99 protein-coding genes and 4 pseudogenes (1 of these 103 cut by a window edge) are annotated in these 115,343 nt (G+C 64.6%); 35 read left to right on the top strand and 68 right to left on the bottom strand.

Translation table 11 applies throughout. The features are described from left to right. Positions 1–1,523: the 3' portion of a porin gene (locus tag AS156_RS15570; RefSeq protein ID WP_066505622.1), read on the top strand. 109 nt of this gene lie to the left of the window's left edge; 1,523 of the gene's 1,632 nt are visible here — the last part of the coding sequence; its start codon lies off the left edge, out of view; it ends in the stop codon at positions 1,521–1,523. A 210-nt stretch (positions 1,524–1,733) separates the two neighbouring features. On the opposite strand, the gene AS156_RS15565 is transcribed toward AS156_RS15570, so the two are convergent. Both AS156_RS15565 and AS156_RS15560 read right to left on the bottom strand, forming a co-directional pair. After that, positions 1,734–3,101 (bottom strand): M23 family metallopeptidase, encoded by a 1,368-nt coding sequence (locus tag AS156_RS15565; protein ID WP_066505617.1) that lies wholly within the window; start codon positions 3,099–3,101, stop codon positions 1,734–1,736. Between the two features lie 109 nt (positions 3,102–3,210). Beyond that, positions 3,211–3,861: a protein-L-isoaspartate(D-aspartate) O-methyltransferase gene (locus tag AS156_RS15560; RefSeq protein ID WP_283807922.1), complete on the bottom strand. Its 651-nt coding sequence runs from the start codon at positions 3,859–3,861 to the stop codon at positions 3,211–3,213. A 391-nt stretch (positions 3,862–4,252) separates the two neighbouring features. Between AS156_RS15560 and AS156_RS15555 the strand changes: the two genes are divergently transcribed. Next, positions 4,253–4,630: a response regulator gene (locus AS156_RS15555; RefSeq protein WP_082747522.1), complete on the top strand. Its 378-nt coding sequence runs from the start codon at positions 4,253–4,255 to the stop codon at positions 4,628–4,630. Positions 4,631–4,652: 22 nt separating this feature from the next. Here the strand turns inward: AS156_RS15555 and surE are convergent, their stop codons facing one another. From surE to AS156_RS15495, 13 genes and pseudogenes are all read right to left on the bottom strand, one after another. Continuing rightward, a complete protein-coding gene (gene surE, locus AS156_RS15550; RefSeq protein WP_066505614.1) occupies positions 4,653–5,420 on the bottom strand; it encodes a 5'/3'-nucleotidase SurE in 768 nt (255 codons plus the stop codon). Positions 5,421–5,485: 65 nt separating this feature from the next. After that, positions 5,486–6,268: a hypothetical protein gene (locus tag AS156_RS15545; protein WP_066505611.1), complete on the bottom strand. Its 783-nt coding sequence runs from the start codon at positions 6,266–6,268 to the stop codon at positions 5,486–5,488. Between the two features lie 15 nt (positions 6,269–6,283). Beyond that, a complete protein-coding gene (gene serS, locus AS156_RS15540; RefSeq protein WP_066505609.1) occupies positions 6,284–7,615 on the bottom strand; it encodes a serine--tRNA ligase in 1,332 nt (443 codons plus the stop codon). 188 nt (positions 7,616–7,803) lie between these two features. Next, positions 7,804–8,616 carry a twin-arginine translocase subunit TatC gene (gene tatC, locus AS156_RS15535; protein WP_066505604.1) on the bottom strand — a complete coding sequence of 271 codons (813 nt, stop codon included), beginning with the start codon at positions 8,614–8,616 and terminating at the stop codon, positions 7,804–7,806. Continuing rightward, entirely contained in the window at positions 8,613–9,131 is a 519-nt protein-coding gene (gene tatB, locus AS156_RS15530) for a Sec-independent protein translocase protein TatB (protein ID WP_066505603.1), read from the bottom strand. Before tatB ends, tatC begins: the two co-directional genes overlap by 4 nt. Positions 9,132–9,290: 159 nt before the next feature. Continuing rightward, positions 9,291–9,524 carry a twin-arginine translocase TatA/TatE family subunit gene (locus tag AS156_RS15525; protein ID WP_066505601.1) on the bottom strand — a complete coding sequence of 78 codons (234 nt, stop codon included), beginning with the start codon at positions 9,522–9,524 and terminating at the stop codon, positions 9,291–9,293. A 272-nt stretch (positions 9,525–9,796) separates the two neighbouring features. Further along, positions 9,797–10,559: pseudogene (gene scpB / locus AS156_RS15520) on the bottom strand (SMC-Scp complex subunit ScpB); the annotation flags it as partial. Positions 10,560–10,580: 21 nt separating this feature from the next. Next, the gene (locus AS156_RS15515; protein WP_066505599.1) at positions 10,581–11,402 is read right to left on the bottom strand and encodes a segregation and condensation protein A; all 822 of its coding nucleotides are present in this window, start codon (positions 11,400–11,402) and stop codon (positions 10,581–10,583) included. Further along, positions 11,399–12,197, bottom strand: a pseudogene (locus AS156_RS15510) (glycoside hydrolase family 3 N-terminal domain-containing protein); the annotation flags it as partial. The gene AS156_RS15515 and the pseudogene AS156_RS15510, both read right to left, overlap by 4 nt. 1 nt (position 12,198) lies before the next feature. After that, positions 12,199–12,425: pseudogene (locus tag AS156_RS44390) on the bottom strand (beta-hexosaminidase); the annotation flags it as partial. Positions 12,426–12,471: 46 nt separating this feature from the next. Next, positions 12,472–13,986 carry an SPOR domain-containing protein gene (locus AS156_RS15505; RefSeq protein ID WP_066505597.1) on the bottom strand — a complete coding sequence of 505 codons (1,515 nt, stop codon included), beginning with the start codon at positions 13,984–13,986 and terminating at the stop codon, positions 12,472–12,474. A 118-nt stretch (positions 13,987–14,104) separates the two neighbouring features. After that, entirely contained in the window at positions 14,105–15,901 is a 1,797-nt protein-coding gene (gene argS, locus AS156_RS15500; protein ID WP_066505591.1) for an arginine--tRNA ligase, read from the bottom strand. 9 nt (positions 15,902–15,910) lie between these two features. Further along, on the bottom strand, positions 15,911–17,119 hold the full coding sequence (locus tag AS156_RS15495) for a deoxyguanosinetriphosphate triphosphohydrolase (RefSeq protein WP_136626240.1): 1,209 nt from the start codon (positions 17,117–17,119) through the stop codon (positions 15,911–15,913). 185 nt (positions 17,120–17,304) lie between these two features. Here AS156_RS15495 and erpA point away from each other — a divergent pair, with 185 nt between their 5' ends. After that, a complete protein-coding gene (gene erpA, locus AS156_RS15490) occupies positions 17,305–17,634 on the top strand; it encodes an iron-sulfur cluster insertion protein ErpA (RefSeq protein ID WP_066505587.1) in 330 nt (109 codons plus the stop codon). A gap of 43 nt (positions 17,635–17,677) precedes the next feature. On the opposite strand, the gene AS156_RS15485 is transcribed toward erpA, so the two are convergent. Both AS156_RS15485 and AS156_RS15480 read right to left on the bottom strand, forming a co-directional pair. After that, complete coding sequence (locus tag AS156_RS15485) at positions 17,678–20,806, bottom strand: efflux RND transporter permease subunit (protein WP_066505585.1); 3,129 nt, start codon at positions 20,804–20,806, stop codon at positions 17,678–17,680. Between the two features lie 3 nt (positions 20,807–20,809). Continuing rightward, positions 20,810–21,943: an efflux RND transporter periplasmic adaptor subunit gene (locus tag AS156_RS15480; RefSeq protein ID WP_136626239.1), complete on the bottom strand. Its 1,134-nt coding sequence runs from the start codon at positions 21,941–21,943 to the stop codon at positions 20,810–20,812. Positions 21,944–22,142: 199 nt separating this feature from the next. Between AS156_RS15480 and AS156_RS15475 the strand changes: the two genes are divergently transcribed. Both AS156_RS15475 and xth read left to right on the top strand, forming a co-directional pair. Next, positions 22,143–22,568, top strand: a complete 426-nt coding sequence (locus tag AS156_RS15475) for a GNAT family N-acetyltransferase (protein ID WP_066505884.1) — start codon at positions 22,143–22,145, stop codon at positions 22,566–22,568. A gap of 127 nt (positions 22,569–22,695) precedes the next feature. Beyond that, positions 22,696–23,493 carry an exodeoxyribonuclease III gene (gene xth / locus AS156_RS15470; protein WP_066505581.1) on the top strand — a complete coding sequence of 266 codons (798 nt, stop codon included), beginning with the start codon at positions 22,696–22,698 and terminating at the stop codon, positions 23,491–23,493. A gap of 9 nt (positions 23,494–23,502) precedes the next feature. Here the strand turns inward: xth and AS156_RS15465 are convergent, their stop codons facing one another. From AS156_RS15465 to AS156_RS15455, 3 genes are read right to left on the bottom strand one after another with little or no spacing between them, the layout of a single operon-like run. Then, positions 23,503–24,534, bottom strand: coding sequence for an L-idonate 5-dehydrogenase (locus AS156_RS15465; protein ID WP_066505579.1), 1,032 nt, complete (start codon positions 24,532–24,534; stop codon positions 23,503–23,505). A gap of 40 nt (positions 24,535–24,574) precedes the next feature. Further along, entirely contained in the window at positions 24,575–25,342 is a 768-nt protein-coding gene (locus AS156_RS15460; protein WP_066505577.1) for a glucose 1-dehydrogenase, read from the bottom strand. A gap of 9 nt (positions 25,343–25,351) precedes the next feature. After that, on the bottom strand, positions 25,352–26,551 hold the full coding sequence (locus AS156_RS15455) for a mandelate racemase/muconate lactonizing enzyme family protein (RefSeq protein WP_066505571.1): 1,200 nt from the start codon (positions 26,549–26,551) through the stop codon (positions 25,352–25,354). A 179-nt stretch (positions 26,552–26,730) separates the two neighbouring features. Between AS156_RS15455 and AS156_RS15450 the strand changes: the two genes are divergently transcribed. Together AS156_RS15450 and AS156_RS15445 are read left to right on the top strand one after the other, a co-directional pair. After that, a complete protein-coding gene (locus tag AS156_RS15450; protein ID WP_066505569.1) occupies positions 26,731–27,495 on the top strand; it encodes a GntR family transcriptional regulator in 765 nt (254 codons plus the stop codon). A gap of 28 nt (positions 27,496–27,523) precedes the next feature. Beyond that, positions 27,524–28,888 (top strand): MFS transporter, encoded by a 1,365-nt coding sequence (locus AS156_RS15445; RefSeq protein WP_066505568.1) that lies wholly within the window; start codon positions 27,524–27,526, stop codon positions 28,886–28,888. A 21-nt stretch (positions 28,889–28,909) separates the two neighbouring features. Here AS156_RS15445 and AS156_RS15440 read toward each other — a convergent pair whose 3' ends face one another. The 3 genes from AS156_RS15440 to AS156_RS15430 all read right to left on the bottom strand — a co-directional run bounded on the left by AS156_RS15440 (position 28,910) and on the right by AS156_RS15430 (position 32,592). Next, positions 28,910–29,737, bottom strand: a complete 828-nt coding sequence (locus tag AS156_RS15440; RefSeq protein WP_066505567.1) for a tetratricopeptide repeat protein — start codon at positions 29,735–29,737, stop codon at positions 28,910–28,912. After that, complete coding sequence (gene ilvD, locus AS156_RS15435; RefSeq protein WP_066505566.1) at positions 29,724–31,448, bottom strand: dihydroxy-acid dehydratase; 1,725 nt, start codon at positions 31,446–31,448, stop codon at positions 29,724–29,726. Before ilvD ends, AS156_RS15440 begins: the two co-directional genes overlap by 14 nt. Positions 31,449–31,737: 289 nt before the next feature. Then, positions 31,738–32,592, bottom strand: a complete 855-nt coding sequence (locus AS156_RS15430) for an SMP-30/gluconolactonase/LRE family protein (protein WP_066505564.1) — start codon at positions 32,590–32,592, stop codon at positions 31,738–31,740. Positions 32,593–32,797: 205 nt separating this feature from the next. On the opposite strand from AS156_RS15430, the gene AS156_RS15425 reads away from it, so the two are divergent. Continuing rightward, positions 32,798–35,023: a lytic transglycosylase domain-containing protein gene (locus AS156_RS15425; RefSeq protein WP_066505563.1), complete on the top strand. Its 2,226-nt coding sequence runs from the start codon at positions 32,798–32,800 to the stop codon at positions 35,021–35,023. Between the two features lie 18 nt (positions 35,024–35,041). On the opposite strand, the gene AS156_RS15420 is transcribed toward AS156_RS15425, so the two are convergent. The 12 genes and pseudogenes from AS156_RS15420 to AS156_RS15375 form a co-directional block, all read right to left on the bottom strand. Continuing rightward, positions 35,042–35,590, bottom strand: a complete 549-nt coding sequence (locus AS156_RS15420) for a GrpB family protein (protein WP_066505560.1) — start codon at positions 35,588–35,590, stop codon at positions 35,042–35,044. Positions 35,591–35,632: 42 nt separating this feature from the next. Beyond that, positions 35,633–36,601 (bottom strand): tripartite tricarboxylate transporter substrate binding protein BugD, encoded by a 969-nt coding sequence (locus tag AS156_RS15415; RefSeq protein ID WP_066505557.1) that lies wholly within the window; start codon positions 36,599–36,601, stop codon positions 35,633–35,635. A 94-nt stretch (positions 36,602–36,695) separates the two neighbouring features. Beyond that, a complete protein-coding gene (locus AS156_RS15410; protein ID WP_066505555.1) occupies positions 36,696–37,937 on the bottom strand; it encodes a threonine synthase in 1,242 nt (413 codons plus the stop codon). 218 nt (positions 37,938–38,155) lie between these two features. Then, positions 38,156–39,577 carry a dihydrolipoyl dehydrogenase gene (lpdA, locus tag AS156_RS15405; RefSeq protein WP_066505552.1) on the bottom strand — a complete coding sequence of 474 codons (1,422 nt, stop codon included), beginning with the start codon at positions 39,575–39,577 and terminating at the stop codon, positions 38,156–38,158. Next, entirely contained in the window at positions 39,577–39,753 is a 177-nt protein-coding gene (locus AS156_RS43310) for a hypothetical protein (RefSeq protein WP_201456042.1), read from the bottom strand. The genes lpdA and AS156_RS43310 overlap by 1 nt, the downstream gene beginning before the upstream one ends. Positions 39,754–39,765: 12 nt before the next feature. After that, a pseudogene (locus tag AS156_RS15400) lies at positions 39,766–40,781 on the bottom strand (2-oxo acid dehydrogenase subunit E2); the annotation flags it as partial. Between the two features lies 1 nt (position 40,782). Beyond that, a partial coding sequence (locus tag AS156_RS44385) for a biotin/lipoyl-containing protein (protein WP_245312825.1) occupies positions 40,783–41,116 on the bottom strand: 334 nt, incomplete at its 3' end. A 2-nt stretch (positions 41,117–41,118) separates the two neighbouring features. Further along, the gene (locus tag AS156_RS15395) at positions 41,119–41,424 is read right to left on the bottom strand and encodes a DUF5076 domain-containing protein (protein ID WP_066505551.1); all 306 of its coding nucleotides are present in this window, start codon (positions 41,422–41,424) and stop codon (positions 41,119–41,121) included. A gap of 6 nt (positions 41,425–41,430) precedes the next feature. Then, entirely contained in the window at positions 41,431–42,831 is a 1,401-nt protein-coding gene (locus tag AS156_RS15390; protein WP_066505548.1) for a pyruvate dehydrogenase complex E1 component subunit beta, read from the bottom strand. A 45-nt stretch (positions 42,832–42,876) separates the two neighbouring features. Next, entirely contained in the window at positions 42,877–43,896 is a 1,020-nt protein-coding gene (pdhA, locus tag AS156_RS15385) for a pyruvate dehydrogenase (acetyl-transferring) E1 component subunit alpha (protein ID WP_066505541.1), read from the bottom strand. A 157-nt stretch (positions 43,897–44,053) separates the two neighbouring features. Beyond that, entirely contained in the window at positions 44,054–44,371 is a 318-nt protein-coding gene (locus AS156_RS15380) for an FtsB family cell division protein (protein ID WP_066505882.1), read from the bottom strand. Between the two features lie 55 nt (positions 44,372–44,426). After that, the gene (locus tag AS156_RS15375; protein ID WP_066505540.1) at positions 44,427–44,978 is read right to left on the bottom strand and encodes an NADPH-dependent FMN reductase; all 552 of its coding nucleotides are present in this window, start codon (positions 44,976–44,978) and stop codon (positions 44,427–44,429) included. Positions 44,979–45,262: 284 nt separating this feature from the next. Here AS156_RS15375 and AS156_RS15370 point away from each other — a divergent pair, with 284 nt between their 5' ends. Then, entirely contained in the window at positions 45,263–46,375 is a 1,113-nt protein-coding gene (locus tag AS156_RS15370; RefSeq protein WP_066505538.1) for a D-alanine--D-alanine ligase family protein, read from the top strand. A gap of 37 nt (positions 46,376–46,412) precedes the next feature. On the opposite strand, the gene AS156_RS15365 is transcribed toward AS156_RS15370, so the two are convergent. Further along, positions 46,413–47,552, bottom strand: a complete 1,140-nt coding sequence (locus AS156_RS15365) for a zinc-binding dehydrogenase (RefSeq protein WP_066505535.1) — start codon at positions 47,550–47,552, stop codon at positions 46,413–46,415. Between the two features lie 48 nt (positions 47,553–47,600). After that, positions 47,601–48,884, bottom strand: coding sequence for a phosphopyruvate hydratase (gene eno, locus AS156_RS15360; protein WP_066505533.1), 1,284 nt, complete (start codon positions 48,882–48,884; stop codon positions 47,601–47,603). 122 nt (positions 48,885–49,006) lie between these two features. Between eno and queF the strand changes: the two genes are divergently transcribed. From queF to AS156_RS15345, 3 genes are all read left to right on the top strand, one after another. Further along, positions 49,007–49,483 (top strand): preQ(1) synthase, encoded by a 477-nt coding sequence (queF, locus tag AS156_RS15355; protein ID WP_066505531.1) that lies wholly within the window; start codon positions 49,007–49,009, stop codon positions 49,481–49,483. Between the two features lie 59 nt (positions 49,484–49,542). Then, on the top strand, positions 49,543–49,728 hold the full coding sequence (locus tag AS156_RS42060; protein WP_136626238.1) for a hypothetical protein: 186 nt from the start codon (positions 49,543–49,545) through the stop codon (positions 49,726–49,728). A 205-nt stretch (positions 49,729–49,933) separates the two neighbouring features. Further along, the gene (locus AS156_RS15345; protein WP_136626237.1) at positions 49,934–53,017 is read left to right on the top strand and encodes a hypothetical protein; all 3,084 of its coding nucleotides are present in this window, start codon (positions 49,934–49,936) and stop codon (positions 53,015–53,017) included. Between the two features lie 54 nt (positions 53,018–53,071). On the opposite strand, the gene AS156_RS15340 is transcribed toward AS156_RS15345, so the two are convergent. Both AS156_RS15340 and kdsA read right to left on the bottom strand, forming a co-directional pair. After that, positions 53,072–54,250, bottom strand: coding sequence for an MFS transporter (locus AS156_RS15340; RefSeq protein WP_066505880.1), 1,179 nt, complete (start codon positions 54,248–54,250; stop codon positions 53,072–53,074). A 34-nt stretch (positions 54,251–54,284) separates the two neighbouring features. Then, positions 54,285–55,142 (bottom strand): 3-deoxy-8-phosphooctulonate synthase, encoded by an 858-nt coding sequence (gene kdsA / locus AS156_RS15335; protein ID WP_066505524.1) that lies wholly within the window; start codon positions 55,140–55,142, stop codon positions 54,285–54,287. Positions 55,143–55,305: 163 nt separating this feature from the next. On the opposite strand from kdsA, the gene AS156_RS15330 reads away from it, so the two are divergent. Beyond that, a complete protein-coding gene (locus tag AS156_RS15330) occupies positions 55,306–55,641 on the top strand; it encodes a PAAR domain-containing protein (protein ID WP_066505522.1) in 336 nt (111 codons plus the stop codon). Positions 55,642–55,714: 73 nt separating this feature from the next. Here AS156_RS15330 and AS156_RS15325 read toward each other — a convergent pair whose 3' ends face one another. Next, positions 55,715–56,041 (bottom strand): NIPSNAP family protein, encoded by a 327-nt coding sequence (locus AS156_RS15325; protein ID WP_066505521.1) that lies wholly within the window; start codon positions 56,039–56,041, stop codon positions 55,715–55,717. Between the two features lie 185 nt (positions 56,042–56,226). Between AS156_RS15325 and AS156_RS15320 the strand changes: the two genes are divergently transcribed. From AS156_RS15320 to AS156_RS15310, 3 genes are all read left to right on the top strand, one after another. Continuing rightward, entirely contained in the window at positions 56,227–56,901 is a 675-nt protein-coding gene (locus AS156_RS15320) for a response regulator transcription factor (RefSeq protein ID WP_066505518.1), read from the top strand. Beyond that, the gene (locus AS156_RS15315) at positions 56,898–58,277 is read left to right on the top strand and encodes a sensor histidine kinase (protein WP_066505508.1); all 1,380 of its coding nucleotides are present in this window, start codon (positions 56,898–56,900) and stop codon (positions 58,275–58,277) included. Before AS156_RS15320 ends, AS156_RS15315 begins: the two co-directional genes overlap by 4 nt. 99 nt (positions 58,278–58,376) lie before the next feature. Next, a complete protein-coding gene (locus AS156_RS15310) occupies positions 58,377–59,045 on the top strand; it encodes a class I SAM-dependent methyltransferase (protein WP_066505879.1) in 669 nt (222 codons plus the stop codon). Between the two features lie 37 nt (positions 59,046–59,082). Here the strand turns inward: AS156_RS15310 and pyrG are convergent, their stop codons facing one another. Beyond that, the gene (gene pyrG / locus AS156_RS15305) at positions 59,083–60,714 is read right to left on the bottom strand and encodes a CTP synthase (RefSeq protein ID WP_066505506.1); all 1,632 of its coding nucleotides are present in this window, start codon (positions 60,712–60,714) and stop codon (positions 59,083–59,085) included. A 167-nt stretch (positions 60,715–60,881) separates the two neighbouring features. Further along, the gene (secG, locus tag AS156_RS15300) at positions 60,882–61,283 is read right to left on the bottom strand and encodes a preprotein translocase subunit SecG (protein ID WP_066505500.1); all 402 of its coding nucleotides are present in this window, start codon (positions 61,281–61,283) and stop codon (positions 60,882–60,884) included. Between the two features lie 205 nt (positions 61,284–61,488). On the opposite strand from secG, the gene AS156_RS15295 reads away from it, so the two are divergent. Further along, positions 61,489–62,055, top strand: a complete 567-nt coding sequence (locus AS156_RS15295; RefSeq protein WP_066505497.1) for a helix-turn-helix domain-containing protein — start codon at positions 61,489–61,491, stop codon at positions 62,053–62,055. Between the two features lie 4 nt (positions 62,056–62,059). Further along, complete coding sequence (locus tag AS156_RS15290; RefSeq protein WP_066505494.1) at positions 62,060–62,584, top strand: GNAT family N-acetyltransferase; 525 nt, start codon at positions 62,060–62,062, stop codon at positions 62,582–62,584. A gap of 62 nt (positions 62,585–62,646) precedes the next feature. Here the strand turns inward: AS156_RS15290 and tpiA are convergent, their stop codons facing one another. Beyond that, positions 62,647–63,399, bottom strand: coding sequence for a triose-phosphate isomerase (gene tpiA, locus AS156_RS15285; RefSeq protein ID WP_066505492.1), 753 nt, complete (start codon positions 63,397–63,399; stop codon positions 62,647–62,649). 251 nt (positions 63,400–63,650) lie between these two features. Here tpiA and AS156_RS15280 point away from each other — a divergent pair, with 251 nt between their 5' ends. From AS156_RS15280 to AS156_RS15260, 5 genes are all read left to right on the top strand, one after another. Further along, the gene (locus AS156_RS15280) at positions 63,651–65,552 is read left to right on the top strand and encodes a peptidylprolyl isomerase (protein ID WP_066505490.1); all 1,902 of its coding nucleotides are present in this window, start codon (positions 63,651–63,653) and stop codon (positions 65,550–65,552) included. A 94-nt stretch (positions 65,553–65,646) separates the two neighbouring features. Further along, complete coding sequence (trpD, locus tag AS156_RS15275) at positions 65,647–66,660, top strand: anthranilate phosphoribosyltransferase (RefSeq protein ID WP_066505487.1); 1,014 nt, start codon at positions 65,647–65,649, stop codon at positions 66,658–66,660. Positions 66,661–66,723: 63 nt separating this feature from the next. Then, positions 66,724–67,545: an indole-3-glycerol phosphate synthase TrpC gene (gene trpC, locus AS156_RS15270; protein ID WP_066505485.1), complete on the top strand. Its 822-nt coding sequence runs from the start codon at positions 66,724–66,726 to the stop codon at positions 67,543–67,545. A gap of 4 nt (positions 67,546–67,549) precedes the next feature. Then, positions 67,550–68,068, top strand: a complete 519-nt coding sequence (gene moaC / locus AS156_RS15265) for a cyclic pyranopterin monophosphate synthase MoaC (RefSeq protein WP_066505483.1) — start codon at positions 67,550–67,552, stop codon at positions 68,066–68,068. Positions 68,069–68,369: 301 nt separating this feature from the next. Continuing rightward, the gene (locus AS156_RS15260; protein WP_066505481.1) at positions 68,370–71,108 is read left to right on the top strand and encodes a bifunctional diguanylate cyclase/phosphodiesterase; all 2,739 of its coding nucleotides are present in this window, start codon (positions 68,370–68,372) and stop codon (positions 71,106–71,108) included. A 29-nt stretch (positions 71,109–71,137) separates the two neighbouring features. Here the strand turns inward: AS156_RS15260 and AS156_RS15255 are convergent, their stop codons facing one another. The 4 genes from AS156_RS15255 to AS156_RS15240 all read right to left on the bottom strand — a co-directional run bounded on the left by AS156_RS15255 (position 71,138) and on the right by AS156_RS15240 (position 76,229). Beyond that, positions 71,138–72,349, bottom strand: coding sequence for an FAD-dependent monooxygenase (locus AS156_RS15255; protein WP_082747521.1), 1,212 nt, complete (start codon positions 72,347–72,349; stop codon positions 71,138–71,140). A gap of 311 nt (positions 72,350–72,660) precedes the next feature. Beyond that, positions 72,661–74,034, bottom strand: a complete 1,374-nt coding sequence (locus AS156_RS15250) for a S41 family peptidase (RefSeq protein ID WP_066505479.1) — start codon at positions 74,032–74,034, stop codon at positions 72,661–72,663. 266 nt (positions 74,035–74,300) lie between these two features. After that, the gene (locus AS156_RS15245) at positions 74,301–75,473 is read right to left on the bottom strand and encodes an NADH:flavin oxidoreductase/NADH oxidase (protein ID WP_066505477.1); all 1,173 of its coding nucleotides are present in this window, start codon (positions 75,471–75,473) and stop codon (positions 74,301–74,303) included. A 126-nt stretch (positions 75,474–75,599) separates the two neighbouring features. Next, positions 75,600–76,229 (bottom strand): TetR/AcrR family transcriptional regulator, encoded by a 630-nt coding sequence (locus AS156_RS15240; protein ID WP_136626234.1) that lies wholly within the window; start codon positions 76,227–76,229, stop codon positions 75,600–75,602. Positions 76,230–76,325: 96 nt separating this feature from the next. Between AS156_RS15240 and AS156_RS15235 the strand changes: the two genes are divergently transcribed. From AS156_RS15235 to AS156_RS15215, 5 genes are all read left to right on the top strand, one after another. After that, positions 76,326–77,528, top strand: coding sequence for an HlyD family secretion protein (locus AS156_RS15235; protein WP_245312823.1), 1,203 nt, complete (start codon positions 76,326–76,328; stop codon positions 77,526–77,528). After that, positions 77,525–79,102, top strand: coding sequence for a DHA2 family efflux MFS transporter permease subunit (locus AS156_RS15230; protein ID WP_066505472.1), 1,578 nt, complete (start codon positions 77,525–77,527; stop codon positions 79,100–79,102). Before AS156_RS15235 ends, AS156_RS15230 begins: the two co-directional genes overlap by 4 nt. Next, positions 79,102–80,601 carry an efflux transporter outer membrane subunit gene (locus AS156_RS15225; RefSeq protein WP_066505470.1) on the top strand — a complete coding sequence of 500 codons (1,500 nt, stop codon included), beginning with the start codon at positions 79,102–79,104 and terminating at the stop codon, positions 80,599–80,601. Before AS156_RS15230 ends, AS156_RS15225 begins: the two co-directional genes overlap by 1 nt. A 228-nt stretch (positions 80,602–80,829) precedes the next feature. Further along, positions 80,830–81,528, top strand: coding sequence for an ABC transporter permease (locus AS156_RS15220; protein ID WP_066505467.1), 699 nt, complete (start codon positions 80,830–80,832; stop codon positions 81,526–81,528). 39 nt (positions 81,529–81,567) lie between these two features. Continuing rightward, positions 81,568–82,401, top strand: coding sequence for an ABC transporter substrate-binding protein (locus tag AS156_RS15215; RefSeq protein ID WP_066505465.1), 834 nt, complete (start codon positions 81,568–81,570; stop codon positions 82,399–82,401). A 230-nt stretch (positions 82,402–82,631) separates the two neighbouring features. Here AS156_RS15215 and AS156_RS15210 read toward each other — a convergent pair whose 3' ends face one another. Together AS156_RS15210 and AS156_RS15200 are read right to left on the bottom strand one after the other, a co-directional pair. Then, positions 82,632–83,117: a hypothetical protein gene (locus tag AS156_RS15210; RefSeq protein WP_066505463.1), complete on the bottom strand. Its 486-nt coding sequence runs from the start codon at positions 83,115–83,117 to the stop codon at positions 82,632–82,634. Positions 83,118–83,475: 358 nt separating this feature from the next. Next, complete coding sequence (locus AS156_RS15200) at positions 83,476–84,387, bottom strand: amino acid ABC transporter substrate-binding protein (protein ID WP_066505458.1); 912 nt, start codon at positions 84,385–84,387, stop codon at positions 83,476–83,478. Positions 84,388–85,404: 1,017 nt separating this feature from the next. On the opposite strand from AS156_RS15200, the gene AS156_RS15195 reads away from it, so the two are divergent. The 5 genes from AS156_RS15195 (at position 85,405) to AS156_RS15175 (ending at position 89,332) form a co-directional block, all read left to right on the top strand. Then, complete coding sequence (locus AS156_RS15195) at positions 85,405–86,031, top strand: HAD family hydrolase (RefSeq protein ID WP_066505456.1); 627 nt, start codon at positions 85,405–85,407, stop codon at positions 86,029–86,031. Positions 86,032–86,075: 44 nt separating this feature from the next. Further along, complete coding sequence (locus AS156_RS15190; protein ID WP_066505453.1) at positions 86,076–87,287, top strand: molybdopterin molybdotransferase MoeA; 1,212 nt, start codon at positions 86,076–86,078, stop codon at positions 87,285–87,287. A 227-nt stretch (positions 87,288–87,514) separates the two neighbouring features. Continuing rightward, positions 87,515–88,219, top strand: coding sequence for a transcriptional repressor LexA (gene lexA / locus AS156_RS15185; protein ID WP_066505450.1), 705 nt, complete (start codon positions 87,515–87,517; stop codon positions 88,217–88,219). Positions 88,220–88,521: 302 nt separating this feature from the next. Then, complete coding sequence (locus AS156_RS15180) at positions 88,522–88,950, top strand: hypothetical protein (protein WP_066505447.1); 429 nt, start codon at positions 88,522–88,524, stop codon at positions 88,948–88,950. A gap of 154 nt (positions 88,951–89,104) precedes the next feature. Further along, complete coding sequence (locus AS156_RS15175; RefSeq protein WP_066505445.1) at positions 89,105–89,332, top strand: hypothetical protein; 228 nt, start codon at positions 89,105–89,107, stop codon at positions 89,330–89,332. Here the strand turns inward: AS156_RS15175 and AS156_RS15170 are convergent. Together AS156_RS15170 and AS156_RS15165 are read right to left on the bottom strand one after the other, a co-directional pair. Then, a complete protein-coding gene (locus AS156_RS15170) occupies positions 89,329–91,614 on the bottom strand; it encodes a ComEC/Rec2 family competence protein (RefSeq protein ID WP_066505443.1) in 2,286 nt (761 codons plus the stop codon). The genes AS156_RS15175 and AS156_RS15170 overlap by 4 nt on opposite strands. A gap of 126 nt (positions 91,615–91,740) precedes the next feature. After that, positions 91,741–93,423, bottom strand: a complete 1,683-nt coding sequence (locus tag AS156_RS15165; protein WP_066505441.1) for a glutamine--tRNA ligase/YqeY domain fusion protein — start codon at positions 93,421–93,423, stop codon at positions 91,741–91,743. Positions 93,424–93,617: 194 nt separating this feature from the next. Between AS156_RS15165 and gltX the strand changes: the two genes are divergently transcribed. Together gltX and gltA are read left to right on the top strand one after the other, a co-directional pair. After that, positions 93,618–95,039 carry a glutamate--tRNA ligase gene (gltX, locus tag AS156_RS15160; protein ID WP_066505438.1) on the top strand — a complete coding sequence of 474 codons (1,422 nt, stop codon included), beginning with the start codon at positions 93,618–93,620 and terminating at the stop codon, positions 95,037–95,039. Between the two features lie 161 nt (positions 95,040–95,200). Next, positions 95,201–96,502 carry a citrate synthase gene (gene gltA / locus AS156_RS15155; RefSeq protein WP_066505872.1) on the top strand — a complete coding sequence of 434 codons (1,302 nt, stop codon included), beginning with the start codon at positions 95,201–95,203 and terminating at the stop codon, positions 96,500–96,502. Between the two features lie 32 nt (positions 96,503–96,534). On the opposite strand, the gene AS156_RS15150 is transcribed toward gltA, so the two are convergent. From AS156_RS15150 to dnaE, 17 genes are all read right to left on the bottom strand, one after another. Further along, complete coding sequence (locus AS156_RS15150; protein WP_066505435.1) at positions 96,535–96,870, bottom strand: ArsR/SmtB family transcription factor; 336 nt, start codon at positions 96,868–96,870, stop codon at positions 96,535–96,537. Positions 96,871–96,876: 6 nt separating this feature from the next. After that, positions 96,877–97,530, bottom strand: coding sequence for an SRPBCC family protein (locus tag AS156_RS15145; RefSeq protein ID WP_066505432.1), 654 nt, complete (start codon positions 97,528–97,530; stop codon positions 96,877–96,879). A 113-nt stretch (positions 97,531–97,643) separates the two neighbouring features. Next, entirely contained in the window at positions 97,644–98,819 is a 1,176-nt protein-coding gene (gene lpxB, locus AS156_RS15140) for a lipid-A-disaccharide synthase (RefSeq protein WP_066505431.1), read from the bottom strand. 2 nt (positions 98,820–98,821) lie between these two features. Next, positions 98,822–99,679, bottom strand: a complete 858-nt coding sequence (locus AS156_RS15135; RefSeq protein ID WP_066505869.1) for an LpxI family protein — start codon at positions 99,677–99,679, stop codon at positions 98,822–98,824. Positions 99,680–99,698: 19 nt separating this feature from the next. Further along, positions 99,699–100,493 carry an acyl-ACP--UDP-N-acetylglucosamine O-acyltransferase gene (gene lpxA, locus AS156_RS15130; RefSeq protein ID WP_066505429.1) on the bottom strand — a complete coding sequence of 265 codons (795 nt, stop codon included), beginning with the start codon at positions 100,491–100,493 and terminating at the stop codon, positions 99,699–99,701. Positions 100,494–100,734: 241 nt separating this feature from the next. Next, positions 100,735–101,193 (bottom strand): 3-hydroxyacyl-ACP dehydratase FabZ, encoded by a 459-nt coding sequence (gene fabZ, locus AS156_RS15125; RefSeq protein WP_066505428.1) that lies wholly within the window; start codon positions 101,191–101,193, stop codon positions 100,735–100,737. Next, positions 101,193–102,254: a UDP-3-O-(3-hydroxymyristoyl)glucosamine N-acyltransferase gene (lpxD, locus tag AS156_RS15120; protein ID WP_066505424.1), complete on the bottom strand. Its 1,062-nt coding sequence runs from the start codon at positions 102,252–102,254 to the stop codon at positions 101,193–101,195. The genes fabZ and lpxD overlap by 1 nt, the downstream gene beginning before the upstream one ends. A 32-nt stretch (positions 102,255–102,286) precedes the next feature. After that, entirely contained in the window at positions 102,287–104,854 is a 2,568-nt protein-coding gene (bamA, locus tag AS156_RS15115) for an outer membrane protein assembly factor BamA (RefSeq protein WP_066505422.1), read from the bottom strand. 175 nt (positions 104,855–105,029) lie between these two features. Then, a complete protein-coding gene (gene rseP, locus AS156_RS15110) occupies positions 105,030–106,181 on the bottom strand; it encodes an RIP metalloprotease RseP (protein WP_066505419.1) in 1,152 nt (383 codons plus the stop codon). A 43-nt stretch (positions 106,182–106,224) separates the two neighbouring features. After that, positions 106,225–107,448, bottom strand: coding sequence for a 1-deoxy-D-xylulose-5-phosphate reductoisomerase (dxr, locus tag AS156_RS15105; RefSeq protein ID WP_066505416.1), 1,224 nt, complete (start codon positions 107,446–107,448; stop codon positions 106,225–106,227). A gap of 4 nt (positions 107,449–107,452) precedes the next feature. After that, complete coding sequence (locus AS156_RS15100; RefSeq protein WP_066505414.1) at positions 107,453–108,301, bottom strand: phosphatidate cytidylyltransferase; 849 nt, start codon at positions 108,299–108,301, stop codon at positions 107,453–107,455. After that, positions 108,298–109,056, bottom strand: coding sequence for an isoprenyl transferase (locus AS156_RS15095; RefSeq protein WP_066505412.1), 759 nt, complete (start codon positions 109,054–109,056; stop codon positions 108,298–108,300). The genes AS156_RS15100 and AS156_RS15095 overlap by 4 nt, the downstream gene beginning before the upstream one ends. 32 nt (positions 109,057–109,088) lie before the next feature. Next, positions 109,089–109,652, bottom strand: coding sequence for a ribosome recycling factor (gene frr, locus AS156_RS15090; RefSeq protein ID WP_066505411.1), 564 nt, complete (start codon positions 109,650–109,652; stop codon positions 109,089–109,091). Positions 109,653–109,702: 50 nt separating this feature from the next. Further along, complete coding sequence (gene pyrH, locus AS156_RS15085; protein WP_066505410.1) at positions 109,703–110,419, bottom strand: UMP kinase; 717 nt, start codon at positions 110,417–110,419, stop codon at positions 109,703–109,705. A 68-nt stretch (positions 110,420–110,487) separates the two neighbouring features. After that, the gene (gene tsf, locus AS156_RS15080; protein WP_066505409.1) at positions 110,488–111,411 is read right to left on the bottom strand and encodes a translation elongation factor Ts; all 924 of its coding nucleotides are present in this window, start codon (positions 111,409–111,411) and stop codon (positions 110,488–110,490) included. A 126-nt stretch (positions 111,412–111,537) separates the two neighbouring features. Next, a complete protein-coding gene (locus AS156_RS15075; RefSeq protein ID WP_066505408.1) occupies positions 111,538–112,530 on the bottom strand; it encodes a 30S ribosomal protein S2 in 993 nt (330 codons plus the stop codon). A 216-nt stretch (positions 112,531–112,746) separates the two neighbouring features. Further along, positions 112,747–115,343 (bottom strand): DNA polymerase III subunit alpha (gene dnaE, locus AS156_RS15070; protein WP_245312821.1); only part of this gene is annotated, 2,597 nt, incomplete at its 5' end.

Genomic DNA, 115,343 nt, shown 5'->3' with positions numbered 1-115,343 from the left:
CACTCGAAAGAAACAACGCGAAACTCGCGCAGGAGAACGCAAAGCTACGGGATCGCGTGAACCACATCGCGAGCCGTCCCGCGCCGGTTGCAGCCGCCGGCTCGACGCCAAAGGGCAATCCGGTGCAGCACGCAGCCGTCGCCCCCTCCCCGGCGCCAGCCCCGGCGCCCGAGCACGCGATCGTCAGCATCGGCGGCGCTCCGATCTACAGCAAGGCGCCAGGCAGCAATGCGTTCGTCGACAACACGACCGTGACCCTGTACGGGCATGTTGACCTCTCCGGCGACGTCTTCAACGCCGGGGTCTTCGATCAAGGCACCAAGTTTGGAGTCGCGAGCAACCTCACCTATTTCGGCGTTCGCGCGCGACACAATCTCGAACCTTACGGCTTCCCGGGATGGGCTGCGATCGCGCAGTTCGAATCTCTCGTCGAAGTCGCCGCGGTCCCGACTGAGCGCGCCGCGTTCGGCACGCGCGACAGCTTCATCGGAATGGAAACCCCATGGGGCACCATCAAGGCCGGCAAGTCCGATACGCCCTACAAGAGATCGACGTCAAAGTTCGATCCATTCTCGGCGACGCTCGGCGACTACAACTCGATCATGGGCAACACCGGCGGCGATCTGCGCGCCGAGTTCGATTGGCGTGCAGCGCACGCCGTTTGGTATGAGTCGCCAGTCTGGAACGGCTTCCAGGCAACTGTGATGGTCTCGCCGGGACAGAACACCGCGAGGGACAACAGCGATTTCGCGCTCGGCGACTTCAACTGCCCCGCTACGTCCTCGCGAGGCAGCGGCAGCGGCTTCCCGCTGACGTCAGCGCCCGAAGGCTGTACAGACGGCTCCTATGGCAACCTCTACAGCGCGTCGCTGACGTACAACCAGGGCCCGTTCACGGCAATCGGGGCCTATGAGTTGCACGAAGGGACCAACCGTACCGGCGACGAGGCGGTGACACCACTGAGCAATGGTGGCGTATTGGTCGTTCCTCCAGGCGCCGTCGGCATCGCCAACGAGTGGGCCGCCAAGCTCGGTGGCGGATACCACTTCAACGACGGCATCGGCAAACTGCAGCTCTACGGCATCTATGAAATGATGCGGCGCGAACATACCGTTGCCGATTTCAACGAGCGGTCGCGTGACGGCTACTTCGTCAGCGCTACGCAGTCCGTCGGCGCCTGGGACGTCAGCGCGTCCTGGGCCCACGCCAACGCTTCACCCGGCTCGCCGGGAACCGGCGTTTTCAATACCTACACCGTCACTCCGCCGGCGGGCTCGGCCGACTTTGCGCTCAACACCGTGGACAGCAGCGCCGATCAGTATGCGGCAGGCGTCAAGTACCACTTCAGCCCCTTCGCGACCTGGTATCTCGTCGGCAGTTATCTGCGCAACGGCCCCGGCGCACACTACTGCCTGGGTGCAAGCGGCCACGGTTACGCCGTATGCGGTCGCGACGCCAACAACAACGTAGTTGCCGGCAACAACGCCAAGGCAGTTACGACCGGCATGACGTTCGACTTCTAAAGCGCGATGAGATCAGACTGAATCGCCATCGCGCTTCAGCTTGTTGTTCGAGCATGATCTCCGCGCAAACGCGTTCCGCGTTTGTCGCGAGGGAAAACCGCTTCGCACTTTTCCGGATCATGCTTTAGGCCAAAACAAAACGGGGGAGGCTTGCGCCGCCCCCGTTGTCTTTGTTGTTATGAGCTTTGGAAGTGCGACGCGTAACTTGGCTTACGCGCCGTTGAGGAATTGCAGCGGATCGACCGGCGACGAGCCCTTGCGGATCTCGAAGTGAAGCTGCGGCGAGCCCACCTCACCCGACTGGCCCGACTTGGCAATCACCTGGCCGCGCTTGATGGTGTCGCCACGCTTCACCATCAGCTCGCTCGCATGAGCGTAGGCGGTGACGTAACCGTTGGCGTGACGGATCAGCACGAGGTTGCCGTAGCCCTTCAGCTCGTTACCCGAATAGGCGACGACGCCGTCTTCGGCTGCCTTCACCGGCGTGCCCTCGGGCACCGCGACGTTGATGCCGTCATTGACCTTGCCGTTGGCCTTGGCGCCATAGGCAGTGATGACCTTGCCGCGCACCGGCCAGCGGAACGTCGGCAGCGCGCCGGTCGCTTCGCTTGACTTGGCTGCCGGCGTCTCCGCGGCGGCAGCCGGCTGTTCGACGCTCGCGGTCGGCTGGACCAGCCGCGCGCTCTGCTGCGGCAGCGCGGTTGCCACGACCTTCGGCGCAGATACCGCCGGGGCCGGCGCGGCGGCAACTGGTGCAGGAGCGACCGCAGCAACGGCCGGCGCGACAGGCGCGGCCGCAGCAGTCCTGGCGCCGGGCACCGTCAGCTTCATGCCGAGGCTGAGCCTGGCCGACTGGTCGAGGTTGTTCGCCCGAGCGAGATCGACCACGGAAATATGGTGCTGGCGCGCGATGCTGTGCAGCGTGTCACCGCGATTGACGTAGTAAATGCCGGACGGAGTTGCCGCCGTGGCGACTGGTCTGGCGGCAACCGGCGCGGCCATCGCAGGCGCGGCAGCCATCGCGCCCGCTCGCGGGATGATCAGTTGCTGGCCCGGCGACAGCGCGCGCGGTCCCTTGTAGCCGTTGGCGCGCACGATCTCGGCGGTCGAGACGTGGTAGCGCTTTGCCAGCACCTCCAGCGTGTCGCTGGTGCCGACGATGATGGTGGTGCCGTTGTGCGCAGCAGCGACCGAATGCGGGACCGTTCCGGTGGATTCGATCTGCGGACGCGCTGGAGGCGGTGCGTAGGACGCGAGCCCACGCCCTCCCCCGGAGACGCCGCTGGACACCGGGTAGGACTGTGGCGCCGACACCGGCGGCGGCAATGGCTGCGACTGGAATTGCGGGTGCTGCTGGTATTGTGCCTGCGGTCGCGCATATTGCGGCAGATCACGCGGTGGCGCTGGTACGGCACCGGTCGGCTGCGGATCGAAGGCGAATGGATTTTGCGAGTAGGAGCTTTGCGAGAAGCGCGACTGCATATCGGCGCTGCAACCGGCAAAGGCGACGGACATCAGCGCCAGCACCGCGACCTGCGGCACGCGACGCGAGCGAAGCAACTCAACTACACTCGACATGGTTACTCACTCGTACGCAACAAACGACTGATTTGAGTAAACACGTGCCGAGTAAATAACGGCTTAACCCTGCGAATAAGACGTTGGCCGCAAGCGGCAATCCGCAGTTCTACAGTTCGCGCGCAATCCCCGGCAACGCGGGCACGAAGCGCACGTCGACGAGTTCCTTGCGATCGAATCCGGTCTCGGTCCGTACCGCGCGGACCAGGGTCTGGGTGCCGTGATGCGGCCCGACCGGTGCGATCAGGACACCACCCGGCTGAAGCCGCTCCATCAGCCTGTCCGGGATCTGCTCCATCGCCGCGGTCACGATGATGCGGTCGAAATCGCCGGCGCCAGCCGGCACGTCGAAACCATCCCCGAGCAGCACCTCAACGTTGTAATAGCCGAGCTTTTCGAGCCGCTTGCGGGCGTCGTCAGCCAATGTCCGGTAGCGCTCGATGGTCAGCACCTGCTTGCACAGCCGCGAAAGGACGGCCGCCTGGTAACCGGACCCGGTGCCGATCTCGAGCACGCGGTGGTCCTTTTGAAGCTGAAGCTGCTCGGTCATGTAGGCCACGACGAAGGGCTGGCTTATGGTCTGGCCGCAGGCGATTCCGAGCGCGCTGTCGCGATAGGCATAGTTGCGGTCACGCGGCTCAACGAAGACCTCGCGCGGCACCTCTTCCATGGCCCGCAGAACCACTTGGTCGCTGATCCCGCGCCGCCGCAGGGTAAGCTGAAACATCATTTTCTCGGTCTGATCTGGGTTCTCGGCCATGCTCGTCAGCGTCCAAGGCAGCAATTTGGGACAGCAATCCGGAGTATTTCAAACAGCTTCATGCCATTGGAATTAGAAATGTCGCGTTAAGGAAAAATTTCCCGTCATTGTTGTTCCCGATCCGGAACCGCCGTCTGTTTCTGATCGACAGCGCGGCAACTGTCCACCATATGATCGGACACGGCGGGGCTTCAAAGCCCCGAGCCCGACGCGGTCGACTTGAACCCAGTCGGACGAAGCCGGCCCCTGGCCCTCCGCACGGATCGTGCAGCGTCAGGCAGGCACGGCAATTCGCCGGCGTGCGCCTGAAACGCGGCAATTCTCAAACGTTTGCGTTGCACCTTCTGATGTTATTTGCGAGCTTGGTTCTGGGACGGGCAAGGATTCCATCATGACAGCCACACGGCCGGCAGGCTGTTCAGTTTTCCTCGTGGAGGACGAGGTCATGATTCGGATGATGGTCGCCGATATGCTGGAGGAACTCGGCCATAGCGTCGCGGCCGAAGCCGGCGAAATCGGCGAGGCGGTCAAACTCGCGCAATCGACCGAATTCGACCTCGCCATCCTCGACGTCAACGTCAACGGCAAGGTGATCACCCCCGTCGCCGAGCTGATCAACGCGCGCAACCGCCCCTTCATTTTCGCGACCGGCTATGGCTCGTCAGGCCTGCCCCCGGAATATCGCGACCGCCCGGCGCTGCAGAAACCGTTCCAGCTCGAAACGCTGGCCCAGGTGATCTCCAGCGCAATGAGGGGCGCGCCGGTTTAGCGGCGCCGGCCCGGCTACAAGATCATTTCAGCGTCGTCGTCAGCGTTTCCGAGAACGCTTCATCGGTGCGGTCGAGCCGCAACGGCGTCACAGAGACATAGCGCGCGGCAAGGGCTGCGAGGTCGGTGCCCTCCGCCGGCGTATCCATCATCGCGGCGCGCTCGAACCCGATCCAGAAATACGGATTGCCGCGGCCGTCGTGACGGCGATCGATCTTGAGGAAGCCGAGATTGCGCTTGCCCTGCCGGGTGACGCGGATGCCCTTGACCTCGTCGGGCATGCAGGACGGGAAGTTGACATTGACGACGGTGTTCTTCGGAATGCCGGCATCGAGCACCTTGCGCACGATCTCCGGCCCGAACTTCACCGCGGTCTCCCATAGCGGCTTGTCGCGCGTCTCGAGGCTGAATTCCTGCGACAGCGCAAACGACGGCAAGCCGAGAATGGTGCCCTCCAGCGCGCCGGCAATGGTCCCGGAATAGACCACGTCCTCGGCGACGTTGCGGCCCTTGTTGACACCGCTGAGCACGAGATCGGGCAGCTTGTCGCCGAGAACGTAACGCGCCCCCATGATGACGCAGTCGGTCGGCGTGCCGCGCACGGCGAAATGCCGCGGGCCGACCTCGCGCAGGCGCAGCGGATCGTTCAATGACAGCGAATGCGAGACGCCGGACTGATCGAGCTCGGGCGCGACGATCCAGACATCGTCGGACAAGGCCCGTGCGATCTGCTCGACGACCTTGAGGCCGGGCGCATTGATGCCGTCATCGTTGGTGCAGAGAATTCGCATCCGTCAAAGTGCCTTTTGTTCTGATTCCACGCGGTTTTCTTCGCGTTGCGAGCCGTCTTAACCGGCTAGAGGCGCGGAGGCAAACCCGGCAAAGTCCCCTTCCAGCCCGTCAGCCTGGCGCGCCAGGGACGGACGAATCTGGCGCTGCCGGCGATCTTGCGGTCGAACACCGGCCAGGCCGGCTTGGGCCGCTCAAAATCCGTGGGTCGAAGCTCCAGCGTTATCCGTCGCTTGGAAGCAGGCTGCGGCACCTCCGGGGCGGCCTGCATCACCCTCGGTGCTTCGGGTAGTGCAGCCTGAGGTTTTGGCGCTTCGGGCTTTGGCGCTTCAGGCTTCGGCGGCTCAGCCTTTGCAGGTTCAATCTTTGCAGGTTCAGCCTTGAGAGATTCGGCCTTCGGAGGTTCGACCTTGGCAGGTTCGGATCTCGGAGGTTCAGGTTGGGGCTCGACCACGGACAGGTCGATCGGCTGTGCGGCCGGCACAACCACGGCCGACCTCGCCTTCAGCCGGGCCAGTAGTTCCTCGAGCGTCGGCCCCGAGGGCAATTCGGCCCGAGGACGCGTCGCAGTAGGCTCTGCCGGAGGCGGCGATGACTCTGGTGCGGACGGCAGCGGGATGCCGGCGGGCGCGGTATGCGCGAACCGGGCGCGCGCGATTTCGACTGCCTTGTCGAAGTCCGGCCGGTTGATCCAGGCCTTGCCCTGCATCGCCTCGATCACGCCCGCTTCCCACAGGCGCGCGACCTCGATGTCGTAGTAGCCCATCTGCTTCTGATTGATCAGCTGCAGCCCGTGACCGGTGACGGCCCATTGTCGACCAAGCCAGTGGATGTCACGGTGGAGTGGCATCACACTGGCCCCGCCTTACATGCCGTGCTCGATGACCTTGCGCCCGCCCATATAGGGCTGCAGCACATCGGGCACCGCGATTGAGCCATCCTGCTGCTGATAGGTCTCCATAACCGCGATCAGCGCGCGGCCGACCGCCGTACCGGAGCCGTTCAGCGTGTGCACGAAACGCGGCTTGCCGTCGGGACCGCGAGAGCGCGCATCCATGCGGCGGGCCTGGAAGTCGCCGCACACCGAGCAGCTCGAGATCTCGCGATAGGCGCCGCCGTCGCCCTGCCCCGGCATCCACACCTCGATGTCGTAGGTCTTCTGGGCGGAGAAACCCATGTCGCCGGCGCACAGCGTCATCACGCGGTAGTGCAGGTCGAGGCGGCGCAGCACCTCCTCGGCGCATGCCAGCATGCGTTCGAGCTCGTCCTTGCTCGCGTCAGGCGTCGTGATCGAGACCAGCTCGACCTTGGTGAACTGGTGCTGCCGGATCATGCCGCGGGTGTCGCGGCCGGCCGCACCGGCCTCAGCGCGAAAGCACGGCGTCAGCGCAGTGAGCCGCATCGGCAGCTCTTTCTCGTCAAGGATGGATTCGCGCGCGAGGTTGGTCAGCGAGACTTCGGCGGTCGGAATGAGGCCGAGGCGCGCACTGCGCAGATCGGCGTTGGGTTGCGCGAACAATTCGCCGCTGACTGCCCAGAACTGATCGTCCTCGAACTTCGGCAACTGCCCGGTGCCGAACATCACGGCGTCACGCACCAGGAGCGGCGGATTGATCTCGGTGTAGCCATGCTCGCCGGTGTGCAGATCGAGCATGAACTGTCCGATCGCGCGCTCGAGCCTGGCGAGGCCCTTCTTCAGCACAACGAAGCGTGCGCCGGACAGCTTCGCCGCCGCCTCGAAATCCATGTCGCCAAGTGCCGTGCCGAGATCGTCGTGGAGCTTGGGCGCGAAGCCGTAGTCGCGCTTCTTGCCGAACACATGGTGCTGGACATTGCCGTGCTCGTCGGTGCCGTCAGGCACCTCGTCGAGCGGCAAATTCGGAATCGCGGCCAGCTCCCTGGTCAGCTCCTCGTCGGCCATCTTCGCGGCCGCCTCGAGCTCGGGCATCGTGGTCTTGAGCTCCGCGACCTCGGCCATCAGCTTAGCCGCGCGCGCCTCCTCCTTCGCCTTCTTGGCGTCACCGATCTCCTTCGACGCCGCGTTGCGCCGCGCCTGGGCCTGCTCGGACGCCAGGATGGCCGCACGGCGCTTCTCGTCGATCGCGAGCAGCGACGGCGACAACGGCCCGAGACCGCGGCGCTTCAGGCCGGCGTCGAAGGCAGTCGGGTTGTCGCGGATCGCTTTGATGTCATGCATGTCTCAGTCCTGGCGGGCTACGCGTAGGTAAACTACGGTTATGTAGCTCCCACTACCATGACCGTCATCGTCAGCGAAAGCGGGTGATCCAGTATTCCAGAGACGTCGACGTGTCACCGAGAAGGCCGCAGCGTGCTGGATACCCCGCTTTCGCGGGGTATGACACCGGATGTGTGGGCTAAATCACCCTACTCGGCCGGATTGGACTCCGGCGGGGCCCCCGACGACGAGGACGAGGCGCTCGCTGCCGCCTTCTTCTCCACCATCCGCACGGCGATGATAGCGCCCTCGTAGAGCAGCAGCAACGGGACCGCGAGCGAGGACTGGCTCAGCACGTCGGGCGGCGTCAGCACGGCCGCGATGATGAAGGCGACGACGATGAAATAGCGTCGCTTTTCCTTCAGCATCTTCGAGGTGACGATGCCGACCCGTCCCAGAAGCGTGAGGATCACCGGAAGCTGGAAGGCGATGCCGAAGGCAAAGATCAATGACATCATCAGCGAGAGATATTCGCCGACTTTCGGCAGCAGCTGGATCTGCGCCGTCTCCGTGCCCGCCGCCTGCTGCATGCCCAGCGAGAAACGGGTCAGCATCGGGAAAACCACGAAATAGACCATCATCGCGCCAAGCACGAAAAAGACCGGCGTCGCGATCAGATAGGGCAAGAAGGCATTGCGCTCGTGTTTGTACAACCCGGGCGCGACGAACTTGTAGATTTGCGTCGCCACGATCGGAAATGAAATGAAGCCGGCTCCGAACAGCGCGAGCTTGAGCTGCGTGAGGAAGTATTCGAGCAGCGCCGTGTAGATGAACTTCGAATTGTCCGGTCCAGCGACCCAGATGAACGGCCACACCAGGACGTTGAATATCTGCTTGGCGAAGAAGAAGCAGACGATGAATGCCAGACCGAAGCCGAGGAGCGCCTTGATCAGGCGCGATCGCAGCTCGATCAGGTGATCCATCAAGGGGGCCTTGCTGGCCTCGATGTCTTCGGCGCTCATGACGCTCTCGCGTCCTTCAGCGTATCAGGTTGCGCCGGCGTGACGTCCTGCGGTGCCGGTCGCGGCTGCGTCTCCTGGGTGATCGCAAGCGGCTCACTGGTCGCGGCATGGGTTTCGGCCTCGACGAAGGTCTCCGGCGTCGGCTCGGCCGGCGTTGTCGGGGTCACCGGAACGTCGCTTGCGACGGGCGCATCGATCGCGGAGGCCACCTGCGCATCCACGGGCTTGTCGATCTGCAGGGCGTCGGTGACGTCCTTCTGCAGCGAGGTCATGATGTTGCCGCTGGTGAGCCCGGTCGCGGCTTCCCTCACCTCGTCGAAGCTCTTCTTGAGGTCGGCCATTTCGGCCTCGCGCATGGCTTCCTGGAACTGGCCCTGGAATTCGGCGGCCATTCTGCGGGCCTTGCCCATCCATTGCCCGACCATGCGCAGCACGCCCGGCAATTCCTTCGGGCCGATGGCGATCAGCGCGACGACCGCGATGACGACCAGTTCACTCCACCCGATATCGAACATGAATTCTTCCGCCTAAGCGCGCCGCGATCGCCGCATCCGCCCTAACAGGATTTGAGGCCGGCGGCGCCTTGTCTCAACCGGCGTCCATAGCGCGTTCGAGCGACGGCGTCACCGCCTCGCGCAAATAAAAACGTCGAAATATCCGTCAGTACGAGGCCCTTAGACGGCCTTGCTGCCAACATCCGAGCGCGCGGCGGACGGCGTCGCATTGTGATCGATCGCCTTGGTGGACTCGGGCTTCTCGGCAACCTTGTCGTCGTCCTGCATGCCCTTCTTGAAGGCCTTGATGCCCTGGGCGACGTCACCCATCAGATCCGAAATCTTGCCGCGTCCGAACAGCAGCAGGACCACTGCGATCACGACGATCCAGTGCCAAATGCTAAGCGAACCCATCCTGCAACCCTCCAGAAATGGCCGGCGAACCAGCCTGAACTTTGCCGGAAGGTAGGCCCGCGGGGTGTCAAAAACAAGGACCTCAGCCGCGGCAAATCGCTGTCGCGGCTACGTAATATTGCTAGCCTTAACCGGGAATATTTCGGGCTATTCGCCCTTGTCCTCGGCGCCGTCGTCGCCCTCTTCGCTGATGCGAGATTCCGGCTCATCGGCATCAGGCGCGGCTGCTTCCGGTTCAGAGGCGATCTCGGCTTCGACCTCGGTTGCGGTCTCGGCTGCTGCCTCGACCTCGACGCTTGCTGCGGTCTCGGCCTTCTGTTCCTCGGCGTCCGGCTCGACGGCGGGCGCCAGCAACAGTTCCAGCGTGTCGCCGGGCTCGAGCGGCTCCTCGTCTTCACGCAACGTCGCATCATCAGATGGCGACGGAACGCTGAAGCCAGTCGGCAGGCGGGAGTCGAGCAGACCCGTACCCTTGAGCTCTTCGAGCCCCGGCAGGTCGCCCAGTGCTTCCAGGCTGAACTGCGACAGGAAACCGTCCGTGGTTCCAAACGTCAGCGGACGACCCGGCGTTTTGCGGCGGCCACGCGGACGAATCCACCCGGTCTCCAGCAGCACGTCGATGGTTCCCTTCGACGTGACCACGCCGCGGACATCCTCGATCTCGGCACGCGTCACCGGCTGGTGATAGGCGATGATCGCAAGCACCTCGATCGCGGCGCGCGACAGCTTGCGCGTCTCGGTGCTCTCCCGCGTCATCAGCCACGACAGATCGCCGGCGGTGCGGAACGTCCACTTGTTGGCGACGCGAACCAGATTGACACCACGCGGGGCGTATTCCGCCTGCAACTGCGCGAGCGCCGCCTTGATGTCGACGCCGTCGGGCATCCGCTTTGCCAGTGTCGCCTGATCGACCGGCTCGGCCGAAGCGAACAGCAACGCTTCCAGGAGCCGCAATTCTTCGGGACGCGCGATCGGATCCACAGGAGCAACCTCCTCCTCGACCTCTTCTATGCGCCGTTCTGCCAGGCTTGCCATGGCATGCTCTCCTTCTTCCACTTACTCGACCGACAGGTCCGGCGCTGCCATCGCGGCTTGCGGCGGACGCTTTCGGAAATAGATCGGCGCGAACGCCTGTTTCTGGTTGATCTCCATCTCGCCTTCGCGAACCAGCTCGAGGGCCGCAGCGAAGCTCGATGCGAAGACCGTTGCTCTCTGGGTGGGATCGGCGACGTATTTCATCAGGTATTCGTCGAGACAGCTCCAGTCCTCGGCAAAGCCGACGAGCCGTTCCAGCGAGGCGCGCGCCTCCGCGAGCGACCACACGGTCCGCTTCGCCAGATGCACCGAGGTCAGGACGCGCGACTGACGCTGCGTGGCATAGGCCGACAGCAAGTCGTACAGCGTCGCGGTGAACTTCGGATGCTTGATCTCTGCGATCGATTCCGGATTGCCGCGCGGAAAGATATCGCGCTGAAACTGCGGCCGGTTCATCAGCCGGTTCGCCGCCTCGCGGATCGCCTCCAGCCGCCGCAACTGGTTGGCCAGCGCGGTCGCCATCTCCTCGGCGCTCGGCCCCTCCGCCGTGGGCGGCTCCGGCAGCAGCAGCCGCGACTTCAGGAACGCAAGCCACGCCGCCATGACGAGATAGTCGGCCGCGAGCTCGAGGCGGATCTTGCGGGCCGCCTCGATGAACGAAAGGTACTGGTCGGCGAGCGCGAGGATCGAGATCTTCGCGAGGTCGACCTTCTGCTGGCGGGCAAGCGTCAGCAGCAGGTCGAGCGGGCCTTCATAGCCCTCGACGTCGACCACCAGCGCCGGCTCGCCTTCCGCAACGTCAGCCGGCCGCCCGGTCTCAAACGATAGAATTTCAGCGGTCATGCCGTACCTACCCGATTCATCAACGCGTCCAGTTCCGCCCGTGCCGATTGCCGGTCAAACGGCCCCGGCGGCTTCCGCGCGGCCAGTGCCCGGTTGGCGCGTTCCAGAGCCTTGCCGGTCAGCTCCGGCGTCTCCCGTGCAACGTCGCGCATTTCGTCGAGGTTGCCGTTGCAGTGCAGGATCATGTCGCAACCGGCGCTGACGATGGCCCGGGTCCGTTCCGCGATCGATCCGGCCAGCGCATTCATCGACACGTCATCACTCATCAACAAACCTTGGAACCCGATCAGGCCGCGAATCACCTGTTCGATGATTGTCGCAGAAGTCGTCGCCGGATGGGCGGGGTCGAGCGCGCTAAACACAACATGTGCGGTCATGGCCATCGGCAGGTCCGCAAGCGGCTGGAATGCAGCGAAATCGGTCCGTTCCAGCTCGGATTTGTCGGTATCGACTGTCGGGAGCCGAAAATGGCTGTCCGCGGTGGCCCTTCCGTGTCCGGGAATATGCTTCAGAACCGGCAGGACGCCGCCCTGTTCCAGCCCCTCGGTAACCGCCCGGGCAATCGCGGCGACCTTGCCCGGTTCCGTTCCATAGGCGCGGTTGCCGATTACCGCATCTGCTCCGGCGACCGGCACGTCCGCTAGGGGCAGGCAATCGACGGTAATGCCGAGGTCGATCAGATCGGCCGCGATCAGGCGGGAGCTGAGCCGGGCCGCGGCTAGCCCCAGCTTCGGCTCGATGTCGTAGAGCGCGCTGAAGATTACGCCCGGCGGATAGGCCGGCCAGTGCGGCGGGNGGGCCGAGCCGCTGCACCCGGCCGCCCTCCTGGTCGATCAGGACCGGGGCGTTGGCGTTACCAATCTCAGCCCTGAGTTCCGCAACAAGAGCTGAGACTTGCGCCGGAGTCTCAACATTGCGCTTGAACAGGATGAAGCCCCATGGCCGCTCGGCGCGAATGAATTCGCGCTCGGCGTCATTGAGGACCGGTCCGGCTATGCCGGTGATGAATGCGCGGTTCGTCATGCGGCCGATTAGGCCGCATGCAGCTCACCGGTCAAGGAAACGGCCGTTAATTCCTTTGGACGACGCACTGTCCGCCGGCAGATCTCAGGCTGCCGCACAGCTGAGACGCCTCCTCCGGCGAGCCAAACGGCCCGACCATGGCACGGTAGTAGACGCCCTTCTCACCGAGATCGGCCCGCTTGATCACCGCCGGATGCGATCCGAGCACGCTCGGGAACTTGTTCTGCAACACCCGGTACGACGCCTGGGCATCGGCCTCGTTCCTCTGCGACGACACCTGAACAAGGTATCCGCCACTGCTGACCGAGGCGGTCGGCGCCGTCGACGCCACCCGGGTCGGAGGCTGCGCGTCCGGCTGGCCGCCGGGCGCCAGCGACATTGGCTGGTTCGCGCTGGCATTGGCGGATGCCGGATTGCCGTGGGATGCCTGGGCCCTCGCGGCCGCTGCAGACCGGGTCGACGCAGGTGCCTGGGCCTGAGCCTGCGACGGCGCGCCATCAGGCCCGTCGCCCTTGACCGAGAGGGTGCGGATCTTGCGCGGCTCGTTGTTCGGCAGCGTGCCGTTGGCCGTGATCGGCGGCGGCGCCGCCGGCGGCGCTGATGTCGCCACGCTGGCAATCGGCGGCGGGTTCGCATTCGCGTTCAGCGGTGGAAACACCACGCGTGGTCCACTGACCTTCGAATTCGGATCCACCGGCGTCTCTTCGCGCGACACGATCTTTTCCGTGCCGTCGCCCGTGGCCATGCGGTCCGGCGTCTTGGCCGGCGCATCGGCCTGGGCTGGGATCACCTTGGTCGGGGTGTTGTCGGCCTTGATGATCGGCGGCTCGCCGCTGCGGGGCGAACCGACATAGGTTCGGTATGCGAACGCGCCGCCGGTCCCGACCACGGCGAGCGCCAGCACCGCGGCGACCGTCATCAGGCCGCTGGCCCGCCGGCGCGGCTCGGGTTCTTCGTCATAGCCCTGATAGGCATAGGGATCGTCCGGATAGGCCGGCGCGCGATCGAGGTCCTGTTCGCCCGCTTCCAGTTGCCCATAGAGCGCGTCGTCATAGCGCGACGGATCCTGGTCATGGCCGGCGCTCTGATAGTGCCGATCATCGCTGTAGGTTTCGACCGGTTGATAGGTCTGCTCCTGGTGATAGGCCTGAACCGGCTCAGGCTCAGGCGCTGGCTGCGCCTGCTGCTGAGCCGCGTAGCGGTGCAGCGGATGCACGGCGCTCGGCTGATAATCCAGCTCAGGCTCTTCATCTTCGACCTGCGGAGGCGGAGGCGGCACAGCTTCCTTGCGCGCACGCTGCATCCAGGACGGCGGCCCCGCGGGCGGCGGCTCGTCATCTTCGGCCGGTGGTTGATAGGGTTGCGGCCGCACATTGGCGCGCGACTGCAGCGGATGCGGCGGCTGCGCCTTGTTGGCGGTGCCGAACGGATCGGTTTGGCCGATCAGCCGGGCCAGCTCGGCGAGAGGATCGCTCTCAGCCCTCTGGCTCGCATCGGAGTAAGCACCGCGATCGTACTCGTCGTCGGCGGGAAAAGGTCGGTTCTGATATCGATCAGCCATTGTGATGATGCATCCCCTTCGGGACAGCGCCAGAATCGCAGGCGCTGCCGGTCCGAACGAATTGGCCCCTGCCAGATGCCCTCACAAATCCCCACTCGTGAGGGCCAAATGCCCCTGCCTACCGCATCTCGGTCGGAGCGTGGACGCCTAGTACAGCTAAGCCCGATGCCAGAACCGAGACGACGCCCTGAACCATTGCCAGTCGCGCCCTCGTGATTTCTGCATCATTATTGATAATGAAGCGTAAATAGGGCAAATCCCGCCCCTTGGTCCAGAGCGCATGAAATTCGCTGGCCAGATCATACAGGTAAAAGGCGATTCGGTGCGGCTCATGAGCAATGGCCGCCGCTTCGATCATTCGCGGATAGAGCGCAAGCCGCTTGAGCAGCTCGATCTCCGCCGGATCGGTCAACCGGTCGACGGCGGCATCCCGTAGAAATACGAGCCGGGCGTCATCGCCCTCGGGCAGCTCCGGGACCGCCTCCTCCCGCGCATTGCGGAAGATCGAGTGACCGCGGGCGTGGCCGTACTGGACGTAGAAGACGGCGTTGTCCTTGGATTGCTCGATCACCTTGGAGAGGTCGAAATCGAGCACCGCGTCGTTCTTGCGGAACAGCATCATGAACCGGACGGCGTCGGAACCGACCTCGTCGACGACGTCGCGCAGCGTGACGAAGTCGCCCGAGCGTTTCGACATCTTCACCGGCTCGCCGTCGCGCAGCAGCTTGACGAGCTGCACGATCTTGACGTCGAGCGTCGCCTTGCCGGCGGTCACGGCTTTCACCGCCGCCTGCATGCGCTTGATGTAACCGCCGTGATCGGCGCCGAACACGTCGATCAGATTGGTGAAACCGCGCTCGAACTTGTTGCGGTGGTTGGCAATATCGGAGGCGAAATAGGTGTAGGAGCCGTCCGACTTGATCAGCGGACGATCGACGTCATCGCCGTAAGCCGTGGCGCGGAACAGCGACTGTTCCCGGTCTTCGTAATCCTCGACCGGCTTGCCCTTCGGCGGCGGCAGACGGCCCTCGTAGATGTCGCCCCTGGCGCGCAGGAAATCGATGGTCTCGGCGACCTTGTTGTTGCCCGACGTGATCAGTGACCGCTCTGAGAAGAACACATCGTGATGGATGTTGAGCGCAGCGAGATCGCCCTTGATCATCTCCATCATCATGGCGATCGCCTTGTCGCGCACGACCGGCAGCCATTCGGCGTCCGCCATCCCGCGTAGCTTGTCGCCGTATTCCTTCGCCAGCGCCTCGCCGACGGGCTTCAGGTAGTCGCCCGGATACAGTCCTTCCGGGATCGCGCCGATGTCCTCGCCGAGGGCTTCGCGATAGCGCAGGAACGCCGAGCGCGCGAGCACATCGACCTGGGCGCCGGCGTCATTGATGTAATATTCCCGGCAGACATTGAAGCCCGCGAACTGCAGCAGGCTGCACAGCGCATCGCCGAACACGGCGCCGCGGCAATGGCCGACATGCATCGGCCCGGTCGGATTGGCCGAGACGTATTCGACGTTGACCTTCTCGGCCTTGCCGATATCGCTCCGCCCATAGGCCGAGCCCGCCGCCAGCACGGCACGGAGCGCGTCGGCCCAAACCTGCGGTTTGAGCGTCAGATTGATGAAGCCGGGTCCTGCGACCTCGACCGAGGCCACCAGCGCGTCGGCACGCAGACGTTCGGCGATCTTGTCGGCAAGCTCGCGCGGCTTGGCCTTGGCATCCTTGGCGAGCACCATCGCGGCATTGGTCGCCATGTCGCCATGGCTGGCATCGCGCGGCGGCTCCACCACGACACGCGACAGATCGACGCCGGCCGGCCAGTTGTCCTCGGCGGCAACAGCTGCGCAGATGGCGTGCACGCGCGTCAGCACGTCGGCGAAAAGATGCGGTGAAGCAGTGGTATCGGCCATGGCAGGGCGCTAACGCAAATCCGGGGTCGAGTCAAAAAGCCTGTGGTGCTCGATCAGGGCGAAACGGTCGGTCATTCCGGCGATGAAATTGCCGATCCGTCTGCTGCGCGCGCCTTCGGTCTCGTCCTCGGTGCCCTCGATCCATTCCGCCGGCAGGTCGCCGGGCGAACGACGGTAGCGCTCGAACAGGTCCCGGACCACCTGTTCCGCGTCCCCCATGATCTGCATCACCCGGTGATGCCTGTACATCCGCCGGTACAGGAACGCCTTGATCGCAGCCTCCTCCTCGGCCACGTCGGGCGGAAACGCGATCAGCGGCGCGTGGTGATGGCGTACATCGTGGGCGGATTGCGGCTGGGCGGCCGCGAGACGCCGGTTCGCTTCGGCCACGACCGCGCCGATGAAATGGGAGATCAGCTCGCGCACCAGTTCGGCGCCGCGCCTGACTTCGTCGAGAGCCGGATAATGCCGGTCGATCTCGCTGATAATCGCGGCGGTCAGCGGCATCTCCTTGAGATCGTCGACGGCGAACAGCCCTGCCCGGAGCCCGTCATCGATATCGTGGGCGTCGTAGGCGATGTCGTCGGCGAAGGCCGCGACCTGCGCCTCGAGCGAGGCGTAGCTCCAGAGCTCAAGGTCGTAGGTCGCGTTGTAGTCGGCGATTCCGACCGGAATGCCGCTCTCACGATAGCGCCCGACCGGCGCACCGCTGCGCTCGGTCAGCGGACCGTTGTGCTTGACGATACCCTCGAGCGATTCCCAGGTCAGGTTCAGCCCGCCGAACTCGGGATAGCGATGCTCCAGCGAGGTCACGACCCGCAAGGCCTGCGCGTTGTGGTCGAACCCGCCGTGAGACTTCAGGACCTCGTCGAGCGCCCGCTCGCCGGCATGCCCGAACGGCGGATGGCCGAGATCGTGCGCCAGCGCCAGGGTCTCGGTGAGGTCCTCGTCGAGCCCGAGCTGGCGCGCCAGCGCACGGGCGATCTGCGCGACCTCGAGCGAATGGGTCAGGCGGGTCCGATAATGATCGCCCTCGTGGAAGACGAAGACCTGGGTCTTGTGCTTGAGACGGCGGAACGCCGTGGAATGGATCACGCGGTCGCAATCGCGCCGGAACGGACTGCGGGTCCGGCTCGGCGGCTCCGCGAACAGCCGGCCGCGGCTGCGATCGGGGTCACAGGCATAAGGCGCGCGGGGGGCAGCCATTCCGACCGACACGGTATTTTAGTCCTTATCCATTTGATTCCACGGCACGACGCACTTAACTATGTGATGGGCGGGATACCAAATGAATAGGGTATGACGCCGAGCATGATCCGGAAAAGTGGACACCGGTTTTCCCTCGCGACAAACCCGTAGCGTTTGCGCGGAGATCATGCTCAAAAGAGCTTCGGAGACCGATCATGACTGCTGCCATCACCGTCAGCGAACGGGCCGCCCGCCGTATCGGGCAGATCCTCAGCAAGGAAGGCGAAGGCGCCAAGCTGCGCATTTCGGTCGAAGGCGGCGGCTGCTCCGGCTTTCAGTACAAGTTCGACGTCGAGCGCACCCAGGCCGATGACGACCTCGTGATCGAGCGCGACAATGCTGTGGTGCTGGTCGACCCCGCCTCGGTCCCGTTCCTTGCAGGCTCGGAAGTCGACTTCGTCGACGACCTGATCGGCGCCTCGTTCCGCGTCGTCAATCCGAACGCCACCGCCTCCTGCGGCTGCGGCACCAGCTTCTCGATCTGATCCTTCCTGCCGCGACGCGTATTCCGAACGCCTAAGCGGTCGGCTACTCGGCCGCGACCACCTGCTGCCGCTCGCCATCGCCGCCGGCATCGAGCTGCGGATCGAGCTTGCGCCGCAGCTTGCGGTCGATGCGGTCGAGATAGATGTAGATCACCGGCGTGATGAACAGCGTCAGCAACTGAGATACGCAGAGACCACCGACCACGGCGACGCCGAGCGGCTGACGCAGCTCCGCCCCCGCGCCGGCGCCGAGCGCGATCGGCAGCGTGCCGAAGATCGCGGCGAAGGTCGTCATCATGATCGGACGGAAGCGCAGCAGCGCGGCCTCGCGGATCGCGTGTTCGGCGCTCAGGCCGACGCGGCGGCGCTCCAGCGCGAAGTCGACCATCATGATCGCATTCTTCTTGACGATGCCGACCAGCATGATGATGCCGATCATCGCGATGACAGACAGCTCCATCCCGAACAGCATCAGCGTCAGGATCGCGCCGATACCAGCCGACGGCAGGCCTGAGATGATCGTAATCGGGTGGATGAAGCTCTCATAGAGGATGCCCAGGATCACGAAGGCCGCGAACACGGCGGCGAGGATCAGCACGCCCTGCCCGCGCAGCGAATCCTGGAAGACCTGCGCGGTGCCGGAGAAGCCGGTCGCGATCGTCGGCGGCAGGTTCGCGTTGCGCTCGAGCTCGGTGATCTTGTCGACGGCGTAGCCGAGCGAATAGCTAGGCGCGAGGTTGAACGAGATCGTCACCGCCGGCTGCTGGCCCTGGTGGTTGATCTGCAGCGGTCCGACCGTCGGGATGAGCTTCGCGACCGCGTCCAGCGGAATGGTCTGGCCGTTTGCCGTCTTCATGTAGAGCTTTGAGAGGTCGGACGGGTCGACGCGAAACTGCGGCTGCGCCTCCAGGATGATCTGATAGTCGTTGGACGGCATGTAGATGGTGCCGATCTGCCGCGAGCCGTAGGCGTTGTAGAGCTGGTTGCGGACCTGGTCGACGGTGACGCCGTAGACCGCGGCCTTCTCGCGGTCGATATCGACCGTCATCTGCGGGTTCTTGATGTAGAGATCGGTGGTGACGTCGAGCAGGCCCGGGATCTTCTCGATCTTGTCCCGCATGTCAGGCGCCAACCCGTAGAGCGCCTCGGTGTCGCCGCTCTGCATCACATACTGGTATTGGCTCTTCGACACCCGGCCGCCGATGTTGAGGTTCTGGACGCTCTGGAAGAACGCCTGCATGCCCGGGATCTCGCGCGCCTTCTGTCTGAGGCGGCCGATCACGACGGCGGCGTTGTCACGCTTTTTCTGGTCCTTCAGCGCGATGAACAGCCGGCCGTAGTTGGTGGTCGGATTGGGACCTCCGGAGCCGACGGTGGAGTTGATGTAGTCGATCGCCGGATCGGTGCGGAGCACGTCGACCAGCGCCTGCTGACGGACCTTCATCGCCTCGAACGAGGTGTCAGTCGCAGCCTCCGTCACGCCGATCAGGAAGCCGGTGTCCTCCTGCGGGAAGAAGCCCTTCGGCGCGATCATGTAGAGATAGATGGTGCCGCCGAGCGTGGCGATCGTCACGACCAGCATCAGCGCCTTCTTGGCCAGCACCCAGTCCAGCGCCCATTCATAGGTGCGCAGCCAGGCCTCGAACATCGCCTCGAACGCCCGCAGCACGATGTTCGGCCGCTTGCTCGGGTCATGGGCGCGCAGCACGCGGGCGCACAGCATCGGCGTCAGCGTCAGCGACACAAAGCCGGAGACGATGATCGCGACCGAGATCGTCACCGCGAATTCGCGGAACACGCGGCCGACGATACCGCCCATCAAGAGCACCGGGATGAACACGGCGATCAGCGAGAACGTGATCGAGATGATCGTGAAGCCGATCTCGCGCGCGCCCTTCAGGGCAGCCTCGAACGGCTTCATGCCGTGCTCGATATGGCGGACAATGTTCTCCAGCATCACGATGGCGTCGTCGACCACGAAGCCGACCGAGAGCGTCAACGCCAGCAGCGTCATGTTGTTGATGGAATAATCCAGCGCATACATCGCCGCACAGGTGCCGAACAGCGAGATCGGCACCGCCAGCGCCGGGATGAAGGTTGCGGACGCCGAGCGCAGGAACAGGAAGATCACCAGGATCACCAGCGCGATCGCGATCAGCAGGGTCTCCTCGACATCGTTGACCGCCTGCCGGATCGAGACCGAGCGGTCCATCATGACCTGCATGGTCACCGAGGGCGGGATCGCGGCGCGCAGCGACGGCAGCTTGGCGAGCACCGCATCGACAACAGCCACGGTGTTGGCGTCCGGCTGCTTCTGGATCGCGAGCACGATCGCCCGCTCGTCATTCAGCCAGGTCGCGATCTTGTCGTTCTCGACGCTGTCATAGACCTTGGCGATCTCGTCCAGCCGCACCGGCGATCCGTTGCGCCATGCGACGTAGATCTGGCGGTAGTCGGCGGCCTTGTCCATCTGGCCGGAGGCCTGCAGCGCGACGTCCTGCTTGGGGCCATTCAGCGTTCCGACCGGGGTCGAGGAGTTGGCGCGCGAGACGGCAGCGCGGATATCCTCCATCGAGACGCCGCGGGCGGCGGCGGCCTCCGGATCGGCCTGGACGCGGATCGCGAATTTCTGCGCGCCATAGATCAGGACCTGCGCCACGCCGGGAAGCTGCGACAGCGCCTGCCCGATCGTGATGTCGCCATACTCATTCACCTTTGAGAGCGGCAGCGTCGCCGACCCCAGCGAGACGAACAGCACCGGGAAATCCGCCGGATTCACCTTCCGGAAGCTCGGCGGAATGATCATCTCGATCGGCAAGCGGCGCTGCGCGATCGTCAGCGCGGTCTGCACGTCGAGCGCGGCGGCGTCGATATTGCGGTTGAGGTCGAACTGGATGGTGATGACGCTTGTGCCCTGCGACGAGTTCGAGGACATCGAGGAGATGCCGGCAATCGTCGAGAGCTGGCGCTCGATGATGCCGGCGACCGATGCGGCCATGGTGTCGGCGCTTGCGCCCGGCAAGGTGGCGGTGACGGCGATGGTCGGGAAGTCCACCTTGGGCAGCGCCGAGACCGGCAGCAGGCGGAAGCCGAACACACCGAAGGCGATGATCGAGGCGGTGATCAGCGTCGTCATCACCGGCCGACGGATACAGAGCTCGGAGAGCGTCATCTGCTAAGCCCCGGCCTTGCGCGCCCGTGGCTCGACCCGTGAACCATCAGACAGCAGGAGCTGGCCGTCCACGACGACGCTCTCACCGCCCGCCAGTCCCTCCGATATGACCGAGCTGCCTTGGGACGTGCGATCGACCTTGACCGGCTGTACGCGAGCCACGCCGTCCTTCGCAACGAACACGAAGTTGCCGTTCTGGCTGCGCTGAACCGCGACGGTCGGCACCACGACTGCCTCCTCGCTGCGGATGATCAGCTTGGTCTGCACGATCGTGCCCGGCCACAGCGTCTCGTTCTCGTTCGTCATGATGCCGCGCACGGTGACCATGCCGGTGGTCGCATCGACGGTGTTCTCGACCATCGCGACCTTGCCCTGCTCTGAGCGCTGACGGCCGGGAACGGTCGCGACCACTTTCGGATAGCCCTTCCCGATGGCCTCGCGAAGATCGACCAGCGCGCGCTGGGGAACGGCGAAAGTGACATAGACCGGCGCCATCTGGTTGATGGTCGCGAGCGGCTGGGTGTCGGCAGGACGCACGAAGTTCCCCACCTTGACGTTGGCGGCGCTGATCCGGCCGGCAAACGGCGCGCGGATGATCGTGAAGCTCTTCTGGACGCGGAGATTGTCGAGCGCCGACTGGTCGGCCTTGATAGTGCCGATCAGGATGTCGGACTGGGTCTTGGCATTGTCGAGGTTGACCTGTGTGGTCGCGCCCTTGCCGACGAGTTCGGTATAGCGGCGGAGGTCGCGCTGTGCACCTTCGAGCTGGGCCTGGTCCCTGGCCAGGACGCCCTCGGCCTGCTCGATCTGCGCGTCAATCTGCCGCGCGTCCAACGTGAACAGCAGGTCGCCCTCGTTGACTCTAGCGCCATCCTCAAAATGAACCGAGACGATGGTCGTCTCCAGCCGCGACTTCAGCGCGACGCTGGAGATCGGCGTCACCGTTCCGATCGCATCGACATCGACCGGAACCGATTTGCGTTCGGCCTTGGCGAGGTCGATCGAAACAACGCGCTGCTGGTGGGTCCCCTGCGCCGTTGCGGCGTCGCCACCCATCCATGACGACCGCGTCGCAAACGCCATTCCGGCCACAATGCCGAGAACGGCAATAGTCAGTAGAAAATTGCGTTTCTTCATAGTCCCGCACACGCCCCGCCCCATCCCGGGAGACCGGAACGGTTCGTAGCTCCCCGACGGCAATTGTTTCGCCTTGTTTCTGGAGCATTAACACAGGCCGCCGGCACATGGTATGCCACCAAGGTGAAATTGTGCGGCCGCGGCGCGGGCCGTCGAATGCGTCATTCTCCCCTTCATCAACATTCCGATGCAAAGCCTCATGTCCGCCTCTGTCCTCGTCTGCACTTGGGAGGAAGCCCGCGAACGCTCCCGCGCCATCCGCTACAGCGTCTTTGTCGAGGAGCAGCGCGTGCCGGTGGAACTGGAGTGGGACGACATGGACGCGCCGAGCTGGCACGCGCTGGCGTTTGCCGAGGACGGCACGGCCGTGGCCACGGGCCGGCTGCTGCCCGATGGCCATATCGGCCGCATGGCCGTGCTCAAGGTGGCGCGCGGTTCGGGCATGGGCGCCCGCGTGCTGGACGCGCTGATGGCGAAGGCGAGCGAACTCGGCTATCCCGAACTGATCCTCAATGCGCAGACGCATGCTGAGCCGTTCTACGCGCGCGTTGGGTTCGAGCGGGTCGGCGACGAGTTCGACGAGGCCGGCATCCCGCACATCGAGATGCGGAAACGCCTGGCCTAAGGCGAAACGCCTGTCGATGAACGCACGCGGCTCTCAATGACGTGTTGTGGAGCCGTCCACTTTGGGGGTATCCCTGTGGCTGCTGGCTGCCGCTCACGCGAAAACCCCATGCAATAAAGGACTTTCGATGTCGGTTCGCATCGCGACCTGGAATGTCAATTCGATACGGCAACGGCTCGAGCATCTCTTGAGCTGGCTGAAGGAAGCCTCCCCCGACATCGTCTGCCTACAGGAGATCAAATGCGTCGACGAGGCGTTTCCCCGCCTCGAGATCGAGTCGCTCGGCTACAACGTCGTCACCCACGGCCAGAAGACCTTCAACGGTGTCGCGCTGCTCTCGAAATTGCCGTTCGACGAGACCAAATCGGGACTGGCTGGCGACGACGAAGATGCTCACGCGCGCTTCCTTGAGGGCGTCGTCACGCTGAAACAGGGCGTGATCCGGGTCGCCTGCCTTTATCTGCCCAATGGCAACCCGCCGAACACCGAAAAATATCCCTATAAGCTCAAATGGATGTCGCGGCTTCTTGAGTACTCGAAGGAGCGACTTAAGACCGAGGAACCGCTGGTCCTCGCCGGCGACTTCAACGTCATTCCGGCGGCGCGCGACGTCTACAACCCGGCCGCCTGGATCGACGACGCCCTGTTTCGTCCGCAGACCCGTGAAGCCTTCCAGTCGCTGCTCGGCCTCGGCCTCACCGACGCCCTGCGCGCGGTCAACGACGAGCCGAGTCAGTACACCTTCTGGGACTATCAGGCCGGCGCCTGGCAGAAGAACTGGGGCATCCGGATCGATCATCTTCTGATGTCGCCACAGGCCAGCGACCGGCTGATCGATGTCGGCATCGACAGCTACGTCCGCGCCTGGGAGAAGCCGTCGGACCACGTTCCGGTCTGGGCCGACCTCGATTTCGAGACGGCCTGACGCGCCAACCTAGAAGGTCAGTTGCACCTTCATTGAGCGCGAACGGTCGCTGGCGAGCTCGAACGCATCGACCGCGGATTCGAACGGGACCGAGGCCGACAGCAGCGGCTTCAGGTCGACCAGCCCCTCGCCCATCAACCGCAGCGCCAGCTCGAACTCGGGATCGAAGCGGAAGGTGCCACGGAGCTGCAGCTCCTTGGCGACGATGGTGTTGATCGGCAGCGTCACCTCGCCGCCGAGCCCGACCTGCACGATGACGGCGCCCGGCCGCAGCAGATCGAGCGCCGACCGCAGCGCAGCCTGATTGCCTGATGCCTCGAACAGCACGTCAAGCTGGCCCTTGCCGGCCTTGTAGGGGTCGAGCGCGGCGGCATCCGTTGTGCTGTTGATCGCCTGCGTAGCACCAAGCTTGCGGGCGACCGCCAGCGGCGCCTCCGCGATATCAGTGGCGACGATCTCGGCCGCCCCGCCGTAGCGCGCGACCACCACCATCAATGCCCCGATCGGCCCGCAGCCCGTGACCAGCACCCGCTTGCCGAGCAGGCTGCCCGCCTGGCGTCCGGCATGAAGACAGACAGCAAAAGGTTCGGCCATCGCGGCCTCGGCGAACGACAGGCGTTCGGCGATCGGGATCGCCTGCGACGCATCGACCGTGATGAATTCGCGGAAGCCACCCTGCACATGGGGAAATCGCATCGCGCTGCCGAGGAAGCGCATGTCGGTGCATTGGTTGCGCATGCCCTCGCGGCAATAGGAGCACTGCCCGCACGGCAGGCTCGGATTCACCGCCACGCGCATTCCCGGACGCAGATGGGATATGCCGGAGCCGGCATCGGCGATCGTCCCCGAAATCTCGTGCCCCAGCGCCATCGGCTCTCGGATCCTCACCGTGCCGAAGCCGCCGTGATGATAGTAATGCAGATCCGACCCGCAGATGCCGCCGGCCGCGATCTTGACCCGCACCTGGTGCGGCGCCGGCGCGGGATTCTCAAAACTGTCGATCCGCAAATCGTGGGGGGCGTGGATGACGACGGCGCGCATGGTTCAGTCCCTCACTTGATGGGCGAGCGGATAGCCGCGATCACATCGCCGCCAGCATTCCGCCGTCGACATAGATGATTTGGCCGTTGACATAGTTGGACGCCTCGGAAGCCAGGAAGATCGCGGCACCGACCAGTTCGTCCGGCTTGCCCCAGCGCTTCGATGGGATGCGCGACATCAGCCAGTTGTTGAAGTCGGGGTTCGACATCAGCGCCTCGTTCATGTCGGTCAGCATATAGCCGGGTCCGATGGCATTGGCCTGGATGCCGCTCTGGGCCCATTCCACGGCCATCGAGCGCGTGAGGTTGCGGATGCCGCCCTTCGCCGCCGTGTAAGGCGCGATGGTCGGCCGCGCCAGTTCGCTGCCGAGGGAGCCGATGTTGACGATCTTGCCGCGCTTGCGCGGGATCATCCGCTTGGCCGCCTCGCGCCCAATGACGAAGGCGCTGGTGAGGTTGGTCTCGATCACCTTGCGCCATTCGTCGGTGGTGAACTCGACCAGCGGCTTGCGACGCTGGATGCCGGCATTGTTGACGAGGATGTCGACCGCGATGCCCTCGCGGTCGAAGCGCTCGAATGTCGCGACGATCGCGGCCTCGTCGGTGACATCGAACGCTGCGCCGTCAGCCTTGTGGCCTGCGGCGCGAAACTCGGCGACCGCTGTCTCCACGCGGGCCGGATCGACGCCGTTGATGATCAGCCGCGCGCCGGCTTTCGCCATGCCTTCGGCGATGGCGCGGCCGAGGCCGCGGGAGGAGCCGGTTACGAGCGCCGTGCGGCCGGAGAGATCAAACAAGGCGGTGCTCATGTCAGGTCCTCAAACGTTCGTGCGGCGAACGGTCAGGTCGGACCGTTGATAGACGGCGGGAAGCAGGTCGACGCCGAGCCCCGGCCCTTCCATCGGATAGACATAGCCATCCTTGATCACGGGCATGGTGGTGACAAGCTCGTTGTACCAGCCCTTGTAGAAGGCGCGCACGGACTCCTGGATCAGCGTGTTCGGTTGGCTGAACGACATGTGGATCGCGGCGATGAAGCCGACCGGTCCGATGCAGTCGTGCGGTGCGAACGGCCGGTGATAGGTCTCGGCCATCGCCGCGATCTTGCGGCCTTCGGTGAGACCACCGGTCCAGCACAGATCGGCCATCACCACATGCATGGCGTCGCGGTCGAGCATGTCCTTATAGGGAAATCGTGAGCCGAGCGTCTCGCTGGCGCAAACCCAGACGTCGGTCGAGCGCGCATATTCGGCAAGCGCCTGCGGCGAGTTCATGCGGATCGGGTCCTCGTACCAGGTCGGCTTGTAGGGCTCGAGCGCACGCGCGATCTGCTTCGCGGTCGGCAGGTTCCACAGCGAGTGGAGCTCGACCATGATCTCCATCCTGTCGCCGACGGCCTTGCGGATTTTCTCAAACGGCTCGATTGCCTGCTTCATCTGCGCCGCGGTGATGTAGAGCCCCTTGTTCTCCTGCGCGGCCGGATCGAACGGCCAGATCTTCATCGCCGAGATGCCGCTCTCGAGCAGGCTCTCCGCGAGCGCATCGGCGCGGTTCATGAAGCCGTCGAGATCTTCGTACGGCCCCTGCGCCTTGCCAAGATTCCAGTTCGACACCGGGCTGATGTTGGTCGATCGGACATAACTGGTGCCGGCGCAGGTGTTGTAGATGCGTTGCTTGTCGCGGCAGAGACCGCCGAGCATCTGGTGCACCGGCTGGCCGCAGACCTTGCCGAACAGATCCCACAGCGCGATGTCGATCGCGGACGCAGCACGATACTCGACGCCGGTCGACGATTGCGCCATCGGCAGATTGAGCATGTCGCGATGTATCGCCTCGATATGCAGCGGATTACGCGCGAGCAGCCGGCCGGCAAAGGTGTCGTGGATCTGCGCCTCGACCGCGCCCGCGCCATAGAAGGTCTCGCCGAGCCCGATCAGTCCGGTATCGGTGTGGACGCGAACCCAGATCACGTTGGCGAATTCTTCCGTGCGCAGCGTTTCGATCGAGGTGATTTTCATCGCGATGTCCTCCCGGAACCCGCACGCGCACGGGCGCTTGTTCTTGATTGCGAATGCGCCCCCCGTTGTGGAGGCCCTTGAGGTCATTGATACGGCCGCTTGTAATATTTCACAACATGTTTTAAGCGAGGCGATCAATCGGGCTCACGCGATGGACGCGGGCCGGCGGGAGGAAACGAATGGTACGGCGCAAGCGCGCGCTTGAAATCGTCCGTCCCGGCGACGGGGACGAGGCCCCCGGCCGGCGCAATCGCATCAACTTCTTTGAGCTCGCCTATCAGCGGATCGAGGATCTGCTGGTCAATTGCGAACTGCGGCCGGGCCAGTTCCTCACCGTGCAGGATCTGCAGACCCTCACCGGCTTCGGCCGCACGCCGGTGCATAACGCGGTCAGCACGCTGTCCGCCGACACCCTGATCATCATCCGCCCGCGCCACGGCCTGCAGATCGCACCGATCGACCTGGCGCGCGAGCGCCTGCTGCTGGCGCTGCGCCGCGACCTCGAGCGCTTCGTCATTCGCCTCGCCGCCGAACGCGCCAGCCTCTCGCACCGCAATCAGGCCCTGCATATCGAGCGGGTGATGAAGGACAAACACGCGACGCTCACGCTCGATGAATTCAACAGCCTCGACCGCCGCATCGACAGCCTGATCCTGGCCGCCGCCGGCGAACCTTTCCTTGCCCACACGCTGCGGCCGCTGCACACGCTCTATCGCCGCATCGGCTTCATCCATCACAGCTACATGCCCGGACAGGCCGACCTGTCCGGCACCATCGACAGCCATCTCGCCATTCTCAACGCGGTGGCCAACCGCCGCGTCGACCGCGCGATGACGGCGAGCGACGTATTGATCGATCACATGGACACGATGTTCGAGGGCATGGAAGCCGGCATCGATCCACGGCTGCTCGATTGCAGCATCGAGCCGCTGCTCGGCGCGTAACACTTCAACGGACAACGGGAGCAATGCAATGACCACGATGGCACTTCCGCAGCAGACAGCGATCGACAGCGCGGTCCGCCACCTCGTCACTAACTACAGCCCGAAGGGCAACAAGGTCGGCTGGCTGATGATGGCCTCGATCCTGGTCGAGGCCTGGGATCTCTACTCGATCGCCTTCGTGCTGATCTTCATCAAGGAGCAGTACAATCCCGATCCGCTGATGCTCGGGCTCGCCGCCGCCGGCACGCAGGGCGGCGCGCTGATCGGCGCCCTGATCGGCGGCTGGCTGTCAGACAAGATCGGCCGCCGCGTGATGTTCATCGCGACCATGATCATGTTCATCGTGCTGGCGCTGGCGCAGTCCGTGGTGCCCAACGTGACCTGGCTGATCGTGATCCGCTTCCTGCTCGGCATTCCGCTCGGCAGCGATATCTCGACCGGCTACACCTACATCATGGAATCCATGGCCAAGGGCGAGCGCGAGGTCATGGGCAACCGCTGGCAGTTCATGTTCGCGGTCGGCGAGGTGCTGACGATCGGCGTCATCATCCTGTTCCTGCTCACCAACATGCAGCACGAGACGCTGTGGCGCGTCACGCTCGGCCTCGGCGCAGTCCCTGCACTGATCATCCTGATCATGCGCCACGACGTGCCCGAAACCGCTGTATGGCTGGTGCAGCGCGGCCGTTTCCGCGAGGCCAAGGAAGTCGCGCGACACATGTACAACGACGATCTGGCGATGCTGCCGGACCAGGACGTGGTCATGCCGAGGCCGCGCACGTCCGCCTTCATCGCCGATCTGCGCAAGGATCCGATCCGCTGGCGCGCCACCTTGTACGGCTGGATCGCCTGCTTCGCGCAAGGCAGCGAATTCTCCACCTTTGCGTTCTATCTGCCGGTGCTGTTCGCGATGGTCGGCGTCTCCTCCGTGCTCGGCAACAATCTCGTCACCATGGCGCTGTTCACGTTCGCCGCGGTGTCAGGCTGGGTCGGACCTCTGCTCACGCCGAAGATCGGTCACCGCGGCATCGCCATTGCGGGCTTCGGGATCGTGCTGGCTTCGCTGCTGGTCGCAGCGGCTGCGCTCTACACCGGCCACAAGTACATCCTGCCGTTCGCGGCCGCCGCCATGCTGTGGGGACACTATTGGGACGCCTCGAACTGCATGACGATCCCGACCATGGTCGCCAAGCCGCAATATCGCGGGACCGCGTCTGGCTTCTCCTACATGTTCGTGAAGCTGCCGTCGTTCCTGGCGATCTTCCTGTTCCCGTCGCTGTTCGCAGCGATCGGCCAGGCCAACGCGACGCTGCTCGTCGCGATCTTCCCGCTGATCGGGCTGCTCGCCGCGATCTTCATCCTGCCGGAGGTCTACGGATACGAGCACGACTGACGGCGCGAGGGCCGCAGGGAATTAGTCCCGGCGGCCCTGCACCCAGTGCTCGAGCATCTGCAGCGCCATCGCGCGATCGTCCTCGGAGGCCTTAGCGATCGCCCGGTTGTAGCTTTCCTTGATCCAGGTCTCATCAGGCGTCGCGCTGTCACGCGCCAGCGTCAGCCACATCAGGCCCCGCGCCCGCTGCGGCGGCAGGCGGTCGCCGTTGAACAGCATCTGGCCGAGCAGCGCCTGCGCCTGGTGCTGGCCCTTTTGCGCGGCCAGACCGAGCCAGCGGGCGCCATAGCGGAAATCGTCGCGCGAGGCGTCCGGCGTCTTCAGGTACAGCCTGGCGAGGTCGTACTGGGCGTCGGCGTTGCCGAAATAAGAGGCGGCATAGGAGAACATTTCCCGCGCCCGCTCGGTGTCCGGCTTGATCTTGGAATTGGGAATGCCGCTCAGATAGTAGCGGCCGAGCGCCACGAAAGCGTTCGCCACGACCGAGGCCTGTGGCGCCGACGGCGAGTCCTCGGCATGCGCATTGGCGATGCGGCTGAAATACTCGAAGGCCCGCAGATCGTCCTGCGCGACCCCATCCCCGTCGGCGTACATCTTGCCGAGCTTCCACTGCGCGATCGGGTGGCCACTCTCGGCCAGCGACATGACGGTGGAGTTCGACAGCGTGTCCGGCGAAGTGGCCGGCGCCGCGGTGCGCTTCAGGGCGGCCGCCGTACCGGGCTGCGGAGAAACCACCGGAAGCGCGGTATCCTTCGGGTTAACCGGGGCTCCATCGAATCCGAATCCGGGGCCCGCCACCGGAATGGCCCCTAACGCCAACGCAAATATCGTACGCCTAAACGTCCGCATAACACTGTTTCTCGTGCGCGCCACCCGGATGGGTGACAGCGCCATCCACCGCCGGCCCCACTTGCTCGGCGTACTTCCACAGCGCACCAGATGTGTGGTTAGTCGCGCGAGGGGCCCATTTGGTCTTACGATTTGCGAGCTCGGCGTCGCTCAATTTTACGTTAAGATCACCGGCCTCAGCATCGATCTCGATGATGTCGCCGTCCTGCAACAGGGCAATCGGCCCGCCGATGGCCGCTTCGGGCCCGATATGGCCGATACAGAAACCACGGGTGGCGCCGGAGAACCGGCCGTCTGTGATCATCGCGACCTTGCCGCCCATGCCCTGCCCGGTCAGCGCAGCCGTGGTCGCCAGCATCTCCCGCATGCCCGGCCCGCCCTTGGGGCCCTCGTAGCGGATGACGATGACCTCGCCTTCCTTGTAGGTGCGCCTCTGGACGGCCTCGAAGGCGTCTTCCTCGCGGTCGAAGCACCGGGCCGGACCGGTGAACTTCAGATTGGACATACCCGCGACCTTCACGATCGCACCCTCCGGAGCGAGATTACCCTTCAACCCGACAACACCACCTGTCACGGTGATCGGATTGTCAGCGGGCCGCACCACATCCTGGTGCGGATTCCATTTCACGCTTTTGAGGTTTTCGGCGATCGTTCGGCCCGTGACGGTCAAGCAATTCCCGTGCAGGTAGCCATTGTCGAGCAGCGTCTTCATCAGCAGCGGAATGCCACCAACCTCGAACATGTCTTTGGCAACATAACGGCCGCCCGGCTTCAAATCCGCGACGTAAGGAGTCTTTTTGAAGATTTCGGCAACGTCGAACAAATTGAATTTAATTCCGCACTCATGCGCGATCGCCGGAAGGTGCAGCGCAGCATTGGTCGAACCACCTGAGGCTGCAACGACAGCCGCAGCATTCTCAAGGGCTTCCCGGGTAACGATGTCCCGCGGGCGGATATTTTTCTCGATCAGCTCCATCACCTTCTCGCCGGCGGCGGCGCAGAAGGAGTCGCGGATCTCGTAAGGCGCCGGAGCCCCGGCAGAATACGGGAGCGCCAGGCCGATCGCCTCGGAGACCGTCGCCATGGTGTTGGCGGTGAACTGGGCGCCGCAGGCGCCGGCCGAGGGGCACGCCACCCGCTCGATCTCGTCCAGGTCCTCGTCCGACATCGCGCCGACGGAGTGCTTGCCAACGGCCTCGAACATGTCCTGCACGGTAACCGGTTGCCCGCGGAAGTTGCCGGGCAGGATCGAGCCGCCGTAGATGAAGATCGAGGGCACGTTCAGCCGGACCATCGCCATCATCATGCCCGGCAGCGACTTGTCGCAGCCGGCGAGGCCGACCAGCGCGTCGTAGGAATGGCCGCGAACCGTCAGCTCGACTGAGTCGGCGATGCATTCGCGCGACGGCAGCGACGAGCGCATACCGTCATGGCCCATGGCGATGCCGTCGGTGACGGTGATGGTGCAGAACTCGCGCGGCGTGCCGCCGGCCGAAGCCACGCCCTTCTTCACCGCCTGGGCCTGGCGCATCAGCGAGATGTTGCAGGGCGCAGCTTCATTCCAGCATGAAGCAACGCCGACAAACGGTTGATGAATCTGGGCTGTCGTCAGCCCCATCGCGTAGAGATAGGAGCGGTGCGGCGCGCGCTCGGGGCCCTCCGTCACGTGACGGCTCGGCAGCCTGCCCTTGATGTTCGTCTTGGCGTCCATCGCACGAACCTGTTTTCCAGCCGCCCCACGCCCAAACGCCGGAAGGATCAAAAATGTCCCGTCGTCATCGCGAGCACTGGTCAAATCGACTTTATGAACATGATCTCATGGAGGGGTGTGGCCAAAAAGCGGCGGGCACAGGATGCAGCTCAATGTAAGGTTAAATGATCGGCAACTGTTGCGACGACAACACAATCGTGACTATCGAGCAACCATGCATTACCGGTCCTTATGCCGCCTTCGAGGGAATCTACGCCGCCGCCCCCATCCGATCCGTGCTGGCGCGTGCCTACGGATCGCCGTCGCCCGCCGTCTCGACATCGACGATATCGATCCGCGACACCGACTTGCCCTTCCGCAGATCCTCGTATGACGTGGCCGCGCTCAGGCAGAACAACGTCCGCCTCTCGGCGCCGCCGAGCGCGCAGGCCAGCGCCCGGCGACCAGGAACCGCGATGCGCTCGCGCTCTGCGCCGTCGCGCCCGATCCGGATGAAGGCATCCTCCGTGAAGGACGCGACCCAGACCGATCCGTCACGATCGAGGCAGATGCCGTCGGGTTCATTTATGCGGCCGAGCCGTCCGCGGAGTTGCGGGCTGCCGTCCGGAGCGATGTCGTAGTCGGCGAGACACGCGCCATCCATTTCGGCGACAACGAGCCGAGTGTGATCGGACGACACGGCAATGCCATTGGGAAAGCGCAGGCCATCCGCGACCACGCGCGCGCTGCCATCCGGCATCACCAAGATGATCCGGCCGACGGCGCCGCGATTGTCCGGCGGCGGCAGGTCGAAGCCGAGATCGCCGACATAGGCCCGTCCCTGCCCGTCGACGATCATGTCGTCGATCGTGCCGGCGGCGAGTTGCGAGAGGTCGGCGTAAAGCGAGAGCTGACCGTCGGCAAACCGCAGCAGCCGTTTTCTGAACATCGTGAGCACCACGATGTCGCCGTCGGGCAACACCCCGAGGCCGCAGGGCGTGTCGTCGGTCACGGCGGCATGCTCCTGCCGTTCGCCCGACGAACTGATGCTGAGCAGTGTCCGAGCCATGCAGTCGACGAACCACAGCCGCCCGTCGTGCCACCGCGGCGCCTCGAAATAGCGGCCGCCATCCAGGATGGTTTTCAGTCGAGGCTCTGTCGTCATGCATCCTCCCGGCATCGTCCCTGCCCCGCGTGGAACTTTGGATTCCCTGCGGGTTCCACACCCTGCATTCCACATTTCGCCGCCTTTTCCCTGTTGAGTTGCGGCTATCTTAAGGGGTTGTGAATCGGGGTCTGATAATCTGCGGCCGATTGTGCCGCGTTTGAAAGCTGTTTGTGCCTGATGGTTTCGCAGGGGGGACCAGGGAATGAACCGTTGCCTACGCCCGCTGGCGTGCTTCGCCACCGTTGCCGCATTCGCGCTGCTTCCGGTCAAAGTGATCGCGAAGCCGCACCATCAACACCAGGCCAAGAACGCCCACGCCGCTGACAAGAAGGCGCATGGCGCCAAAGCATCGAGCGACAAGTCGGCGCGCGAGACGACATCCGGCAAGCGCAAGCACGCGAAACGCGGCGAGCAACGCAAATCCGCGAAGGCCAAATCCGCTCCTGCCAAGTCCGCGGACAGTGACAAGGCCACTGCGCCTGAGAAACCGGCCGGCCCGCAACTCTCGGGCGACCTTGCAGCTATCAAGGATGCGATCCTGGCGGCGCGCAGAGGCAAGACCAGCGATGCGACGGAGCTTCAGGCCAAGATCAGCGATCCTGCCGGGCGCAAGCTCGTCGAATGGTATCTGCTGCGCCACTCCGAGTCGCAGGCGAATTTCAGCCGCTATGCGGCGTTCATTGCCGCTAATCCGGACTGGCCGAGCATGGCGCTGTTGCGCCGTCAGGCGGAGGCGCGGCTGTGGCAGGAGCGCAGCGACGCGGCCACGGTTCATGGCTTTACCCTCGATCAGCCGATCAGCGCCAAGGGCAAGTTCGCGCTCGCGCGCGTGCTGCTCACTGAGGGCAACCGCGACGGAGCAACCGAGCTGGTCCGCGAGGCCTGGCGATCGGACGAGCTGTCGGATCGCACCGAGAGCGATGCCTATGATGCATTCCACGATCTGCTGACAAACGACGACCACCGCGCGCGGATGGACAAGCGGATCGGCGCCAAGGATCTCGTCGGCGCCCGACGCGCCGCGAAGCGGCTCGGCAGCGACGATCTGGCCATCGTGAAGGCCTGCAGCGCGGTGCGTGAGCAGTCGAAGAAGGCGCAGGACGCATTCGACGACGTTCCAGCCGATGCCCGCCGCGATCTCGGCTACACGCTCTGCCGCATCCAGTGGTTGCTGGCGCAGAACAAGATCGATGACGCGGCCCGCGTGACGATCGCCGCCGCGCCGGAGACCATGTCGCAGCAGGACACCGATCAGTGGTGGCGTGAGCGGCGCCTGCTCTCGCGCAAGCTGCTCGACCAAGGTCAGTTCCAGACCGCCTATGACGTGATCCGCCCCGCGGCACTGCCGGACAACCCGTACTACCGTTCCGACATGCACTTCATGAACGGCTGGATCGCGCTGCGCTATCTCGATGACGCCAAGACCGCAGCAGTGCATTTCGCGCGGATCGACGAAGGCCAGGCCAATCCGACCGTGCTGTCACGCGCCGCCTACTGGCGCGGGCGTGCGGCCGAGGCGCTCGGCAAGGCTACGGCAGCGCATGCGGACTACGAGGCCGCGGCGCGCTATCCGACCGCCTATTACGGTCAGCTCGCGCTCGCGAAGCTCGGGCGCGACAGCCTCGATCTCCACGCGCCCTCTCCGGGCGTTCTCGCCGGCCGTGCCGCGGGCGACGAGCGGGTCCGTGCTGCCGAGATGCTCTACGACATCGGCGAACCCGACGTTGTGCTCTACTTCGTCTCCGACCTCGCCGAGGAGAGTTCCGACGTCGACATGCTGCAAGCGCTCGGCGAGCTGACCGGCCGCCGCAACGATGCCCGCGCAATGCTCCAGATCGGCAAGATCGCACTCGCGCGCGGCTTTGCCTTCGACCACTACGCCTTTCCGATCATCGGCATTCCCAAGCACAGCCCGATCGCTCCCGATATCGGGCGCAGCATGACCTACTCGGTGGCGCGCACCGAAAGCGCGTTCGACCAGCGCGACAAGTCGTCGGCCAATGCGGTCGGGCTGATGCAGGTGACGCCGGAAGCCGGACGGGACACCGCAAAACGCTTCGGCGTCAGCTACGACTGGGACCGGATGGTTTCCGATCCCGTCTACAACACCCAGATGGGCGCCGCCGAGCTGAGCGCGTTGCAGTCGGAATATCACGGCTGCAACATCATGACCTTCGCGGGCTACAACGCCGGCCGCGGCCGCGTCCGCGACTGGATCAAGGCCTATGGCGACCCGCGCGATCCCAACGTCGATCCGGTCGACTGGGTGGAGCGGATCCCGATCTCGGAAACGCGCAATTACGTGCAACGGGTGATGGAGAACTTCGCGGTCTATCGTGCGCGGTTCGAGCACGCCGGCACGGCCGTGGCCGCAAAGAGCGGCGAAGGTGCGATAACGCAGGAGACGAACGCAGCGCCGGGGCAGTGACCGCGGGTGATCGAGGGATCACCGACTGCGCATCGTCCCCCAGGCAAGCGCTTGGGCCGTCGTTGCTTCAACGAAGGCGGTCTTGCCGTTTCGATACGCAGCGATGTCGTCCTTGGACGCGCTGGCAAGTTCACGTTTGATGGCGGCGTAAGCGCGCGCGGCCTCGGGATGGGCGCGGAGATAGTCGCGAAACAGGACAAGCTTCTGCCAACGGTGATGGGATAGCTCCATCACATGAACATGGTGGGTCCAAGGTCCGGGCGGTCCCTTGCGGAAAAACAGCTCGCCGGGCAGCCATGACTGGTACTCCGGCATGTAGATATAGCCGAGCGCGATCATCGGCTCGACATAGCGCCGTTGTGCCTCATCGAGATTTGGCACACCAACCAGCAGATCGATGATGGGTTTGGACGGCAGCCCCGGCACTGCCGTGCTGCCGATATGCTCGATGGCGAGTGCGAGACCTCCAAGCGCACCCTGGATCCTGGCGCGCTCCTGCTCGAACAGGGCCGGCCAGTCGGGATCATAGGCGGAGACAACGATCGCTCCTGCGCCGTACTTCTCCATGAGCGAACCCTATCGCTTGCCGGCTTGAGCCGCCGCGAGCCCTCAATCCACCTTCACATTAGCAGCCTTGATCATCGGCCACCACTTGGCGATCTCAGCCTTCTGCCAGGCGCCGAGCGCTTCCGGCGTGAGCTGGTCCTTCGGCGGCATCTGCAAGCCCAGATTTTCGAGCTGCTTCTGCACGGCAGGATCGCTCATCGCCTCGATCGCTGCGGCATTGAGCTGGGCCACGATCTCCTTCGGCGTCCCCTTGGGCACCCAGAGGCCCGACCACAGCGTCATGTGCAGTCCGGGCAAGCCGGCTTCATCGACGGTCGGGATGTCAGGCGCATTCTCGACCCGCTTGGAGTCGGTGACCGCATAGGCGCGGATGGTGCCGGCGCGGACCTGATTGATCGAGTTCGAGGTCTGGTCGATAATGATGTCGATCTGCCCCGCGACAAGATCGTTCAGCGCCGGTCCGGTGCCACGATACGGCACGAATTGCAGCTTGATGCCGGAAACATTCTCAAAATACAGGCCGGCGATGTGGCTGCCGCTGCCGGCGCCGGCGGTGCCCGCGGTCGGCGGCTCCGGGCGCGACTTCAGCCACGCCAGCAGCTCCTTGAGCGATTTCGCCGGCACGGCGTTCTTGCTGACGATGATCATCGGGTTGCTCGGCAACAGCACCACCGGCTCGAGATCGTCGACGAGGTCGTAGCCGAGCTTGTAGATCGCACCGTTCGCAACATGGGTGCCGAGATGGCCGAACGAGACGGTGTAGCCGTCCGGCGCCGCGCGCGCCGCGCGGCCGACGCCGATCGAGCCGCCTGCCCCCGTCACATTCTCGATCAGGAACACCTCGCCGAGCGACTGCTTCATGCGCTCGCCGAGAATGCGCGCCATCGCGTCCGACGGCCCGCCGGCGGCAAACGGCACCACGATGGTGATAGGATGCGAGGGATATTTTTCTGCCGACGCAATGCCGGTCAATGCCAACATCGCCAGCGCAGCCAGAACCAGTCTCCGCATCACCCTCTCCCTCAATCTTCTTGTTCTCATCATTTTTTGTTCTCATCATTTTTGAAGGGCCACCTTTCGACAAGATGGCCCTTCGGATGATGCGTCAGAACTGCGAGAAATCGATCGGCTTGTGGCGATCCAGCGTCCGGGTGACCGGCGGCAGCGGATATTTCAGACCACTCGCGCAATTGAACAGCATCACGCGATCGGTCTTGGCCACGCGACCGTCAGCGAGACTCTCCTTGTAGGCAGCATAGGTCGCGGCCCCCTCGGGGCACAGCAACAGTCCCTCCTCGCGCGCGACCTCGTTGAGCGCGGCAGAAATCTTGTCGTCATCGACGGCGATCGCAAAGCCCTTGCTCTCGCGCACCGCGCGCAGGATCAGGAAGTCACCGATCGCCTGCGGCACGCGGATGCCGGATGCGATCGTGTGCGCGTCTTCCCAGCGGGCCGCGTGCTCGGTACCTGCCTCATAAGCGCGCACCATCGGCGCACAGCCCGACGCCTGCACCGCGACCATGCGCGGGCGCTTCGAACCGATGAAGCCGATCTTCTCGAGCTCGTCGAAGGCCTTCCACATGCCGATCAGGCCGGTGCCGCCGCCGGTCGGATAGAAGATCACATCGGGTACCTCCCAGCCGAGCTGCTCGGTGAGCTCGAGGCCCATCGTCTTCTTGCCTTCGATCCGGTAAGGCTCCTTCAGCGTCGAGGTATCGAACCAGCCGACCTTGGCCTTGCCCTCGCCGACGATCTTGCCGCAATCATCGATGTAGCCGTTGACGCGGTAGACGGTGGCGCCCTGCAGCTCGATCTCGCTGACATTCACCTCCGGCGTGTCGGCCGGGCAGAAAATCGTCGTCTTGATCCCGCAGGAGGTTGCATAGGCCGCCAGCGCCGCACCGGCATTGCCGTTGGTCGGCATCGCCATGTGCTTGATGCCGAGCGCCTTGCCCATCGACACCGCCATCACAAGGCCGCGCGCCTTGAATGATCCAGTCGGCAGACGCCCCTCGTCCTTGACGATGATCTCGCCGCCGCCGAGTTTCGCGCCCAGCTTCGGCAGCCGGATCAGCGGCGTCGTGACCTCGCCGAGGCTGACGATGTCCTTGCACTTGCGCACCGGCAGCAGTTCGCGATAGCGCCACATGTCGGCCGGACGCTGCGCCAGCGCGTCCTTGGTCAGCGCCTTCTTTACGCCGGCGAGGTCGTAGCGCACCAGCAGCGGCTTGCCGGCCTTGGAAAGGTTGTGCACCAGGTCGGCGGGATAGTGATCCCCCTCCATCGCGCATTCGAGATGGGTGACGAAGGTCGGGCGTTCGATAGTGAGGTTGTCGTTGTCTTTCACGGATTCTGATCTTTCTTGGTCTTTGTGATTTCATCCCCGTCGACCCGTCCCCCTGAGAAGGCCGCAAAGCGGCCGTCTCGAAGGGCGACGAGCCCCGCTGCTCGATCCGGGCCGTGCATCCTTCGAGGCTCGCTACGCGAGCACCCCAGCGACGAAGGCGAAGCCTTCGCGCGGGGATGACGGATAGCCACGATCATTTCGGAGCGCCGCTCCGCCCGTCAAATATTCAACACCCGGCCGTAAGCGTCGAGCACCGCTTCCTTCATCATTTCGGACAATGTCGGATGCGGGAACACGGTGTGCATCAGTTCCTCTTCCGTGGTCTCCAGGTTCATCGCGACCACATAGCCCTGGATCAGCTCGGTGACCTCGGCGCCGATCATGTGCGCGCCCAGGAGCTGGCCAGTCTTCCTGTCGAACACCACTTTCACGAGGCCCTGGTCCTCGCCGAGCGCAATCGCCTTGCCGTTGCCGACGAACGGGAAGCGGCCGACGCGGATCTCGCGGCCGCCCTCTTTTGCCTTCGCCTCGGTCAAGCCGACGGAGGCGACCTGCGGGTTGCAATAGGTGCAGCCCGGGATCATGAGCTTGTCCATCGGGTGTGGATGCAGGCCCTTGATCGCCTCGATGCAGATCACCCCCTCATGCTCGGCCTTGTGCGCGAGCATCGGCGGGCCGGAAACGTCGCCGATCGCGTAGATGCCCGGGATGTTGGTCTTGCCGAGCCCGTCGATCACGATGCAGCCGCGGTCGGTCTTCACGCCGAGCTTCTCCAGCCCGAGATTTTCGATATTGCCGACCACGCCGACCGCCGAGATCACGCGCTCGAACTCCTTGGTCTGCGGCTGGCCCTTACCGTCGTCGATGGTCGCGACCACGCTGTCGGTCTTTTTCTCGAGCTTGGTGACCTTGGTCGAGGTCATGATCTTGATGCCCATCTTTTCGAACCGCTTGCGAGCGAGCCCTGCGATCTCCGCGTCCTCGACGGGAAGGATCTGCGGCAGCACCTCGACCACGGTGACGTCGGCGCCCATCGTGTGGAAGAACGACGCGAACTCGATGCCGATCGCGCCCGAGCCGACCACCAGCAGCGACTTCGGCATCCGCTCCGGCACCATCGCCTCGAAATAGGTCCAGACCAGCTTCTTGTCGGGCTCGAGGCCCGGCAGCACGCGCGGCCGCGCACCGGTCGCAACGATGATGTGCTTCGCCTGATAGGTGCCCTCGCCGCTCGCACCCTTCGGCGCTTCGACCGTCGACTTCTTCACCGTGATCTTGCCGGGCGCATCGATCGTCGCGTCGCCCCAGATCACAGTGACCTTGTTCTTCTTCATCAGGAAGCCGACGCCGTCATTCAGGCGCTTCGAGACACCGCGCGAGCGCTGCACCACGGCCTTTGGATCGTAGGACACGTTGTCCGCCGACAGCCCGTAATCCTTGGCGTGCTGCATGTAATGGTAGATTTCCGCCGAACGCAGCAGCGCCTTGGTCGGGATGCAGCCCCAGTTCAGGCAGATGCCGCCGAGATAGGCCTTCTCGACGATCGCGGTCTTGAAGCCGAGCTGTGCCGCGCGGATCGCCGTCACATAGCCGCCGGGGCCGGAGCCGATGATGATGACGTCGAACGATGTATCGGCCATTACCTGTACTCCTGCCAGACCATGCCGAGCAGCACGGACCAAACCAGCGCGAGTACGCCGGTCCCGATGATCAAGATCCTGAACTGGATCGTGGATATGAGGTCGCGGTTAACCGCGACAAGCAACGCGATGGCAATGGCGGCGAGGAGGACGTACGGACCTGACATCACGTACATGACAGATTCCCGTCAGACCATCATCATGACGGGATTTTCGATCAGCTGCTTGAACGCGCCGATCAGCTCGGCGCCGAGCGCGCCGTCGATCGCGCGGTGATCGCAGGACAGGGTCACGCTCATGATGTTCGCGATCTCGATCTTGCCGCCACGCACCACGGGGCGCTCCTCCGAGGTACCGACCGCAAGGATCGATGCATGCGGCGGATTGATCACCGCGGTGAAGTGATTGATGCCGTACATGCCGAGGTTGGACACCGCCGTGGTGCCGCCCTGGTACTCCTCCGGCTTCAGCTTGCGAGCGCGGGCCCGTGCGGCAAAATCCTTCATCTCGTTGGAGATGGTCGACAGTGTCTTGGTCTCCGCCTTGCGGATGATCGGCGTGATCAGGCCGCCCGGCATCGCGACCGCGACGCCGACGTCGGAATGCTTGTGCTTGAGCATGCCGCCTTCGGTCCAGCTCACATTGCAGTTCGGGATCTTCTGCAGCGCGACCGCCATCGCCTTGATGACGAAGTCGTTGACCGAGATCTTGTAGAGCGGCTTCTTCTCCTTGTCCTTCGGCGCCGACGCGTTGATCTCCTCGCGCGCGGCGAGCAGCTTGCCGATGTCGCAGTCGATGGTGAGGTAGAAGTGCGGGACGTTCTGCACCGAAGCGGTCAGGCGCTGCGCGATGGTGCGGCGCATGCCGTCATGCGGCACGATTTCGTAGGAGCCCGGCTCGAACAGCCCGAGGATCTGCTTGTCGGACATCGACGGCGCGATGCTCGGTCCAGCCGCAGGAGCCGCCGCCGGAGCCTTCAGGCCCTTGCCTGACCTGGCCTCCTCGACATCGCGTGCGACGACGCGGCCATGGGGGCCGGTGCCGGTGATGCGCGCGAGATCGATGTTGGCTTCCTTGGCGAGACGGCGTGCCAGCGGCGAGGAGAATATCCGGGCGTGGCCATTGACCTGCGCGGCCGGAGCGGCGGCAGCTTGAGGCGCCGGTGCAGCGGCTGGTTTCGGTGCGGGTGCTGCCGCCGGTGCGGNCGGCAGGCTTCGGCGCTTCAGCCGGCTTCGGTGCCGGCGCGGCTCCTGCCGCGGCCCCTGCGCCGGCGCTGGCCGCTGCCTTCACATCCTCGCCGTCGCCGGCCATCACGGCGATGACGTCGTTAACAGGCACATCCTGCGTCCCCTCGGGCACCAGGATCTTCGCGATCGTGCCCTCGTCGACCGCCTCGACTTCCATCGTCGCCTTGTCGGTCTCGATCTCCGCGATCACGTCGCCGGACTTGACCTTGTCGCCCTCTTTCTTGAGCCACTTGGCGAGGTTGCCCTTTTCCATCGTCGGCGACAGCGCGGGCATGAGAATGTTGATCGGCATTGTCAGTGACCTTGTTGCGACCGCGGCATGGTCTTGCCCATGTCGGTCGGCCGGGCGATTTCGGCTTCAAACATCTCAACGATGCGCGCGAGCGCCTCGTCCTCGGTGTATTCGCTCTCGCGCGAATAGGCCCGCGCGGCGTGGCGGGCGATGTCGACGAGCAACAGCCCCCACATGTCCGGCTCTTCAAAGGCGCGCTGGAACGCGATCGACAAACCACCGTCAACGACGAACGCGCGCAGCACCTCGATGGCGTCATCGCGCCCCATCACGTCGGGCGGCAGCGGCTGTTCCTGGGGACCGGCCATGGGCTCTTACCGGTACGACACGGCCTTGGCGGCCTCGACCACCTCGGCGACGGAGGGCAAAGCCAGCTTTTCCAGATTGGCCGCGTAGGGCATCGGCACGTCCTTGCCGGAGACGCGCGCGACCGGTGCATCCAGGTAGTCGAAAGCCTGCTCCATAATCCGCGCGGCAACCTCAGCGCCGACGCCACTCTGCTGCCAGCCCTCCTCCACCGTCACCGCGCGCCCGGTCTTCTTCACCGATGCGATGATGGTCTCGGTATCCATCGGACGGATGGTGCGGAGATCGATGACCTCGGCCTCGATGCCCTCCTTGGCGAGTTCTTCGGCGGCCTTCAGTGCATAGGACATGCCCATCGACCACGAGACGATGGTGACGTCCTTGCCTGCTCGCGCCACGCGCGCCTTGCCGATCGGCACGATGAAATCCGGCAGCTTCGGCACTTCGCCGGTATGGCCGTACAGCACTTCGTTCTCGAGAAAGATCACCGGATTGGGATCGCGGATCGCGGCCTTGAGCAGGCCCTTGTAGTCGGCGGCCGAGTATGGCGCGACCACCTTCAAGCCGGGCACCTGCGAATACCAGGCGGTGTAGTCCTGGCTGTGCTGGGCGGCGACGCGAGCGGCCGCGCCGTTCGGGCCGCGGAACACGATCGAGCAGCCCATCTGGCCGCCGGACATATAGAGCGTCTTGGCGGCGGAGTTGATGATCTGGTCGATCGCCTGCATCGCGAAATTCCAGGTCATGAATTCGACGATCGGCTTGAGGCCGGCCATAGCCGCGCCGACACCGACGCCGGCAAAGCCGTGCTCGGTGATCGGCGTGTCGATCACGCGCCGCGCGCCGAATTCCTGCAGCAGACCCTGGGTCACCTTGTAGGCGCCCTGATACTCAGCGACCTCCTCGCCCATGACGAAGACATCGCCGTCGCGCCGCATCTCCTCGGCCATGGCGTCGCGCAAGGCTTCGCGAATGGTCTGCGTGACCATCTCGGTGCCGGCAGGGATTTCGGGGTCGGGCGGAGCAACGGCAGCAGGTGCGGCCGGTGCCTTCGCATCGGATTTCGGCTGCGGCGCTTCGGCCTTGGCTTCAGCCGGAGCCGCCACCTCTGCGGCCTTCGGCGGTGCCGGCGCGGCGGGCGCCTTGGCGAGGTCGGCGGCACTCTCGCCGTCGACCAAGATGGTCGCGATCGGCGTGTTCACTGCGACGTCAGCTGTGCCCTCCGCGATCAGGATCTTGCCGAGCGTGCCCTCATCGGTGGCCTCGACCTCCATTGTCGCCTTGTCGGTCTCGATCTCGGCGATCACGTCACCGGACTTGATCGTCTCGCCTTCCTTCTTCAGCCATTTGGCGAGGTTGCCCTTCTCCATGGTGGGCGACAGCGCAGGCATCAGCACTTGAATGGGCATATCAGCTCCAGAAATCGGTCTTGAAATTCTTCTGCGCGGGTGCGGTCAGCGGTAGATGTCGGTGTAGAGCTCGGACGGATCGGGCTCGGGATCGTGCTGCGCGAAGTCAGCGGCTGCGTTCACGATCTCGCGCACCTCGGCATCGATCGCCTTGAGGTCCTGCTCGCTCGCACCAGCGCCCATCAAGCGGTTGCGCACCTGCTCGATCGGGTCCTGGTCGTGGCGAACCTTTTCGACTTCCTCGCGCGTGCGGTACTTCGCCGGATCGGACATCGAGTGGCCGCGATAGCGATAGGTCTGCATCTCCAGGATGATCGGCCCGTTGCCGCCGCGACACCACGCAACAGCTTCGTCGCCGGCGGCCTTCACGGCACGCACGTCCATACCGTCGACCTGCCTGCCGGGGATATTGAAGGAGGCGCCGCGCTTGGAGAAATCCTGCTGCGCGGAGGCGCGCGACACCGAGGTGCCCATGGCGTAGCGGTTGTTCTCGATGACGTAGATCACCGGCAGCTTCCACAGCTCCGCCATGTTGAAGCTTTCGTAGACCTGGCCCTGGTTGGCCGCGCCGTCGCCGAAATAGGTGACGCTGACGGCATCATTGCCCCGATAGCGGTTGGCAAAGGCAAGGCCGGTGCCGAGCGACACCTGAGCACCAACGATGCCGTGACCGCCGTAGAAGTGCTTCTCCTTGCTGAACATATGCATGGAGCCGCCCTTGCCCTTGGAGTAACCGCCACGGCGTCCGGTCAGTTCAGCCATCACGCCCTTGGCTTCCATGCCGCAGGCCAGCATGTGGCCGTGGTCCCGGTACCCGGTTATGACCTCGTCACCGAGCTTCAAGGCCATCTGCATACCGACGACGACCGCTTCCTGGCCGATATAGAGATGGCAGAAGCCTCCGATCGCACCCATGCCGTAGAGTTGGCCGGCTTTCTCCTCGAAGCGCCGGATCAGAAGCATGTCCCGCAGCGCCTTGAGTTCCTGCTCCTTGGTCAATTCGGGCGGAGACCCAGCCTTCTCCTGCCCTGATTCCTTTGCGACGCTTTTCTTGGGTGCGGCCATGGCAATTCCGGATGAGAGAAGTTGATGAACCCTCTCTAACCCAACTCAAATCGCCTTGGAAGGATTGCGTTCGCTGGATGGAATTTTGGTTTGCCGCACTGCAACGCGGCGCGACATTTTTGTGATGCCGCGTGAGCGAATTTGAAATTTGAGAACGTCAGTTCGGCTTGTTGATCCGAACCAGATCGTGCGGATTGACGTAGTCGAGCTGGAAGCGCGCGCGCTCCTCCAGCATGTCAGGATCGACGCGGTCCGACCGCAACAGCGATACCCGCTGCTCGCCCTCGGCCCGCTCCTTCTTCAGCCGCGCGAGCTCCGAGGTCAGCGCGATGATCTCCTGATCGAGTTCCTGTCGAGCGTTCAACCCGTACTTGCCGGTATAGGCATTGACCCCGAAATAGCCGACCATGAGCGCCGCCAACGTGTAGAGGGCGAGCCCGGTCAGGATCGATTTGAGTCGTGTGCGGGAAACCATGGCCGCCACCATGCGGCGGCCATGTTAATGGACGCTTAAGAGCGGGGGCGACCGCTTATTTGTTGTGCGCCTCGACGTGGGCCGCGAACGCTGCGATGTACTGCTGCAACACGGTCTTCAGGGATTCCTTGACCAGTTCACCCTTCTCGTCGAAGCCGTCGCCGACGCCGTTCAGATAGATTTCCGGCTGCTGCAGGATCGGGCCCGAGATGCCCGGCAGAATGTTCTGCAGATGCTTGGCCGCGCTGACGCCGCCGAGCGGGCCCGGCGAGTTCGAGATGATACCGGTCGGCTTGCCGTTGAACGAGCTCTTGCCATAGGGACGCGAGCCGACGTCGATCGCATTCTTCAGCACGCCGGGGATCGAGCGGTTGTACTCGGGGGTGACGAACAGGACGCCGTTCGACTTCTGCAGCTTCTCGCGGAAGGCAAGCCAGTCCGCCGGCGGCGCCGCCTCGAGGTCCTGGTTGAAGAACGAGATGCCGTGGAGCGTCGTGACGTCGAGCTTCAGTGAGGCGGGCGCGAGCTTGGCCAGCGCATTGGCGATCTTGAGCGACCAGCTCTCCTTGCGGATGCTGCCGACGATGGTGACGATGTTATAGGCCATAGCAATTCCCTCACGGTTTGCGCTTGAAGCTGGACGGGCGCCTTCACCTACCGGTGCGGCGAGAAGGATGCAAGTGCATGGATCGTGCAATTTAGGAAACGCAGCGTTTTTGAATTGGCGCCATCACGATCCCCCAGCCAGTCCGGTTTGCCAAGGCGGCATTGTCCCGCGCCCGCCTCAGGCAGATGCAGGGGATGCGTCTGCGGCAAATTGTCGACATGTTCGTCTCAATATATTGCCGGCGGATTCCCGGATTATTCGGCCTACCGACGAGAGGCGAACGAATGACAGAGCGCAAGACACGGATTGCGATCCTGTTCGGCGGGCGCTCCGCCGAGCATGACGTATCGCGGGCATCGGCAGCCAACGTGCTGCGCTCCCTCGATCCCGATCGGTATGACGCCACGGCGATCGGCATCACCCGGGAAGGTCGCTGGATTGTTGCCGGCGCGGGGAACGGCGCCGGCACCGGTAGCGGTGCGCTGGCCATTCCGAACGATGGACCGCAACTGGCCTTGCTGCCGGGAGGACAAGGCCGCGCGCTCGTTCTGGACGGACACACGACAGTGCGGGACTTGCCGGCGTTTGATGTCGTCTTCCCGGTCCTGCACGGCCCCAACGGCGAGGACGGCACGGTCCAGGGCGCGCTTGAACTGTCCGACGTGGCTTACGTCGGCTCGCGCGTGATGGGATCGGCGGCGGCGATGGACAAGGACGTCGCCAAGCGGCTGATGCGCGATGCGGGATTGCCGATCGTCCCCTATGTCGCCATGTCGGCTATGGCGCCGATCGCCTATGACGATGCAGTCGCCGCCGTCGGATCGCCGGAGCTCTTCGTCAAACCTGCCAACATGGGGTCGTCGGTCGGCGTATCGAAGGCGCGGACGGCTGGCGAGTTCGACACTTGCTGCAAACTGGCCTTCCGTTTCGACAGCAAGATCCTGATCGAGCGAAGCCTCGCGCCGATACGTGAGGTCGAATGCTCCGTGCTCGAAGACGCCACTGGCCTCATCCGCGCATCTCAGCTCGGAGAGATCGTGCCATCAGACAAGCACGGCTTCTATTCTTACGACGCGAAGTATCTGGATGCGGACGGCGCCCTGCTTCGGGTGCCTGCCGATGTGCCGCCCGCCCTCGCCGATCGTATCCGGGAGCTCGCAATCAAGACGTTTCGCGTGCTGGGCTGCGAAGGAATGGCGCGCATCGACTTCTTCCTGCACGGCGAGCAGGCGTTCGTGAACGAAGCGAACACCCTTCCCGGCTTCACCGATATCAGCATGTACCCGCGGCTCTGGGAGGCGACCGGACTGCCGCAGTCCGAACTGATGGACATCTTGATCGGCCACGCCCTGGAGCGTCACAAGCGCTCCAGGACTCTCGTGTTCGAACGTGAGTGATCGTGTCGCGCGGCCGTTCGGACCCGCGGATGTTGGCTCACATCGCCTTGTTGGGATTGATCAGGAATTTCTCGCCGGTCGCGCGCTTGCCGTAGACCGCGATGTTGTCGAGCTGCAGCGTCTCCTGCAGCGACACCACCTTGGTGTAGTGGCTGGCGAACGTGGTCTTCAGCTCCGCCAGCACGCGCTGGCGCAGCTTGTTGCCGGCCTCCGGACCGATCTTCATCAGGAACGGGAACAGCAGCCAGCCGCCGACGCCCCAGGCCATGCCGAAGCCGCGCGGCAGTTCGATCGAACGGGTGTCGAGGCTGCCATACACATAGACCTGCTTGTGCACATTCGAACCGTAGCGGCTGTAGGCCTTGGCGGACTTGTTGATCGCCGCCTCCATCGCGAGCAGGATCTGGCCCGCGAGCTTGCCGCCGCCGATCGCGTCGAAGGCGATGGTCGCGCCGGTTTCGACCAGCGCGTTGGTGAGATCGTCCGTGAAGCTGGGCGCGCTGGAATCGACGACGTGCTTGGCGCCGATCTTGTGCAGGATGTCGGCCTGCTCCTTGTTGCGCACGATGTTGACGAGGCCGATCCCGTCCTTGAGGCAGATCTTGTTGAGCATCTGGCCGAGGTTGGATGCGGCTGCCGTATGCACCAGCGCCTTGTGCCCTTCGCGCCGCATCGTCTCGGTCATGCCAAGCGATGTCAGGGGATTGACGAAACATGATGCGCCGTCGGCCGGCGTGGCGCCATCCGGCAACGGCAGGCATTCATTGACCCGAAGCGTGCGGTATTGCGCATACATCGCGCCGCCGATCATCGCGACCGTGCGCCCCATCAGCGCCTTGGCGGCGTCCGAGGAGCCCGTCCGGATCACGACGCCCGCGCCCTCGTTGCCGACAGGCATGGAGTCGTCGAGCCGCGCCGCCATACCGGCCATTGCCGCCTCTGGAACCCGGGCAGTCACGACCGGCAATTCCCGCGTGCCGGAGACTTTGGCCGTCGACATGTCGGCCGGGCCGATCAGAAGGCCGAGATCGGACGGATTGATCGGCGTCGCCTCGACCCGGACCACGACCTCGTCGGGGCCCGGCTCGGGCGTCGGGACATTGACCAGCGATAGCTCAAGCTCGCCATTCCTCTTGAGCAGCGAACGCAGTTGCAGACCGCTTTTGCCGTCACTCATCCCGACCTCCCTCTTTTGTGTTTATTCGAGTCTGGATCAGTTGGGGCGCTAGACGAGCGCCTTCAAGGCCGACCTGCCGGCATATTTCGATTGCGTGCCGAGCTGCTCCTCGATGCGCAACAGCTGGTTGTACTTGGCGGTGCGGTCGGAACGGGCCAGCGAGCCGGTCTTGATCTGCCCGCAATTGGTCGCGACCGCGAGGTCGGCGATGGTCGAGTCTTCCGTCTCGCCGGAGCGATGCGACATCACCGAGGTGTAGCCGTATTTGTGCGCGAGCTCGACCGCAGCCAGCGTCTCGGTCAGCGTGCCGATCTGGTTGACCTTGATCAGGATCGAATTGCCGCGACCGTTCTTGATGCCGTCGGCAAGACGGGTGACGTTGGTGACGAACAGGTCGTCGCCGACGAGCTGGCACTTCTTGCCGATCGCGTCGGTCAACTCCTTCCAGCCGTCCATGTCGTCCTCGGACATGCCGTCCTCGATCGTGACGATCGGATAACGGCCGACGAGATCGGCGAGGTACTTGACCTGCTCGGAGCGCGAGCGGGTCTTGTTCTCGCCGCCATAGACGTAAGAGCCTTCCTTGAAGAATTCGGTGGAGGCGCAGTCGAGGCCGAGCATGACGTCGTCGCCCGCCTTATAGCCGGCCTTGCCGATCGCATTCATGATGAAGTCGAGCGCGGCATCCGCGGACGGCAGGTTCGGCGCGAAGCCGCCTTCATCGCCGACATTGGTGTTGTGGCCGGCCTTCTTCAATTCACCGCGTAGCGTGTGGAAGATTTCCGAGCCGCAGCGCAGCGCCTCGGCGAAGGTGGCGGCGCCGACCGGCAGGATCATGAACTCCTGGAAGTCGATCGGATTGTCGGCATGCACGCCGCCATTGATGATGTTCATCATCGGCACCGGCAGCGTCCGCGCCGAGGTGCCGCCAACGTAACGAAAGAGCGGCATCTCGTGCGACTCGGCGGCTGCCTTGGCGCAGGCAAGCGAAACGCCGAGAATGGCGTTGGCGCCAAGCCGGCTCTTGTTCGGCGTGCCGTCGAGATCGATCATGATCTGGTCGATGGCGACCTGGTCCTCGGCGGCGTGGTCGCTCAGCGCCTCGTAGATCTCGCCGTTGACGGCGGCGACCGCCTTCTGCACGCCCTTGCCGAGATAGCGTGCCTTGTCGCCGTCGCGCAGTTCCACCGCCTCATGCGCGCCGGTGGAGGCCCCCGACGGCACCGCCGCGCGGCCGATTGACCCGTCCTCCAGCACCACATCAACCTCGACCGTGGGATTGCCGCGGCTGTCAAGGATTTCGCGGCCGATGATGTCGATGATGGCAGTCATGAGAACCTCTTTTGGCGGTCAGGGGATCGTATGGCGGTGCTTCTACCGCAATGCATCGAGGCGGAAAAGGCCGGGTGACGGCCGCCGGATCATTGGCTAAGAGGACGGCACGGAGACCACCAATGGCGAAAAAGTCCAGCAAATCGAAGACGTCACCTGCCCTGCAACTGGGCCGTGCCGTCGAATGGCCCGACAGCCCGGAAAAGGCGGTCCTGGACCGCGTACCAAACCCCCAGGCTGGTACCGATTATCTGGTACGCTTCACCATCCCGGAGTTCACTTCGATCTGCCCGGTGACAGGACAACCGGATTTCGCGCATCTGGTGATCGACTTCGTGCCTAGCCGCTGGCTCGTCGAATCCAAGTCGCTGAAGCTCTATGCTGCGAGCTTCCGCAATCATGGCGCGTTCCATGAAGATTGCACGGTCATGATCGGCAAGCGGATCGCCGAGGAGATCAAGCCGAAATGGCTGCGCATCGGCGGCTACTGGTATCCGCGCGGCGGCATCCCAATCGATGTGTTCTTCCAGACCGGGCGGTTGCCAAAAGGGCTCTGGGTTCCCGATCAAGGCGTCGCACCGTATCGCGGACGCGGCTAGTCGGCGCGCGCCGAACTCAGCGGCACGATCATCAGAGACACCGACGCGAATGAGCGGTCGTGAGCACGGGCATTCCCGCCTGCGCGGCGCGCCACTTCGATCCACACGACAAATCGTGCAGCGCATCCCTCTCGCACGACATCATCGCGACGACGGCAGCGGTTTGCTGCGTCCCCCTCAAAATCTCCGATGCCGCGATCGCATCGAGCGATGCAAATTCGTACATCACTGCGGCTTATTCTTGATACTTGTAAGGCAAGCATTTCGCGTTGCTGCTCGCAACATTGCGAAAGCAATTGAACGACAAGATGGATTCGTAACGCGCGAAAAGTTCCTCGATCCGGAGGAAAATTTGCGCGGCTGATCGTCACACACGCGTCGTCCGTCCGGTGTCTTTTCGCGCTCCTCACCTCACACCCAGGGAGCATCGAAATGGTCACGATCAGCGGAATGAAAACGTTCGCGTCGGGCGCGTCGGTCGACGCAACGGCTCCGGACTCCATTACGACGGCAAACGGGACGATCTTCGTCGAATACGGCAATGGTGCAGACTCGACCGGTGCCGGTGGCTCAAGCACGATCGTGCAGTATGACAAGAACGGCAAGGTCGAGCACACCTACACGATCGCTGGGTCAGTCGACGGTTTGAAATACAATCCCTACACCGGCGAGATCTGGGCGCTGCAGAACCAGGACGGAAACTCCACGCTCTCCCTGATCGATCCGCTCACCCACAAGGTGACTGGTCCGCTGAGCTATGCCGATCCATCCACAACGCGCGGCTATGACGACGTCGTCTTCAAGGGTGACAAGGTTTTCCTGAGCTACACCAATCCGAACGGGACCGGAGATCCAACGCTCGTCGAACTGCTCAACGGCGACCATCCGAGCGGGACATTGCTGACGGCGACGATCCTGACCGACGGCGCCACCGGCTTCGACACGGTCACGGGCGCGACCGAAGTCGTGCCGCAGTCCGATCCGGACTCGCTCAAGCTCGCGCCCGACGGCGACCTGATCTTCAGCAGCGGCGCCGACGGCACTATCATCGACGTTCAGCATCCCGGGACATCGAGCCAGGCTGTCGAGTTCACCACGATCAAGGGAATTCCCGCCGCTGACGTCGGCAATGCCGGCCTCGACGACGTGATCAAGCCCGGCGCGACCGCCGGCACATTCTGTCTGACCGACACGAAAACCGGAAACGTCTACTCGTTCCATGCAAGCGGTCTCAACACCAACGACTACTACGCCTCGGTCGCAAGCCTCGGCGGGTTCGGCCAGGTCGACCCGACCACCGGCGTCTTCACGCCGCTTGTCACGGGCGCGAATTTTTCAGACGCCCACGGGTTGATCTTCATTCCCGACAAGAACGCACCACCGATGGCGCATGTCGATTCGATCGCAACATTTGCCACTCCGCCCGATGGCGTGAGTGGACTGGATTCAATCACCATCGCAAACAAGTACGTGTTCGTGGAATACGGCAACGGTGTCGACTCGACGGGCGCCGTGCCGGGCAACAGCACGATCATCCAGTACGACCTCTCAGGACATTTCGTTCATGCCTATTCGATCGAGGGATCGGTCGATGGGTTGAAATATAACCCCGAGACCGGGATGGTGTGGGCGCTGCAAAACCAGGACGGGCGCTCGTCGCTGTCGCTGATCGACCCCAACACGCAAACGGTCACTGCGCATTTCGACTATGCCAATCCATCCACCTCGCGCGGATATGACGACGTCGTCTTCAAGGGCAACGAGGTGTTCCTCAGCTACACCAACCCGACCGGCAACGGCGATCCGACCATCATGAAGCTGCTGAACGGACCAGATCCGAAGCCTGGCGACCTGCTCACCACCGCTCCGGTCCTGCTCGACGGCGCCATGGGTTATGACACCGTGACCGGCAAGATGGAGGTGGTGCCGCAGGCCGATTCGGATTCGCTGAAGCTCGCCGCGAACGGCGATCTGATCTTCTCGAGCGGCGACGACGGCGCGATCATCGATATTCAGAATCCCGGAACCTCCAAGCAGGCCGTCGCATTCACGCCGATCCAGGGGATTCCCGCAGGCTCGGTCGGCAGCGCCGGTCTCGACGACGTCATCAAGCCAGCCGCGACGTCGGGCACCTTCTACATTTCGGACGCCAAGGATGGCCACGTCCTGACGGTGCATGCGAGCGGCCTCGACCCCAACGACTACTATGCCTCGGTCGGCTCGCTCGGAGCCTTCGGGCAGGTCGACGAGAACACCGGCGTCTTCACCGCACTGGTGTCGAGCGAGAACGCGCCGGACTTCACGTTCGGGTCGCCGCACGGCGTGGCGTTCGTCCCTGAGAAGAACGCCGCGCCATTTCCGGAGATCGGCGCGGTGACGACCTTCCAGGCTCCTGCCGACGGATCGACCCAGCCCGATTCCGTGACGACCGCACATGGCTCGACCTTTGTCGAGTACGGCAATGGCGCCGATTCGACCGGCGCAGGCGGCTCGAGCACGATCGTGCAGTACGACAAGCACGGCGATGTCGAATTCAGCTATTCGATCCCGGGATCCGTCGACGGCCTGAAATACAACCCCGTGACCGGCGATATCTGGGCGCTGCAGAACCAGGACGGCAACTCCACCCTGACGTTGATCAATCCGGAAACGCATGCCGTCTCCGCGCCGCTCAGCTACGCCGATCCGAACGCGAGCCGCGGCTATGACGACGTGGTGTTCAAGGGTGACAAGGTGTTCCTCAGCTACACCAACCCGGTCAATCCCGGCGATGCAACCGTCGTCCAGCTCCTCAACGGCGACCATCCATCGGGCACGCTGCACACCAAGCCCATCCTCGAGTTTGGCGCCACCGGACTGGACACGGTGACCGACAAGACCGAGGTCGTGCCGCAAAACGATCCCGACTCGCTGAAGCTGGCGCCGAACGGCGACCTGTTGCTGTCGAGCGGCGATGACGGCGCCATCATCGACATCAAGAATCCCGGCACCAGCCACCAATCGGTGTCGTTTACGCCGATTGCTGGTGTCGGTGCCAAGGCGGGCCTCGACGACGTGATCGAAACGGGCAACACATCGGGTACGTTCACACTGACCGACACGGGGACCGACAAGGTCTTCTCGTTTCACGCGACCGGCCTGAACCCCAACGATTTCTATGCCTCGGTCGGCAGCCTGAAGGCTTTCGGACAGGTCGACCCGGCAACCGGCGCCTTCACGCCGCTGCTGTCAGCCGACAACGCGCCGGGCTTCGACTTCAGCTCCCCGCACGGAGTCAGCTTCACGCCCGATCCGTCTCCCGCCGTGGCCGATCACGTCGCGACATCGGTTGGCGATGGATTCGCGTTCGCCGCAGGCGGCCACACCGCCGGCACCCCAACCAGCAGCGCTCCGCCGATCTCCTTCGCGGACACGTCGCACACTGACCAGCTTGCGCAGCTGGCCGCCGAAGTCCCCCATAGCAGTCCTGACTGGATGCACGAGGCTGCAGCGATCCATGCGGCGATGGAGGCGCAAGCCTACCATCTGACGTAGCGATCGAATTCCCGGAACTGGCTGCGGCGGCGCGAGCGCTCTTCAGCCAGTCGCTCAGCTGCCAAGGTGCGCGTCGGCGGGCGGGCGCTGCTTCAGGAATCTTGCGCAAACAAACCCGAGCACGATCATCACGGCCGCTGCTGTCACCAGCGTCGGCGTCTTGCCGGCGTGCTGCAGGCCAATGCCGTAGGCGATCGGGCCGACGGTCTGGCCCATGAAGAAGAAGAACGAGTGCAGCGACAGCGCGGTGGCACGCGCTTCGACGGAGAGCTCGCTGGCGAACACCTGCAGGCAGCCGTGGATCATGTAGAAGCCCCAGCCCATCACCAGGAGACCGAGCATCTGCAGCCTCCAGCCAGGTCCGAAAGCGACGCCGACAAGCTGCAGACCGACCAGCGTCGCGCCGACCACCATCATCCCCCTGACGCCGAGCCGCGGCAGCAGGCGCGATACGGTCAGCGTGTAGAACAGCCCGCCGATCGCAAAGCCAGCGATGACGATGCCGGCAATCGACAGCGACGTTTCGCCGAGCTGGAACAGGAATGAGGCGATGAAGGGAAACAGCCCGAGCACGCAGCAGCCTTCGATGAAGACCGCCGAGTAGCAGAACCGCGCATTCGGATTGGTGAAGATTGTACGGTAGCCGTGGCGGAGCGCGGTAAGGCTCGTCCGCGGCACATGCGTCAGCGCGGCGCCGCGAAAGCCCGCGGCCACTGCAAGCGCAACGATGATCACGAGACCGCCGAGCACGGCGAGCACGCCGCGCCAGCCGAGCAAATCACCAATCAGCCCGGAGGCCGTTGCGCCAAGCAGATTGCCCGTCATCGAGCCGGCAAGTGTCCGCCCGATCGCGATTTGACGCTTGTCCGGCCCAACGAGATCGCTGGTCAGCGACAACGCCACCGGAAACACTCCGCCCGAACCGATGCCAGCGAGCACGCGGGTCACGAACAGGATCGGGAACGAGGTCGCGAGCGCGCCAAGCACGTTGGCGAGGCCGAGCAGCACGAGGCAGATCGTCATCAGCCGCGCCTTGCCGAACAGGTCGGCGGCGGCGCCGATCGCCGGCTGGACGATGGCAAAGGTGAAGGCGAATACCGCGGCAAAGCTTGCGGCGGTCGCGATGCTGACGCCGAAATCCTCGGCAACATGCGGCAGCACCGGATCGAGCGCGCGGACCGACAGGCTGGCGGCGAAGGTTGCCAGCGTGATGACATTGAGGACCGGCGGCATGCCGCTCTTTGCGGTCACCTCGGCACCCGCCCCGTCAGGCCGCCGTCTTCGCCAGCGTGTCGAAGGCCATCAGTCGCTTGACGAGCGATTCGAAATCGCGGAGCGGCACCATGTTCGGGCCGTCCGACGGGGCATGATCGGGATCGGGATGGGTCTCGATGAACACGCCGGCGACGCCGACCGCGACTGCCGCGCGCGCCAGCACCGGCACGAACTCGCGCTCGCCACCTGACGAGGTGCCCTTCCCGCCCGGCTGCTGCACGGAATGGGTGGCATCGAAGATGACAGGCGCGCCGGTGGTACGCGCAAGAATCGGCAGCGCGCGCATGTCGGAGACGAGCGTGTTGTAGCCGAACGACGCACCGCGCTCGGTGACGAGCACATTGGCGTTGCCGGCTCCGGTGATTTTGCTGACCACGTTCGCCATGTCCCACGGCGCCAGGAACTGGCCCTTCTTGACATTGACGACCTTGCCGGTCGCGGCCGCCGCGAGCAGCAGATCGGTCTGCCGGCAGAGGAAGGCCGGGATCTGCAGCACATCGACCGCCTGTGCCACTTCAGCGCACTGGCCGGGTTCATGCACGTCGGTCAGCACGGGAAGCCCGAGCGAGGCGCGGATCTCGGCAAAGATCGGCAGCGCCTGTGCCAGGCCGATGCCGCGCGCAGCAGACGCGCTGGTGCGGTTGGCCTTGTCGAACGAGGTCTTGTAGACCAGCCCGATTTTCAGCCTGGCGGCGATCTCCTTCAGCGCCGCGGCGACTTCCAGCGCATGCGCGCGGCTCTCGAGCTGGCATGGACCGGCGATGACCGAGATGGGCAACGCATTGCCGAACTTGGCTGCCCCGACGGCAACGACGGGCGCGGCGGCTTCCGCGGAAACGTGACTGGTCAAAATGCTGTATCCTTTTGCCGGCGACCATGCAGTCTGGCGCGTGACGGATCAAGCCATCCTGCGCGATTGGCGCCGTGGGGTCTCTCTTGAGGTTCTCTTGGCATCACATTCCTGCCATAACCGCCCTTATACGCTGCCTCGGTACTGATGGCATGAGGGTTGAATGCGCCTATCGCTTGCAATATTTGCCGCGGCTGCCTTGTCCACGGTTTCGGGCCTCGCCTGCGCGCAGAGCAGCAGCCAGCCCGGCGTGGTCACGAGCGGCGCCTCCGGCGTCACCGTCAACGGCAAGCCGGCGGCGCGTAGCGGCGACACGACAAGCAATGGCGGCCCGCTGGTCGAAGGCGTGCCCAACGTCCTGATCAACGGCAAGCCGGCCGTTGTCATCGGGGGCCGCACGCATTGCGGCGGCAAGGCCACCTCGGGCAGCCACGGCGTCTTCATCAATGGCAAGCCGATGGTCCGCGAAGGCGATCTGACCTCGGGCTGCGCCGACTAGCGGTCCTGCGGCGCGCGACGCGATCGGGACGGATCGCATCGCGCAATTCCAGTGCAATCTTGGCGGGGCCGGCTCACTTCACCGCTGAAAACGCGGTCGGCACTAGGAGCTGGTTGACGATGTTGAGAACGATCTGGCCGTCCTCCTCGGTCTTGGCACGCGCCGTGATCCACTCCGGGTCGTTCACAAACGCGGTCCACTTCTTCTCTCGCTCGGCGAGCGATTCCCAGGCCAGCAGGTAAGTCAGTTCCTGGTTGGATTCCCCGACCAAGGTCGTAAAGAAGCCGGCCTGCCTGATGCCATGCTTGTCCCAGAGCTTGAGCGTGACGGTCTCGAAGCGCTTCAGCAGCGCAGGCAACCGGCCCGGCAGGCAGCGGTAGACACGGGTCTCGTAGATCATCGGCGATCCTCCCTGTTTGTCGAGCCGAGGTTATAGCGAGCGGGTTCCCGGCTGTCTTGAGGGGTGACAACATGGCACCCCTGCCCGGCGCAGGCGGACTATTTCCCGCAATGCTGCGGCAATGTTACAGGCCCTAGAACGAGCCGCTCAGGACATGCGGTTGAAGGTCTGGACCTTATAAGGATATGCGGATTCTGTTGGTTGAAGACGAAGCCGAGATGGCGGCGGCGCTGTCGCAGGCGCTGAAAGGCTACGACATGGTGGTCGATCACGTCCCGACCCTGGCCGAGGCCGAAGAGGCGATCTCCGCGGACGTGCATGGCGCGGTCCTGCTCGACCGCCAGCTTCCCGACGGCGACGGGCTCGCGCTGATCCCGAAACTGCGGGCCCGGGCCGATGGCGTGCCGATCATCGTGCTGACGGCGCGCGGTGACCTCGCCGACCGCATCACCGGCCTCGACAGCGGCGCCGACGACTATCTCGCAAAACCCTTCGCCGTCGAGGAATTGCTGGCACGGCTGCGCGCCGTGCTGCGACGTCCCGCCAACGTGCAGCTCGAGGTTATCAGGGCCGGCCGCATCGCGTTCGACTGCAGCCATCGCGAGGTGAGCGTCGGCGGCAGCCCGCTCGAGCTGCCGCGCCGCGAACTCCTGGTGCTGGAAGCGCTGCTGCGACGCACGGGCCGCACGGTGTTGCGCTCCACGCTCGAAGAAGCTGTCTACAATTTCGACGACGCAATCCAGTCGAACGCGCTCGATACCCATGTCTCGCGGCTGCGGCGCAAGCTTGCCGACGCCGATGCCGGCGTCGAGATCCACAGCATCCGCGGCGTCGGCTATCTGCTGAAGCAGGTCCCATGAGCACGCGCGCCGAACCGTATTGCCTGCGATCGCGGCTGAGCTGGCGGCTGATCTCGATGCAGGCGGTGCTGCTCGCTGCGCTCGTCGTTGTCCTGATCGGCGCGCTGTGCGCCTCCGGTATCCTGCTTGTCCCGCGGGACGAGGATCACGTTATCGCCATCGTGCAACGCGCGATCGACCGCGATCCACAGGGCGGGCTGACGCTACGCCCTACGGCCGAACTGAAGGAGCTTCGCGAGAACACGCCCGACCTCTGGTTCGTAGTGCGGGACCGGCAAGGCCATTCATTGTCGGAAGGTACAGTGCCGCCCGAATTTGCCAGGATCGGTGACGCGCTCGACCAGATCAGCCAGGCGCGGCTCGGCTGGCAGTTGTTCGAGGACGATCCTCGCAAGCCGCCGGCGCGCATGAAGCGCGTCAACACCGACGCCGGCACCGTGCAGGTGCTCACAGCCACTCAAGGACCATTGTCCGGCGCGAGGACCGTGGTCGCGACGGCGCTGGCCTTTCTCGCCGTCGCCCTGCCCGGTCTGCTGCTGATGGCCGCCGCCACCTTCGTGGCGACACCGATGGTGGTGCGGCGCGCCTTCGCCGGCCTCGACACCACCGCCGACGAGGCACGCCAGATCGATTTCCGCGAGCGCGGCAGCCGGTTGTCGGCAGACCATCTCCCGCGCGAAGTCGCGCCGCTGGTCACCGCCATCAACGATGCGCTGAAGCGGCTCGATGACGGCTATTCGCGCCACCAGCGCTTCGTTGCCGATGCCGCGCACGAATTGCGCACGCCGATCGCGATCCTCAACACGCGGCTGGAGTCGCTGCCGGCGAGCCCCGAAAGAACGCGACTGCTGGAAGACTCGGCCCGGCTCGCCACGCTTGCCGAGCAGCTGCTCGACATCCAGCGCTTCGACCAGTGCCGCAATCCGTTCGCGCGGGTCGATCTCGTCGCGGTCGCACGGAGCGTCGCCGCGGACCTCGCGCCGCTTGCAATCGCGGCCGGCTACGAGTTGTCGCTCGAGGCCGAGGTCGAACGCGTCGAGGCGCTCGGCGACCGCGCCGCGCTGGAGCGCGCGCTAACCAATCTGGTGCAGAACGCGATCCAGCATGGCGGCCGGCGCGGCACGATCACCATTCATATCGGCCGGCCCGCGACGATCGACGTCACCGACGAAGGCAACGGCATTCCATCGGATCAGCGGACGCAGATCTTCGATCCATTCTACCGCCTGGCACCGCTCGATCGCGGCGCCGGCCTCGGCCTCAACATGGTGCGCGAGATCGTGCGGCTGCACGGCGGCGATGTCGCGGTGCTCGACGGCCCCACGGGCGGCGCCCACTTTCGCCTCACATTGCCGCCGGCTTCGAACGCGAAGTGACGCCGCGCGCCATCGCGCAATGCTGACGCAATGCAGACCCTGCAAAACAAATCATGCCTCGCACTCGAATCGAGGCACGACACCTTGCTGGGAATGCCAATGTCACACGATTTCCTCTCCTTCTTCACGGCCTGGATGGCGGCGCCTGGCCGCGTCGGCGCGATTGCGCCCTCAGGCACTGCGCTTGCCGAGCTGATCACCCGGGACATCACGCCCGAGACCGGACCGATCCTGGAGCTCGGTCCGGGAACGGGCGCCTTCACCTATCAACTGTTGAAGCGCGGCGTGCGCCAGCAGGACCTCACGCTGGTGGAATACGGCTCCGACTTCATGCGGCTTCTGCAGCTCCGCTTTCCCGGCGCGCGCGTGCTCTGGATGGACGCATCGAGGCTGGCCCCGGAACGGCTCTATCGAGACGCGCCCGTCGGCGCCGTCATCAGCGGGCTACCACTGCTCAACATGTCGCCGCGCAAGGTGATCTCGATTGTCAGCGGCGCGTTCGGCTATCTACGTCCGGGAGGCGCGTTCTATCAATTCACCTACGGCATGCGCTGCCCGGTGCCGCGGCCGATCCTCGACCGGCTCGGCCTGCGCGCCACGCTGGTCGATCGCGCGATCCTCAACGTGCCGCCCGCTGCGGTCTACCGGCTGACGCGTCGCCCGCAATCGAGGTTCATCACGCACGATGCGGCGACGGCGGCGAGCTCGAATGTTTCGCGGGATGCGAGCAAGCAGAAGACCGAGCGCGACTGCATCCCAGCGGTCTGAACGCGCGGCACAAGACCGCCGTTCGTCTGACAGAAGCTCAGACCAGCCGGCTCTGCTTCGCGGCAGCCTCGATGAACGAAGCGAACAGCGGGTGCGGCTCGAAGGGCCGCGACTTCAGTTCGGGATGGAACTGAACGCCAATGAACCAGGGATGGTCCTCGTACTCGACGATCTCAGGGAGCACGCCGTCGGGCGACATGCCCGAGAAGCGCAGGCCGTGTTGCTCGAGCCGGTCCTTGTAGGCGGTGTTGACCTCGTAGCGATGGCGATGCCGCTCGGAGATTTCGGTTGCGCCACCGTAAACCCGTGAGACGTGGCTGCCGCGCGTCAAGGCCGCGGTATAGGCGCCGAGCCGCATCGTGCCGCCGAGATCGCCGTTCTGCGATCGCTTCTCGAGCTCGTTGCCGCGCAGCCATTCCGTCATCAGGCCGACCAGCGGCTCCTTGGTCGGGCCGAACTCGGTCGAGTTGGCGTCCTCGATGCCGACCAGATTGCGCGCCGCCTCGATCACGGCCATCTGCATGCCGAAGCAGATGCCGAAATACGGCACGTCGCGTTCACGGGCGAACTGCGCCGCGCGGATCTTGCCCTCGGCGCCGCGCTGGCCGAAGCCGCCGGGCACCAGGATGCCGTTGACGTGCTCAAGGAAAGGCGCCGGGTCCTCGTTCTCGAACACCTCGCTCTCGATCCAGTCGAGATTGACCTTCACCTTGTTGGCGATGCCGCCGTGCGACAGCGCCTCGATCAGCGACTTGTAGGCGTCCTTCATGCCGGTGTACTTGCCGACCACTGCAATGGTCACGGCGCCTTCCGGGTTGCGGATGCGCTCGTTGATCACGTTCCAGCTCTGCAGCGCCGGCGGGACCTTGGCGGTGATGCCGAACGCGGCCAGCACCTCGTCGTCGAGCCCTGCGGCGTGATAGGCCTCGGGCACGGCGTAGATGTTGTCGACGTCGCGCGCCTCGATCACGGCGCTCTCGCGCACATTGCAGAACAGGCCGAGCTTGCGCCGCTCCTCCTTCGGGATTTCGCGGTCGGTGCGGCACAGCAGGATGTCCGGCTGGATGCCGATCGAGCGCAGCTCCTTCACCGAGTGCTGCGTCGGCTTTGTCTTGAGTTCACCGGCACTTGGAATGTACGGCAGAAGCGTCAGGTGAATGTAGACTGCATGATCGCGCGGCAGCTCGTTCTTGAGCTGGCGGATCGCCTCGAAGAACGGCAAGCCCTCGATGTCGCCGACCGTGCCGCCGATCTCGACCAGCACGAAGTCGTACTCGTCGTTGCCCGAGAGCACGAATTCCTTGATCGCATTTGTGACGTGCGGGACCACCTGGATGGTGGCGCCGAGATAGTCGCCGCGCCGCTCCTTGGTGATGATGTCCTGGTAGATGCGTCCGGTCGTGATGTTGTCGGCCTTGGTGGCCGGCCGCCCTGTGAAGCGCTCGTAATGGCCGAGATCGAGATCGGTCTCGGCGCCGTCATCGGTCACGAACACTTCGCCGTGCTGATACGGCGACATCGTTCCGGGATCGAGGTTGAGATAGGGGTCGAGTTTGCGGAGGCGGACCTTGTACCCGCGAGCCTGCAGCAGGGCACCGAGTGCCGCTGAAGCCAGACCCTTTCCGAGCGAAGAAACCACGCCGCCGGTGATGAATATGTACCGCGCCATGGGACTTTACCTTTAATCCGACTCCTGCGATTCGCAAAACGAATCGCCTGCTCCCGGCAAACAATCTGCCGGGCTGTGGGCTACGCTAAATTGAGTGCGATTTCAGAGCATTGATTGGGGTTTTTGATGCAGGATGCCAAGCCGTCATCCTGCATGGCCACCCTGCTTTATTGCGACCGAGGCGCCTGCGGACTGGCCGGGGCCGCCGGCTGCTGGCCCTGCTGCTGTTGGTCGGCCTTCTTCAGCGAATCGAGAATACCGCCCGAGGTCGGGGCGCTGAGCGGGGCGGACGGACCGGCCGGCTGCGACTGCGCCGGCGCGCCGCTGCCGATGATCGAGGCCGGCTTGCGGTCGTAGCCCGCGTACCAGGACAGGAACAGGCTGGTGACGAAGAAGCCTACCGCGAGGACCGCGGTGGTCCGGGTCAGCAAATTCGCGGTGCCGCGGCTGGACATGAAACCGGCGCCGCCCCCCATGCCGAGGCCGCCGCCTTCCGATTTCTGCAGCAGCACAGCACCGATCAGCACGGCGACAATCATGAGGTGAATGACGATAGCAACAGTCTGCATTGCGAGCCTTCCGTGACAAGCCGCGAAGCGGCCGGGCAATCGGCGCTATCGGCTTTACGGGTTTTCGTGAAGTCGCGCCCTGTTACACGATTGCACCGGGCATTGTCACCCCCGAGATAGTCGCAGTGCCGACGATCTCAAGCGATCCGCACCGCCGTCGACGCAGGGCTTGATCGAACCCACGCAATTCCATTATTATAGACAAATGGATACTTTGGTAGACGATCTAAGCCAACGCCTGGCCCAGCGCATCAGGCTCGAGCGCGACGGCCGCGGCTGGTCGCTGGCCGAACTCGCCGAGCGCTCCGGCGTCTCCAAGGCGACCATCAGCAAGATCGAGCGCGCCGAGGTCAGCCCCACCGCCGTCGTGCTGGTGCGCCTGGCCTCCGCCTTCGATCTCACTTTGGCCGGGCTGATGCTGCGCGCCGAGGGCCAGGGCGAACGATTGTCACGCGCCGCCACCCAACCGGTCTGGCGCGATCCGGAAACCGGCTATCTGCGCCGCCAGGTGTTCAGCCGCCCCGATCATCCGGTTGAACTCGCGCGGGTCGAACTGCCGCCGAAGCAGGCCGTCACCCTGCCCGCCTCCTCCTACGCCCATATCCGCCAGCTGGTCTGGGTGCTGAGCGGCAGCCTCATCATCACCGAAGGCGGCGCACGCCACGCGCTCGCTGCCGGCGATTGCCTCGGCTTCGGCCCGCCGGCGGAGACGACCTTCGCCAACGAGAGCAACGCCGCGTGCACCTACGTCGTCGCGCTGGCCCGGAGTTGAACGCATGTCGTCCTACACCATCAAGCCGCTCGATGACACGCCGCAGATTTGCAGGGCGCTCGGTGAGCTGCTTGTCGAAACCGTCGCCAACGGCGGCTCGGTGAGCTTCATGCATCCGTTGCCGCTCGATGAGGCCTGCTCGTTCTGGAAGGACTCGCTCGGCGCGGCCGCGCGCGGCGAGCGCATCGTGCTCGGCGCCTTCGACGGCGAGACGCTGATCGGCACGGTGACGTTGCTGCTCAAGCTGCCGCCGAACCAGCCGCACCGTGCTGAGATCGCCAAGATGATGACGCGGCTCTCGCACCGCAATCGCGGAGTGGCGACGGCGTTGATGCGCGCCGCCGAGCAGCTCGCAATCGATCACGGGCGCACGCTGCTCGTGCTCGACACCGCCGAAGAAGACGGCGCCGCCCCGCTCTATGAGCGGCTGGGCTTCCGCCTCACCGGCATTATCCCGGACTACGCCCTGAAGCCGCATGGCGGCCTCACCGGGACGTTGATCTACTGGAAGAAGATCGGTGCGGCCTGACGCATGATTCGGAAAAGTGCGCAGCGGTTTTCCGAGCAGACCATGCTTCAAATGAGAAGGGCCTAACAGCCCGCCGCGATCGCCAGAAAATCCGACGCCTTCAGGCTGGCGCCGCCGACCAACGCGCCGTTGACATTGGCGACGGCCATCAGCTCTGCCGCGTTCGACGGCTTGACCGAGCCACCATAGAGAATCCGGACCTTCTCGCCCTCGCCCTTGAAGCGATCGGTGAGCACGCCGCGAATAAACCTGTGAACGTCCTCGACATCTTTCGCGGTCGGGGTCAGGCCGGTGCCGATCGCCCAGACCGGTTCATAGGCCACCACCAGATTGGCCGACGTCGCACCGTCCGGCAGCGAGCCCTTGAGCTGGGTGCCGCAGATATCCAGCGTCTTGCCGGCATCGCGCTGCTCGCGCGTCTCGCCGATGCAGACGATCGCGGTCAGGCCCACCCGCCAGGCGGCCTCCGCCTTCTGCCGGACCAGCGCATCGGTCTCGCCGTGGTCGGCGCGGCGCTCGGAATGGCCGACAATGATCGCGACAGCGCCCAGATCCGCAAACATCTCCGCCGCCAGGTCGCCGGTATGGGCGCCGGACGGCTTGGGATGGCAATCCTGGGCACCGACGGCAACCTTTCCGCCACGCGCTCGGTCGGCAAAGGCTCCAACCAAAGTCGCAGGCGGGCAGACCAGGAGATCGGCTTTTCCGGCGAGGTCGCCGGCGCCCGCCAGCATCGCCTCGAACTCACCAAAAGAAGATTTCAGGCCGTTCATTTTCCAGTTGCCGGCGATCAGCGGCCGGATGGCATCGGTCATGTCGGATTTCCCATCGTTCAAGCGTTCTCATGGGCTAGCAGAGGCCGCCTCCGACTTCCAGAGAGGGGCTTCGCCCGGCCTGCGTCCGAGTCGCGCGGCGATTCCTCGCTTCAATCCATCCACGCAGCCAAGGTTGCGGGGGAACGGCCGCCACTTTATGATGGGTTTTCAATTCGGTGACGCCCTGCTGCGGGACACAAGCTCCGCCTTGGGCACGACCCGGTTCCCCTCCTGCAAAACAAGTTGGACCCATGCTTCGAGGAATGCGGAAAGCCTCATCAAACTGGCTCGGCAAGACGATTATGGCCGTTGTGATGGGCGTTTTGATCGTCAGTTTCGGAATTTGGGGCATCGCCGACATTTTCAGGGGATTCGGACAGTCGACGCTGGCCAAGGTCGGCAGCACCGAGATTTCGGCCGAGCAGTTCCGCCAGATCTATACCGATCGCCTGCAGCAGCTCGGCCGCCAGTTCGGCCGTCCGCTGAGCCCGGACCAGGCGCGCGCCTTCGGAATCGACCGTCAGGTGCTGCAGCAGACGTTGGCCGAAGCCGCGATGGATGAGGAAGCGCGCCGCATGGGCCTCAACCAGTCCGATGCCGAGGTGCTGCGCACGATCTACAACGATCCGACCTTCAAGGGCCTCAACGGCCAGTTCGACCCGCAGCGCTTCCAGGCCGTGATCCGCAATTACGGCTACACCGAAGGCCGCTACATCGCCGAGCAGCGCCGCGTCGGCCTGCGCCGGCAGATCGCGGGCACCATCTCGTCCGGCGTAGAGCCGCCGAAATCGTTGATCGAGGCGCTGACGCGCTTCCAGAACGAGGAGCGTTCGATCGACTACATCAGCCTCGGCGCCGCCCAGGCCGGCACCATCGAACCGCCCTCGCCCGAAGCGCTTGCTGCCTATTTCGAGGATCACAAGGTCCAGTTCCGCGCGCCCGAGTATCGCAAGATTTCCTTCGTTGCGATCACGCCCGTGTCGATCGGCAAGTGGGAGACCGTCTCCGACGAGGACGCCAAGAAGATCTTCGAGCAGCGCCGCGAGCAGATCAGCACGCCGGAAAAGCGCGAGGTCTCGCAGATCGTGTTTCCGAATGCCGAGGACGCCCAGGCTGCGCGTGCCCGCATCACGTCAGGCACCTCGTTCGACGACATCGCCAAGGAGCGCAAGCTCAACCCGACCGACGTGAATCTCGGCCTGGTTGCGAAATCGGCGATCCTCGATCCGGCCGTCGCCACTGCAGCATTCTCGCTGCCCTCGGGTGAGGTCAGCCAGCCGGTGAAGGGTGAATTCGGCGTGGCGCTGGTCAAGGTCGGGAAGATCGAGCCTGGTGTGACGCCGACCTATGAAAGCGTCGCGGCAACCATCAAGAGCCAGATCGCCGCTGAGCGGGCCCGCAGCAAGGTCTCCGAACTGCGCGACAAGATGGAAGACGAACGCGGCGGCGGCGCCAGCGTCGCCGAGGCCGCGCAGAAGCTCGGACTGGCTGCCGTCACCATCGACGCGGTCGATCGGTCGGGCCGTCTGCCGAACGGCCAGCTTGCACCGGACATTCCCAAAGGTCTCGACGTGGTCTCGCAGGCCTTCGGCAGCGACGTCGGCGTCGACAACGACCCGATCCAGTTCGAAGGCGGCTACGTCTGGTACGAGGTGCTCGGCATTACGCCGTCGCGCGAGCGCAACCTCGACGAGGTTCGCGACCAGGTCGAGGCGAAATGGCGCGAGGACCAGATCTCGAGCCGGCTGCGCACCAAGGCGACCGACATCGTCAAGAAGCTGGACGGCGGCAGCAAGCTCACCGACGAGGCCGCCGCTGCCGGCGTCAAGGTCGAGACCGCGGCAAACTTCCGCCGCGATGCGACCCCGCCCGGCGTGCCGGCTGCGGTGGTCACCGCGGCGTTCCGCACAGCCAAGGACGGCGACGGACAGACGCCGGCCGCCGGCGGCGGGCAATGGATCGTCTTCCGCGTCACCAACGTGACGGACCCGTCGGTCGACTTCGCCTCCGACGAGGTCAAGAAGCTCCAGGAGGCCGTGCGGCGCTCGTTGAGCGACGAGCAGGTCGCGCAATACGTCACCAAGATCGAGTCCGACATCGGCATGACCGTCAACGAGGCCGCCTTCGCACAGGTGACAGGCGCAAATAATTGAGCATGATCCGGAAACCGGGCGCCGGTTCTCCCGCGCGGCACGCACGAGGTGTCTGCGCGGAGATCAAGCTCCAACGAAAGACCTGAGCCAGCGAATGGACGACCTGAAATCGATCATCGGAAAAGTCGCCACCGGCGCCACGCTGACGCGTGAGGAGGCGGCAACCGCCTTCGACAGCATGATGTCGGGGGAAGCCACGCCCTCGCAGATGGGTGGCCTCTTGATGGCGCTGCGGGTGCGCGGCGAAACCGTCGAGGAGATCACCGGCGCCGTCACCGCGATGCGCGGCAAGATGCTGGCGGTCACCGCGCCAGCCGAGGCCGTCGATATCGTCGGCACCGGCGGCGACGGCTCCGGCTCGGTCAACGTCTCGACCTGCGCAGCCTTTATCGTGGCCGGCGCGGGCGTGCCGGTCGCCAAGCACGGCAACCGGGCGCTGTCGTCGCGTTCGGGCGCGGCCGATGTGCTGGCCTCGCTCGGCGTCAAACTCGACCTGTCGGCTGCGGAGGTCGGCCGCTGCGTCTCGGAGGCCGGCATCGGCTTCATGTTCGCGCCCTCGCATCATCCGGCGATGAAGAATGTCGGCCCGACCCGAGTCGAGCTCGCCACCCGCACCATCTTCAACCTGCTCGGTCCGCTGTCGAACCCCGCCGGCGTCAAGCGGCAGATGGTCGGCGTGTTCTCGCGGCAATGGGTGCAGCCGCTGGCGCAGGTTCTGAAGAATCTCGGCTCGGACAAGGTCTGGGTCGTGCATGGCTCGGATGGGCTCGACGAGATCACCCTCACCGGCCCGACCTTCGTCGCGAGCCTCGAGAACGGCGAGATCAGGACGTTCGAGGTAACACCTGACGATGCCGGCCTCGGCCGCGTCGGCGGTGAGGCGCTGAAGGGCGGCGACGCTGACGCCAATGCTGTCGCGCTCGCGAGCGTGCTCGACGGCAAGCCGAGCGCCTATCGCGACGTCGCGCTGCTCAACGCCGCCGCCGCGCTGATCGTGGCCGGTCGCGCCAGGGATCTCAAGGAAGGTGTTGCGATCGGCGCAAAATCGCTCGACAGCGGTGCGGCCGCAGCGCGGCTGAAGCATCTCGTTGCGGTTTCCAACGGTTGACGCGTGATCCGACAAAGTGGGAACCGGTTTGTCGATAGGATCATGCGCTAAAGAGAGTCCGCAATGTCCGACATCCTGAGCAAGATCGAGACCTACAAGCGCGAGGAGATCGCCGCCGCCAAGCGCGCGCGTCCGCTCGCCGACGTCGAGGCACAGGCGAAATCGGCATCGCCGCCGCGCGGCTTCGTCCAGGCGATCCGCAACAAGCATGCCAAGGGCGATTTCGCGCTGATCGCGGAGGTGAAGAAGGCCTCGCCCTCGAAAGGGCTGATCCGCGCCGACTTCGATCCGCCGGTTCTCGCCAAGGCCTATGAGGCCGGCGGCGCGGCCTGCCTGTCGGTGCTGACAGACGCGCCGTCGTTCCAGGGGCATCTCGACTTCATGGTCGCGGCGCGCGCGGCGACCAGCTTGCCGGTGCTGCGCAAGGACTTCATGTTCGACACCTACCAGGTGGCGGAAGCCCGCGCCCACGGTGCCGATTGCATCCTGATCATCATGGCCGCGCTCGACGATGCCGCGGCCAAGGATATCGAGGATGCCGCGATCGCGCACGGCATGGACGTGTTGATCGAGATCCACGACCGCGCCGAGCTCGACCGCGCGCTGAAGCTCCGCTCGCCGATGATCGGCGTCAACAACCGCAACCTCCGCACCTTCGAGACCACGCTCGCCACCAGCGAGGCGCTGGCGCCGCTGATTCCGCGCGACCGCCTGATGGTCGGCGAGAGCGGCATCTTCACGCCCGACGATCTCGCCCGCCTCGAACGCGTCGGCATGTCTACCTTCCTGGTCGGTGAAAGCCTGATGCGGCAGCAGGACGTCACCGCGGCAACGCGCACGCTGCTGACGCGGCAGGCTGCGCCGCGCGCGACCGGTACGCGCTGACGCAATGGCACGGAAGCCGTCCAAGGCCAGATCGTCCGCGTCCGGCCCTGCCCTCACCCATATCGACGCCAAGGGCGATGCGCGGATGGTCGACGTCTCGGCCAAGCCTGCGACCGAACGGACCGCGGTCGCCGAAGGCCACGTCGTCATGAGCAAGGCGACGCTCGCCCTGATCGCATCGGGCCAAGCCAAGAAGGGCGACGTGCTGGCGACCGCGCGGATTGCCGGCATCATGGCGGCGAAGCGGACCTCGGAGCTCATTCCGCTCTGCCATCCGCTGGCGCTCAGCAAGGTCACGGTCGACATCGAGACCGACGCGAAGCTGCCGGGCTGCGTTATCCGGGCGACCGTCAAGGTGACCGGTCCGACCGGCGTCGAGATGGAGGCGCTGACGGCCGTGTCGGTCGCGTGTCTCACGATCTACGACATGATCAAGGCGGTCGAGCGCGGCGTGCGCATCGAAGGCATTCATCTGGTCGAGAAGATCGGCGGCAAATCCGGGCATTATCGCGCCGGCGAGTGATCGGCAGTGCGCTCGACTACAACTTAGCGAGCCGCTGATCGAATTGAGGGTGCTCGCAAGGGACCTGGTTCACCACGCCCCGTAGACACGTTTCAGCGCTTCGACCAAATGGTCGAACATTGATCTCATGGGCGGGCTCTTGCGCAAATCCTGATGCATCGTGACCCAAACGTCCATCCGGGCAATCATTCGTTAACCAATCTCGCTAACCGGCGCTCCATTTCGTTTGGATACGACTTTCGCGGGCCGGAGGTGCGCGAAACCTACTTCCGGGTGAAATGCCTGGAAGCGATCGGGTCCAATGAATTCAAGCGGCGGTGCCTCGTTCAATATCACGTCGATCCTGCGCAGCGGTCCGATCCGCTGGCTGATCGTTGGCGGCGCCGTGTTGATGGTCGCGATTGCGATCGGTGCGACCCTGATGGCTGGCAATTTCCGCGAGCGCGCCCTGCACAACAGCGAACGTGAGCTGGAGAACACCGTGCTGCTGCTGGCGCGGCACTTCGACCAGCAACTGGAAGATTTCGAGGTCGTGCAGAAGGACCTGATCGCCTACATGCGCGACAACGGCATCGCCACGACGCCGGAGAACTACCGCCGGCGGATGTCGGGCGCGGATATCCATGCGATGCTCAAGTCCAAGATGGACGCGTTGTCCTATGTCGGCGGCCTCAACGTGTTCGACGCCGACGGCACGCTGATCAACAGCTCGAGTGCATGGCCGCTCCCGAAGGCCAACGTCGCAGATCGCAGCTATTTCCAGATCTTCAAGTCGAGCCCCTATTCGCCGGACATGCTGGTTGCTCCGGTGTTCAGCCGGGTCACCGGGGCCTGGACCACCGCCATCGTCCGCAAGGTCACCGGCCCGAACGGCGAATTCCTCGGCGTGGTCGGCCGCGGCATCGAGCCCGCCACCTTCGAGAAGTTCTTCTCGACGGTTGCGCTCGCCGAAGGCACCGCGATCGCGATGCATCACCGTGACGGCACCCTGCTCGCCCGCTATCCGCATGTCGAGGAGCTGATCGGGAAGAACTTCCGCACCGGCCCGGCCAGCCAGCAGCAGGTGTTCGAACTGCCGCACAGCACATCGCGGCTGACCAGCCCGGTCGACGGCCAGGACCGCCTGGTGTCGTCGCAGGCCCTCACCAAATTCCCGATCGTCATCGTGGCGACCACGACCACGGCGGCGGCGCTCGCCAACTGGCGCGAGCAGATCAATATCCTGATCGCCGTGACCAGCCTGTCGGTGCTGGCGATCGCGACCCTGCTGACGCTCGTGGTGCGCAAGCTGCTGCAACAATACTGGGCGCAGCAGCAACGTCTGACGCTGGAGAAGCTCCGGCTCGACACTGCCGTCAACAACATGACGCAGGGGCTGTTGCTGTTCGATTCGTCTAAGCGCCTGGTGATCTGCAACAATCGATATATCGAGATGTACGGGCTATCGGCCGACACCATCAAGCCCGGCTGCAGCTTCCACGACGTCATCGCGCATCGCTACCAGACCGGCTCGTTCAGGGGTGACGTCGACCGTTACGTCAACCTCGTGCTGCGTGACGTCGGGATCCGCAACATGATGGTGATCGCGACGCCCGACGGGCGTTCGATCCAGGTCGTCAACGAGCCGCTCGCCGATGGCGGCTGGGTCGCGACCCATGAAGACATCACCGAGCGTCGCCGCGCCGAGGAACGCATCACCCACCTCGCCCATTACGACGCGCTGACCGACCTGCCGAACCGCACGCTGTTCCGCGACGAGATCAAGCGCGAGCTGCCGCATGTCACGCCGGGCAGCCAGCTTGCGGTGCTCTACATCGACATCGACGAGTTCAAGGGCGTCAATGACTCGCTCGGCCACATGGTTGGCGACGAGCTCCTGAAGTCCGTCGCGAGGAGCCTGAGCGCCTGCGTGCAGGACAATGATTTCGTCGCCCGCCTCGGCGGCGACGAGTTTGCGATCATCCAGACCGGGGTGAAGACCGCCGATGAGGTCACCGGCCTCGTCGCCCGCATCTACGAGGCGATCCGAGCGCCCTATCAATGCCTCGGCCACCAGCTCACCACCGACGCCAGCATCGGCATCGCATTGGCGCCGAAGGACGGCAGCGATCTCGACCAGATCCTCAAGAACGCGGATCTCGCCATGTATGCGGCGAAGTCGGCCGGCCGCCGCACCTGGCGCTTCTTCGAGCCGGCCATGGATGCCGACGCCCGCGCCCGCCGCGAGCTCGAAATGGATTTGCGGCGGACGATCGCCGACGGCAGCGGGCTGGAGGTGTACTACCAGCCCTGCCTCGACCTGCAAACCAACGAGATCAATGGCTGCGAGGCGCTGGTGCGCTGGCGTCATCCGGGCCGCGGCATGATCTCGCCGGCCGAGTTCGTGCCGATGGCCGAGGAAACCGGCCTGATCAACCAGCTCGGCGAATGGGTGCTGACGACAGCCTGCAAGGAAGCCGTGAACTGGCCCGACCAGGTCAGGCTCGCGGTCAACGTCTCGCCGGTGCAGTTCCGGAGCGGCACGCTGGCGCTGAAGGTGATCGCGGCACTGGCGGCATCCGGCCTGCCCGCGGGCCGCCTTGAGCTCGAGATCACCGAAGCCGTGCTGATCCGCGACGACGAGGCGGCGCTCGCCGCGCTGCATCATCTCCGCGCCATTGGCGTGCGCATTGCGCTCGACGATTTCGGCACCGGCTACTCGTCGCTGAGCTATCTGAAGCGCTTCCCGTTCGACAAGATCAAGATCGACCGCTGCTTCGTCACCGACATCGCCGATCCGCAAGGCTCGGCCGGGATCGTGGAGGCGGTCGTCAATATCGCGGCCGAGCGCAGCATGACGACGACGGCGGAAGGCGTCGAGACCACGCAGCAGCAGCAATTGCTGCGCGAGCTCGGCTGCTCCGAGATGCAGGGCTATCTGTTCAGCCCACCGAAGCCGGCCGCCGACATCAGGCGGTTGCTGATTGCGCACCGCGAAGGCCCGCCCGCCGCCGGCCGGAGCCGCATGCGACGGCGCAAGCCGATCGCGGGCGCAGCGTAATCGATTGATTGCTGGAGAGGTGGACGGTCTTACGGACGGTTCGAGATAACCTCATTCCCGAGCGCGGCGGCGGCGGCCTCCTCGACATCGTAGTCGTATAGCCACCTGCGGAACGCTGCAGCGTTCCGGATCTCTCCGTCGCGCCGCTCGAGGCTTGCGTACCTTGAATCGTAGCGCAAGCCGTTCTGCCGCGCTTCGGCCTGAACCACATCGGTTCGTACCCGGCGCAGTTGCTCGTAGCGTTTCAGGGCAGCAGGAATTGCGGTCGCGCCGCACTTCTCGAGCAGCACAGCCAGCGCGACGCCGTCCTCGACTGCCTGATTGGCGCCCTGTCCCAGATGCGGCAGCATCGCGTGCGCCGCATCGCCCAAAAGCGCCAACCTGCCGCTGGTCCAGGATGCGAGCGGCGAGCGATCGTAGAGCCCCCACCAGAAGCATGTTTCGACCTTCTCGAGCAGGCCGGTTACAGAGGGATCCCAGCCTTGAAACGAGGCCGCGAGTTCATCGCGATCGCCGGCAGCGGACCAGGACTCGACGGTCTCGGTTTTGGTCGGAACAAAGCCGACATAATTGAGCAGCGAGCCGCCACGTACAGGAAACACCATGAAGTGCTTGCCGTCTCCCATCCACACCTGGTGCGCCTCCTTGCGCCACTCCGGCAGTTTCTCCGACGCGATCAGACCGCGATAGGCGCGTACACCGGAATATTCGGGCGGGCGTACTGCGACGACATGGCGCTGGAGCACCGATTGGATGCCGTCGGCGGCTATCACGACGTCGGCCTTCGCGGTCTCGCCGTTGGCGAAGCGCAGCCGCGCAACGGTGTCGTCCTGTTCGAAGCCAATGCAGCGATGATCCGTACGGATCGCGCTTGCGGGCAACGCGCTCGCCAGCACGTTGAGCAGGTCGGCGCGATGCATGCCGTACATGCCGTTCCAGCCGGAGGAATCGGTGGTCAGGATCGGCCCGACCACCGTGCCATCCATCCGGCGATATTCCGAGCCGGGACCGACCCTGGCGCCAACAGCGGCGAGCGCATCGCCGAACCCCATCCGCTCGAGCTGGCGCAAACTATTGGGATAGATGAAGACACCGGCACCGACCTCTCCCAATGCCCTCGCCTGCTCGAAGACGGTGACCTCGATGCCGCGCCGGCGCAGCGCATTGGCCGCGGACAGTCCGCCGATGCCGCCACCGACGATGGCAGCGCGCAGCCCTCCGGTTGAGGTCGTCGTGTTCATGGGAAGGATTCCCTGCAATTGGTCATGACCGGGATCGGAAACCTGCACGCTCAGCCTTGCACACTCACCCTTGCGGCGCGGCCACGGTCGGATCCTCCGTCACGATGCGCCCGCCGCGTGACCTTCGTCTACCAACTTCTCCCGGCCGGCAGGCAGCGCGACGCCACGGCGCGTCAATTCAACCGATACCCGCCCACCCAGCTCCAGCGTCTTCGCGCTAGGGGAGTCCGTTTATCGCGACATGTAACGAAAATGTCGGCCCCGATTCACTCAGGACCGACATTGTTCTCGTCGACGATCGATTAGAGAGGCTAGTTCGGCACCGGCCGCTTCTGCGCCGTCTTGGTCTCGGCATTCTTGGCCGCATCGGCGTTCTTGGCGTCGGCATTCACGGTGACGCCGTGGAGCTGGTTGAGGGCCGCGGTCAGCGCCTTGTCGTTCTTCTCGTCCGGCGGGACGTAGGCCTGCGAACCGGACTGCTCGGCGCCCTCAGCAGCAAGATGGCCGCGCATCTTGGCCTCGCTCATGATGTCGGAGCGGGTCTTGAACTCGTCGGGCACGTCCTGCAGCACCTCGATGTCGGGCGTGATGCCCTGGGCCTGGATCGAATGGCCCGATGGCGTGAAGTAGCGCGCCGTGGTCAGCGCAAGCGCGCCGTTGCCGGCGCCGAGCGGAATGATGGTCTGCACCGAACCCTTGCCGAACGAGCGGGTGCCGATCAGCGTCGCGCGCTTGTGGTCGTGCAGCGCGCCGGCCACGATCTCGGACGCCGAGGCCGAGCCGCCGTTGATCAGCACGACGAGCGGCTTGCCCTTGGTCAGGTCGCCGCCATGCGCGGTGAAGCGCTGGGTTTCTTCCGGATTGCGGCCGCGGGTCGAGACCACCTCGCCGCGCTGCATCAGCATGCCGCTCACCGAGACCGCCTGGTCGAGCAGGCCGCCCGGATTGTTGCGGAGATCGATGATATAGCCCGCGAGCTTGTCCTGCGGGATTTCCTTCTGGATATCGGTGATGGCCTTGTGCAGGCCCTCGGCGGTCTGCTCGTTGAACGAGGTGATGCGGATGTAGCCGACGTCGCCGCCTTCGGTGTGATACTTCACCGGGCGAACGCGGATGATCTCGCGGGTGATCGCAACCTCGATCGGCTTGTCGGCGTCCTTGCGGACGATCTTCAGTCGGATCGAGCTGTTGGGCGCGCCCTTCATCTTGTTGACGGCCTGGTCGAGCGTCATGCCCTGGATTGTCTCGTCGTCGATCGCGGTGATCACGTCGCCGGACATGATGCCGGCGCGCGAGGCCGGAGTGTCGTCGATCGGCGCCACCACCTTGACGAAGCCGTCCTCCATCGTGACCTCGATGCCGAGCCCACCGAACTCGCCATGCGTGGTCTCCTGCATCTCCGACCAGCCCTTCTCGTTCATGTAGCGAGAATGCGGGTCGAGCGAGGAGATCATGCCGTTGATCGCGCCTTCGACGAGCTTGCCGTCATCGGGCTTCTCGACATAGTCGGTCCGGATGCGCTCGAAGACCTCGCCGAACAGGTTGAGCTGGGAATAGGTGTTGTCGGAGCGGGCGGCCGCCTTGGCGACCTCGAACAGATGCGCGCCACCCTGCGGTGAGGTCACGAGAAGGGTGAGACACGCTCCCGCAACCGTCCCCAGGAAAAAACCAACGTTCTTGCGCATTATCCGCGATCCCTTTTCGCTATGGCCGGCAATATTTCGCAACAATGGCCAGCCTTCCCCGACGGGGCACAACACAACTGCTTTTTGGTCGGATCAAGGCCGTAACCTAACCGGACCATTACGGGGCTCCGAGCATGGTCGGGAAAAATTCACGGCGGCTTTCCGAAAAGACCTCGTTCGAACAAGGAGATGAGGCGATGATGAGAATTCCGGCTGTCGCATCATGGCTCAGCACGTCCTTCTTTGGTCGCACTATCTAGGCTGCTCTAGGATGCCTTGCCAGCCTCCTGCAACCCGCTCTGCCAGGTCGATGGCCTGGTCCCGAAGCCGCGCTTGGCCCTCGTGCCCAGCCAATAGCCGAATTGCGGAGGCACGTTCCGGAACGGACCGTCCACCCCCAGCTTTAGCGCGGCGTCCATCGGCCAGTTCGGGTTATTAAGGATTTCCCGGCCGACGGCGATCAAATCCGCTTGTTCATCGCGCAGGATCTGTTCGGCCTGGTCGCCATGGATGATCAGGCCCACCGCCATGGTCATGATATCAGCGTTCCGGCGGATATATTCCGACAGGGGCACCTGGTAGCTGTATTTGATCTCCTTGCCCAGGATCGGCGCCATCTCGGTGATTCCGCCTGAGGAGCAATCGATCACGTCGACGCCCTTTGCTTTCAGGATTTTCGCCAGCCGCGCGCTCTGTTCGGGCCCCCAGCCGGCATTGTCCTCGACCGACAGCCGCACGAACAAAGGTTTGTGATCGGGCCAATGCACGCGCACGGCTTCCGTCACCTCGATCAGGAAGCGCATGCGATTCGATTCCGAGCCGCCGTATTCGTCGCTGCGCTGGTTGGCGCGCTCGGACAGGAACTCGTGCACGAGATAGCCATGGGCGCCGTGCAGTTCGAGCACGTCGAAGCCGGCCTCGTTGGCGCGCCGCGCCGCCTGCCCCCAGGCCTGCACCAGGTCCTTGATCTCGCGGGTCTCGAGCGCCCGCGGCACCGGCCAGCGCTCGCTATGGGCGATCGCGCTCGGCGCCACCGGCGTCCAGGCGTCCCAGTCCACGATCTCGGGCGTGCGCTCGAGCGGACGGTCGCCCTCCCAGGGACGCGTGGCGCGCGCCTTGCGGCCGGAATGGCCAAGCTGGATGCCGGCGACCGCGTTCTGCTGCTTGATGAAGCTGACGACACGGTTGAGCGGCGCGACGAACTTGTCGTCCCAGATGCCGAGGTCGCCGACCGTGCCGCAACCGCGCCGCTCGACCTTGGTCGACTCGACGATCACGAGACCGGCGCCGCCGGCGGCGAACTTGCCGGCATTCATCAGGTGCCAGTCGGTCGGAAAGCCCTTGTCGGCCGAGTATTGGTGCATCGGCGGCACCACGATGCGATTCTTGAGCGTCACGCCGCGGATCGTCATCGGCGTAAAGAGCAGTTGTCCTGACATGGCTTCCTCACATGGCGTCGTTACCCCGGTTGGGCCGGGCCGACCTTCTGTTGCCGCGGACGATATACGCGCGGCGCGGCCACCGATAGAGGTGTACGATCGCCCCGGCTCCGCGCCGCGCAGTCGTCACGATCCGCGGTACATCGCCAGAAACATCGCCACCGCGGCTCTGACATGGGTGCGCACTTCGCGCTCTCCGGGCTTTTTCCAGTTCGATAGCACGAGCCGCTGGAGGTGATATTGCGAAACCACCGCGCCGAGGAACAGACGCGCGGCGCATCGCGGATCATCACATCGTAGTTCACCGCCCTCGGTCGCTTCGGCGAGATAGTCGGCGAGCCGTCGCACGGTGCGGCCGGGCCCTCGGTCGTAGAAGAGCTGGCCAAGCTCGGGCACGCGCGGCGCTTCCGCCACGAGGATCCTGAACAGCGACGACGATGGCGACCGCAGCACCATGTGCAACAGTCCCATGCCGAGATCGAACAGCACGGTCTCCGGGGTGCCGCCGCGCGCCAGCGCCGAGTCGGGACCGGACAGCTCGCGCGCCTTGCGATCGACGATCCCGGCGAACAACTGTTCCTTGCTCGAGAAATGCCGGTACAGCGTTTCCTTCGAGGCGCCGGCCGATTCCGCGATCATCTGCATCGTGGTCTCAGCGAAGCCCCGATCGAGGAACATTCGCTCGGCGACGTCGATTAGTTCCACCTTGCGCCGTTCGCCGCGCGGAACTTTTCTAGGGGACACTGCAGCAGTCACGTCACAGCCTCCGACTTGTTTTTCCACCGGTGTTGTGCATATGCGAACTAATCGGTACGGTTAATATATCCAATGGGCCGGCGCCTGGACAACCGGGTGCCCCAGCCCTTTCGGGAGCAGCGCGCGATGTCCGCCGACCAGTTGCAGGATGAGGCCCCGCCGAAGGAGCAGCCGGCCAGGAAGCCGCCGCCCGAGCCCGGCCCTGCCGACGCTGCCCCAAAGAACGGCGCCGGGACCGGCGATCAAGGCGACGATCCGAGGGCGAAGCGGCGCCCGACCGTGCTGGTCGTCGGCGCCATCATTCTGGTGCTGCTCGCGATCGGCATTGCCTACTACTGGCTGTCCACCCGCAACATCGAAAGCACCGACGACGCCTACACCGACGGGCGCGCGATCACCATCGCGCCGCAAGTGTCCGGCGTCGTGGTGTCGCTCGACGTCAGCGACAACCAGTTCGTCAAGCAGGGACAGCCGCTGATCCATATCGACCCGCGGCAATACCGGATCGACCGCGAACAGGCCGAGGGCGCGCTCGCGACCGCGCAGGCGCAGTATCGCGGCCAGCAGTTCGGCCTGGCGATCGCCAAGAAGAACTTCCCGGCGCAGCTCGAGCAGGCGCGAGCCCAGCTCGAAAACGCCAAGGCGGCGCGCAAGAAGGCGCAGGCCGATTTCGACCGGCAGAAGTCCCTGCCGAAGGCGGCGACGTCGCAGCAGGAGGTCGACGCCGCCGACGCCGCCCTGAAGCAGGCCGAGGCGCAGGTCGCGCTGGCCGACGCCCAGGTCACGCAGAACTCGCCGGTGCCGGAGCGGATCGGCGAGACCGACGCGCAGGTCGGCCAGCTCAAGGGCCAGGTCGAACAGGCGCAGTCGCGGCTGGACCAGGCCGATCTGAACCTGTCGTGGACGACCGTCGCCGCCCCGCAGGACGGCTGGATCACCAAGCGCAACGTCGAAAAGGGCAATTACGTCGCGCCGGGACAACAGCTGTTTTCCATCGTCGCGCCCGAGGTCTGGATCACCGCGAACTTCAAGGAAAGCCAGCTCGCCGACATGCGTCCCGGACAGCACGTCACGATCAAGGTAGACGCCTATCCGAGCCTCAAGCTTGAAGGCCATGTCGACAGCATCCAGCTCGGCTCCGGATCCAAATTCACCGCGTTCCCGCCCGAGAACGCCACCGGCAATTTCATCAAGATCGTGCAGCGGGTGCCGGTCAAGATCGTGATCGACAAGGGCCTCGATCCGAACATCCCCCTGCCCCTCGGAATTTCCGTCGTGCCGACGGTCACGGTGCGATGAGCGAGACCACCGAGCACCACGAAGACTGGAAGCCGTCCTACAATCCGTGGCTGATCGCGATTGTGGTGACGCTTGCCGCCTTTATGGAGATTCTCGACACCACCATCGTCAACGTCGCGCTGCCGCACATCGCCGGCAGCCTGTCGTCAAGCAACAATGAAGCCACCTGGGCGCTGACCTCCTATCTGGTCGCCAACGGCATCGTGCTGACGATCTCCGGATGGCTCGGCGATCTGCTCGGCCGCAAGCGCTACTTCCTGATCTGCATCGCGATGTTCACGGTCTGCTCGTTCCTCTGCGGGATCGCGCAGAGCCTGGCGCAGCTCATCATCTTCCGCCTGATGCAGGGGTTCTTCGGCGGCGGCCTGCAGCCGAACCAGCAATCCATCATCCTCGACACCTTCCCGCCCGCCAGGCGCGGCGCCGCCTTCGGCGTGGCCGCGATCGCCGTCGTCATCGCACCGATCATCGGCCCGACATTGGGCGGCTACATCACCGATCAGGCGACGTGGCGCTGGATCTTCTTCATCAACATCCCGGTGGGGATCATCGCCACTTTCTTCATCTCCGTCATGGTCGAGGATCCGCCGTGGGAGAAGAATCGCAGGAATCGCGGCATCGACTACATCGGCCTCGGCCTGATCGCCATCGGCCTCGGTTCGTTCCAGATCATGATGGACCGCGGCGAGGACGCCGACTGGTTCAATTCCGGCTTCATCCGCGTGATGGCCCTGCTCGCTTTCGTCGGAATATCAGGTGCGATCGGCTGGCTGTTGATCGCGAAGAAGCCGATCGTCGACCTGTCGGTGTTCAAGGACAAGAACTTCACGGGCGGCTGCATCATGATCGGCGCCACCGGCGGAATCCTGTATGCGGGCGCCGTCATCATCCCTCAGCTCGCCCAGACCGTGCTGATGTACACCCCGACCTGGGCGGGCCTCATCCTGTCGCCCGGCGGCGTCGCCGTGGTCCTGTTGATCCCGCTTGTCGGACGGCTGATGACGGTGATGCAGACGCGATACGTCATCGCGCTGGGATTCACCATCATGGGCTTCGCGTTCCTGTACGCGACGACGCTGGTCCCCAATGTCGATTTCAAGACCCTCGCCTTCATGCGCACCTTCCAGTCGTCGGCGCTGGCCTTCCTGTTCGTGCCGATCAGCACCGTGGCCTATATGACGCTGCCGCGGGAACTCAACAGCGACGGCTCGGCGCTGTTCGCCATGTTCCGCAACGTGTTCGGCTCGGTCGGGATTTCGCTCGCGACCTCGCAGATCACCCAGCGTTCGCAGGTCCATCAGAGCTACCTGTCGCAGTGGGCGACGCCGTTCCATCAGCCCTATCAGGCGCTGGTGGCGCAATACGAGCAGTCGCTCAGGGCCATGGGCCACGCCGGCGCAGGCGTGCACGACACGGCTGTGGGCCACGTCTATCAGGTGATGAGAACTCAGGTCGCGATCCTCGCCTATACGGACGTGTTCTTCTACTGTGCGGTGGTCGCCTTCACCGTGGTTCCGTTCTGCTTCCTGCTCTCGGCGAAGATCGGCGGTATGAGACCCGGGGGTGGTCATTGATGTCGCGACCGATCTGCAAACGCGCGCTCGTGCTTCTGGCGACGGCTGCGGTCCTCGCCGGCTGCAGCGTCGGCCCCGATTTCGTCCAGCCGGATTCCCATTTGCCCGACCAGAAGACGTTCGCGGGACAGACGTTCTCCGACACGCATCTGCCGGCGCCGACCGATCCGAACTGGTGGAAGGTGTTCGGCGATCCCGTGCTGACCAATCTGGAGAGCCGCGTCGCCGAGGCCAATCTCGACGTGCGCACCGCCACGATCAGGATCGCCGAGAGCCGCTATCAGCGCAGCGCGACGGCCTCCGCCCAGTTCCCCAGCATCAACGGTGACGGGAAATACAATCGCGAGCTCTACAGCAAGAACGGCATCGCCAGCCTGCTCACACCGTTGCTTCCGCCGGGGTCCGGCGGGGTCAATCTCCAGCCGATCAACGAATACAATGTCGGTCTCGACATGTCGTGGGAGCTCGATCTGTGGGGCCACGTGCGGCGGCAGATCGAAGCCGCCGACGCGCAGGTCGATCAGGCCGAGGACCGCCGGCGCGATGCGCTGGTGTCGGTGCTGGCCGAGCTCGCCAGCGATTATATCCAGCTCCGCGGCGTGCAGGAGCAGATCCGGATCGCCGAGAACAATCTCAAGGTCGATGGTGAGGTCCTGCAGCTCGCCCAGCAGCTTCAGCAGAAGGGTGTGCGCTCCGGCCTCGATACCGAAAACGCCGCCGCCCAGGTCGAAGGCATCCGCGCGCAGATTCCGAACCTGCAGCAACAGCAGATCCAGTACATGAATGCCATCGCCCTGCTGCTCGACCTTCCGCCGTCGGCGCTCAACGCCGAGCTGTCGCCGCGGCGCGTGATCCCGCGCTCGCCGCCCCGCATTCCCCTGGGCATTCCGTCAGAGCTGGCGCGCCGCCGGCCCGACATCCGCAGCGCCGAGGATCAACTACACACCGCGACGGCCAATATCGGCGTTGCCGTCGCCAACTTCTATCCGAAGTTCCAGCTCAACGGCAATGTCGCGCTCGACTCGCTCGAGTTCAGCAATCTATTCAAGGGCTCCTCCCTGCAATACACGGTGGGCCCGAGCGTATCGCTGCCGATCTTCGACGGCGCGCGGCTCACGAGCATGCTCAAGCTCAGCGATGCCCAGCAGGCGGAAGCCGCGATCACCTACCACAAGACCGTACTGCAGGCCTGGCACGAGGTCGTCAACGCGCTTGCCGCCCACCGGCTCGAGCAGACCCGCCGGACCCGGCTGCGCGCCCAGCTCGACCACACCCGCGCGGCGCTGGACCTTGCGCGCTCGCGCTACAATGACGGCGTCACTGACTTCCTGAGCGTGCTCGACGCCGAGCGCAGCCTGCTGCAGAACGAGCAGCAATACGCGACCAGCACGACCAACGTGTCGCTCAACCTCGTCACGCTGTTCAAGGCGCTGGGCGGTGGCTGGGAGCAGACTTTCCCCGATCCGCCCCGGCCGGCCATCGTGCAAGTCAGCAACTAGCTCGTTTTCGAGCGAAGTGGATACCGGTTCGCGTGAAGAAAACGCGTCAAAACAAAGATCTTGAGCTTCGGTTCTGATTCAATCAGAACCGACTCCAGGCGCCAACTCAAATCACCGCCCGCGTCGAAGCTGAGGGATCGCACATCGACCGGCCGCAAAGACCACCTTGGCCTTGGGCAGCCTCGCGTGATTTTGCGCACCTGCCCGGTTATGGATTAGTAAGACTGAATGAACGACTTCGCCCACGCGCTGGAAACAGCCGCCAGCCTGATCGGCCATCTTGATGCCGAGCTCTGCGAGATTGTTGCACTGTCGCTCGGCGTAAGCCTGACCGCGAGCGGTTTCGCCTTTGTGCTCGGGGCTCCTCTTGGTACGGCATTGGCCATCTATCGCTTCCGCGGCAAAGGCGCGTTGATCGTAGCCGCCAACGCCCTGCTCGGGCTGCCGCCTGTCGTTGTCGGCCTTGCCGTCTATCTTCTCCTGTCCCGATCCGGACCACTGGGTTCGCTCGGGATCCTGTTCACGCCGACGGCCATGATCATCGCCCAGGCTTGCCTCGGCCTTCCGATCGTGGTGGCGCTCGTTCACCGGATGATGGTGGACGTATGGGCCACCTACGGCGATGCCCTCCTTGCCGATGGGGCCTCGCGCCCGCGCGCCACCTGGCCGCTGATGTGCATTGCGCGCGATGGCCTCCTCACCGCGTTCCTGGCGGCGTTTGGCAGGGCAATCGCGGAGGTCGGAGCAATCATCATCGTGGGTGGCAACATTCGCGGCTATACGCGGACCATGACGACGGCGATAGCTCTCGAGACGAGCAAGGGCGAATTGAGCTTCGCACTTGCTTTGGGCCTCATTCTGGTGATCATTTCGCTGACCGTGAGCGCGTTGAGCCTTTTCTTCGGCCGCGTCATCGCGGGCCGCTGAACGGCACAAACATCCATTGGCGCCGGGGAGACATCTCGCATGAACCGTTGGCTCAGCTCATTTAGAACAGTGACCGTCGCCGTGCTCACCTTGCTGAGCGCTCAGGCGTCCGCACAAGACCAATCAATAGTCGTGGCATCGACGACCTCAACGCAGGACTCCGGCCTGTTCGGTTATCTGCTGCCGATCGTCAGGCAGACGACCGGCATCGAGGTGAAGGTGCTGGCTCAGGGCACCGGCCAGGCGCTCGACACGGCGCGCCGCGGCGATGCCGACGTGGTGTTCGTTCACGCAAAATCAGCCGAAGAGAAGTTTCTCGCGGAGGGCTTCGGCGTGAAGCGCTATCCTGTGATGTACAATGATTTTGTCGTCATCGGTCCGAAGAGCGATCCGGCCGGGATCAAGGGCAAGGATGTCCTGACGGCGCTGCAAATGATACGAACCAAGGCCGCGCCGTTCGTATCCCGCGGGGACCGCTCCGGCACCAATCTTGCCGAGCTTGCGCTCTGGAAGGACGCCGGCGTCGACATCGCAAAGGACCGTGGCCCCTGGTACAAGGAGATCGGCCAAGGCATGGGCGCCGCGCTGAACATCGCATCGGCGTCAAACGCCTACGTGCTCTCGGATCGCGGCACATGGCTGGCGTTCCGGAATCGCGGCGATCTGGCAATCCTCGTTGAAGGCGACAAGCGCCTGTTTAATCAGTACGGTGTCATGCTGGTAAACCCGGCCAAGCATCCCACGGTGAAGAAAGATGCGGGCCAGCGCTTCATCGACTGGCTGGTTTCCCCGGAAGGGCAGAACGCAATCGCCGGCTACAAAATCAACGGCCGGCAGCTCTTTTACCCGAATGCGAATGATCCCAACGCCTGAGTCTGGCGGTTAGAGCGCGACGAGATCAGGTTGAATCGTCATCGCGCTTTAGCTTCTTGTTTAAGCATGATCTTTTCGGAAAACCGCTTCACACTTTTCCGGATCATGCTCTAGGGTCAACAGCCGACCTGCGCGGCCGCCCCGATCGTCGTTGCGCCGCCGACTTGCGATCCCAGTTGCGCGAAGCCGCCGCTGAAGGAGAGCAGCAGCGGCTCATTCCCGTTGTGGACTTACTTCAGCTTATACGTGCCGGTTTGATGATTGCAGTCCTGAACCGTTCCGTCTTTCACGACCGGAAACGGACCCAAGGGATGGACTGTGCCGGTGACCGTCATGCCCTCGTATTTGCCGGTGCCGGCAACAGTTTCCCGGGTGAGACTTCCATCACTCGCGAGCGAAAATTTTGACAGGCGTTTGTCGCCGTCCACATCCACGCTCTCGCATACGGCTCCCCCCGTGAACTTCCCGTCAAGCGAGGCATTCATCCCCACGCAGCGGAAGCTGTTCTTGTCAAACATACCACCGGGAGGATTGCTGAGGATACTACCCGTCAGCTCGTAACCGGACGCGGTGTTGCCCTTGGAAAAAGCGATCGTGTTGTTAACGCCCGTCCAGCACGCGGTATAGTCGTAGCTGCCCTCCTTTGGCAGCTCGATCGCGAACGCGGAAGGCGTAGCGGAAATGGCGATCAGCAAGGCAATTGCATGGCTTCGCATGACATTCCCCTCCTAAAAGCATTTTTGAAAATATCTGTCCCTCCTGAGCGAGACGCTGAATAGTACCACGACAATCAGAGGTTCGCCGCAAAATTGGTCGCCTGAAGCGACAAGTCGGACCGCATCGCCACAGCTGCCCTTGCCGTCCTTGCGGGCCACCACGCGCAGGGTCTGTGGCCGGCCGGCCCCGGTGAACAAAGACAGCGTAGACATCAAACGCGGCGCGAGCACAATCGGCCGCTGCGCGGCCGAGACGTCTCCGATGCAATCTCACAACCATTTCGGTACGTCGGTGCGGACGAATTTGCGCAACCGGTCGATCAATGCGACCGGATCCGGATCGACGCGCTATTGGGCGTTACCTGGCGACGGCGTAGACGTCAGGATCGTAGCTCGAGCTCGGATTCTTGAACGCGTTGCGCAGCGCCGGCGACATCGGGACGTTGTAGTTGATGCCGTTCGGCGGGGTCGGCGACTCCAGCCACTTCTTGTACATGACCTCGATCTCCGGGCTCCCGTAAAGCTCGGCCGTGGTCCGGTCGGCCAACGCCTTGAACGGCGCATCCTCCCTGCGCAGCATGATCCCGTAGGGCTCCGGCTTCGAGAATATCTCGGTGCTGATCATGTAGGCGGCAGGCTCCTTCGATCGCGCGATCGCGACGGCGAGTTGCACATCATCGAGCGCATAGGCATGGGCGCGATCGGTCTCCAGCAGCAGGAACGCCTCAGCCTGGTCCTGCGCGGGAAGAATCTTGATGCCGAGCTTGCGGTCGGCATTGATCTTGGCGAGTTGCGCCAGGTTGACCGAGCCGGCCACGGCCGTCACCGCCTTCCCCTTCAGGTCGTCGATGGTGTTGATGTTGGAGGATTTCTTGGCGGCAAACCGCGTTGCACTGAGGAAATGCGTGTTGGTGAAGGTCACCTGCTTCTGGCGATCGGCGCTGTTGGTGGTCGCCGAGCAATGCAGGTCGATCGTGCCGTTGACCATCAAGGGGATACGATTCGACGAGGTCACGGGCAGATAGTCGACGGCGATGTCAGGCGTGCCGAGCTGCTTCTTCACCGCGTCCACGATCTTGAGGCAGATATCGAGGGCAAAGCCGATCGGCCGCTGATGGTCGTCGAGATAGCTGAAGGGAACCGAGGCCTCCTGGTAGCCGAGCGTGATCTTCTTCGTTTCCTTGACCTTCTGCAGCGTGCCGGACAGCTCGTCCGCTGCCGCAGGGCACGCGACAAAGGTGACTGCCAAAAGAACGGCGGGCAAACGCATCGATGGCTCCATTGATCAAGTGTGCGGGCTCTTCGTGCCCGAGCCATGCGAATGCCTTGAGCAGAGACGCAAGCATGCGTGATAGCTCGCACCGGGGCAAGGAGCCAGACGAAGATGTTTCTATCAGCTATCGCGCTTTGTTATGCGCTGGTCGCGCGACGCACCCTTGATGTCACAATGACAATCTCGCCCGTTCGAGTGCGACAAAACAACCCGACGGGCAGCTCGGTAAAATCCGTCAAGCCTGCACGTGAAAAATATTTCTGTTTATCAGAATCGTAACTTGATGTATGAATTGCCCGTCTCACCCGATTGAGGGGCGCGTCGCGATCGTCACGAGTGTTGCGGTGAGATGCGGTGGACGCCGATTGCGTGACTGACGAGCACGTATGAGGCGGACGGCGAAGTCGTGCAGGCCTGACGCCCTAGTGGCAGGTGTCTTATCAGCGAGAGCCAAGCTCTCTTGCTGATGACGGTGACAAAAGAGCCCGGTCTCGCCGGGGAGAGCCCGTATAAGCCGTAAACCATCGCGCAGGGAAAGCCGGATTGCTCCGGTTACACCTGTGGTCCTACCTCCCGTGCTTACTATTTTGCACGGGACCCATGGGTGCGATCGGCACCCGGCTTTCCCTGCGCCCTCTGATTTCAGAGAGGGCGAAACGAGATCCATAGCTCGGACGATTCAAGTCGCGAGAATGCGGACGCTTATCTGCAATTTGATGTGTGGATCAGAGGCTAACCCCGTCATCCTGAGGTGCGAGCGGAGCGAGCCTCGAAGGATCGACGGCCACCGGTCGGGCCGTGCATCCTTCGAGACGCGCGTTCCGCGCTCTTCAGGATGACGGGATTGATAATCTTCGCAGGGACGACACCGCTGTCGGGGTAGTCACGTGCGATGAGTAGATATATCCGATCAAATGCTCGCAATGATGTGACACGCGCCCGCCACGCCTCCCGCTCCCCCCGCCCATCGAAGACATTGCTGCCTGCCCGCAATTTTCGTACATCGTTGCTGCAATGACCACGCAACTCTCCCCCAATTCCGTCGACGTGCTGCTGTTCGATATCGGCCGCGTCGTGATCGATATCAGCTTCGACAGGGTGATGGCGAACTGGGCGGGACATGCCGGCTGCGCGCCGGCCGATCTCGCCAGGCGCTTCGTCGTCGACGACAGCTTCAAGCATCACGAGGTCGGCAAGGTCGACGACGCGGCGTTCTTCGCGAACCTGCGCCGGTCGCTCGGCATAGATCTCACCGATGAGCAATTCCTCGAGGGCTGGAACGCTATCTTCACCGGCGAGATGCCGGGCATCGCGCCGCTGCTCGCCGGCGCGGCGAAGCGGCTGCCGCTCTATGCCTTTTCCAACACCAACCCGGCCCACATCGCGCATTTCTCGGTCGCCTATGCCGACGTGCTCAGCCATTTCCGCACCGTGTTCCTGTCGTCGGCGATCGGGCTTCGAAAACCCGACGCCGCGGCCTATGATCATGTGGTAAAAGCGATCGGCGTGCCGGCGTCGCGGATCCTGTTTTTCGACGACACGGCGGCCAATATCGAGGGTGCGCGGGCGCGCGGCCTTCATGCCATCCACGTGACATCGACGGATGACGTGGCGAGGGCACTCACCGCACTTGGGATATGAAGACCCCGGGATGTAGAGTTCCTGGGATTTGAGGAGGCCTGCCCGTGGCCCTGATGCCGGTTGCCGATGCCCTGTCAGCCATTCTCGCCGGCGCCGAGCCGCTGCCTGAAGAGATGGTCGCGCTCGATATCGCCTATCACCGCACGCTGGCGCGTGACGTCGCGGCGCGGCGTACGCAGCCGCCGCAGGCGATGTCGGCAATGGACGGCTATGCGGTGCGCGCGGACGATGCCTCCGACCTGTCGGCCCGGCTGAAGGTGATCGGCGAGGTCGCCGCCGGCCGGCCGTTCGAGCGGACCGTCGGTGCGGGCGAAGCCGTGCGGATCTTCACCGGCGGGGTGATCCCTGACGGCGCCGACGCCATCATCATCCAGGAAGACACCAGGATTGACGGCGATCACATCACGATCACGGAAGCGGCCGCGAAGGGCCGGCATATCCGCCCCGCCGGCGTCGACTTCCGCGAGGGTGACGTGCTGCTTGCGGGCGGCAGCCGCCTCTCCGACCGGGCGCTCTCGCTGGCCGCTGCCATGAACTATCCGGAACTGGCGGTGCGCCGCCGCCCGAAGGTCGCGGTGCTGGCGACCGGCGACGAGCTGGTGATGCCGGGCTCCCGTCCCGGCCCCGGCCAGATCGTCTATTCCAACGGCTACGCGCTGCGGGCACTGGCCCGCGCCGAGGGCGCCGAGACCGTCGATCTCGGGATCGCCGCCGACACCGTCGCCGCCACCACGGCCGGCATCCGCCGGGCCCGCGACGTCGATGCCGACATCCTGATCACCACCGGCGGCGCCTCGGTCGGCGACCACGACCTCGTCAAGCAGTCGCTGGAGGCAGAGGGCGTCCGGATGGCGTTCTGGCGGATCGCGATGCGGCCCGGCAAGCCGATGATGCACGGCCGATTGGGCGCGATGCGGGTGATCGGCCTGCCCGGCAATCCGGTGTCCTCCTACGTCTGCGCCTTCCTGTTTCTGGTGCCGTTGATTCGGGCCCTGAGCGGCCGAAAAGTGATTCATCATGCCCGCGAGAGCGCCCTGCTCGGCCGCGATCTCGGCGCCAACGACCAGCGCGAGGACTATCTGCGAGCGCGACTGGAAGAGCGTGACGACGGCACGCTGATCGCAACGCCCGTCACCCAGCAGGACAGCTCGCTGTTGGGGAATCTCGCTGCGGCACGGGCACTTTTGATCCGTCCGCCGTTTGCGCCAGCGGCCTCCGAGGGCGATGCGTGCGAGATTCTGACGCTGCCGGAATGACACTGCGTCATCGCGCCGATCTGCCGTCATTGTCGGCTGCATTCACCGGAAATTAAGTGGTTGCGGAACACATATCGAACATATAGTGTCCGTTCATGATTTGTTTCGAGTACTGGTGTCTACAATTGGGAGCGCGCCTGGGAGTCCTGCGTGTCACGCGCTCCCGAGGCGAGGCCTCCTGAAAGTCTCGGAATCGAACGACGCTATCAACCGGGGGAATACTCGAGATGCTCACGCGCAAACAGTACGAACTTCTGCGTTTCATCAACGAACGTCTGAAAGAGGCCGGCGTCCCGCCCTCCTTCGACGAGATGAAGGACGCGCTCGACCTGCGCTCGAAATCCGGTATCCATCGCCTCATCACCGCGCTCGAGGAGCGCGGCTTCATCCGCCGCCTGCCGAACCGCGCCCGCGCGATTGAAGTGATCAAGCTGCCTGAGCTCTCGGCCGGTGGCGGCAATGGCCGTCGCGGCTTCACGCCCAGCGTCATCGAAGGCACGCTCGGCAAGCGCCCCTCTACGCCGCCGATCGCCGAGGAGGACGGCAATCGTCCGGTCGCAGTCCCCGTCATGGGTCGGATCGCGGCCGGTACGCCGATCGAGGCGCTGCAGACCCGCAGTCACACCATCAGCGTGCCGCCCGACATGCTCGGCACCGGCGAACATTACGCGCTGGAAGTCCGCGGCGATTCCATGGTCGATGCCGGCATCCTCGACGGCGACATGGCGCTGATCCAGCGCAACGAGACCGCCAATACCGGCGATATCGTGGTGGCGCTGATCGACGAAGAGGAAGCGACCCTGAAGCGCTTCCGCCGCCGGGGCGCGTCGATCGCGCTCGAGCCCGCCAACACTGCCTACGAAGTGCGCATCCTGCCACCCAACCGGGTGCGGATTCAGGGCAAGTTGATCGGTCTCTATCGCAAATACTGACGGTGACTGACGGCAGCGGATGTCCCGGCGCGACGACGCAGTGCGTTGCGCAATCGATGCTTGAGGATGCAAGGGAACGAGCGGCGTTGAGCGCCGTTGCTTCATGGACTGTACTGCGCGCCCGTCTCCGGTGCGCCCCGATACCTCCGGGTCGCTGTAGCGTGTTTGTGATCGGAGCCAGACGCAGCCAGTCGTACAATCGCCCACAAACGGGAAGAAACTCGTTTGCTGTCGTCCACTCTGGTAGAGGCCTGCGCCTCAGGAGAGGCACGGGTCGCTATCTCGAAATGAGGAGCCATCCGATGTGTGACTATAGTCTGCACGCCGTGGCATCGCGCCCCGCCATTGTCGGAGAGACGCTGATCACCACGACATTCCGCGGCACGTCTACCCGCGGCTTTGCTTCGGAGAATGATCCCACTGTCGCGGTATGCATGCTTCCCGGCACCGAACTCGCATTCGTCGAGAACGTCCGCTACGACAGTCGCTGGATCTGGACCAAGACGATCGGCTTCCGCGTTGGTGTGTTCAACGAGGTCGAGCCCGACGTCCCCGATCGCCATCATGATGCGGTCGAATTCCCCGACGGCAACCACGTGCTGGTGACCCAGCTCTGCGAAGGACAGCGCGTCACCGTGCTGCAGCTGCCGGCACTTCACCCGCCGGTTACGCAAAAGCCGAAGGTGGTGGAGCGACGGCCCTCTGCATTCGCGTCGCTGTTTTTGGGTTGAGCGCATCTTGGCCGCAGGATGAGTCCGTCCCGCGGCGGGTGACCTAAGCGATTTCGAGCGACCCCGGGACTGCGGGTTCCGGGGCGCAGTCGGGGATTTGCGTCAGACGGCGCCTTGGCGCATCATCGCGCACGGACAAGGATGGACGTGCTCGGTGGTCGACAAGGTCACATGGCAAAAGGCTGGACGCGTCACGGAGCCGGGCCGCTACATGTTCCGGTTCGGCTGGCTCACGGTCACGGCCGATGACCTGAAGGTCTGGCAGCAGTTTCCCGAGGCGGTCTTCACCCTCGTCAAGAAGCCCGACGCCGACCCCGACTCGGCCGAATACCACCTCGGCCTCTTCGAGATCCCGACCACTCCCCAGCCCGATCAACCCTAGTCGTCGCCCTGCAGATCGGCCTCCGCCGGGGTCGCATCGACCGCCGGCCGCGGCGCGGTGCCGGGCACGCGTAGCGCCGCCTCGCTCTCGCCGTCACCGGGAACCGCCGGCGACCACGGCCGGTCGACCCCGCTCGGCTTGACCGCATGGATGGCGAAGCCGTCGCTGGTGCGCCGCAACGCCAACGCACCGTGGCGCCGCACCCGCTCGGCATCGATCACGGAGGCCGCGCAGCCCTGCGGTGCCGACCGGGCCGTCACGATCAGCACCGCACGCTCGCAATCGTCGGCCAGCGCCTCGGGCCGCATCGCCAGCGAAACCAGCGCGCCGCCGGTACCCTGGGTCACGCAGCCGCTCTCATCGCAGGAGACGCCATCGCCGAGCGAAGGATCGGCCGGGGTCCGCGCATCCGCATCCGCCGCCAGCCATTCCTTCACGAGGAAGGCATCCTTGCCGCTCCGCATCAGATGCAGCCGCCCGTCCCCGCCGCGAACCGCGACGTTGCGGCCATCCGCGGAGATCAGGACGTCCGGTTGCGGCACCCGCACCGCCCAGACCAGCGACACCGCCAGCAAAGCCGCGCCCGACCAGCGCAGCGGCGTACGCAGCAGCCCGAGCAGAACAAGGCCCGCGCTCGCTGCGATCATCGGCCCGGTCCCGAACGCCGCCATGCGGCCGACCGCGCCCGGCAGCGCGGCGACCCATTGCGTCACCACGATCATCCAGTCGATGCCGACGCCCATGATCGCCCAGAACACGCCGTCGAACCCGAACGGCATGGCGGCGAGCCCGAGCAGGCCGGCCGGCATCACCACCGCCGACACCACCGGCATCGCCGCCAGATTGGCGAGCAGCCCGTAGGGCGTCACGCGATGGAAATGGAACGCGGCATAGGGCGTCGTCGCGAGCCCCGCCACCAGCGAGGCCAGCACCAGCATGGCGGCCTCGCGCCCGCCCCACAGCGCCACCCGCGCCGTCACCGAGTGATCGGGCGACGCCAGCAGATTGGGCATCCCGATCTGCACCAGTGCCACCAGCCCGAGGGTCGCCGCAAACGACATCTGGAAGCTCGGATGCACGAGCGCTTCCGGCATGATCACGAGTACGATCAACGCCGCCACCGCCAGCGTGCGGAACGTGATGGCGCGGCGATCGACGATCACTGCCATCAGCACCAATGCGGTCATGAAGAACGACCGCTGGGTCGCAACCTCGGCCCCCGACAGCAGAAGATAGAACGCAGCAGCGACCAGCGCGGCCGCAGCCGCCCATTTCTTGATCGGATATCCCGCCGTCAGCGCCGGGAACAGCGCGAGCAGCGCCCGCACCGCGAAGAACACCACGCCCGCGACGACGGCCATGTGGTAGCCGGAGATCGACAGCACATGGCCGAGCCCCGAGATGAACATCGCATCGTTGACCGGCGTCGTGATCGCATCGCGCCGGCCCGTGAGCAGCGCGGTCGCAATCGCGCGCTGGTCGCCGTCGAGCGTGGTGCGGATCCGCGCGTCGATGGCGTCGCGCAGGCCCTGCATGAACGCCGCGTAGCGCAGCACGAGACCGCCGCTCGCCGGTGGCTCCGTCGTCTTGACCGCCCCCATCACGAAGCCGGAGGCGCCGATGCCCTGGAAGTAGAGATCACGGCCGAAATCATAGGAGCCCGGGCGCTGCGGGCCGAGCGGCGGCAACAGCCGCGCCTTCAATCCGACGAAGCTGCCGACTTCGGGCGCGGTGCCCTTCTTCACCGAGAGCCGCACGCGCTCAAGCTTCGTTGTGTCGCGCGGGCTCTCCATCGAGACGACACGCAGCACGAAACGGTCGGTCTTCTCGCGGATATCGCGCGTTTCGACGAAGCCGGTCAGCGTCACCGAGAACATCGGCCGCGCCAGCACGGTGTGCGCGACGCGCGCCGTCCGCCACGTCGCCGTGGCAAAGCCTGCGGCAACCGCCGCCACCATCACGATTGCCGGAAACAGCCTCTGCCGCCGCAGCAGGAGCGCCAGCACGCACAATGTGGCCGCGACGGCAGCTGCGACCCACAGCACCGGCTCGTGCTCGGCCGCGAAATAGAACGCGATGCCGGTACCGAATGCCACCGGTACCCAAGGCAGCAGCCGCCCGGCGCCCGCCTCGGCGCGTGCCCACTGCCGCAATGTCTCGACGATGGGCGGCCAGATGCTGACGGGAGCCGGGATATAGCCTCCCGCGGGGACGGCCGCGCGCGGCGGCCACGTCCCCGCGTAGCCGCGTTTGCCGCCCGGCGTCGTGCCCTGCTCCGCCATTCCGCTTGCGATCCCTGCCCGGTTGCAAGCCTAGCGGAAGCCGCGGTCAGCCGACTAGCGGAACGAAGCGGCAACCTGCGCGCACCAGGGCACCGGTGCACACCTACGACGCGATCCTGGGAAGGCCTAGCCTTTCCCGCCGACTTCCTTGGCAAAGGTGTCGCGCAGGCCGATGGTGCGGTTGAACACCAGTTTGTCCGCGGTCGTGTCCGGATCGCGCACGAAATAGCCCTGGCGCTCGAACTGCATCGCGTCGGGCGAATTGCTCTCGGCGATCGCAGGCTCGACACGCGCGTCCGTCAGCACTTCGAGCGACTGCGGGTTGAGGTCGGCGGCGAAGTCGGCAGCGTTCGGGCTCGGGTTGGCGAACAGCTGGTTATAGATGCGGATCTCCGCCGGCTTCGACTGTGCCGCGGACAGCCAGTGCATCGTCGCCTTCACCTTGCGGCCGTCGGGCGCGTTGCCGCCCTTGGTCGCGGGATCGTAGGTCGCGCGCAGCTCGACGATCTCGCCGGCGTCGTTCTTGATCACGCCGGTGCACTTGATGAAGTAGGCATAGCGCAGCCGCACCTCATTGCCCGGCGACAGACGGAAGAACTTCTTCGGCGGATTCTCCATGAAGTCGTCGCGCTCGATATAGAGCTCGCGGCCGAAGGCGATCTTGCGGGTGCCGGCGTCCGGATTGTCCGGATGGTTGATCGCCTCGAGCTCCTCGACCTGCCCTTCCGGATAGTTCTCAATCACGACCTTGAGCGGCCGCAGCACCGCCATCCGGCGCTGCGCCGTGCGGTTGAGTTCCTCGCGGATGCAGAATTCGAGCATGCCGACATCGACCACGCTGTTGGCCTTGGCCACGCCGATGCGCTTGATGAATTCGCGCACCGCGGCCGGCGGCACGCCGCGCCGCTTCAGGCCCGCGATGGTCGGCATTCGCGGATCGTCCCAACCCGAGACATGCCCGTCGCGCACGAGCTGGGTCAGCACGCGCTTGGACAGCAGCGTGTAGGTCAGGTTGAGCCGCGCCATTTCGTACTGGCGCGGCTTCGACGGCACCGGCAGCTTGTCGAGCAGCCACTCGTAGAGCGGCCGGTGATCCTCGAACTCCAGCGTGCAGATCGAGTGGGTGATGCCCTCGATCGCGTCCGACTGGCCGTGGGCATAGTCGTAGCTCGGATAGATCGACCATTTGTCGCCGGTGCGCGGATGGTGAGCGTGCAGGATCCGGTACAGCACGGGGTCGCGCAGGTTGATGTTACCGGCGGCCATGTCGATCTTGGCGCGCAGCACGCGGGTGCCGTTCGGAAACTCGCCGGCCTTCATGCGTCGGAACAGGTCGAGGTTCTCGTCGACCGAGCGGTCGCGGAACGGCGAGTTCTTGCCGGGCTCGGTGAGGGTGCCGCGCGAGGCGCGGATTTCATCCTGTGACTGGTCGTCGACATAGGCGTAGCCGGCCTTGATCAGGCCTTCGGCCCAGTCATACAGCCGATCGAAATAGTCGGAGGCGAAAAAGAGGTTGGTTCCCCAGTCGTAGCCGAGCCAACGGACGTCGGCCTGGATGGAGTCGATGTACTCCTGCTCCTCCTTGGTCGGATTGGTGTCGTCGAAGCGCAGGTTACACCGCCCCCCGAACTCCTGGGCGATGCCGAAATTCAGGGCAATCGACTTGGCATGGCCGATGTGCAGGTAGCCGTTCGGCTCCGGCGGGAAGCGGGTCACGATCCGGCTGTGCTTGTGGGAGGAGAGATCGGCCTGGACGATGTCGCGGATGAAGTCGCGCCCTGCCTCTGCCGTCGCCGTATCAATCGTCATCTATAGGTTCCCTGGAGGAGTCTGGCGCACGTTCTGCCAAATTCGTGCGGTTGGGCCAAGTGCGGTTTGACCAAGTCCGGTTTGGCCGAGATTCGGCCCAGCCTGGCTCGGCCAGCCGGAGGCCATCCCAGGCTTTAGTTATGTCCGGTTCCTGCTATACACCACCGCCGTTCACGCATACGCCTCGATAGACCATGACCGATTCCGTCGTTACCCGCTTCGCCCCCTCGCCCACCGGCTTCCTCCACATCGGAGGGGCCCGAACCGCGCTGTTCAACTGGCTCTACGCCAAGAAGCACGGCGGCAACATGCTGCTCCGGATCGAGGACACCGACCGCGAACGCTCAACCAAGGAGGCCATCGACGCCATCCTGGACGGCTTGAGGTGGCTTGAGCTCGATTGGGACGGCGACGTCATCTACCAGTTCAGCCGCGCCGCCCGTCACCGCGAGGTCGCCGAGAGCCTGCTCGCCTCTGGCCGCGCCTATTACTGCTATGCGACCCCGGAGGAGCTGACCGCGATGCGCGAGAAGGCGCGCGCCGAGGGCCGCACCCGTCTCTATGACGGCATGTGGCGCGACCGCGATCCCTCCACCGCTCCGGCAGGCATCAAGCCGACCATCCGCCTGAAGGCGCCGCAGACCGGCGAGACCGTGATCGAGGATCAGGTCCAGGGCCGCGTGGTCTGGCAGAACGAGAACCTCGACGACCTCGTGCTATTGCGCGGCGACGGCACCCCGACCTACATGCTGGCAGTCGTCGTCGACGACCACGACATGGGCGTCACCCACGTGATCCGCGGCGACGATCACCTGATCAATGCCGCGCGCCAGAAGCAGATCTACGACGCGCTGGAATGGGGCATCCCGAGCATGTCCCACATTCCGCTGATCCACGGTCCCGACGGCTCGAAACTGTCGAAGCGTCATGGCGCGCTCGGCGTCGACGCTTATCGCGCCATGGGATATCTGCCCGCCGCGTTGCGCAACTATCTCGTCCGGCTCGGCTGGAGCCATGGCGACCAGGAAATCTTCTCGACGCAGGAGATGATCGACGCGTTCGACCTGTCCGGCGTTGGCCGCTCGGCGGCGCGCTTCGATTTCGCCAAGCTCGAGAACCTCAACGGTCACTACATCCGCAACAGCGACGATCAATCCCTCGTGACCCAGTTCGAGAGCGTGCTGGACTACGTCCCCGAGGGAGCTGCGCTCAAGGCCAAGCTCAACAACACCACGCGCGCGCAATTGCTGCGCGCGATGCCGAGCCTGAAGGAACGTGCCAAGACGCTGATCGAGCTGATCAGCGGCGCCTATTTCATCTTCGCCGACCGTCCGCTCGCGATCGAACCGAAAGCGGCCGCGCTGCTGACGCCGGAAACGCGTGCGCTGATCGGCCGGCTGCGCGCAGCGCTCGAGGCGGTGAATGACTGGAACGCAGAAACCACCGAAACCGCCATGCGGAATTTCGCCGAACTGAACAACCTGAAACTCGGTGCCGTCGCCCAGCCGCTGCGGGTGGTGCTGACGGGACGCACCACGTCGCCGGGCATATTCGACGTTCTGGCTGTCCTGGGACGCCAGGAGTGCCTGGCTCGCCTCGCCGATCAGGCGACATAATCCTGCATGGACCCCCTCCAGGGTCCATCTTGCAGCGCACATTGCAATAAGCTACCCATCTTCGGACGCCTTCTTCACAAGCCGTCACGCCCCGCCACGCGCCGCAAATCATGCGACCGGGCAAGGCCGGTTTTCACAACGAATTCATCGGGGATATCGCGATGGACGCAAAATCCAGCAAGACAGCCACACTCACCATCGGCAACAAAAACTATGATTTCCCGATACTGAGCGGCACCGTTGGGCCCGATGTCATCGACATCGCCAAGCTCTATGGCCAGGCAGGTGTGTTTACCTACGATCCTGGTTTCACTTCGACCGGCAGCTGCCAGTCCAAGATCACCTACATCGACGGCGACGCCGGTATCCTCGAATACCGCGGCTACCCGATCGAGCAGCTCGCCGAGCATGGCGACTTCCTCGAGACCTGCTACCTGCTGCTATACGGGGAGCTTCCGACCCCGGCGCAGAAGAAGAGCTTCGATTACACCGTCACGCACCACACGATGGTGCATGAGCAGATGGCCCGCTTCTTCCAGGGCTTCCGCCGCGACGCCCACCCGATGGCGATCATGGTTGCTGCAGTCGGCGCGCTCGCCGCGTTCTATCACGACTCCACCGACATCAACGATCCGAAGCAGCGGGAGATCGCTTCGATCCGCATGATCGCGAAGATCCCGACCTTGGCGGCGATGGCCTACAAGTACACGGTCGGCCAGCCCTTCGTGTATCCGAAGAACTCGCTCTCGTTTGCCGAGAACTTCCTCAACATGTGCTTCGCGGTGCCCTGCGAGGAATACAAGATCAATCCTGTGCTCGCCGACGCGCTCGACAAGATCCTGATCCTGCACGCCGACCACGAACAGAACGCCTCGACCTCCACCGTGCGCATCGCCGGCTCGTCGGGCGCCAACCCGTTCGCCTGCATCGCGGCCGGCATCGCCTGCCTGTGGGGCCCGGCGCATGGCGGCGCCAATGAAGCCGCGCTCAACATGCTCTACGGCATCGGCAAGGTCGAAAACATTCCGGACTTCATCGCCAAGGTGAAGGACAAGAACAGCGAAGTCCGCCTGATGGGCTTCGGTCACCGCGTCTACAAGAACTACGACCCGCGTGCCAAGATCATGCAGAAGATGTGTCACGCGGTGCTCAAGGAGACTGGGCATGGCGACGATCCGATGCTCAAGGTCGCGCTGGAGCTCGAGAAGATCGCGCTCAACGATCCGTACTTCATCGACCGCAAGCTCTACCCGAACGTCGACTTCTACTCGGGCATCACGCTGAAGGCGATGGGCCTGCCGGTGTCGATGTTCACCGTGCTGTTCGCGGTCGCGCGCACCGTCGGCTGGATCAGCCAGTGGAGCGAGATGATCGAGGATCCGCAGCAGAAGATCGGCCGTCCGCGCCAGCTCTACACCGGTGTCGCTCGTCGCGACTACGTGCCGATCGACAAGCGCAAGTAAGCTCGATTCTCAACGAACACTGGACGGCGCCATCATTCCTGATGGCGCCGTTTTCGTTTGCCGCGCGCGACTTCGGTCGCGAGCGCATCGAGGCGCGGCAGCCAGAACGCCCTGAACCCGTCGAGCCAGTCGTCGACCTCGCGCAGCCGCCTCGGCTCGAGCGCGTAGATGCGCCGCGTACCGTGGGCACGCGCGGACGCGAAGCCCGCATCGCGCAGGATCCGCAACTGCTGCGATACCGCCGATTGAGTGATGCCGAATTCACCTTGCACGACAGCTACTATGTCGCCGGAACTGTGCTCGCCGCCGGCGAGCAATTCCAGGATGCGCCGTCGGACGGGATCGCCGAGGATGTCGAAGGCGTGCACGGATCGCTAGCCTCCGCTCCCCGGCTCCGGCTCGCCGCAATAGAACGCCGTCGTGTTGGCCGCCGCCCTTCGCGCCGCAGCCTCATCCGTGCCTGCCGCGATCGAGGCCCTGCACCAATCCTCGCTGCTGCGGCGAATGAAAACCTTGCCGTCGTCTGAGGCCGGCCATGCCGCGGCCGCGCCGCGGTCGAAGTCCTTGCCCGAAGCGAGGTACAGAGCCAGACCCATCAGCGCGAGGTCCCAGCCGACGCCGACAGCGCCCGGTCCGAAGCGATCCCAGAAGTCGCCCTCGATAACCGAAAGATGCTCCAGCTCCAGGCGCGTTCCCCCGGAGGGATCATCGGCCAATGTCACGGTCACCCAGCTGACACTGCCCATCGCCTCCCAGGTAACGGCGAGCCGGCGCGGCGGCTCGCAAGCCGTGATTTCGCCCCCCGCCTGCCCCTGGAACTGGTAGTGACCACCGAGTTTCAGATCGCCTGAGATGGGCAGGAACCAGCGCGGAATGCGCACGGGATTGGTCAGTGTGTCCCAAAGATCCGTAATGTCGGTGTCGTAGCTGCGGGTCGCGATCACCGCCCGTGCCGGCTTGCCGTCATGTTCCCTGACAGCGACTTCGCGAATGACGGCTCCGACATAGGCGACTGGATCGATCTTCATTTCAGGCTCCACGAGATATATTAGCCATATCTAATATTAATGCATTCTAATAATTCGATGCAAGCGAAAGTGCTGCGGCGAGATGCCGCCTGAGAACAGCTGCATGAAATTCGCTAGCTGGACCGCGGCCCCATCGTCGCCAGCACGATATCCGTTGCGCGGACGCTTGGCGGCTGGTCACCCGTCGACATCTTCGCGTCCATCGTCCCGAACGCCACGAGCTGCCGCAGGCGATCGGGCGTATCTGCAATCACATCACCAAGTGCCTGCGCGAGCTTCTCCGGGGTGCAGTCTTCCTGCAGGAACTCCGGGATGACGTCGGTGCCGATCACGAGATTGGCGAGGATCACCGACGAGACGCGGATCGCACGCCGCAGGATGAACGCCTCCGCGGCGCCGACCCGATAGGCCGTGACCATCGGAATGCCCGACAGCGCAAGCTCCAGTGTCACAGTGCCCGACTTCGCGAGCGCAGCGCGCGCGACACGGAATGCCGCGCGCTTCTCGGTCTCGCCGACCGCGATCCTCGGCGCGATCGGCCACCCCGCCACGCCCGCGCGAACCATCGTCTCGAGATGCGGCATGGTGGGAAGCACGAGTTCGAATTTCATTCGCTCGCCGAGCTGGCCGAGCGCCGCGCCGAACAGTGCCAGATGATGCCTGATCTCGCTGCGCCGGCTGCCCGGCAGAACCAGCAGCACGGGCGGCTCGGCGTCGCGCCGCCTCTGCTCCTCCGCATTGGGGCGAAGCGACGCAAGCTGCTCGGTCAGGGGGTGACCGACATAGCTGCAGAGTGGTCCGTCCAGCTTGCGATACTCCTCGGGCTCGAACGGCAGCAATGCCAACACGTGATCGACATAGCCTCGCATCGCGCGCGCCCTGCCCGGCCGCCAGGCCCAGACCGACGGCGACACGTAATCGACAATCGGGATGTTCGGATTGCGCGCACGGACGCGGCGGGCGACGCGATGGGTGAAATCGGGGCTGTCGATAATGACAAGCATATCGGGTGCCGCAGCGAGCACCGCATCCGCCGTACGGCGGATCAATTGCAGGATCTTCGGCAATTGCTTCACGACCGCGGCAAAGCCCATGATCGACAGCTCTTCGATCGGGAACAACGGCGCGATCCCCTCGCGGGTCATCCCGCGTCCGCCGACGCCGGAGAACTGCACGGCATTGCCGAGCCGCTGGCGCAGCACCTGCATCAGCGCGGCGCCGAGCCGGTCGCCGGATTCCTCGGTCGCGATGAGGAATATCTTTTGCATCTTGGCGGGATTGCTCGGCATCGTCAGCCGGCCAGACCAATGACGAAGAGCTGCCTGGCGTCGGCCGTCTCGATCAGGGCCTGCGGATCGGCGGCAAGCGTGTTGCCGGCGATCACGGCGACCCCAGCGATGCCCGCGGCTGCCGCTCCCTCGACCGTTCGCGGGCCGATGGTCGGCAGATCGAAGCGCAGGTCCTGCCCGGTCTTCGGCGCCTTCACCAGCACACCGCGCCCCGCCTTGGCGCGGATGCGGCCCGCGGCGCGCAAGCGCGCCACCCGCGCAAGCAGCCCGTCGGTGCCTTCGATGTCCTCGACCGCAACCACATGCCCGTCGATCACGACGGCGGCCTGACCGATGTCGAATGGCCCGAGCGCATCAAGCACACCGCGCCCCCGCGCGATGTCGGCGAGCGCACTGCTGTCAGGCACCGCACGCGTGATGGCGCCTTCCGGCATCAGCAGATCGGGAGCGACGTCCTTGATTCCGACCATGCGAAATCCCTGCTGCTCGAGGATCCGCCCCACGCTGGACAGGAGGTGGTCGTCGCCGCCGCGAAACGCGCGCGCGACGTGGCCAAGCAGACGCAGCGTGCCCCAGTCGAGCCGGATCTCCGACAGCGCCGGCCGCACCAGCGTGCCGATGAAGATCAGGTCGCGACAGCCCTCGTCGCGGAATAGCCTCGTCGCCCGACCGAGTTGGCCGACCGAGATCCAGCGATGACGGAAGCGCTGCGCGCGCGTCGGGTCGCAGGCACCGCGCAGTGCGAACAGCACCGGCGTGATGCCGCGCGCAACGAGCGAGTCCGCGACCGCAAACGGCATTGCGCCGCCGCCGGCGATCACGCCGACCGGCGAGGAGATCGAAGGCGCCGCTGACGTCATGCTGGCGGCCATTCCATGCTCAGTTCGTGTTGGCGGGAAGGCAGAGCGCGCGGTGCTTGCCGCCGTCAATGAAGGCAAGGATCTCCGCGATCGCGGGATCTTCGCCCGCCAGCGATTGCACCGACGCCAGCCGCTCGGCGAAGATGCCGGGGCCGTGGAACAGCTTTTGATAGAATGCGCGCACTGTCGCCAGCCGCTGCTTGGTGAACTGGCGGCGCTTCATGCCGATGATGTTGAGGCCCTCGAGCGCGGCATACTGACCGTTGGCGAGCCCGAACGGGATGATGTCGCCGCGCACGCCGCAGACGCCGCCGATCATCACCTGCGGGCCGACGCGGGTGAACTGATGCACCGCCGACAGGCCGCCGATATAGACGAAGTCGCCGATCTCGCAGTGGCCGCCAAGCGTCGCTGAGGTCGCGAAGATCGCATTGTTGCCGACGGTGCAGTCGTGACCGACGTGGCTGTTGTTCATGAAGAAGCCGCGATCGCCGACCCGCGTGAGCCCGCCTCCCTTGACGGTGCCGATGTTCATCGTCACGCCCTCGCGGATGGTGCAGGCCTCGCCGACCTCGAGACGGGTCGGCTCGCCGCGATAGCTGAGGTCCTGCGGCGGACCGCCGAGCGCGGCGAACGGCGAGATGACGCAGCCTGCGCCGATCCTCGTATGCCCGTTGATCGTGACATGCGCGATCAGCCTGCAATCGTCGCCGATCACGACGTTGGGGCCGATGATGCAGTATGGACCGATCTCGGTGCCGGCTCCAATCACGGCGCCGTCTGCAATCCGCGCTGTGGGATCGATCATGCTCATGGAGGTGCGGTCCGGAATTCGTTAACGGCGCCAAGGCGCTAAAGCGTCGGGTTTCGCGGTCGTTAGCGCGACTTTGCCTGCCCTGTCCAGTGACGTATCATGACCGCCTGTTGCGGCGTCCCTGCCGAAGCCTTCGACGCGCCGATGAACGCGCCGTCGATGGGCGTGTTCCTCAATCGCGCGTTGCGGATCGCGGGAGCGGACGGCCGCTACGCCTGTAGAACCTTGCGACCGCGCCCGTTCAGTCGGTCAGCATGGCGCCGACATCGGCCTCGGCAACGACCTGCCCGTCGACCATGGCATCGCCGTGAAACCACCACATCGTCTTGCGCCGACCGATCGAGCGCATGTGGTATTCGATGGTATCGCCGGGCAGCACCGGCTTCCTGAACTTGCACTTGTCGATGGTCAGGAAGTAAACCGCGCGCGGCTTCTGGGTGCCCTCGACCGACTTGATGCCGATCACGCCTGCGGTCTGCGCCATCGCCTCGATCATCATCACGCCAGGATAGACCGGACGCTCGGGGAAATGCCCCTGGAACGCGGGCTCGTTGAAGGTCACGTTCTTGATGCCGATACCGCTGTAGTCGGCGCGGATATTGATCACCCGGTCGATCAACAGCATCGGAAAGCGGTGCGGCAGCGTCTTCAGGATATCGTTGATATCCACGAGCTCGAACCTGACCGGTGACTCCTCCATTACTCCTTGCCCTCACCCTTGGTTTCGCCGTCGCGCACCAGGCGTTCGACTGCGAGAATCTCCCTGAACCACTGCTTGGTCGGCTTGGCGAAATGCCCACCCCAGCGGCCGTTGGCCGGGATGTCATCCTTCACCGCGCTCATCGCGGTGACCTGGGCGCCATCGCCAATCTTGAGGTGGTTGTTGATGCCCACCTTGGCACCGAGCGCGACATTGTCGCCAATCGTCAGGCTGCCTGCGAGCCCGATCTGGGCCGCCAGCAGGCAGTGCCTGCCGATGGTTACATTGTGGCCAATCTGGACCTGGTTGTCGACTTTGGTGCCCTCGCCGATCACAGTGTCGCGCAGGGAACCGCGATCGATGGTCGAACCGGCACCGACCTCGACATTGTTCTGGATCAGCACCCGGCCGGTCTGCGGCACCTTCACATGGCCAGACGGCCCGAAGAAGATGAAGCCGTAGCCGTCCTGGCCGATATTGCAGCCCGGATGGATCAGGACGTTGTTGCCGATCAGGGCGAACTGGATGGTCGTCTTGGCGCCCACATTGCAGTCGCGGCCGATCTTGACGTCTGCCCCGATCACGGCGCCGGCCCCGATCACGGTACCTGAGCCGATCTCGACCCGGGGCCCGATCACCACCAGCGGGTCGACGATGACGCCATCCTCGAGCTGGGCGGTCGGATCGATGATCGCCGACGGTGCGATGCCCTCGGTGCCGAACCAGGATTGCGGGCGCAGCGCGTCGGAATGCCATTCGCGCGCGATCTGGACGAAGGCATGGAACGGCTTGGCGGCCCGCAGCACGGCGACGCCCTTGGGCACCTGTGCTTCGAAGCGCTGGTGGACCAGCAGGGCACCAGCTTTGGTCGCCGCCAGCTGGTCGGCATATTTGAGATTGTCGAAGAAGGCGAGATGCATCGGACCGGCCTCGTCGAGCGAAGCCAGCCCCTTGATCTGCTGCGCGCCCCTCTCGGGGTCGACCAAATGCGCCTTCGTCAGCGCGGCTATCTCAGCCAGCGTTGACGAAGGGGGACTCTTGAAGAAGATCGGCTGCGCCATTCCATCCGTCGCAGTCCGGTCGACGAACGATCTTAGAACGTTGTACCGCCGCCAAACCGGAATTCTTGTACGCGGTCAAACTGACCCTTGGTGAGCGGTACCGCATAGTCAAAGCGCAGCGGGCCGAACGGCGACTGCCAGATCAAGCCGACACCGACCGAGCTGCGGATGACCTTGCTGTCGTCATACTGCAGACCAAGGCAGGTTCCCGGAGACGGCGGGTTCTGCGTCGGCTTGATACAGCCGGGCTGATTGACTTCGCCCGTCGCCGCCCACGAGGTCGGTCCCTGGTAGTCGTACAGTCCGCCGGCGTCGGCATAGATCGCGCCCTTGAGCCCGACTTCCTTCGGCAGGAACCAGAACGGCATCTGGAGTTCCGCCGACACGCCCCAGTACTTGGTGCCGCCGAGCGCGTCCTGCGTGCCGTAGGGGTTGATGTCACGCGGACCGATGCCGTTCGGTGCGAAGCCGCGGACCAGGTTCGGACCCATCTGGAAGTGATCGAGCATGCGCAGTTCGTCGCTGCCCAACTTGTTCAAGATACCGCCCTGGGCATGGATCACGCCGACGATGTCAGCGACCAGCGGGGTGTAGTACTTCGCATCGATCGCGGTCTTGATGTAGCTGACGTCACCACCCACGCCGGCGAAGTCCTGCTTGAAGTCGATCAGGAGGCCGTCGGTCGGGTTCTTGTTGTTGTCGAGGGTGTTGTAGTTCAGCGTGTAGCCGAGCGCCGAGGTCAGCGTTGAACCACCCGCCAGCTCCTTGCGGACCGGCAGCGAGGCCTCGCCGTCGCTATAGCACCACAGGCCGATGCCCGAGGTGTCGGTAGCCGTCTGGCCGCCCACGGTCTGCGAGCTGCCCGCAGGATAGCCGTTCGCGAACGCGAACGCCGGGGTCGGGTTGAACGCCAGCAGGCCGTTGCCCGGGTTGTTGTTACAGTTCGCCAGCGTCGACGGCAGCGTGATTTCCTGCTGATAGATCGAGTAGCGGAGTTGCAGCGAGAGGTCTTCGCGGAGCTGGAAGCCGAGCCGCGGGCTGAAGCCGAGCGTCTTGGTGCCGTACGCGATGTAGCTGTTGGACAGCTGCTGGCGCTGGTAGAAATCGAGACCGAGCGCGACCCGGTAATCGAGCAGGTAAGGCTCGACGAACGACAGCGAATAGCCGCGCGCATACTGGCCGTAGGTCACCGACGCCTTTGCGAACAGGCCTCGCCCGAGCAGGTTTCGTTCGGACACGCTGACTTCGGCAAGCGCACCGTCGGTCGTCGAGTAGCCGCCCGAGACCGAGAAGTCGCCGGTCGATTTCTCCTCGAGATCCACGATCAGGATGACACGGTCGCTGGAAGATCCAGGCTCGGTGGTGATCTTGACGCTCTTGAAGAAGTCGAGGTTCTTCAACCGGCGCTCGGCACGGTCGACCAGCGCGCGGTTATAGGCGTCGCCTTCGGAGATATCGAACTCGCGGCGGATCACGTAGTCACGCGTGCGGGTATTGCCGCGGATATTGATGCGCTCGATATAGGTCCGCGGCCCTTCGTCGACAGCGAAGGTGATCGATACCGTGTGATTCTCGAAATTGCGGTCGCCGCGCGGCCGGACCACCGCGAAGGCGTAGCCGCGGCGCGACGCCTCGATCTGCATCTCCTCGACCGACTTCTCCAGCGCCTCGGCGTTGTAGAGCGAGCCGACGCTGACGCGCGAGAACGAGCTCAGCGCGTTCGGGTTGAGGGTGGCGATCGACGACGTGTAATTGACCGACGCGACACGATACTGCTGGCCTTCCTCGATCTTGAAGGTGACCGAGAACCCCTTCTTGTCGGGATCATACTCCGTCAGCGCGGCAACCACCTGGACGTCGGCATAGCCGTGCTTGAGGTAGAACCGGCGCAACAGGTCGCGATCCGCCTCGACGCGGTCGGGGTCGTAGACGTCGTTGCCGCCGAGGAAGCTCAAGATGTTCGATTCGCGGGTCTTGATGACGTCGCGCAGGCGCGATGCCGAATAAGCGTTGTTGCCGATGAATTCGATCGACCGGACACCGGTCTTCACGCCTTCATTGATTTCGAAGACCAGATCGACGCGGTTGTTCGGCTGCTCGATGATCTGCGGATTGACCCGCACGTCGTAGCGACCCGAATGACGGTAGATTTCGGCAATGCGCAGGGCGTCGGCCTGGACCATCGGACGCGAGAAGGTGCCGCGCGGCTTCGATTGGACTTCAGCGGTCAGCTGCTCGTCCTTGATCTTCTTGTTGCCCTCGAAGGCGACGCGGCCAATCACGGGGTTTTCGACCACGACGACGACCAGACGGCCACCGCGCTGATCGATATGGACGTCCTGGAACAGGCCGGTCTCGATCAGGGCCTTCAGGCCGTCATCGATGTCGGCCTGGCTCAGCCGGCCGCCCGGGCCCGCGTGGAAATAGGAGCGAATGGTCTCGACCTCGACACGCCGGTTCCCCTCCACGGTGATCGAGTTGACGCTTTGAGCGGCTGCAGGCGCAGACACAGCTACGGCCGCCAAGGTGGCAGCCACCGGCACGGCGAACATGACCAGGGCAGCGAACAAGCCCCCCCTCACTCGCATTCCAAACATCATGCGCTAGGCGCCCTTATCTTTCCGATGCCGGCACGTTCCCCAACGCCCCGACAGATTCCCAACCTTCCGCCCAGCTTGTAGCCAGTTTTGCCATGGCGGCAAACTTACTACCGCAGTGCATTTCCATTTTCGTTCCAAGACGTTGCCCATTAGCAACGCCTCAAAAAAGCCCACTTCAGGACGCTGCCAGATGCAGGATATCGTTGTAGGTAGCAAAGACCATCAACATCAACACCAAACCAAGCCCGATTCGGAACCCCATTTCTTGAGCCCGCTCCGACAACGGGCGGCCACGGACGGCCTCGACGGCATAGAACAAAAGGTGTCCCCCATCGAGCAGCGGAACCGGGAACAGGTTCAGGAGGCCGATGGAGATCGAGAGAACCGCCGCCAGGTGAATCAGGGCCCCCACGCCGATGGTCGCGACCTGCCCTGAAATCTGGGCGATCCGCAGCGGCCCGCCGACCTGGTCAGCCGCCTCCCGGCCGGTGAAGATGCCGCCGATATAGGCCAAGGTCCGGTCGATCACGAACCAGGTTTCCTTGACGCCAAGCCCAAGCGCGGTCACCGGGTCGACCCTCTCGGTCACGGCGTCGCCAGGCGCGGTCGCCCGCGTGATGCCGAGCACACCCATCCGGTGGGTGTTGCCGAAGGGGTCCTTCACCTCGCGCAGTTCCGGGGTACCGCTGAGTTGAACCGTAGAATTGCCCCGCTTGACCGTGAAGGTCAGCTTGTCGCCGGCGTGGATGCTGACGATGCGCTGCATGTCCGCGAAGCTGCCGATCGCCGTGCCGTCGATCGTGGTCACGACGTCACCGACCTGGAACCCGGCGGCCGCGGCTGCGCTGTTGGCTTCGACCTTGTCGACCCGTGCCGACGTGCTCGGCTTGCCGAAGAAGGTGAACAGGCACGTGAAAATCACGATCGCCAGGATGAAATTCGCAAACGGGCCGGCGGCGACGATCGCAGCGCGCTTGGCGACGCTCTTGTGGTGGAAGCTGCCCTCGCGCTCCTCCGCCGTCATCGCGGCGAGCGAGGCCGCCGCTGGCGTGGACGCCTCGGTGTCGTCCCCGAAGAACTTCACGTAACCGCCGAGCGGAATCGCGGAGATCTTCCAGCGCGTGCCGTGCCGGTCGTTGAGGCCCACGAGCTCCGGCCCGAAACCGAGCGAGAAGGTCAGCACCTTCACGCCTGCCCAGCGCGCGACGAGGAAATGGCCGAGCTCATGAAAGAAGACGACGATCGTCAGGACGAACAGGAAGGGGACGATGTAGCCCACGAGCCCATGGCTCAACGTACTGAAAATATGAAGAAAAAATTCGGGCATTCGTTTCCCCTCGACAAGAGCCAAAGGCTCCGTCCCCAACCCTCTAGGTTGCCTTTAAGGCAATTTGAGGCAATAGGGCGGCAGCTCTATTTCGCGCATTATGGTCAACGGAAATCGTCTCATCCGCCGATTGCAGCGGTGCCAGATTCCCAGACCGCATCCAATCATTGATGGTCGCCTCGACCAGGCGTGCGATCGCGCCGAACTTGATCTTGCCCGCGATGAAAGCGGCCACCGCGACTTCGTTGGCAGCATTGAAGACGGTCGTCGCTCCACGTCCGGTCCGCAGCGCTTCGTAGGCCAGTCGTAGCCCAGGGAAGCGTTCGAAATCGGGTGCCTCGAAGGTCAGCTGTCCGATCTTGGCGAGATCGAGCTTCGCCGACGGACCGACGATGCGGTCGGGCCAGCCCAGGCAATGCGCGATTGGGATCCGCATGTCGGGCGTCCCGAGTTGCGCCACCACCGAGCGGTCCGAGAATTCGACCATACCGTGGACGATCGACTGCGGATGCACCAACACGTCGATCTCGTCGGGCGCCAGTCCGAACAGGTAAGACGCCTCAATGACTTCCAGGCCTTTGTTCATCATCGACGCGGAATCGATGGTGATCTTCTGGCCCATGCTCCAGTTAGGGTGCTTCAGCGCCTGCTCAAGGGTCGCTTGCTCGATATCGGCGCGAGCCCAGGTGCGGAACGGTCCGCCGGACGCGGTGATGATCACCCGCACCAGTTCTTCGCGGTTGCCGGAGCTGAGCGCCTGGAACAGCGCGTTATGCTCGGAGTCTGCCGGCAGGATTCGGGCGCCCGCCTTCGCGGCACGCTGCATGAAGAAATCGCCGGCGCAGACGAGGCACTCCTTGTTGGCGAGCGCAACCGTTGCGCCGCGATCGACCGCCGCGAGCGCAGGCTTCAGCCCCGCCGCGCCGCTGACCGCCGCCATGACCCAGTCCGCTGGCCGCGCCGCCGCCTCGATGATCGCACTCTCCCCGGCTCCGCACTCGATGCGCGTACCGGCCAGCGCATCCTTCAGCTCGGACAACCGGGCCGGATCGGCGATCGCGGCAAACCGCGCGCCGAATTCCTTCGCCAGCTTGGCGAGCCCCTGGACATTGCTGTTCGCGGTCAGCGCCTCGACCCGGTAGCGATCCCGTGCGCCGCGCAGGAGATCCATGGTGCTGTCGCCGATCGAGCCGGTGGCACCCAGGACGGTTACGGCCCGCACGGCAGACGCCGCGGCCTTGTTGTTACGCAACGGAACTGCGCTCATCTCATCACCAAACCATAAGACCGCGTCCGACGCCATCTGCACCGCCGCGAAGGAAGCCGAAAATCGCCGCCACAATGACGGCTGCAACAAATCCGTCCAGGCGGTCTAACAGACCGCCATGGCCGGGAATAATGTGACTCGAATCCTTTACACCGAACCGCCGTTTCACCGCGGATTCAAAGAGATCGCCGAGTTGCGAAATCACCGACAGCCCGGCTCCGAGCAGCAACAGCGGCCCCGTCGAGCCGATCTCGAAGGCGGCGAAACCGCCGGCAACGATCAGGCTCGCCACGAAGCCGCCGATGGCGCCCGCCCAGGTCTTCTTCGGACTCACCCGCACCCAGAGCTTCGGGCCGCCGACGCTGCGGCCGGCGAAATAGCCGCCGATATCGGTGACCCAGACGACCAGCAGCACGAATATCAATGCGGCGAAGCCCTTGGCCGCATCGAGGCGCACCAGGATCGAGGCAACCTCGGCGGCCCCCGCATAGAGCAGTCCGGCGGTGGCCCAGTTGCGCTGCGCGCCTGACGTCAGCGCCAGCACAATTATGCCTGCGACGAGAACGACCAACGCCGCGTCGTTCCGCGACGCCATCAGGCAAAGGCCGACGAGCGCAAGAGCTGCGACGCCCGGCGCCACGACGCGAAGCTCGCGAGCCAGGCCCGTGATCATCAGCCATTCCACGAAAAGTCCGATCGCGGCCAGCGTCACCAGCAGGGACCATGCGATGCCGCCGACATAGGCGAGCGCGATCGCGATCGGTGCCAGCACCAGGGCCGCGACCACGCGCATCACGAGGTTGCGCGACCCCTGCTCGCTTGTTGCCGCCGGCGCGGCTTCCCGTTCGGTCACGAGCCGGTTTTCGCAGCGAGGCCGCCGAACCGGCGCTCGCGCCTGCCGTATTCCGCAATCGCGCTTTCGAGTGCCGCCTTGTCGAAATCCGGCCAGTGAATCGGCACGAACACGAGTTCGCTATAGGCAGCCTGCCACATGAGGAAATTCGACAGCCGCTGCTCGCCGCTGGTGCGGATGATCAGATCGGGATCGGGGATGTCGGGTGCGTCGAGATATTGCCCGAGCGTGTCGGCATCAATCGAGTTGGCGTCACGCTTGCCTTCGGCCACCTCGCGCGCGAGACGCCGCGCGGCGGAGGCGATTTCCGCACGCGAGCCATAGTTGAAGGCGACGACGAGGTTGAGCTTGGTGTTGTCCCTGGTCAGATCCTCGGCCTCGCTGAGCAGCGCGCAGATGTCGGGATCGAGCCCGGCACGTTCGCCGATCACGCGCACCCTTACCCCGTCGCGATGCAGCGTCGCCAGATCGTTGCGGATGAAACGGCGCAACAGACCGAACAGGTCGCCGATCTCGGTCGCGGGGCGCGACCAGTTCTCCGAGCTAAACGAGAAGATCGTCAAATAGAGAATGCCGAGTTCATTCGCCGCGCGCACCACGCGACGGAGCGCCTCAACGCCGCGACGATGGCCCTCGGCGCGCGGCAAGCCGCGCGCGGCCGCCCAGCGCCCGTTGCCGTCCATGATAACAGCCACATGCAACGGACCACCGGAACGATCCGGTCCGTCAGTTGCTGGGGCGGCGGCTTTCGACATCGGCTCTTTTCCGCGTCAAATCAACGTACGCGTCAAACTGTCAGGATTTCCTTTTCCTTGGCGGCAAGCAACTGATCGATTTCGGCGATCACCCCATCGGTTGCCTTCTGCACCTCGTTGGACAAACGCTCCTGATCGTCCTCGGAGATCTCGTGATTCTTCTCGAGCTTCTTGATGATATCGAGGCCATCACGTCGCACGTGGCGTACGGCGACCTTCGCCGCCTCGGCATATTTGTGCGCGACCTTGACGAGCTCCTTGCGGCGCTCCTGGTTGAGCTCGGGAATGCGCAGCCGCAGCACCTGCCCTTCGGTCGCCGGCGACAGGCCGAGGTTGGAATCGACGATCGCCTTTTCCACGGCCTTCACCATCGACTTGTCCCAGACCTGCACCGAGAGTAGACGCGGCTCGGGCACGCTGATGGTCGCAACCTGGTTGAGCGGCATATGCGAGCCGTAGGCCTCGACCTGGACCGGCTCCAGCATGGAGGCCGCGGCGCGGCCGGTGCGCAGACCACCGAGCTCGTGCTTGAGCGATTGCGTGGCGCCCTGCATGCGGCGCTTCACTTCGTTGATGTCAAAACCAGGTGCGGCCATGACGTTCTCCCTTCTCAAGAAACCGGTTGTCGACGCCGAGCGGCGCAGCGTCAGCCGGCGACGACTGTGCCGTGTCCGGTACCGCGCAGAATCGCTCCGATCGAACCGGGCTCCGCGATCGAGAACACGATGATAGGCAGCGACGTCTCGCGGGCAAGCGCGAAAGCGGTCGCGTCCATGACCTTGTAGCCGCCCTCGATCGCCTGCGAATGGGTCAGGCGGTCAAAGCGCTTGGCCTTGGGGTCCTTCTTCGGATCGGCGCTGTAGACGCCGTCGACATTGGTGGCCTTCAGCACTGCCTGCGCACCGATTTCGGCCGCGCGCAGCACGGCGGTCGTGTCGGTCGTGAAGAACGGATTGCCGGTTCCACCGCCGAGCAGGACGATCCGTCCCTCGGCGAGATATTTGTGCGCCGCACTGCGGGTGAACAGCTCGGAAATCTCCGGCATCACGAATGCCGACAGGGTCCGCGCCGGGGTCCCCTTGCGCTCGATGGCCGCCTCGAGCGTGAGGCAGTTCATCATGGTGGCGAGCATGCCCATGGTGTCGCCGGTCGGCCGGGACACGCCGCGCGAGGATACCTCCACGCCCCGAACGATGTTGCCGCCGCCGATTACCACCGCGACCTCGATGCCTAGCTGGCGCGCCGCGATCAGGTCATCGGCGATGCGGTCGACGGTCGGCTGATCGATCCCGAAGGCATGGGGGCCGGCTAGGTATTCGCCGGACAGCTTGATCACAACGCGACGATAGATCGGCTCAGCCATGATGCGATCGCTTCCTTATCCCGCGCAGGCAGGCTTCCGGCATACGCACCGGAAGCCGAGGTCAGCGGTTACTTCTTGCCGCTGGCGGCCGCGACTTCAGCGGCGAAATCGCTTTCCTGCTTCTCGATTCCCTCGCCGAGAGCATAGTTCACAAAGCCGGCGATTTTGATCGGGCCCCCGACCTTGCCCTCAGCTTCCTTCACCGCCTGGGCAACGGATTTGCCGCTGTCGTGGATAAAGGCCTGATCCAGCAGGCAGACTTCCTTGTAGTAAGTCTTCAGGCCGGAATCGACGATCTTCTCGATGACGTTCTCGGGCTTGCCCTGCTGGCGGTATTTGTCGGCCAGCACGTCCTTCTCGCGCTTCACGGTCTCTGGATCGAGCCCGGCCGGATCGAGCGCCAGCGGCTTCGCGGCCGCGACGTGCATGGCAAGCTGGCGGCCGAGGACCGCGAGCTCGTCGGCCTTGCCGGCCGACTCCAGCGCCACGATCACGCCGATCTTGCCGGCGCCGTCGATGACGGCGTTGTGGACGTAGCTCGACACCACACCCTTGCTCACTTCGAGCGAAGCGGCGCGGCGCAGCGTCATGTTCTCGCCGATGGTCGCGATCGCATCCGAGATCGCGGTCTCAACGGTGGCATCGCCGACCTTGGCGGCCTTGATCTTTTCCACGTCGGCGCCGCTCTTCAGCGCGACCTGGGCGATCATCTTCACGAGGCCCTGGAACTGCTCGTTGCGCGCGACGAAGTCGGTCTCCGAATTGACCTCGACCAGCACGCCCTTGGTGCCCGAGGTCAGGGCGCCGATCAGGCCTTCGGCCGCGACGCGGCCCGACTTCTTGGCGGCCTTCGACAGGCCCTTCTTGCGCAGCCAATCCTGCGCAGCCTGCATGTCGCCGGCGGTCTCGGTCAGCGCCGCCTTGCAATCCATCATGCCCGCGCCGGTCGACTCGCGGAGTTCCTTGACCATCGCTGCTGAGATCGTTGCCATCGTTCAATGCCCTTCTTGCCTGTAGAGCAACCGCGGCGCCCAATGGCGCCGCTGTTAGCGACAGGGAATCGTTGTTCGTGGAATAGAAGCGGCGGCCGGGTGAGCCCCGGCCACGCCGCGTAACCGTTATTCCGCTTCGGCGAGCGTCTTGGCCTGAGCGACCCAGGCGTCTGCACGGCTCGGAAGACCGACTTCTTCGCCGATCTTGTGCGCGGTGCTCTGATCGAGCTCGGCGAGCTGCCAGTAGTGGAAGATGCCGAGGTCGTTGAGCTTCTTCTCGATCGCACCGGACACGCCGGTGAGCTTCTTGAGATTGTCGGCGGTGCCGCGCGGACCGGCGAGGCCCTGGAAGCCGGACGGCGCAGTCGCCGGAAGGTCTTCCTGGATCGGCGCCGCGGACGCCCCGATGTCGATTCCGGAATCGCCCTGCGCGCGGGAGATGCCGTCGATGGCGGCGCGCGCCACAAGGTCGCAGTACAGCGAGATCGCGCGGCCGGCGTCATCGTTGCCCGGCACCACATAGGTGATGCCCTTCGGGTCGGAGTTGGTATCGACGATCGCGGCGACCGGAATGTTGAGCCGCTGCGCTTCCTGGATCGCGATGTCTTCCTTGTTGGTGTCGATCACGAAGATCATGTCGGGCAAACCGCCCATGTCCTTGATGCCGCCGAGCGAACGGTCGAGCTTGTCGCGCTCGCGCTGCAGCGTCAGGCGCTCCTTCTTGGTGTAGGAGTTGGCTTCGCCGGACGAGAGCACGTCATCGAGGTGACGCAGCCGCTTGATCGAGGCGGAGATCGTCTTCCAGTTGGTGAGCGTGCCACCGAGCCAGCGCGAATTGACGAAGTACTGCGCCGAACGCTTGGCCGCCTCGGCGACGCCGTCCTGCGCCGAACGCTTGGTGCCGACGAACAGGATACGGCCGCCCTTGGCGACGGTGTCGCTGACCGCCTGAAGCGCGCGATGCAGCATCGGCACGGTCTGCGCGAGGTCGATGATGTGGATGTTGTTGCGGGCGCCGAAGATGTAATCGGCCATCTTCGGGTTCCAGCGGTGAGACTGGTGGCCAAAGTGAACGCCAGCTTCCAAAAGCTGACGCATATTGAATTCGGGCAGCGACATAGGTTTTATTTCTCCGGTTGGTTCCTCCGGAAACGTGTGAGCAAACGAGCCTGATTGGCCCGGTTGCCACCGGACGGCCTTGAGAGCCATGTTTCCGTGTGAGATGGCGCGCTATATAGCGCGATTTGCGCCAGAAGCAAGGAAATATGGGCGGTGCGCCGGCCGGACGGGCCGAATTCCGGCCAAAATGGCCCCGTTCTGCCCCGACAGGTCCTCTTAGAGCGTTTGCACGTCGACCACGCCTGCGACTGCCTTGATCGCACCGGCGATCTGCGGCGACACCTTGTAGCGGCCGGGCAGCTTCATCTCCACCTCGGTTTCGAGATCGAGCATCATTACCAGCGAGACGTCGCCATCGGCACCGACCGCGGGCGGCGGTGCCGGCGCCGGCTTTGCCGCTGGCACCTTTCCTGCGCCTCCGGGCGCGGGCGCAGCCTCCGGCATGTTGAGCCGGCGAGCGATCGAGTCCAGTGGCTTGGTGTCGCGGACGAAGATGCGCAGCCCCTTCTGCGTCTTGGCCGCGGCGTGATCCAGCGGTTCGGCGTGCAGCACCCTCGCCCGCACATCCTCGCCCTGCAGTTCGGCGCCAAGCTGCAACAGCACCGCCGCACCCGGCTCGAGCACCTCGCGATATTGCGCAAGCCCCTCGGAGAACAGCACCGCCTCGAAATGCCCGGTCGGGTCCGACAGGCCCATGATGCCCATCTTGTTGCCGGTCTTGGTGCGGCGCTCCATGCGCGACACCACCGTTGCCGCCACCTTGCCCGCGGTCGCGCCGGTTTTGACCGCCCGCGAGAACTCCGCCCATGACTGCACGCGGAGCCGCTTCAGGGCGGTCGCGTAGTCGTCGAGCGGATGGCCCGAGAGGAAGAAGCCGATCGCATCATATTCGCGGCGCAGCCGGTCCGCCGGCAGCCACGGCTCGACCTGCGGCAGGATGATGCTCGGTGCATCGGCAGCGCCGCCGAACATGTCGTTCTGGCCCGAGGTCGCAGCTTCGTGGCTGCGCTGGCAGGCGGCGAGGATCGCATCCGCACCGGCGAACACCTTGGCGCGGTTGGGCTCGAGCGTGTCGAAGGCGCCCGCCGCCGCAAGGCTCTCGATGATGCGCTTGTTGATCGCGCGCGGGCTCACGCGCGCGGCGAAATCGGCAAGCGACGTGAACGCTCCCTTCTTGCGCTCTTCGACGATCTGCTCGACGGCCTGCAGGCCCACGCCCTTCAGCGCGGCGAGTGCGTAATAGATCGTGTTGCCGCCGACCTCGAAGGTCGCACCCGACCGGTTGACGTTGGGCGCCTCGACCTTGATGCCGAGCCGCTGCGCCTCGGAGCGAAATTCGGAGAGCTTGTCGGTGTTGTTGAGTTCGAGCGTCATCGACGCCGCGAGGAACTCGACCGGGTAATGGGCCTTCATGTAGGCGGTGTGGAAGGATACCAGCGCATAGGCCGCCGCATGGCTCTTGTTGAAGCCGTAGTCGGCGAACTTGGCGAGCAGTTCGAAGATCGTCTCCGCCTGTGCCTTCGGCACGCCGTTCTTGGTCGCGCCGGCGACGAAGATGTCGCGCTGCTTGTCCATCTCGGCGCGGATCTTCTTGCCCATCGCGCGGCGCAACAGGTCGGCGTCGCCGAGCGAATAGCCCGCCATCACCTGCGCGATCTGCATCACCTGTTCCTGATAGATGATGACGCCGAACGTCTCCTTCAGGATCGGCTCCAGGATCGGATGGAGATATTCCGGCTCCTCGTCACCGTGCTTGCGCGCGCAATAGGTCGGGATGTTCGCCATTGGACCGGGGCGATAGAGCGCCACCAGCGCGATGACGTCCTCGAAGCGGTCCGGCCGCATGTCGATCAGCGCCCGGCGCATGCCCTGGCTTTCCACCTGGAACACGCCGACCACGTCGCCCCGCGCCAGCATCTGGTAACTCGCCGCGTCGTCAATCGGCAGCGTCGCCAGATCGACATGGACGTCGCGCTGCTTGAGCAGCTTCACCGCAACGTCGAGCACGGTCAGCGTCTTGAGGCCGAGGAAGTCGAACTTCACGAGGCCGGCCGGCTCGACCCATTTCATGTTGAACTGGGTCACCGGCATATCGGATTTCGGATCGCGGTACAGTGGCACCAGCTCGCTGAGCGGCCGATCACCGATCACGATACCGGCGGCGTGGGTCGAGGCGTGGCGGGTCAGGCCCTCGAGGCGCTGCGCGATGTCGAAGGCCCGCGCCACCACCGGATCCTCGTCACGGAACGCCTGCAGCTTGGGTTCGCCCTCGATCGCCTGCGCCAGCGTCACCGGCGCAGCGGGGTTCTGCGGCACCAGCTTGGTCAGCTTGTCGACCTGGCCGTAGGGCATCTGCAGCACGCGCCCGACGTCGCGCAGCACGCCGCGCGCCTGCAGCGTACCGAAGGTGATGATCTGCGCCACCTGGTCGCGGCCGTAGCGGTCCTGCACATACTGGATCACCTCGCCGCGGCGGTCCTGGCAGAAGTCGATGTCGAAGTCCGGCATCGAGACGCGTTCGGGATTGAGGAAGCGCTCGAACAGCAGCGCGAAGCGCATCGGGTCGAGGTCGGTGATGGTGAGCGCCCAAGCGACCAGCGAACCGGCGCCCGAGCCGCGGCCCGGGCCGACAGGAATGCCCTGCGCCTTGGCCCATTTGATGAAATCGGAGACGATCAGGAAGTAGCCCGCATATTTCATGCGGGTAATGACGTCGAGCTCGAAGGCGAGCCGCTTGCTGTAGTCCTCGTCCGTCAGCCCCGGCGAAAGACCATGCACCTGCAGGCGCCTCGCGAGGCCCTCCTCCGCCTGCC

The organism is Bradyrhizobium macuxiense (assembly GCF_001542415.1).
GTDB lineage: Bacteria > Pseudomonadota > Alphaproteobacteria > Rhizobiales > Xanthobacteraceae > Bradyrhizobium > Bradyrhizobium macuxiense.
Note: the sequence above shows the minus strand (reverse complement) of the source record. Positions and strands in the feature narration are given on the sequence as shown.

Excerpts from the sequence above, each read along its gene's own strand:
- AS156_RS15565 (WP_066505617.1), bottom strand. The coding sequence starts at position 3,101 with ATGTCGAGTGTAGTTGAGTTGCTTCGCTCGCGTCGCGTGCCGCAGGTC.
- AS156_RS15560 (WP_283807922.1), bottom strand. The coding sequence starts at position 3,861 with ATGGCCGAGAACCCAGATCAGACCGAGAAAATGATGTTTCAGCTTACC.
- AS156_RS15555 (WP_082747522.1), top strand. The coding sequence starts at position 4,253 with ATGACAGCCACACGGCCGGCAGGCTGTTCAGTTTTCCTCGTGGAGGAC.
- surE (WP_066505614.1), bottom strand. The coding sequence starts at position 5,420 with ATGCGAATTCTCTGCACCAACGATGACGGCATCAATGCGCCCGGCCTC.
- AS156_RS15545 (WP_066505611.1), bottom strand. The coding sequence starts at position 6,268 with ATGCCACTCCACCGTGACATCCACTGGCTTGGTCGACAATGGGCCGTC.
- serS (WP_066505609.1), bottom strand. The coding sequence starts at position 7,615 with ATGCATGACATCAAAGCGATCCGCGACAACCCGACTGCCTTCGACGCC.
- tatC (WP_066505604.1), bottom strand. The coding sequence starts at position 8,616 with ATGAGCGCCGAAGACATCGAGGCCAGCAAGGCCCCCTTGATGGATCAC.
- tatB (WP_066505603.1), bottom strand. The coding sequence starts at position 9,131 with ATGTTCGATATCGGGTGGAGTGAACTGGTCGTCATCGCGGTCGTCGCG.
- AS156_RS15525 (WP_066505601.1), bottom strand. The coding sequence starts at position 9,524 with ATGGGTTCGCTTAGCATTTGGCACTGGATCGTCGTGATCGCAGTGGTC.
- AS156_RS15515 (WP_066505599.1), bottom strand. The coding sequence starts at position 11,402 with ATGACCGCTGAAATTCTATCGTTTGAGACCGGGCGGCCGGCTGACGTT.
- AS156_RS15505 (WP_066505597.1), bottom strand. The coding sequence starts at position 13,986 with ATGGCTGATCGATATCAGAACCGACCTTTTCCCGCCGACGACGAGTAC.
- argS (WP_066505591.1), bottom strand. The coding sequence starts at position 15,901 with ATGGCCGATACCACTGCTTCACCGCATCTTTTCGCCGACGTGCTGACG.
- erpA (WP_066505587.1), top strand. The coding sequence starts at position 17,305 with ATGACTGCTGCCATCACCGTCAGCGAACGGGCCGCCCGCCGTATCGGG.
- AS156_RS15485 (WP_066505585.1), bottom strand. The coding sequence starts at position 20,806 with ATGACGCTCTCCGAGCTCTGTATCCGTCGGCCGGTGATGACGACGCTG.
- AS156_RS15480 (WP_136626239.1), bottom strand. The coding sequence starts at position 21,943 with ATGAAGAAACGCAATTTTCTACTGACTATTGCCGTTCTCGGCATTGTG.
- AS156_RS15475 (WP_066505884.1), top strand. The coding sequence starts at position 22,143 with ATGTCCGCCTCTGTCCTCGTCTGCACTTGGGAGGAAGCCCGCGAACGC.
- xth (WP_066505581.1), top strand. The coding sequence starts at position 22,696 with ATGTCGGTTCGCATCGCGACCTGGAATGTCAATTCGATACGGCAACGG.
- AS156_RS15465 (WP_066505579.1), bottom strand. The coding sequence starts at position 24,534 with ATGCGCGCCGTCGTCATCCACGCCCCCCACGATTTGCGGATCGACAGT.
- AS156_RS15460 (WP_066505577.1), bottom strand. The coding sequence starts at position 25,342 with ATGAGCACCGCCTTGTTTGATCTCTCCGGCCGCACGGCGCTCGTAACC.
- AS156_RS15455 (WP_066505571.1), bottom strand. The coding sequence starts at position 26,551 with ATGAAAATCACCTCGATCGAAACGCTGCGCACGGAAGAATTCGCCAAC.
- AS156_RS15450 (WP_066505569.1), top strand. The coding sequence starts at position 26,731 with ATGGTACGGCGCAAGCGCGCGCTTGAAATCGTCCGTCCCGGCGACGGG.
- AS156_RS15445 (WP_066505568.1), top strand. The coding sequence starts at position 27,524 with ATGACCACGATGGCACTTCCGCAGCAGACAGCGATCGACAGCGCGGTC.
- AS156_RS15440 (WP_066505567.1), bottom strand. The coding sequence starts at position 29,737 with ATGCGGACGTTTAGGCGTACGATATTTGCGTTGGCGTTAGGGGCCATT.
- ilvD (WP_066505566.1), bottom strand. The coding sequence starts at position 31,448 with ATGGACGCCAAGACGAACATCAAGGGCAGGCTGCCGAGCCGTCACGTG.
- AS156_RS15430 (WP_066505564.1), bottom strand. The coding sequence starts at position 32,592 with ATGACGACAGAGCCTCGACTGAAAACCATCCTGGATGGCGGCCGCTAT.
- AS156_RS15425 (WP_066505563.1), top strand. The coding sequence starts at position 32,798 with ATGAACCGTTGCCTACGCCCGCTGGCGTGCTTCGCCACCGTTGCCGCA.
- AS156_RS15420 (WP_066505560.1), bottom strand. The coding sequence starts at position 35,590 with ATGGAGAAGTACGGCGCAGGAGCGATCGTTGTCTCCGCCTATGATCCC.
- AS156_RS15415 (WP_066505557.1), bottom strand. The coding sequence starts at position 36,601 with ATGCGGAGACTGGTTCTGGCTGCGCTGGCGATGTTGGCATTGACCGGC.
- lpdA (WP_066505552.1), bottom strand. The coding sequence starts at position 39,577 with ATGGCCGATACATCGTTCGACGTCATCATCATCGGCTCCGGCCCCGGC.
- AS156_RS43310 (WP_201456042.1), bottom strand. The coding sequence starts at position 39,753 with ATGTACGTGATGTCAGGTCCGTACGTCCTCCTCGCCGCCATTGCCATC.
- AS156_RS15395 (WP_066505551.1), bottom strand. The coding sequence starts at position 41,424 with ATGGCCGGTCCCCAGGAACAGCCGCTGCCGCCCGACGTGATGGGGCGC.
- AS156_RS15390 (WP_066505548.1), bottom strand. The coding sequence starts at position 42,831 with ATGCCCATTCAAGTGCTGATGCCTGCGCTGTCGCCCACCATGGAGAAG.
- pdhA (WP_066505541.1), bottom strand. The coding sequence starts at position 43,896 with ATGGCCGCACCCAAGAAAAGCGTCGCAAAGGAATCAGGGCAGGAGAAG.
- AS156_RS15380 (WP_066505882.1), bottom strand. The coding sequence starts at position 44,371 with ATGGTTTCCCGCACACGACTCAAATCGATCCTGACCGGGCTCGCCCTC.
- AS156_RS15375 (WP_066505540.1), bottom strand. The coding sequence starts at position 44,978 with ATGGCCTATAACATCGTCACCATCGTCGGCAGCATCCGCAAGGAGAGC.
- AS156_RS15370 (WP_066505538.1), top strand. The coding sequence starts at position 45,263 with ATGACAGAGCGCAAGACACGGATTGCGATCCTGTTCGGCGGGCGCTCC.
- AS156_RS15365 (WP_066505535.1), bottom strand. The coding sequence starts at position 47,552 with ATGAGTGACGGCAAAAGCGGTCTGCAACTGCGTTCGCTGCTCAAGAGG.
- eno (WP_066505533.1), bottom strand. The coding sequence starts at position 48,884 with ATGACTGCCATCATCGACATCATCGGCCGCGAAATCCTTGACAGCCGC.
- queF (WP_066505531.1), top strand. The coding sequence starts at position 49,007 with ATGGCGAAAAAGTCCAGCAAATCGAAGACGTCACCTGCCCTGCAACTG.
- AS156_RS15345 (WP_136626237.1), top strand. The coding sequence starts at position 49,934 with ATGAAAACGTTCGCGTCGGGCGCGTCGGTCGACGCAACGGCTCCGGAC.
- AS156_RS15340 (WP_066505880.1), bottom strand. The coding sequence starts at position 54,250 with ATGCCGCCGGTCCTCAATGTCATCACGCTGGCAACCTTCGCCGCCAGC.
- AS156_RS15330 (WP_066505522.1), top strand. The coding sequence starts at position 55,306 with ATGCGCCTATCGCTTGCAATATTTGCCGCGGCTGCCTTGTCCACGGTT.
- AS156_RS15325 (WP_066505521.1), bottom strand. The coding sequence starts at position 56,041 with ATGATCTACGAGACCCGTGTCTACCGCTGCCTGCCGGGCCGGTTGCCT.
- AS156_RS15320 (WP_066505518.1), top strand. The coding sequence starts at position 56,227 with ATGCGGATTCTGTTGGTTGAAGACGAAGCCGAGATGGCGGCGGCGCTG.
- AS156_RS15315 (WP_066505508.1), top strand. The coding sequence starts at position 56,898 with ATGAGCACGCGCGCCGAACCGTATTGCCTGCGATCGCGGCTGAGCTGG.
- AS156_RS15310 (WP_066505879.1), top strand. The coding sequence starts at position 58,377 with ATGTCACACGATTTCCTCTCCTTCTTCACGGCCTGGATGGCGGCGCCT.
- pyrG (WP_066505506.1), bottom strand. The coding sequence starts at position 60,714 with ATGGCGCGGTACATATTCATCACCGGCGGCGTGGTTTCTTCGCTCGGA.
- secG (WP_066505500.1), bottom strand. The coding sequence starts at position 61,283 with ATGCAGACTGTTGCTATCGTCATTCACCTCATGATTGTCGCCGTGCTG.
- AS156_RS15295 (WP_066505497.1), top strand. The coding sequence starts at position 61,489 with ATGGATACTTTGGTAGACGATCTAAGCCAACGCCTGGCCCAGCGCATC.
- AS156_RS15290 (WP_066505494.1), top strand. The coding sequence starts at position 62,060 with ATGTCGTCCTACACCATCAAGCCGCTCGATGACACGCCGCAGATTTGC.
- tpiA (WP_066505492.1), bottom strand. The coding sequence starts at position 63,399 with ATGACCGATGCCATCCGGCCGCTGATCGCCGGCAACTGGAAAATGAAC.
- AS156_RS15280 (WP_066505490.1), top strand. The coding sequence starts at position 63,651 with ATGCTTCGAGGAATGCGGAAAGCCTCATCAAACTGGCTCGGCAAGACG.
- trpD (WP_066505487.1), top strand. The coding sequence starts at position 65,647 with ATGGACGACCTGAAATCGATCATCGGAAAAGTCGCCACCGGCGCCACG.
- trpC (WP_066505485.1), top strand. The coding sequence starts at position 66,724 with ATGTCCGACATCCTGAGCAAGATCGAGACCTACAAGCGCGAGGAGATC.
- moaC (WP_066505483.1), top strand. The coding sequence starts at position 67,550 with ATGGCACGGAAGCCGTCCAAGGCCAGATCGTCCGCGTCCGGCCCTGCC.
- AS156_RS15260 (WP_066505481.1), top strand. The coding sequence starts at position 68,370 with ATGAATTCAAGCGGCGGTGCCTCGTTCAATATCACGTCGATCCTGCGC.
- AS156_RS15255 (WP_082747521.1), bottom strand. The coding sequence starts at position 72,349 with ATGAACACGACGACCTCAACCGGAGGGCTGCGCGCTGCCATCGTCGGT.
- AS156_RS15250 (WP_066505479.1), bottom strand. The coding sequence starts at position 74,034 with ATGCGCAAGAACGTTGGTTTTTTCCTGGGGACGGTTGCGGGAGCGTGT.
- AS156_RS15245 (WP_066505477.1), bottom strand. The coding sequence starts at position 75,473 with ATGTCAGGACAACTGCTCTTTACGCCGATGACGATCCGCGGCGTGACG.
- AS156_RS15230 (WP_066505472.1), top strand. The coding sequence starts at position 77,525 with ATGAGCGAGACCACCGAGCACCACGAAGACTGGAAGCCGTCCTACAAT.
- AS156_RS15225 (WP_066505470.1), top strand. The coding sequence starts at position 79,102 with ATGTCGCGACCGATCTGCAAACGCGCGCTCGTGCTTCTGGCGACGGCT.
- AS156_RS15220 (WP_066505467.1), top strand. The coding sequence starts at position 80,830 with ATGAACGACTTCGCCCACGCGCTGGAAACAGCCGCCAGCCTGATCGGC.
- AS156_RS15215 (WP_066505465.1), top strand. The coding sequence starts at position 81,568 with ATGAACCGTTGGCTCAGCTCATTTAGAACAGTGACCGTCGCCGTGCTC.
- AS156_RS15210 (WP_066505463.1), bottom strand. The coding sequence starts at position 83,117 with ATGCGAAGCCATGCAATTGCCTTGCTGATCGCCATTTCCGCTACGCCT.
- AS156_RS15200 (WP_066505458.1), bottom strand. The coding sequence starts at position 84,387 with ATGCGTTTGCCCGCCGTTCTTTTGGCAGTCACCTTTGTCGCGTGCCCT.
- AS156_RS15195 (WP_066505456.1), top strand. The coding sequence starts at position 85,405 with ATGACCACGCAACTCTCCCCCAATTCCGTCGACGTGCTGCTGTTCGAT.
- lexA (WP_066505450.1), top strand. The coding sequence starts at position 87,515 with ATGCTCACGCGCAAACAGTACGAACTTCTGCGTTTCATCAACGAACGT.
- AS156_RS15180 (WP_066505447.1), top strand. The coding sequence starts at position 88,522 with ATGTGTGACTATAGTCTGCACGCCGTGGCATCGCGCCCCGCCATTGTC.
- AS156_RS15170 (WP_066505443.1), bottom strand. The coding sequence starts at position 91,614 with ATGGCGGAGCAGGGCACGACGCCGGGCGGCAAACGCGGCTACGCGGGG.
- AS156_RS15165 (WP_066505441.1), bottom strand. The coding sequence starts at position 93,423 with ATGACGATTGATACGGCGACGGCAGAGGCAGGGCGCGACTTCATCCGC.
- gltX (WP_066505438.1), top strand. The coding sequence starts at position 93,618 with ATGACCGATTCCGTCGTTACCCGCTTCGCCCCCTCGCCCACCGGCTTC.
- gltA (WP_066505872.1), top strand. The coding sequence starts at position 95,201 with ATGGACGCAAAATCCAGCAAGACAGCCACACTCACCATCGGCAACAAA.
- AS156_RS15145 (WP_066505432.1), bottom strand. The coding sequence starts at position 97,530 with ATGAAGATCGATCCAGTCGCCTATGTCGGAGCCGTCATTCGCGAAGTC.
- lpxB (WP_066505431.1), bottom strand. The coding sequence starts at position 98,819 with ATGCCGAGCAATCCCGCCAAGATGCAAAAGATATTCCTCATCGCGACC.
- AS156_RS15135 (WP_066505869.1), bottom strand. The coding sequence starts at position 99,679 with ATGACGTCAGCGGCGCCTTCGATCTCCTCGCCGGTCGGCGTGATCGCC.
- lpxA (WP_066505429.1), bottom strand. The coding sequence starts at position 100,493 with ATGAGCATGATCGATCCCACAGCGCGGATTGCAGACGGCGCCGTGATT.
- fabZ (WP_066505428.1), bottom strand. The coding sequence starts at position 101,193 with ATGGAGGAGTCACCGGTCAGGTTCGAGCTCGTGGATATCAACGATATC.
- lpxD (WP_066505424.1), bottom strand. The coding sequence starts at position 102,254 with ATGGCGCAGCCGATCTTCTTCAAGAGTCCCCCTTCGTCAACGCTGGCT.
- bamA (WP_066505422.1), bottom strand. The coding sequence starts at position 104,854 with ATGATGTTTGGAATGCGAGTGAGGGGGGGCTTGTTCGCTGCCCTGGTC.
- rseP (WP_066505419.1), bottom strand. The coding sequence starts at position 106,181 with ATGCCCGAATTTTTTCTTCATATTTTCAGTACGTTGAGCCATGGGCTC.
- dxr (WP_066505416.1), bottom strand. The coding sequence starts at position 107,448 with ATGAGCGCAGTTCCGTTGCGTAACAACAAGGCCGCGGCGTCTGCCGTG.
- AS156_RS15095 (WP_066505412.1), bottom strand. The coding sequence starts at position 109,056 with ATGTCGAAAGCCGCCGCCCCAGCAACTGACGGACCGGATCGTTCCGGT.
- frr (WP_066505411.1), bottom strand. The coding sequence starts at position 109,652 with ATGGCCGCACCTGGTTTTGACATCAACGAAGTGAAGCGCCGCATGCAG.
- pyrH (WP_066505410.1), bottom strand. The coding sequence starts at position 110,419 with ATGGCTGAGCCGATCTATCGTCGCGTTGTGATCAAGCTGTCCGGCGAA.
- tsf (WP_066505409.1), bottom strand. The coding sequence starts at position 111,411 with ATGGCAACGATCTCAGCAGCGATGGTCAAGGAACTCCGCGAGTCGACC.
- AS156_RS15075 (WP_066505408.1), bottom strand. The coding sequence starts at position 112,530 with ATGTCGCTGCCCGAATTCAATATGCGTCAGCTTTTGGAAGCTGGCGTT.